At 75.1% G+C, this 115,343-nt stretch carries 101 protein-coding genes, 4 pseudogenes and 1 riboswitch; of the genes and pseudogenes, 60 read left to right on the top strand and 45 right to left on the bottom strand.

The window, feature by feature from the left end:
• Window positions 1-626 precede the first annotated feature (626 nt).
• From ACI797_RS11515 to ACI797_RS11450, 14 genes are all read left to right on the top strand, one after another.
• On the top strand, window positions 627-1,754 hold the full coding sequence (locus ACI797_RS11515) for a Pvc16 family protein (protein ID WP_456858732.1): 1,128 nt from the start codon (window positions 627-629) through the stop codon (window positions 1,752-1,754).
• Window positions 1,751-3,736, top strand: coding sequence for an AAA family ATPase (locus tag ACI797_RS11510; RefSeq protein WP_456858731.1), 1,986 nt, complete (start codon window positions 1,751-1,753; stop codon window positions 3,734-3,736). Before ACI797_RS11515 ends, ACI797_RS11510 begins: the two co-directional genes overlap by 4 nt.
• Window positions 3,733-3,936: a hypothetical protein gene (locus tag ACI797_RS11505; protein WP_456858730.1), complete on the top strand. Its 204-nt coding sequence runs from the start codon at window positions 3,733-3,735 to the stop codon at window positions 3,934-3,936. The genes ACI797_RS11510 and ACI797_RS11505 overlap by 4 nt, the downstream gene beginning before the upstream one ends.
• Window positions 3,936-4,571 carry a hypothetical protein gene (locus tag ACI797_RS11500; RefSeq protein WP_456858729.1) on the top strand — a complete coding sequence of 212 codons (636 nt, stop codon included), beginning with the start codon at window positions 3,936-3,938 and terminating at the stop codon, window positions 4,569-4,571. Before ACI797_RS11505 ends, ACI797_RS11500 begins: the two co-directional genes overlap by 1 nt.
• A gap of 3 nt (window positions 4,572-4,574) precedes the next feature.
• Window positions 4,575-4,847: a hypothetical protein gene (locus ACI797_RS11495; protein ID WP_456858728.1), complete on the top strand. Its 273-nt coding sequence runs from the start codon at window positions 4,575-4,577 to the stop codon at window positions 4,845-4,847.
• 2 nt (window positions 4,848-4,849) lie between these two features.
• On the top strand, window positions 4,850-6,022 hold the full coding sequence (locus tag ACI797_RS11490; RefSeq protein WP_456858727.1) for a hypothetical protein: 1,173 nt from the start codon (window positions 4,850-4,852) through the stop codon (window positions 6,020-6,022).
• Window positions 6,019-6,510 carry a phage baseplate assembly protein V gene (locus tag ACI797_RS11485; protein WP_456858726.1) on the top strand — a complete coding sequence of 164 codons (492 nt, stop codon included), beginning with the start codon at window positions 6,019-6,021 and terminating at the stop codon, window positions 6,508-6,510. Before ACI797_RS11490 ends, ACI797_RS11485 begins: the two co-directional genes overlap by 4 nt.
• A gap of 2 nt (window positions 6,511-6,512) precedes the next feature.
• Window positions 6,513-6,842 (top strand): hypothetical protein, encoded by a 330-nt coding sequence (locus ACI797_RS11480; RefSeq protein ID WP_456858725.1) that lies wholly within the window; start codon window positions 6,513-6,515, stop codon window positions 6,840-6,842.
• The gene (locus ACI797_RS11475) at window positions 6,839-7,252 is read left to right on the top strand and encodes a GPW/gp25 family protein (protein WP_456858724.1); all 414 of its coding nucleotides are present in this window, start codon (window positions 6,839-6,841) and stop codon (window positions 7,250-7,252) included. The genes ACI797_RS11480 and ACI797_RS11475 overlap by 4 nt, the downstream gene beginning before the upstream one ends.
• A 5-nt stretch (window positions 7,253-7,257) precedes the next feature.
• A complete protein-coding gene (locus ACI797_RS11470) occupies window positions 7,258-9,738 on the top strand; it encodes a hypothetical protein (RefSeq protein WP_456858723.1) in 2,481 nt (826 codons plus the stop codon).
• Entirely contained in the window at window positions 9,735-12,320 is a 2,586-nt protein-coding gene (locus ACI797_RS11465) for a hypothetical protein (RefSeq protein WP_456858722.1), read from the top strand. The genes ACI797_RS11470 and ACI797_RS11465 overlap by 4 nt, the downstream gene beginning before the upstream one ends.
• Window positions 12,317-14,413, top strand: coding sequence for a hypothetical protein (locus tag ACI797_RS11460; protein WP_456858721.1), 2,097 nt, complete (start codon window positions 12,317-12,319; stop codon window positions 14,411-14,413). The genes ACI797_RS11465 and ACI797_RS11460 overlap by 4 nt, the downstream gene beginning before the upstream one ends.
• The gene (locus ACI797_RS11455) at window positions 14,410-16,950 is read left to right on the top strand and encodes a DUF6519 domain-containing protein (protein ID WP_456858720.1); all 2,541 of its coding nucleotides are present in this window, start codon (window positions 14,410-14,412) and stop codon (window positions 16,948-16,950) included. Before ACI797_RS11460 ends, ACI797_RS11455 begins: the two co-directional genes overlap by 4 nt.
• Window positions 16,951-17,208: 258 nt before the next feature.
• The gene (locus ACI797_RS11450) at window positions 17,209-19,290 is read left to right on the top strand and encodes an eCIS core domain-containing protein (RefSeq protein ID WP_456858719.1); all 2,082 of its coding nucleotides are present in this window, start codon (window positions 17,209-17,211) and stop codon (window positions 19,288-19,290) included.
• Between the two features lie 22 nt (window positions 19,291-19,312).
• Here the strand turns inward: ACI797_RS11450 and ACI797_RS11445 are convergent, their stop codons facing one another.
• Window positions 19,313-21,094, bottom strand: coding sequence for an eCIS core domain-containing protein (locus tag ACI797_RS11445; protein WP_456858718.1), 1,782 nt, complete (start codon window positions 21,092-21,094; stop codon window positions 19,313-19,315).
• 312 nt (window positions 21,095-21,406) lie between these two features.
• On the opposite strand from ACI797_RS11445, the gene ACI797_RS11440 reads away from it, so the two are divergent.
• The 3 genes and pseudogenes from ACI797_RS11440 to ACI797_RS11430 form a co-directional block, all read left to right on the top strand.
• Window positions 21,407-22,087 (top strand): DUF7002 family protein, encoded by a 681-nt coding sequence (locus ACI797_RS11440; RefSeq protein ID WP_456858717.1) that lies wholly within the window; start codon window positions 21,407-21,409, stop codon window positions 22,085-22,087.
• Between the two features lie 518 nt (window positions 22,088-22,605).
• The gene (locus ACI797_RS11435) at window positions 22,606-23,217 is read left to right on the top strand and encodes an adenylate kinase (protein WP_456858716.1); all 612 of its coding nucleotides are present in this window, start codon (window positions 22,606-22,608) and stop codon (window positions 23,215-23,217) included.
• Window positions 23,218-23,343: 126 nt separating this feature from the next.
• Window positions 23,344-23,526, top strand: a pseudogene (locus ACI797_RS11430) (NmrA family NAD(P)-binding protein); the annotation flags it as partial.
• 132 nt (window positions 23,527-23,658) lie between these two features.
• Here ACI797_RS11430 and ACI797_RS11425 read toward each other — a convergent pair.
• The 5 genes from ACI797_RS11425 to ACI797_RS11405 form a co-directional block, all read right to left on the bottom strand.
• Window positions 23,659-25,626 (bottom strand): 3-oxoacyl-ACP synthase III family protein, encoded by a 1,968-nt coding sequence (locus ACI797_RS11425; protein WP_456858715.1) that lies wholly within the window; start codon window positions 25,624-25,626, stop codon window positions 23,659-23,661.
• A 28-nt stretch (window positions 25,627-25,654) separates the two neighbouring features.
• Window positions 25,655-31,144: an ATP-binding protein gene (locus ACI797_RS11420; RefSeq protein WP_456858714.1), complete on the bottom strand. Its 5,490-nt coding sequence runs from the start codon at window positions 31,142-31,144 to the stop codon at window positions 25,655-25,657.
• Window positions 31,145-31,204: 60 nt separating this feature from the next.
• Entirely contained in the window at window positions 31,205-32,020 is an 816-nt protein-coding gene (gene fabG / locus ACI797_RS11415; protein WP_456858713.1) for a 3-oxoacyl-ACP reductase FabG, read from the bottom strand.
• Between the two features lie 1,200 nt (window positions 32,021-33,220).
• Window positions 33,221-34,102, bottom strand: coding sequence for an MBL fold metallo-hydrolase (locus tag ACI797_RS11410; RefSeq protein ID WP_456858712.1), 882 nt, complete (start codon window positions 34,100-34,102; stop codon window positions 33,221-33,223).
• Between the two features lie 50 nt (window positions 34,103-34,152).
• The gene (locus tag ACI797_RS11405) at window positions 34,153-34,818 is read right to left on the bottom strand and encodes a GntR family transcriptional regulator (protein WP_456858711.1); all 666 of its coding nucleotides are present in this window, start codon (window positions 34,816-34,818) and stop codon (window positions 34,153-34,155) included.
• Window positions 34,819-35,076: 258 nt separating this feature from the next.
• On the opposite strand from ACI797_RS11405, the gene ACI797_RS11400 reads away from it, so the two are divergent.
• From ACI797_RS11400 to ACI797_RS11350, 11 genes are all read left to right on the top strand, one after another.
• Complete coding sequence (locus ACI797_RS11400) at window positions 35,077-36,840, top strand: PEP-utilizing enzyme (RefSeq protein WP_456858710.1); 1,764 nt, start codon at window positions 35,077-35,079, stop codon at window positions 36,838-36,840.
• An 11-nt stretch (window positions 36,841-36,851) separates the two neighbouring features.
• Complete coding sequence (locus ACI797_RS11395) at window positions 36,852-37,730, top strand: PEP/pyruvate-binding domain-containing protein (protein WP_456858709.1); 879 nt, start codon at window positions 36,852-36,854, stop codon at window positions 37,728-37,730.
• A 107-nt stretch (window positions 37,731-37,837) separates the two neighbouring features.
• Window positions 37,838-38,668 carry an FAD binding domain-containing protein gene (locus tag ACI797_RS11390; RefSeq protein ID WP_456858748.1) on the top strand — a complete coding sequence of 277 codons (831 nt, stop codon included), beginning with the start codon at window positions 37,838-37,840 and terminating at the stop codon, window positions 38,666-38,668.
• Window positions 38,665-40,776, top strand: coding sequence for a xanthine dehydrogenase family protein molybdopterin-binding subunit (locus tag ACI797_RS11385; RefSeq protein ID WP_456858708.1), 2,112 nt, complete (start codon window positions 38,665-38,667; stop codon window positions 40,774-40,776). Before ACI797_RS11390 ends, ACI797_RS11385 begins: the two co-directional genes overlap by 4 nt.
• Entirely contained in the window at window positions 40,773-41,228 is a 456-nt protein-coding gene (locus tag ACI797_RS11380) for a (2Fe-2S)-binding protein (protein ID WP_456858707.1), read from the top strand. The genes ACI797_RS11385 and ACI797_RS11380 overlap by 4 nt, the downstream gene beginning before the upstream one ends.
• Window positions 41,229-41,266: 38 nt before the next feature.
• On the top strand, window positions 41,267-42,103 hold the full coding sequence (locus ACI797_RS11375; RefSeq protein ID WP_456858706.1) for a fumarylacetoacetate hydrolase family protein: 837 nt from the start codon (window positions 41,267-41,269) through the stop codon (window positions 42,101-42,103).
• 1 nt (window position 42,104) lies between these two features.
• Complete coding sequence (locus tag ACI797_RS11370; protein ID WP_456858705.1) at window positions 42,105-42,398, top strand: putative quinol monooxygenase; 294 nt, start codon at window positions 42,105-42,107, stop codon at window positions 42,396-42,398.
• Window positions 42,391-43,080 carry a phosphoglycerate mutase family protein gene (locus ACI797_RS11365; protein ID WP_456858704.1) on the top strand — a complete coding sequence of 230 codons (690 nt, stop codon included), beginning with the start codon at window positions 42,391-42,393 and terminating at the stop codon, window positions 43,078-43,080. The genes ACI797_RS11370 and ACI797_RS11365 overlap by 8 nt, the downstream gene beginning before the upstream one ends.
• A gap of 35 nt (window positions 43,081-43,115) precedes the next feature.
• Entirely contained in the window at window positions 43,116-43,796 is a 681-nt protein-coding gene (locus tag ACI797_RS11360) for an SRPBCC family protein (protein ID WP_456858703.1), read from the top strand.
• 23 nt (window positions 43,797-43,819) lie between these two features.
• Window positions 43,820-45,235: an aldehyde dehydrogenase family protein gene (locus ACI797_RS11355; RefSeq protein ID WP_456858702.1), complete on the top strand. Its 1,416-nt coding sequence runs from the start codon at window positions 43,820-43,822 to the stop codon at window positions 45,233-45,235.
• A gap of 7 nt (window positions 45,236-45,242) precedes the next feature.
• Window positions 45,243-45,839 carry an adenylate kinase gene (locus ACI797_RS11350; RefSeq protein ID WP_456858701.1) on the top strand — a complete coding sequence of 199 codons (597 nt, stop codon included), beginning with the start codon at window positions 45,243-45,245 and terminating at the stop codon, window positions 45,837-45,839.
• Between the two features lie 546 nt (window positions 45,840-46,385).
• Here ACI797_RS11350 and ACI797_RS11345 read toward each other — a convergent pair.
• Window positions 46,386-47,171, bottom strand: a complete 786-nt coding sequence (locus tag ACI797_RS11345) for a hypothetical protein (protein WP_456858700.1) — start codon at window positions 47,169-47,171, stop codon at window positions 46,386-46,388.
• 286 nt (window positions 47,172-47,457) lie between these two features.
• Here ACI797_RS11345 and ACI797_RS11340 point away from each other — a divergent pair, with 286 nt between their 5' ends.
• A complete protein-coding gene (locus ACI797_RS11340) occupies window positions 47,458-47,847 on the top strand; it encodes a response regulator transcription factor (RefSeq protein WP_456858747.1) in 390 nt (129 codons plus the stop codon).
• A 45-nt stretch (window positions 47,848-47,892) separates the two neighbouring features.
• Here ACI797_RS11340 and ACI797_RS11335 read toward each other — a convergent pair whose 3' ends face one another.
• From ACI797_RS11335 to ACI797_RS11325, 3 genes and pseudogenes are all read right to left on the bottom strand, one after another.
• Window positions 47,893-48,219 (bottom strand): trimeric intracellular cation channel family protein, encoded by a 327-nt coding sequence (locus tag ACI797_RS11335; protein ID WP_456858746.1) that lies wholly within the window; start codon window positions 48,217-48,219, stop codon window positions 47,893-47,895.
• 70 nt (window positions 48,220-48,289) lie between these two features.
• Window positions 48,290-48,502 (bottom strand): annotated as a pseudogene (locus tag ACI797_RS11330) (trimeric intracellular cation channel family protein); the annotation flags it as partial.
• Window positions 48,503-48,590: 88 nt separating this feature from the next.
• Window positions 48,591-49,337 carry an alpha/beta fold hydrolase gene (locus ACI797_RS11325; RefSeq protein WP_456858699.1) on the bottom strand — a complete coding sequence of 249 codons (747 nt, stop codon included), beginning with the start codon at window positions 49,335-49,337 and terminating at the stop codon, window positions 48,591-48,593.
• 169 nt (window positions 49,338-49,506) lie between these two features.
• On the opposite strand from ACI797_RS11325, the gene ACI797_RS11320 reads away from it, so the two are divergent.
• Window positions 49,507-50,157 carry a GntR family transcriptional regulator gene (locus ACI797_RS11320; RefSeq protein WP_456858698.1) on the top strand — a complete coding sequence of 217 codons (651 nt, stop codon included), beginning with the start codon at window positions 49,507-49,509 and terminating at the stop codon, window positions 50,155-50,157.
• A gap of 17 nt (window positions 50,158-50,174) precedes the next feature.
• Here the strand turns inward: ACI797_RS11320 and ACI797_RS11315 are convergent, their stop codons facing one another.
• Window positions 50,175-50,528 (bottom strand): nuclear transport factor 2 family protein, encoded by a 354-nt coding sequence (locus ACI797_RS11315; RefSeq protein WP_456858697.1) that lies wholly within the window; start codon window positions 50,526-50,528, stop codon window positions 50,175-50,177.
• Between the two features lie 78 nt (window positions 50,529-50,606).
• Here ACI797_RS11315 and ACI797_RS11310 point away from each other — a divergent pair, with 78 nt between their 5' ends.
• Window positions 50,607-51,407, top strand: coding sequence for a MerR family transcriptional regulator (locus ACI797_RS11310; RefSeq protein WP_456858696.1), 801 nt, complete (start codon window positions 50,607-50,609; stop codon window positions 51,405-51,407).
• A gap of 22 nt (window positions 51,408-51,429) precedes the next feature.
• On the opposite strand, the gene ACI797_RS11305 is transcribed toward ACI797_RS11310, so the two are convergent.
• Window positions 51,430-52,125, bottom strand: coding sequence for a hypothetical protein (locus tag ACI797_RS11305; protein WP_456858695.1), 696 nt, complete (start codon window positions 52,123-52,125; stop codon window positions 51,430-51,432).
• A 138-nt stretch (window positions 52,126-52,263) separates the two neighbouring features.
• Here ACI797_RS11305 and ACI797_RS11300 point away from each other — a divergent pair, with 138 nt between their 5' ends.
• Together ACI797_RS11300 and ACI797_RS11295 are read left to right on the top strand one after the other, a co-directional pair.
• On the top strand, window positions 52,264-54,225 hold the full coding sequence (locus ACI797_RS11300; RefSeq protein ID WP_456858694.1) for a histidine kinase: 1,962 nt from the start codon (window positions 52,264-52,266) through the stop codon (window positions 54,223-54,225).
• Window positions 54,213-54,863, top strand: a complete 651-nt coding sequence (locus ACI797_RS11295; RefSeq protein ID WP_456858693.1) for a response regulator — start codon at window positions 54,213-54,215, stop codon at window positions 54,861-54,863. The genes ACI797_RS11300 and ACI797_RS11295 overlap by 13 nt, the downstream gene beginning before the upstream one ends.
• A gap of 20 nt (window positions 54,864-54,883) precedes the next feature.
• On the opposite strand, the gene ACI797_RS11290 is transcribed toward ACI797_RS11295, so the two are convergent.
• From ACI797_RS11290 to ACI797_RS11280, 3 genes are read right to left on the bottom strand one after another with little or no spacing between them, the layout of a single operon-like run.
• The gene (locus ACI797_RS11290; RefSeq protein ID WP_456858692.1) at window positions 54,884-55,465 is read right to left on the bottom strand and encodes a DUF6529 family protein; all 582 of its coding nucleotides are present in this window, start codon (window positions 55,463-55,465) and stop codon (window positions 54,884-54,886) included.
• Window positions 55,466-55,524: 59 nt separating this feature from the next.
• A complete protein-coding gene (locus ACI797_RS11285) occupies window positions 55,525-57,165 on the bottom strand; it encodes a hypothetical protein (RefSeq protein WP_456858691.1) in 1,641 nt (546 codons plus the stop codon).
• Window positions 57,166-57,202: 37 nt separating this feature from the next.
• A complete protein-coding gene (locus tag ACI797_RS11280) occupies window positions 57,203-57,922 on the bottom strand; it encodes a CDP-alcohol phosphatidyltransferase family protein (RefSeq protein WP_456858690.1) in 720 nt (239 codons plus the stop codon).
• A gap of 83 nt (window positions 57,923-58,005) precedes the next feature.
• On the opposite strand from ACI797_RS11280, the gene ACI797_RS11275 reads away from it, so the two are divergent.
• Window positions 58,006-59,112: a glycosyltransferase family 4 protein gene (locus tag ACI797_RS11275; RefSeq protein ID WP_456858689.1), complete on the top strand. Its 1,107-nt coding sequence runs from the start codon at window positions 58,006-58,008 to the stop codon at window positions 59,110-59,112.
• Window positions 59,109-59,972 (top strand): annotated as a pseudogene (locus tag ACI797_RS11270) (lysylphosphatidylglycerol synthase transmembrane domain-containing protein); the annotation flags it as partial. The gene ACI797_RS11275 and the pseudogene ACI797_RS11270, both read left to right, overlap by 4 nt.
• A 54-nt stretch (window positions 59,973-60,026) precedes the next feature.
• Here ACI797_RS11270 and ribA read toward each other — a convergent pair.
• A complete protein-coding gene (ribA, locus tag ACI797_RS11265; protein ID WP_456858688.1) occupies window positions 60,027-61,382 on the bottom strand; it encodes a GTP cyclohydrolase II RibA in 1,356 nt (451 codons plus the stop codon).
• A gap of 94 nt (window positions 61,383-61,476) precedes the next feature.
• Between ribA and ACI797_RS11260 the strand changes: the two genes are divergently transcribed.
• Genes ACI797_RS11260 through ACI797_RS11250 form a run of 3 tightly spaced genes read left to right on the top strand, consistent with a single transcriptional unit; the run spans window position 61,477 to window position 63,835 of the window.
• On the top strand, window positions 61,477-62,460 hold the full coding sequence (locus tag ACI797_RS11260; protein ID WP_456858687.1) for a zinc-dependent alcohol dehydrogenase: 984 nt from the start codon (window positions 61,477-61,479) through the stop codon (window positions 62,458-62,460).
• Between the two features lie 3 nt (window positions 62,461-62,463).
• On the top strand, window positions 62,464-62,832 hold the full coding sequence (locus ACI797_RS11255; RefSeq protein WP_456858686.1) for a 6-pyruvoyl trahydropterin synthase family protein: 369 nt from the start codon (window positions 62,464-62,466) through the stop codon (window positions 62,830-62,832).
• Between the two features lie 40 nt (window positions 62,833-62,872).
• Window positions 62,873-63,835 carry an FkbM family methyltransferase gene (locus ACI797_RS11250; protein ID WP_456858685.1) on the top strand — a complete coding sequence of 321 codons (963 nt, stop codon included), beginning with the start codon at window positions 62,873-62,875 and terminating at the stop codon, window positions 63,833-63,835.
• 1 nt (window position 63,836) lies between these two features.
• Here ACI797_RS11250 and ACI797_RS11245 read toward each other — a convergent pair whose 3' ends face one another.
• The 3 genes from ACI797_RS11245 to ACI797_RS11235 are packed head-to-tail and all read right to left on the bottom strand — an operon-like array spanning window position 63,837 to window position 66,216.
• Window positions 63,837-64,418, bottom strand: coding sequence for a TOPRIM nucleotidyl transferase/hydrolase domain-containing protein (locus ACI797_RS11245; RefSeq protein WP_456858684.1), 582 nt, complete (start codon window positions 64,416-64,418; stop codon window positions 63,837-63,839).
• A 56-nt stretch (window positions 64,419-64,474) separates the two neighbouring features.
• On the bottom strand, window positions 64,475-65,503 hold the full coding sequence (locus tag ACI797_RS11240; RefSeq protein WP_456858683.1) for a HEAT repeat domain-containing protein: 1,029 nt from the start codon (window positions 65,501-65,503) through the stop codon (window positions 64,475-64,477).
• On the bottom strand, window positions 65,497-66,216 hold the full coding sequence (locus ACI797_RS11235) for a HEAT repeat domain-containing protein (RefSeq protein ID WP_456858682.1): 720 nt from the start codon (window positions 66,214-66,216) through the stop codon (window positions 65,497-65,499). Before ACI797_RS11235 ends, ACI797_RS11240 begins: the two co-directional genes overlap by 7 nt.
• A gap of 98 nt (window positions 66,217-66,314) precedes the next feature.
• On the opposite strand from ACI797_RS11235, the gene ACI797_RS11230 reads away from it, so the two are divergent.
• Window positions 66,315-67,352: an MsnO8 family LLM class oxidoreductase gene (locus ACI797_RS11230; RefSeq protein WP_456858681.1), complete on the top strand. Its 1,038-nt coding sequence runs from the start codon at window positions 66,315-66,317 to the stop codon at window positions 67,350-67,352.
• Window positions 67,353-67,537: 185 nt separating this feature from the next.
• Here ACI797_RS11230 and ACI797_RS11225 read toward each other — a convergent pair whose 3' ends face one another.
• Window positions 67,538-68,821, bottom strand: coding sequence for a vanadium-dependent haloperoxidase (locus ACI797_RS11225; protein ID WP_456858680.1), 1,284 nt, complete (start codon window positions 68,819-68,821; stop codon window positions 67,538-67,540).
• A 187-nt stretch (window positions 68,822-69,008) separates the two neighbouring features.
• On the opposite strand from ACI797_RS11225, the gene ACI797_RS11220 reads away from it, so the two are divergent.
• The gene (locus ACI797_RS11220; protein WP_456858679.1) at window positions 69,009-72,203 is read left to right on the top strand and encodes an ATP-binding protein; all 3,195 of its coding nucleotides are present in this window, start codon (window positions 69,009-69,011) and stop codon (window positions 72,201-72,203) included.
• 22 nt (window positions 72,204-72,225) lie between these two features.
• Here ACI797_RS11220 and ACI797_RS11215 read toward each other — a convergent pair whose 3' ends face one another.
• Window positions 72,226-74,289: a DEAD/DEAH box helicase gene (locus tag ACI797_RS11215; protein ID WP_456858678.1), complete on the bottom strand. Its 2,064-nt coding sequence runs from the start codon at window positions 74,287-74,289 to the stop codon at window positions 72,226-72,228.
• A gap of 449 nt (window positions 74,290-74,738) precedes the next feature.
• Here ACI797_RS11215 and ACI797_RS11210 point away from each other — a divergent pair, with 449 nt between their 5' ends.
• Window positions 74,739-75,581, top strand: coding sequence for a nucleoside-diphosphate sugar epimerase (locus ACI797_RS11210; protein WP_456858677.1), 843 nt, complete (start codon window positions 74,739-74,741; stop codon window positions 75,579-75,581).
• 191 nt (window positions 75,582-75,772) lie between these two features.
• Here the strand turns inward: ACI797_RS11210 and ACI797_RS11205 are convergent, their stop codons facing one another.
• Complete coding sequence (locus ACI797_RS11205; RefSeq protein ID WP_456858676.1) at window positions 75,773-76,177, bottom strand: hypothetical protein; 405 nt, start codon at window positions 76,175-76,177, stop codon at window positions 75,773-75,775.
• A gap of 98 nt (window positions 76,178-76,275) precedes the next feature.
• On the opposite strand from ACI797_RS11205, the gene ACI797_RS11200 reads away from it, so the two are divergent.
• Window positions 76,276-76,821: a hypothetical protein gene (locus ACI797_RS11200; RefSeq protein WP_456858675.1), complete on the top strand. Its 546-nt coding sequence runs from the start codon at window positions 76,276-76,278 to the stop codon at window positions 76,819-76,821.
• Between the two features lie 28 nt (window positions 76,822-76,849).
• Here ACI797_RS11200 and ACI797_RS11195 read toward each other — a convergent pair whose 3' ends face one another.
• The 4 genes from ACI797_RS11195 to recD2 all read right to left on the bottom strand — a co-directional run bounded on the left by ACI797_RS11195 (window position 76,850) and on the right by recD2 (window position 82,004).
• Window positions 76,850-77,122 carry a hypothetical protein gene (locus ACI797_RS11195; protein ID WP_456858674.1) on the bottom strand — a complete coding sequence of 91 codons (273 nt, stop codon included), beginning with the start codon at window positions 77,120-77,122 and terminating at the stop codon, window positions 76,850-76,852.
• Entirely contained in the window at window positions 77,119-78,177 is a 1,059-nt protein-coding gene (locus ACI797_RS11190; protein ID WP_456542345.1) for a PD-(D/E)XK nuclease family protein, read from the bottom strand. The genes ACI797_RS11195 and ACI797_RS11190 overlap by 4 nt, the downstream gene beginning before the upstream one ends.
• Entirely contained in the window at window positions 78,174-79,622 is a 1,449-nt protein-coding gene (locus tag ACI797_RS11185) for a hypothetical protein (RefSeq protein WP_456858673.1), read from the bottom strand. Before ACI797_RS11185 ends, ACI797_RS11190 begins: the two co-directional genes overlap by 4 nt.
• Window positions 79,623-79,745: 123 nt before the next feature.
• On the bottom strand, window positions 79,746-82,004 hold the full coding sequence (gene recD2 / locus ACI797_RS11180; RefSeq protein WP_456858672.1) for an SF1B family DNA helicase RecD2: 2,259 nt from the start codon (window positions 82,002-82,004) through the stop codon (window positions 79,746-79,748).
• A gap of 114 nt (window positions 82,005-82,118) precedes the next feature.
• On the opposite strand from recD2, the gene ACI797_RS11175 reads away from it, so the two are divergent.
• The 6 genes from ACI797_RS11175 (at window position 82,119) to ACI797_RS11150 (ending at window position 84,828) form a co-directional block, all read left to right on the top strand.
• Window positions 82,119-82,658 (top strand): single-stranded DNA-binding protein, encoded by a 540-nt coding sequence (locus ACI797_RS11175; protein ID WP_456858671.1) that lies wholly within the window; start codon window positions 82,119-82,121, stop codon window positions 82,656-82,658.
• Between the two features lie 129 nt (window positions 82,659-82,787).
• Entirely contained in the window at window positions 82,788-83,681 is an 894-nt protein-coding gene (locus tag ACI797_RS11170) for an SDR family NAD(P)-dependent oxidoreductase (protein ID WP_456858670.1), read from the top strand.
• Window positions 83,591-83,983, top strand: coding sequence for a VOC family protein (locus ACI797_RS11165; protein ID WP_456858669.1), 393 nt, complete (start codon window positions 83,591-83,593; stop codon window positions 83,981-83,983). The genes ACI797_RS11170 and ACI797_RS11165 overlap by 91 nt, the downstream gene beginning before the upstream one ends.
• A 115-nt stretch (window positions 83,984-84,098) precedes the next feature.
• A complete protein-coding gene (locus tag ACI797_RS11160; protein ID WP_456858668.1) occupies window positions 84,099-84,335 on the top strand; it encodes a hypothetical protein in 237 nt (78 codons plus the stop codon).
• 169 nt (window positions 84,336-84,504) lie between these two features.
• Window positions 84,505-84,639, top strand: coding sequence for a hypothetical protein (locus ACI797_RS11155; RefSeq protein WP_456858667.1), 135 nt, complete (start codon window positions 84,505-84,507; stop codon window positions 84,637-84,639).
• Between the two features lie 39 nt (window positions 84,640-84,678).
• Complete coding sequence (locus tag ACI797_RS11150; protein WP_456858666.1) at window positions 84,679-84,828, top strand: hypothetical protein; 150 nt, start codon at window positions 84,679-84,681, stop codon at window positions 84,826-84,828.
• A 344-nt stretch (window positions 84,829-85,172) separates the two neighbouring features.
• On the opposite strand, the gene ACI797_RS11145 is transcribed toward ACI797_RS11150, so the two are convergent.
• Entirely contained in the window at window positions 85,173-85,415 is a 243-nt protein-coding gene (locus ACI797_RS11145; protein WP_456858665.1) for a hypothetical protein, read from the bottom strand.
• An 81-nt stretch (window positions 85,416-85,496) separates the two neighbouring features.
• Complete coding sequence (locus ACI797_RS11140; protein ID WP_456858664.1) at window positions 85,497-85,724, bottom strand: hypothetical protein; 228 nt, start codon at window positions 85,722-85,724, stop codon at window positions 85,497-85,499.
• 222 nt (window positions 85,725-85,946) lie between these two features.
• Between ACI797_RS11140 and ACI797_RS11135 the strand changes: the two genes are divergently transcribed.
• A complete protein-coding gene (locus ACI797_RS11135) occupies window positions 85,947-86,861 on the top strand; it encodes a hypothetical protein (RefSeq protein ID WP_456858663.1) in 915 nt (304 codons plus the stop codon).
• 165 nt (window positions 86,862-87,026) lie between these two features.
• Window positions 87,027-88,007, top strand: a pseudogene (locus ACI797_RS11130) (MFS transporter); the annotation flags it as partial.
• Between the two features lie 50 nt (window positions 88,008-88,057).
• Here ACI797_RS11130 and ACI797_RS11125 read toward each other — a convergent pair.
• From ACI797_RS11125 to ACI797_RS11115, 3 genes are all read right to left on the bottom strand, one after another.
• The gene (locus ACI797_RS11125) at window positions 88,058-89,815 is read right to left on the bottom strand and encodes a LuxR C-terminal-related transcriptional regulator (protein WP_456858662.1); all 1,758 of its coding nucleotides are present in this window, start codon (window positions 89,813-89,815) and stop codon (window positions 88,058-88,060) included.
• A gap of 64 nt (window positions 89,816-89,879) precedes the next feature.
• Window positions 89,880-90,272 (bottom strand): nuclear transport factor 2 family protein, encoded by a 393-nt coding sequence (locus ACI797_RS11120; RefSeq protein WP_456858661.1) that lies wholly within the window; start codon window positions 90,270-90,272, stop codon window positions 89,880-89,882.
• Window positions 90,273-90,409: 137 nt separating this feature from the next.
• Window positions 90,410-91,564: a DUF3500 domain-containing protein gene (locus ACI797_RS11115; RefSeq protein ID WP_456858660.1), complete on the bottom strand. Its 1,155-nt coding sequence runs from the start codon at window positions 91,562-91,564 to the stop codon at window positions 90,410-90,412.
• Between the two features lie 92 nt (window positions 91,565-91,656).
• On the opposite strand from ACI797_RS11115, the gene ACI797_RS11110 reads away from it, so the two are divergent.
• Window positions 91,657-91,977: a putative quinol monooxygenase gene (locus ACI797_RS11110; RefSeq protein ID WP_456858659.1), complete on the top strand. Its 321-nt coding sequence runs from the start codon at window positions 91,657-91,659 to the stop codon at window positions 91,975-91,977.
• A 6-nt stretch (window positions 91,978-91,983) separates the two neighbouring features.
• Here ACI797_RS11110 and ACI797_RS11105 read toward each other — a convergent pair whose 3' ends face one another.
• The 6 genes from ACI797_RS11105 to ACI797_RS11080 form a co-directional block, all read right to left on the bottom strand.
• Window positions 91,984-92,925, bottom strand: a complete 942-nt coding sequence (locus tag ACI797_RS11105; protein WP_456858658.1) for a phosphoglycerate dehydrogenase — start codon at window positions 92,923-92,925, stop codon at window positions 91,984-91,986.
• A gap of 40 nt (window positions 92,926-92,965) precedes the next feature.
• Entirely contained in the window at window positions 92,966-93,916 is a 951-nt protein-coding gene (locus ACI797_RS11100) for a C-terminal binding protein (protein ID WP_456858657.1), read from the bottom strand.
• Window positions 93,917-93,923: 7 nt separating this feature from the next.
• Complete coding sequence (locus ACI797_RS11095) at window positions 93,924-94,811, bottom strand: dihydrodipicolinate synthase family protein (RefSeq protein ID WP_456858656.1); 888 nt, start codon at window positions 94,809-94,811, stop codon at window positions 93,924-93,926.
• 8 nt (window positions 94,812-94,819) lie between these two features.
• Entirely contained in the window at window positions 94,820-95,776 is a 957-nt protein-coding gene (locus tag ACI797_RS11090) for a sugar kinase (protein ID WP_456858655.1), read from the bottom strand.
• Window positions 95,777-95,785: 9 nt separating this feature from the next.
• A complete protein-coding gene (locus tag ACI797_RS11085; protein WP_456858654.1) occupies window positions 95,786-97,231 on the bottom strand; it encodes an Nramp family divalent metal transporter in 1,446 nt (481 codons plus the stop codon).
• A gap of 97 nt (window positions 97,232-97,328) precedes the next feature.
• Window positions 97,329-98,570 (bottom strand): alpha-hydroxy acid oxidase, encoded by a 1,242-nt coding sequence (locus tag ACI797_RS11080; protein WP_456858653.1) that lies wholly within the window; start codon window positions 98,568-98,570, stop codon window positions 97,329-97,331.
• A gap of 297 nt (window positions 98,571-98,867) precedes the next feature.
• Here ACI797_RS11080 and ACI797_RS11075 point away from each other — a divergent pair, with 297 nt between their 5' ends.
• The 3 genes from ACI797_RS11075 to ACI797_RS11065 all read left to right on the top strand — a co-directional run bounded on the left by ACI797_RS11075 (window position 98,868) and on the right by ACI797_RS11065 (window position 100,692).
• Window positions 98,868-99,299, top strand: coding sequence for a WhiB family transcriptional regulator (locus ACI797_RS11075; RefSeq protein WP_456858652.1), 432 nt, complete (start codon window positions 98,868-98,870; stop codon window positions 99,297-99,299).
• Window positions 99,300-99,352: 53 nt separating this feature from the next.
• Window positions 99,353-100,306, top strand: coding sequence for an NAD(P)-dependent alcohol dehydrogenase (locus tag ACI797_RS11070; protein WP_456858651.1), 954 nt, complete (start codon window positions 99,353-99,355; stop codon window positions 100,304-100,306).
• Window positions 100,307-100,488: 182 nt separating this feature from the next.
• Window positions 100,489-100,692, top strand: coding sequence for a cold-shock protein (locus ACI797_RS11065; protein ID WP_456542119.1), 204 nt, complete (start codon window positions 100,489-100,491; stop codon window positions 100,690-100,692).
• Window positions 100,693-100,755: 63 nt separating this feature from the next.
• Here the strand turns inward: ACI797_RS11065 and ACI797_RS11060 are convergent, their stop codons facing one another.
• Both ACI797_RS11060 and ACI797_RS11055 read right to left on the bottom strand, forming a co-directional pair.
• Entirely contained in the window at window positions 100,756-101,946 is a 1,191-nt protein-coding gene (locus ACI797_RS11060; RefSeq protein WP_456858650.1) for a fatty acid desaturase family protein, read from the bottom strand.
• 20 nt (window positions 101,947-101,966) lie between these two features.
• A complete protein-coding gene (locus ACI797_RS11055; protein WP_456858649.1) occupies window positions 101,967-103,067 on the bottom strand; it encodes a ferredoxin reductase in 1,101 nt (366 codons plus the stop codon).
• A 95-nt stretch (window positions 103,068-103,162) separates the two neighbouring features.
• Between ACI797_RS11055 and ACI797_RS11050 the strand changes: the two genes are divergently transcribed.
• Complete coding sequence (locus ACI797_RS11050; protein WP_456858648.1) at window positions 103,163-104,392, top strand: PucR family transcriptional regulator; 1,230 nt, start codon at window positions 103,163-103,165, stop codon at window positions 104,390-104,392.
• On the opposite strand, the gene ACI797_RS11045 is transcribed toward ACI797_RS11050, so the two are convergent.
• Window positions 104,332-105,552 carry a DUF4032 domain-containing protein gene (locus tag ACI797_RS11045; protein WP_456858647.1) on the bottom strand — a complete coding sequence of 407 codons (1,221 nt, stop codon included), beginning with the start codon at window positions 105,550-105,552 and terminating at the stop codon, window positions 104,332-104,334. The genes ACI797_RS11050 and ACI797_RS11045 overlap by 61 nt on opposite strands.
• A gap of 34 nt (window positions 105,553-105,586) precedes the next feature.
• Window positions 105,587-105,892, bottom strand: a complete 306-nt coding sequence (locus ACI797_RS11040) for a hypothetical protein (RefSeq protein ID WP_456858646.1) — start codon at window positions 105,890-105,892, stop codon at window positions 105,587-105,589.
• A gap of 107 nt (window positions 105,893-105,999) precedes the next feature.
• Here ACI797_RS11040 and ACI797_RS11035 point away from each other — a divergent pair, with 107 nt between their 5' ends.
• Genes ACI797_RS11035 through ACI797_RS11025 form a run of 3 tightly spaced genes read left to right on the top strand, consistent with a single transcriptional unit; the run spans window position 106,000 to window position 107,959 of the window.
• Window positions 106,000-106,332: an ArsR/SmtB family transcription factor gene (locus tag ACI797_RS11035; RefSeq protein WP_456858645.1), complete on the top strand. Its 333-nt coding sequence runs from the start codon at window positions 106,000-106,002 to the stop codon at window positions 106,330-106,332.
• A complete protein-coding gene (locus ACI797_RS11030; RefSeq protein ID WP_456858644.1) occupies window positions 106,329-107,033 on the top strand; it encodes a cation transporter in 705 nt (234 codons plus the stop codon). The genes ACI797_RS11035 and ACI797_RS11030 overlap by 4 nt, the downstream gene beginning before the upstream one ends.
• Window positions 107,030-107,959: a cation diffusion facilitator family transporter gene (locus ACI797_RS11025; RefSeq protein ID WP_456858643.1), complete on the top strand. Its 930-nt coding sequence runs from the start codon at window positions 107,030-107,032 to the stop codon at window positions 107,957-107,959. Before ACI797_RS11030 ends, ACI797_RS11025 begins: the two co-directional genes overlap by 4 nt.
• Before the next feature lie 21 nt (window positions 107,960-107,980).
• On the opposite strand, the gene ACI797_RS11020 is transcribed toward ACI797_RS11025, so the two are convergent.
• Complete coding sequence (locus tag ACI797_RS11020) at window positions 107,981-108,850, bottom strand: hypothetical protein (protein ID WP_456858642.1); 870 nt, start codon at window positions 108,848-108,850, stop codon at window positions 107,981-107,983.
• A gap of 206 nt (window positions 108,851-109,056) precedes the next feature.
• Window positions 109,057-109,212, bottom strand: a riboswitch (cyclic di-AMP (ydaO/yuaA leader).
• Between the two features lie 184 nt (window positions 109,213-109,396).
• On the opposite strand from ACI797_RS11020, the gene ACI797_RS11015 reads away from it, so the two are divergent.
• A complete protein-coding gene (locus tag ACI797_RS11015; protein WP_456858641.1) occupies window positions 109,397-109,996 on the top strand; it encodes a TetR/AcrR family transcriptional regulator in 600 nt (199 codons plus the stop codon).
• Between the two features lie 5 nt (window positions 109,997-110,001).
• Entirely contained in the window at window positions 110,002-112,179 is a 2,178-nt protein-coding gene (locus tag ACI797_RS11010; RefSeq protein WP_456858640.1) for an MMPL family transporter, read from the top strand.
• Window positions 112,180-112,233: 54 nt separating this feature from the next.
• Here ACI797_RS11010 and ACI797_RS11005 read toward each other — a convergent pair whose 3' ends face one another.
• From ACI797_RS11005 to ACI797_RS10995, 3 genes are all read right to left on the bottom strand, one after another.
• On the bottom strand, window positions 112,234-112,401 hold the full coding sequence (locus ACI797_RS11005; RefSeq protein ID WP_456542131.1) for a hypothetical protein: 168 nt from the start codon (window positions 112,399-112,401) through the stop codon (window positions 112,234-112,236).
• 38 nt (window positions 112,402-112,439) lie between these two features.
• On the bottom strand, window positions 112,440-113,336 hold the full coding sequence (locus ACI797_RS11000) for a hypothetical protein (RefSeq protein ID WP_456858639.1): 897 nt from the start codon (window positions 113,334-113,336) through the stop codon (window positions 112,440-112,442).
• Between the two features lie 196 nt (window positions 113,337-113,532).
• Window positions 113,533-115,194: a bifunctional 3'-5' exonuclease/DNA polymerase gene (locus ACI797_RS10995; protein ID WP_456858638.1), complete on the bottom strand. Its 1,662-nt coding sequence runs from the start codon at window positions 115,192-115,194 to the stop codon at window positions 113,533-113,535.
• Window positions 115,195-115,343: the final 149 nt, after the last annotated feature.

Genomic DNA, 115,343 nt, shown 5'->3' with positions numbered 1-115,343 from the left:
AGCGCCGGGAGCGCCGCCCAGCTCCCTCCGCCCCCGGCAGCGGAGGTCACGGCAGCGGAGGTCACTGGCCGGGAGCTGCTCCCGCCGCGCGCGCCCACGACCGTGGAGCTTGGTTCCGGCGTTGCGTCACACAATCCCGCGCCGCGCGGACCCACGACCGTCCCGGCGGCTCCCCGGCCCGCGTCCGAGGTGGTGGACGCTGTGGACGCCGGTGCCCCGGCCTCGTCGCCGTCCGCCCCGCCCGGTCGACCTCCCTCGGCACCATCGGGGCAACCGGTGGCAGGGACGACGACGGCGCCGTCCGCCGGCGAGCCCGCTCCACGACAGCCCGGGCCTGTCCGGGCGCCGTGGCCGCTGCCGGGCGACGGTCCTCCGGTCATCGACCTGTCGGTCGCCGGACCCACGCCCCTGCGGCCGTACCACCGCGCCCAGGACCGCCCGCGCGATGACCGCCTCCGCCGCGACCCGGCACCGGGCGGGGCGGCCGGCGCCGCCGGCGACCGCTCCCCTGACGTCCACATCGGCCAGATCACCGTGGTCACGCCCCCGGCGGCGCCCGCCGCGGCCGACCCGTTCGGGTCCGTGGCGCATCTGCGCCGCGGTCGCCCGCACCGGGGGGAGCCGTCGTGACCACCACCGCCAACGCCTTTTTCACCGTCGACGAGACGCTCAAGAAGCTCACCGACGCCGGGCTGGCCGACGCGGGCCTCACGCCCAAGCCGGAGGTGACCGTCGGCCCGCTCGACCGCGACGAGGACGGCCCACGACTGAACTGGTTCCTGTACGGGATCAACCCGCACCCGTCGTTCCGGAACATGGAGCACCCGCTCACCGGGCCGGCGAACCGGCGGGGTGCTCCGCCGCTCGCGGTCGAGCTGCACTACCTGCTCACCGCGTACGGCGCCCCCCCGACGACGACCGGTGACGGGGAGCAGATCATCCACGTCGCGCTCGCCGCCGTGATGCGACGGTTCACCGAGAGCGCGATCGTCGGCCTGGGCTCGCCCTTCCTCCCGACGACGCCGGCGCCGCAGCTGGTCGAGCCGCTGCGGTTCACCCTCGAGCCCCTGGACCTGGAGAACGCGTCGAAGATCTGGACGGCCGCCACGCGCCCGATGCGCCTGTCCGTCGTCTACCGAGTGAGCCTGGTGGTGGTCGAGCAGCAGCTCCGGTCGCCGCTCGGTCCGCCGGTGACCACCCCGCGAGTGGTCGTCTCGCCGTCTCTGAGCCCCCGCCTGGGCACGCCCGAACCGGCCCGCATCGGAGGGGACGAGATCACCACCCTCGCCGTCGCCGGCACGGTGACCGGTCTGCGACACCTCCTCGCTTCGGCGCCGGGTGATCCCCCGGGTGCCCCGGCGGACGGCTGGCCGATGACCGTCGTGAGCGAGGAGGCCGGTCGCGTCCGGCTGCGGTTGCCCCGGCACGACCTGGTCGCTGGCGCCCGACGGCTGGACGTCGTCTCGCTGGTCGAGGGCATGCCGGCCGGCCGGGACAGCGTGACACTGACCGTCGCACCGACCGTGACGGTGCCGCCGGGCCCGGTCGCCGCGGGTACGCCGTTGACGCTGACCACCGCCCACACCGGGGCGGATACGGAGGCGTTCCTGGACGGGGTGCCCCTGCCGACCAGCGGCATCACGCGCACGTCGGTGACAGTCACCGTTCCGCCGGGACCGCCCGGCGAGCACGGGATCACGTTGCGCAGCGCGCACGTCGCGGGCTCCGCCACGCCACTGCAGGTGACGCCGTGACCGCGCGGCAGTGGGTCGGCGTGCTGCCGCCGGCCGCCGTCGGGCCCGACATCGATGCGGCCGGCGCGGCGCTCACCGCCTTGAGCCAGGCGCTGGGCCTGTACCTCTCCGGGCTGCGCGCGGCGTGGTCGGCCGGCGACCACCATGACGGCGCGCCGGGCAGCGATGCGGAGATCGCGCGCCTGGTCGCCGCCGTCGGTATCTCGCCACGGCCGAGCGCCGCGGACCTCCGGGCCTTCCGGTCGCTCGCCGAGGTCGTGTCGCGGCCGGCCCAGGACCCGTTCGGCCGGGTCGCGGGGTGCCTCGGGCTCGATCTCGGCGAGCGGCTGACCGTCGCCGCCGTCTGGTGGGCCGAGACCGACCCCCAGTTCGCGCTGCTGCTGGGCTGCGCCCACGACGACGGGGCGTCCCGCCATGCGTCCGCGGCCCTGCTGCGGCTGGTTCTCGGCCCGTTCGCGGTGCGGCTGCCGGTCAGCTGGGATCCCGACGACGACCTGGTGCGGCTCGGTGTCCTGGAGCCCGGCGCCGGTCCCGGTGACGCCCTGCGCCTGACACCGGCCGCGCGCCGTGCACTCGCCGGGCTCCCGCCCGCCGCCGCACCGGATCCGTCCACGGGGGATGCGGCCGTGCCCACGGACCGCGGCGTGGTCGAGCGGGTCGCCCAGCTCCTCGGCACCCGCACGGCGGTACTGCTGCGTGCCGGGCCGTCGGTGTCGTCGAGGGCGCTGCGCGTCCTGGCCGGTGCCGCGGCCGACGCCGTCGGTTCGCGCGTGCTGCCGGGCGAGCGGTGTTCCGACGCCGAGCTGCGCCTGCTCGGCCGGACCGGCACCGGGATCCCGCTGGTGGCGGCCGAGCGGCTCGCGCCGCTCGGCTGGACGGCCGCCGATGGCCCCCTGCTCGCCCTCGGCGAGGCCGGCGCCGCGACGCACGGCGCGCACGTGGTCGACGTCGGCCGGCCCGACGTGGGACGGCGCGCGGCGGCGTGGACCCGGGAGCTGAGCGGCGCGGGCCTGGACACGGGCGTCGCAGGCGCGATGGGGCGCAGGCTGGGCGCCCGGTTGATGCTCGACGGACCGGAGATCGCCACCGTGGTCACGCAGGCCCGGCGCGAGGCGACCGCGTCGGGTCGCAGGCTCACCGAGGACGGTGTCTGGGACGTCGCCCGCCGGTCCGCCCGCCACGAGCTGCACCGGGTGGCGACGCTGGTGGACCCCGGCTACACGCTCGAGGACCTGGTCGTGCCCCCCGACGTCCGGGCGCAGCTGGAGGAGGTGGTCACGCACGTCGCCCTGCAGGACGTCGTCCTCGACGGGTGGGGCTTCCGGCGCCGGATGCCGCGCGGCCAGGGTGTCGCCGTCCTCCTGTCCGGGCCACCGGGCACGGGCAAGACCATGGCGGCCGAGGCGCTGGCCGCACGGCTGCGGCAGGACCTGTACCGCATCGACCTGTCCGCGGTGGTCTCCAAGTACATCGGCGAGACCGAGAAGAACCTGGCCATGGCGTTCGACGAGGCCGAGCGGGCGGCCGCGGTGCTGTTCTTCGACGAGTGCGACTCGCTCTTCGGCCGACGCACCGAGCAGCGTGACGCCCACGACCGCTGGGCCAACCTGGAGGTCAACTACCTCTTGCAGCGGGTGGAGGTCCACACCGGGCTGGTGGTCCTCGCCACCAACAAGCGGCAGGCCCTGGACGAGGCCCTGCTGCGCCGGCTGCGGTTCTCCATCCGCCTCGACCAGCCCGACGCCGACCAACGGCGCGAGCTGTGGCGCCGGGCCCTCCCGCCGGAGGCGCCCGCCGACGCGCTCGACGTCGACCGGCTCGCCGGCCGGGAACTGACCGGCGGGTCCGTGCAGAACGCTGCGCTGTCCGCGGCGTTCGCCGCGGCGGCCGACGGCGGGCGGATCCGCCAGCCCCACGTGACCCATGCGCTGCGGCGCGAGTACGACAAGCTCGGGAAGGTCTGGACGGAGGGCCGGACGTGACGTCGCGGCCCGGATCCCCCGCCGACCTCACCGTCCGGGTCTCCGGCGTGCCCGACCCCTTCCGCCTGCGCGGCGCCGTCGCCGACCGTCTCGCCGGCCGGCCCGTGCCGACCGGACCGGAGGCCGAGCTGGCGGATGCGGTCGCGGCGCACCTGTGGGAGACGTACGGCCTGCGGTCGGCGCCGGGAGGGGACCACTGATGCCGCTGATCAAAGGGACGCTGCTCTCCTTCTCCGACCCGTTGCTCGGGCTCGTCCCGACCCTGGTGGTCTTTCAGTACAACCCCACGTCGGTCAGCCGGGTCCTCACAACCGCCGCCGGCACGGCGGGGGTGGCCCCGACGGCTGGCAGCCCGACTGCGGCCGGTGGCGCTCCCCGCCCGGCCGGTGAGAGCTACACGCTGCAGTTGGTGCTCGACGCGACCGACGGACTGGAGAAGGACGGGCCGCTGACGAAGCGGTTCGGCATCGGCCCCCGGCTCGCCGCGATCGAGATGCTCATGCAGCCGGTCGGGTCGTCGCTGCTGGGCAACCTGCTCGGCGCGGTCGGGGGCGGCGCGACCGTCCCCACCGGGAAGCTGCCCCTGACGCTCTTCGCGTGGGGCCCCGGCCGGATCACGCCGGTCGAGCTGCGGTCCCTGACCATCCGGGAGACGGCGTTCGACGAGCTGCTCAACCCCCTGCACGCCACCGCCGACCTCGGTCTCACCGTCCTGCGGAAGGCGGACCTGCCCAAGGACCAGACGGTCGCGCGGATCGCCGCGGACTACTACCAGGGCCTGCGCGAGGTGAAGGCGGTCCTGCAACTGCCGCAGATCATCGAGCTGGGAGGGTGACCGGTGTTCGACCCCAGGTCCAGGTACGCGAGCCTGCCGACGGTCGCGGTGCCGACGCCGGACGGCGGCACCCGCGTGATGACCACCCCCCGCATCGCCGCGCAGCCGCCGGTGATCGCCCGCACGGAGATCCGCGCCGGTCAGCGCCTCGATCTCCTGGCCGGCGCCCTCACCGGTGATACCACGTGGTGGTGGACCGTCGCCGACGCCAATCCGTGGGCCGACGCCACGCGGCTGGAACGGCCCGGTGCCGTCGTCGACCTGCCGGGACGTTGACCATGCCCAGCAAGCTGCTCCTGGAGATCGACGGGACCGCCGTTGACGGCGGGGACCTGGACGCCCTGGTGGAGCTCCGCGCGGAAGAGGCGACTCACGAGGCCGACGCCCTCACCGTGGTCGCCCGGGTCGAGCCGAACGCGGCGGGCGAGTGGCCGAGCCTGCTCGACGCCCTCACCAGGCCCCGCACCCCCGTCGTCGCCCAGATCTCCCGCGGCGACGCCGGTTACCGGTTCGACGGGTACTCCGCGGAGGCCGTGTGGGACCTGGACGCCGAGGGACGCTCGACGCTGACCGTCAAGGCGATCGACCGGAGCCTCGACCTCGACGCCGAGGAGAAGGTCACCGCCTGGCCGGGTCAGCGGGAGAGCTCCATCGCCCAGGCCATCTTCGAGAGCAACGGCCTCGAGGCCGAGGTCGAGAAGACGCCCGACGCGCCGGATCCCGACGTCCACGTCCTCCTGCAACGGGACACGGACTGGGCCTTCGTGCGCGCGCTGGCCGGCAGGTGGGGGTACGTCGCGTACTTGGAAGCCGAGCCCGATCTGTCCGGCAGCGGGCTGCTCGGCGCGATCGGCGGCGCGCTCGGCGGCCTGTTCGGCGGCGGACCGGCGCCCGGGACCGTCACCGGGCACTTCCACCCCCTGGACCCGCTCGCCGAACCACAGGGCGAGCTGGCGCTCGGCCACGGCGGCGACGCCTACCGGGTGCAGGTGCGCGCCGAGCTGCTGCGCGGCGCCGAGACCGTCGCGACCCGCATCCCGCCGTTGACGGCGAAGCCGCGCACCGCGCGTGCGGCGGGCGACGACGAGGCGCAGGGCAGCGAGTCGCTGGCGGCGCAGGTGACCAACCTGCTGGCGCCCGACGACGCACCCGGCGAGGTGGACCCGCAGGAGGTGGCGACCGGTCTCGCCCGGCGGTCGGCGTTCGGCGTGGCGCTGACCGTGCAGCTGGACACCGAGCGTGCCGGGCTGCTGCTCCGCGCCCGGCGCCCGGTCCTGGTCCGCGGGCTCGGCTCCACGCTGTCCGGCCGCTACCTGGTGGACCGGGTGCGCCACGTGGTCACCCTCGGCAGCCACGTGCAGGACGTCACGCTCACGCGGAACGCGCTGGGGGTGACCGGCGACGAACCCTTCGGCGCCGGCGCCCTGGGACTGCCTGGAGGACTCCGATGACCGACCGGTTCTACGGGAAGTACATCGGCACCGTCGAGGCGAACGACGACCCGAAGCACCTGTGCCGGGTGAAGGCCAAGGTGCCCGAGGTGCTGGGCGACGAGACCACGGGCTGGTGCCTCCCGAGCGTCCCCTACGGAGGGCCGAAGGTGGGCCTGGCCGCGGTTCCGCCCACGGGTGCCCTCGTCTTCGTCGAATGGCCGGCGGGCGATGTGACCCGCACGCCGGTGTGGTCCGGCGCGGTCTGGTCGGACGGGCAGGGTGTCCCCGACGCCGGGCCCGCCGCGATCCGGCTGATCACGCCGGCGGGGCACAAGGTCGAGCTCGTTGACGAACCGACCGACGACCGGGCACTCCGCCTGACGTCGGCGTCGGGGGCCACGCTGGTGATGGACAAGAACGGCGTCCTGGTCACGTTCAAGAGCCAGAAGGTCGCCGTCACCGCCTCCAGCATCACGCTCAACGGCGGCGCGTTGGAGGTGACCTGACCGTGCCCGGGTCCCTCCTGCACGACGGTGTGACGATCACCTGCCCGCACGGCGGCACGGGTACGGCCACGCCGAGCGCCACCGTGACCGTGGGCGGCGGGAAGGTGCTGACCCGCAACGACCCCGTGACGATCGCCGGATGTGCGTTCAACGTCAGCGGCGCTCCGTCGCCGTGCATGCGAGTCGAGTGGAGGACCGCGGCGGGGAAGGTCAAGGCATCCGGCGCCGCTGTTCTGCTGTCGGACTCCGTCGGCCTGTGCGTCAACGCCGCGGGAGCACCGCAGGGGCCTGCCCAGGTGTCCGGGTTCCAGACGAAGGTCACGGGCCGATGACCGCGCCCCGCGCCCCCATCACCGGTGGAGCGCATCAGCCGCGGCACCCGTACCGGGTGGGGCCGGACCGCCGGCTGGTCCCGGCAGACGACGACCGGCACCTGGCCGACCTGGTACGGCTGGTGCTCCTGACGGGGCCGCGGGAGCGACTGCACCGGCCGGAGTTCGGGCCTGGGCTCGGCGCGACGGCGCTGTTCGAACCGCTCAGCGACGCCCTCCCGGGGCTGATCGAGATGCGTGCGAAAGGGGCGCTGGAGCAGGCACTCGGCGACCGGATCGTCGTCGAGCAGGTGGTGGCCGAGCCGTCGGCGTCCCGGGGAGCGGAGTCGACCCTCGTGGTGCGCGTCGCCTACCGGCCCCGGCTCCGGCCAGGCCCCACCGTCACGATCACGGTCGCGATGGGCGGGTGATCCGGGTGGACGTCCTCGATCCGGCCGGCGGCCTGCTCCCCGACTGCCCGGCGGTGCACCGCCCCGCGGCGCTGCTCGCGCCGACGGCGCCCGCCCACGGTCTGCGTGGCGCCGGTGTGCGCACGACGGGCGCGGGCCGGATCGTCGACGTCTGGCTGTACGGCACGCCACCGGCGCAGCTGGCCGAGCCGCGCCGCTGGACGCTGCAGGCCGCGCGCGGCGCCCAGGCCGTCCAGGTCTCGCTGGCCGCCGTCGTGGCGGCGCCGGAGCCGCACGTCGAGCTGACCCTGACCGGCACCCCCGATCCCGGCCGCTACCTGCTGCAGGTCCTGCCCGAGCGCGCCGGCGACGCCACCCACCCGCCGCTGGCGCTGGTGCCGTTCGACCCGTTGCGCACCCGTCTGCCGGTCCGGTTGCGCCCCGAGTGCCCCGATCCGGGCTCCTGCTTCGAGACCCCGCCGGCGCGGCCACCGCGCCGGGCCTCGCCCGTGCACGACTACCTGGCGCGCGACTGGCGATCCCTGCGCGCGGCGCTGATCGAGTACCTGCTCCGGCGGGACCCGGCGGCCGACCTCTCCCCCGCGGACCCGGCGATCACCGTCCTGGAGCTGTTCGCCCATGCCGGGGACCTGCTGCACTACCGGCTCGACCGGATGGCGACCGAGGCCTACCTCGGCACGGCGCGGCTGCGCACGTCGGTGCGCCGGCACGCGCGGCTGATGGACCACGTGCCGGCCGAGGCCGTGTCGGCGACCGCGTGGGTGCTGCTGCAGGCCGAGGCGAACGGCAGTGTGGTCGACGTCCGTCCCGAGGACACCGCCGTGGCCTCGGCCGGGGAGACGCTCGGGTTCACTCTCGAACTGGAGCAGCCCCTCAGCGTGCACCCCGCGCTCGGGGAGATCCCGATCTACGACTGGGGCGAGGATGCCTGCTGCCTTCCCGCGGGAGCCACCGAGTGCGTGCTGGTGCGTCCGCTGCCCGCCGACGCGGCCGGCGCGCCCTGGCTGCTGGCGGGGGACGCGCTCGTGTTCGAGGTGGTCGACCCGGAGGACCGCGCACGGCACCGGGCGTGGTCCCGGCGCGATCCGGCCGCGCCGTGGCCCGCCGTCGACGGCACCCGCGCACGCTTCCGCGAGCCGCTGCCCAGCCGCGCCGCCGCCGTCGTCACCCTGACCGAGGTGACCGACCTCGCCGATCCGCTCGCGCCGACCGGGATGCGCCTGTCCCGCGTGCGCTGGCGAGCGGCCGACGCGCTGCCCCGCCCCTACCCCGTCGGCATCGACACCGGCGCCGGGGGGGACGAGGTCACCGTGGCCCGCGGTCACCTCGTCCGCGCCCACCACGGCCGGCTGGTCGGCGGGCCGTCCGCGGCGGCTCCCCGGGACGGGGGACGGCCCGGGGAGGTGTGGCTCACCGGCGGCGGCACCGGCGGGGTGCCGGGGGTCAGCCGGCGGTCCTCCGGAACGCCGTACCGGCTCGAGCTGCGTGTCCTGTTGCCCTCCGGCGGGCGCGTGCTCGCCGAGCACGTGCCCTCGCTGCTCGCCGTCACGTCGGCAACCCAGCTGGCGTACGTGCTCGAGGTGGAGGACCACGAGCCGCCCGTGGCCCGCTTCCGCACCGGCGCCGTGGGGTTGGCTCCGCCCCTGGGAAGCCAGGTGCGGGCCCGCTACGAGGTCGGTGCCGGCGAGGTCGGTAACGTGCCGGCCGGGGCGCTGCAGCTGCTCGAGCGCAACTCCGCGGCCGGGAACATCGACGCGGCGCCCGTCTGGACGACCGTGCCGGGCGTCGTGGCCCGCAATCCGGAGGCCGCCGCCGGCGGCCGGGAGCCCGTGCCGCTGGACGCAACCCGCCGGGACGCGCCCCAGCTGTACGTCGCCGCCCCGCGGCGGGCGGTGTCGGTGGTCGACCACGCCGCCGCCGTCGCACGGGAGCCGGGTGTGCAGGGGGCGGCCGCCGAGCGCAGCTGGTCCGGATCGTGGCCGGTGGTGCAGACCGTCGTCGACCTCCTGGACACCGGCACGGGCGCACCCGAACCCGACGACGTGCGGCTCGCGGAGCTGTCCGCCCTGGTGGACGACATCCGCATGCTCGGCACCGAGGGACGGGTCAGCGTGGGGACGGCGGCGGGGCTCGTCATCTCCCTCGAGGTGTGCGCGACGCCGGGCGCGGACCCGGAGGAGGTGCGGCGCCGGGTCCTCGCCGTGCTGCGGCCGGGCACCGCACAGGCCCCGGGCCTGTTCTCCCCGTCGCGGCTGCAGCTCGGGCGCCCGGTGTACGTCTCCGCGGTGCTCGCGGCGGTCTCCGCGGTGCCCGGGGTGGACGCCGTCGAGGTGCGCGAGGCGCGGCGGCTCGGTGAGCCCCCCGGCACCGTGCACCAGGTGCTGACCGCGGCCGCGACCGAGCTGCCGGTGCTCGACGACGACCCGGCGACACCCACGCGGGGCCGGCTCGACGTGGTGGTCCGCGGAACGGAGGGTCACAGGTGAACGGTGCGACCGACCGGCCCTGCGGCGCCGAGGACACCGGGCTGACCGCGCCGGTTTCCCCGCCGGGGCGGCGCACGCTGGACCGGCAGCTCAGCGACTTCCACGGGTTCCTCCACCGGCTGGTGGCCGCCGTCGAGCAGACCCGCCCGGACGTCGACGGGCCGTTGCTGGGCCGCTCCTGGGACCTGGCGGGCGACCCGGCCGGGCTGCGGCTGGCCGAACTGTGGGCGTTCGTGGCCGATGGCGTTGCCGCCTACACCGCGCTCACGGCGGGCGAGTGCTACCTCGGCACCGCGCGCGACTGGACCGACCTGCAGCGCATCGTGGCGCTGACCGGTTTCCGGCCGCAGCCGCGGGTCGCGGCCCGGGGATGGGTGAAGGTCGACGTCGACGTCGGGGCGTCGCCCACGGTCCCGGCCGGCACCCGCGTGCAGGCCCCGGGGACCACGCAGCGGGCGGCGCAGACCTTCGAGGTGGTGGCGGACACGGTCCTGCGGGCGGACTGGGCCGGCCTGACCGCCACGGCGGTGCCCGTGCCCACCGCCCCGTCGGACCGGACGCTGCGCTTCCTGCTCGACCCCGGGTTCGCGCCCGGTGACCGGGTGCTCTTCGTGGCCGAGCAGGACGTCCCCACGGTCTCCGGCCCGCTGACCTGGTTCTCCTACTGGGGCTGGCTGCTCGCGCTGAATGCCTTCGTCCCCGTGATAAGCAAGAACCGGCCGGTGGCGGTGGCCGTGGTGACGGAGCGGGCGGAGGACCTGGGCACCGTGGTCGTCACCTTCGACCGCGACCTCACGAGCCTCCTGCCCGGCACCACGACGCCCTACGCCGCGTACCGGATCGTCGGGACCGCCGGCTCCGCGCGCCGGGTGACGCAGGTCGTCCGGGTGCCCGCCCCCGGCACCGTCGACGCCCCGATCATCACCGGCCTCTACCCGAGCGCCACGGCGGCGGTCAGCAGTACGCACGTGGTGCTCGACGCCGCGCTGGAGGAGCTGTCCGCGCAGCGTCAGGTGGCGCTGGTGGACTGGAACGGCACGACGCCCGCATGCGACATCGCGACTGTCTCGGCGCACCGGATCGTGGAGTGGCCGGTCGTCCCGGGCACGACCACCCGTGCCTCCCGGCTGGAGTTCGCCGCGCCGGTCGCCGCGCTCACCACTGCGTCGTCCGCGGGCCGGCCGGTCACGGCGTACGTGGTGGACCGCCGGGTGCCGGCCCGCACGTACGTCATCCCGGACGCCGTGACCGCGACGCCGGGCGTGCGGCCGCAGGTGCGCATCTACCCGGCGCCGGCGCACGACGCCGCCAACCCGCTGCAGCGCCTCGCGATCCGGGTCGGGTCCGGCGACGGCGACTGGCAGGTGTTCGGGTGCGCCGAGGCGCAGCCGGCGACGCAGGAGGCCGGCGCGGCGTCGGGGCCGGACGTGCCCCGCGGGATGGTGCTGGACCTCCTCGACGACGCCCCGGACGGGCCGATCGGGCGGGCCCCGGCCACCGCGAACCTCGCGCCCATCCGGCACGGGGCGATGACGTCCGGCGTCCTCGGCAGCGGCGACGCCGCCCGGGCCGGGCAGGTGATGCAGGTACCCAAGCCGCCCGTCGCCCATGACGTCACCGCTGACGGGAACGTCGTCTCCAGCCTCGAGGTCCGCGTCGACGGAGTGCGGTGGCAGGAGTTGCCGACGCTGTCGGGAGCCGGACCGGTGGACGCCTACTCCACCGAGCTCACCGCCGACGGCGGGATGCTCGTCCGCTTCGGGGACGGCGAGCAGGGGAACCGCCCGACCACCGGCAAGGGCAATGTCACCCAGACCCACCGGGTCGGCGGCGGGTCGGTCGGCGAGCTGCCTGCGGGGGCGATCGACACGCTCCTCGGCAGCATCCGAGGCGTGGTCGGGGTGCGGGGCGCAGGAGCCACGGTCGGCGGCGCGGACGGCGACGACGAGCGACGGATCGCCCGCCTGGCGCCGACCCGGTCGCGGGCACTGGGCCGCGCGGTGTCCCGTCAGGACCTGGCCGATCTGGCCCTGTCCTTCCCCGGCGTGAGCCATGCGACGGCGTGGCGCGGGGCCGGCCCGCCGGGCCACCGCTGCGGGGCCAACGGCGAGCACGTGGCCTTCCTGCGGGCCGACACCGGCGGACGCGTCCGCGCCCCGGTGACCTCGGAGGTGCGCGACCTGGCGGCCTTCCTCGAGGCGCACCGCGATCCGTCCGTGCCGTTGTGCGTCGCGCCGGCCGCGGTCACCGCACTCGGCTTGATCTGCCGCGTCGCCGTCGACCCCCGGTTCGTGGTCACCGACGTGGTCGGCGCCGTCGCCGCGAGCGTGGCGGCGGCCGGCGGCCCGCTGGACCCCCTCGAGCGCCGCCTCGGCCAGCCGCTGGACCGCTCCGACGTCGTCGCGGTCGTGCACGCCGTGCCCGGCGTGCTGGGTCTCTCGTCGCTCGTCCTCACCGACCCGAGGGGCGCCGGCCCGACCACCGCGCCGGCCGCGGCCGCCTCGATCGGGCGGGTGGTAGCCGACCGGTACCGACTGCTCGTGCTCGCCGACACCCCCGACGTCACCCCGGAGCCGACGTGACGACCAGTCCGGACACCGCCGCCGAGGCCGGGCGCGGCGTCGCGCGCTGGCTGCCGCCCACCGTCCTGGACGCGCCCGGACCCGACGTCACCGACCCGACCGCGGGTGTCCGGCTGCTCGAGCTGCTGCTCCGCGCCGTCGACGGGCAGCGCGCGCTGCTCGAGGCCGACATCGACACGCTCTGGGACGACCTGTTCATCGAGAGCTGCGCCGACTGGGTGGTCCCCTACCTCGGAGCGCTCCTCGGGCTGCCCTCGGACGCCGAACGGGCCGAGGTGGCCTTCGCGATCGCCCTGCGCCGGCGCAAGGGGACGCCGGCGGCGCTGGAGGACTTCGCCTTCGTCCTCACCGGCCTCACCGCGCGGGTCGTCGAGGGGTGGCAGGTGACCACCTGGGCGCAGCACCTCGGTCACGCGCCGCCGCTGCGGCCCGCTGCCCTGGACCTGCGTGAACCGGCCGCCCATCGGGTCGGCAGGCCCTTCGAGCAGGCCCGCCGCAGCGTGCGGCCGGACGGCCCCTGGGCCCCGGCCGCGGTCACCGCCGTCGTCTGGCCGTGGCAGGTGCGCACCTTGGTCGACACACAGGCGACGGCGCTCCCCGGGACCCGCCGCTTCGCACTGCACCCGCTGGGTGTCCCGGCCCCGCTGTACCTCCGGCCGCGCCCGCCGCGGGTCGCCGCGGAAGGCGACGCCGAGGGACGTGCGTCGCGGACGGGCGACGAGACCGACGCCCCGGTGCGCGCGACCTACGCCGTCCTCCAGGCCCTCGCCGCCCCCGGTGAGATCACCTACGGCTCCTCCCTGGCCCTGGCGACGACGCATCCGCTCGCGTCGGCGCCCGACGAGGACCCACGGCTGATCCGGGTGACCGTCGGCGGCTCGCCAGTCCCCTGGGACCGCCTGCGCTTCGGGAGTCTCCCGCCCGGGGCGGCCGCCCCGGCATCACCCGGAGCTGACCAGGTGGTGGTGGATGTGAACCGGGGGTCCGTCGAACTGGGCAGCGCCCTGAGGGGGACGCCGACCGTCACCTGGCACCGCGCCGTGCCGGGGACGCTGGGTGCACTGGCGTCCACCGGGGACGCCGATCCGCGGGCCCGTGTCGTCGTGGAGGTGCGGCCCGACGGCACGGTGCCCGACCTGGCGGCGGCGTTCACGGCCGGCGAGCAGCGATCCGTCGCCGCGGGCCTGTCGGCGGCGGACTCCACGCCCGGCGTGCCCGACGTGGAGATCCGGCTGCTGACCGCCGGCCGCCTGGCTGCACCCCCCGCCCAGACCTTCACCCCCACGCTGCCGCGCTGGCGGATCGTGGCGCCCCCACTGATGACACCCGTCGTCGACGGCAACCTCTCCCTGGACCTCCCGGGCGCCCGGGTCGAACTGGACGGCTTCTTCCTGCTGGGCGACCTCGTCGCCGGCGCACGCCTCGCCGGGCTGGAGCTGACCGGCCTGACCATGCACCCAGGCAGAGGCAGGCTGCTCGTCGACGCCACCGCCTGGGAGCTCGCCCTGTCGGCGCGCGCCTGCATCCTGGGTCCGATCCGGGCCGAGCTGTCGGCGCTCCCCGTCGAGCTGACCGACTGCGTCGTGGACGGCCGAGGCCACGGGTTCGACCCCTGCGGCCCGGACACCGCCCCCGCCGGGGTCGACGCCGTCGCGGCACGGGTGCGCTTCGGCCCGGCGCTGACCGCCGACGGGGTCACCTTCGCCGGCCCGGTCCGGGTCGACGCCGTGAACGCCGTCGACTGCCTGTTCGCCGACGGGATCGACGTCGTCCAGCAGCAGCAGGGCTGCCTGCGGCACTGCCACCTGGGGCCGCCACTGTCCACGCCGCCGCGTCTCCCGGTCACCTACCGTTGCGGACCGTTCGAGCCGCCCACCTTCGTGTCCGTCGCGTTCGACGCCGCCGGGTACTTCTGCCTGGAACTGGAGCCCGACGTGCCGCTGCTGTCCGGGGCCAGCGACGGAGGCGAGATCGGCGCCTACCACCGCACCCGCCGCGCCGCGCGGGTCCGCCGGCTACGGCGTCGCATCGACGAATTCGTCCCGCTCGGCATGACCGCCGAGGTGACCGTGGCCGACTGGGAGGAACGATGATCGGCGACTACACCAAGGTGCCCCTGCGGGACGGGGAACGCTGGACCGGCGCCCGGATGCAGCAGGGTCGTGTCCTGTTGGACCACGAGTGGAACCTCAACATCGACGCCGCCGACCGGACCCTGCGCGGTGCCGCCCGGGACGTCATCGGCCCGGCCGGCGTACCGGTGGGCAGCCGGGCGTTCCAGGTGGGGCTGACGACCACCGCGCCCCGCGACCTGACGCTCCAGCCGGGGCGGATCTGGGTCGACGGGCAGGCGGCGTACGCCCCGACCGCGTTCCGGTACCGGGACCAGGTGGACGTGCCGGACCTCCCGGCCGCGGGCCGCGCGCTGGTGTTCCTCGACGTCTTCCCCGAGCACCTGCAGCCCGCCGAGGCATGGGACGAGATCGTCGATCCGGCGCTCGATCCGGTGGAGGCCGGCGCCCGGACGCGGGTGGGTTTCCGGGTCCGGGTGACCGCCACGACCGCGGCGAACTGCCAGGCCGCCCTGGCGGCCCTCCGCCCGGAGGCGCTCTCGACCGGGCTGATGACGATCTCCCGGGCCGTGCCGGCCACCACGCCGGATCCGTGCGACCCGCCTGGTGACCCCCTGGGCATGCTGCCCAACGGCCTGTTCCGGGTCGAGGTGCTGGACGGCGGCAGCGCGACGACGGCTCGCTTCGCTTGGGCCGCAGACGACGGCGCGAGCACGGTTCGGGCGCTGTCGATCGCGGGGAACGAGGTGCGGCTGGGCCGGAGCCCTGCGGTGAAGTTCGCGGCCCAGGACCTGGTCGAGGTGTCCTGGTTGACCCGCCGGGCCGACCGGCGGGCGCACGGGGCGCTCTACCGGGTCACCGTCGTGACGCCCGACGAGGCAGGTGACCGGCTCACCCTGGACCGGGCGGTGTCGGGGGTGCCCACGGGCGGCGGCGGGATCGTGGTGCGGCGCTGGGACGGGCAGATGGTCGGGGCCGCCACCGACGTGACGGCCCTGGTGCGGACGGTCGACCTCGGCCTGCGCTTCCGGGCCGCCGCCACGGTGGGCACCCCGGCGGTCGCCGCGACCTACCTCACGGGGGACGCCTGGCAGGCGTGGCTGCGGCCGGCCTCGAGCACCGGCGTGGAGCCGCGCACCGCCGTCGCCGCCGACGGCATCCCGCACTCCTTCGTCGCCCTGGCCATGCTCGACCTGACGGCCGGGACCGTCGAGGACTGCCGGCCCACGTTCCCGCCGCTCACGGCACTGCCACGCACCACGTGCACCGTGACGGCGTTCCCCGGCGACGACCTCCAGGCCCTCGCCAACAGCCTGCCGGTGAGCGGTGGCGAGCTGTGCCTGGCCGCCGGCCGCTACACGCTGCCCCGCGCGGTGCGCCTGGCGAACCGGCGCCGCGTGGTCGTCACCGGTGTCGGCCCGGCAACGGTGGTGACCGCGCCCCGGGAGGAGGCCGTGTTCCGCTTCGAGGGCTGCCAGGAGATCGAGGTCACGGCGCTCCGGGCCGAGGGCGGCGCAGCGTCCGCGGAGCTGGAGGGTGCGTTGACCTTCGTCGGCTGCACCCGGATCCGCGTCTCCGAGTGCCATCTCGCCTGCCCCGACGCGACCGGTGAACGCTCGCAGACCGGCCTTACCGTGCGCGGGTCGACGGCCGCGCTCCCCCGCGAGGTGCGGATCGAGGGCAATCGCCTCGAGGTGGGCACGGGGCAGATCGGGCTGCTCGTCGTCGACGGCGAGGACGTCCTCATCCGTGGCAACGACATCGTGCACGTGGCGACGTCGAAGACCTTCCCGCTGGAGCCCTTCGTCGCCGAACTGGCCAGAGTGGGCGCCGACACCGACGACAAGCTCCGCTACGGACCCCGGTTGCTGGCCCTGCAGGACCAGTTGCGCAGCCGTGCGGAGAGGTTCCTGCCGCAGGGCCTGTCCATGCGCCAGGCCCTCCGCCGGGCCGCGCGGGAACTGATCGACGAAGGGACCATCGCCAGGGCGCACGAGCTGGTCGGGGCGAGGAGCGTCGCGCAGCTGGTCACGGGGCTGCAGGGCATCGTGGTGGCCGGACGGCGCGCGCGGACGATCCGCGTGCTGGACAACGTCGTGAGCGGCGTGTGCCAGGGCATCCACGTCGGCACGTCCGACCCCACCACCCGGGGGCGGGACCTCGCCGAGGACGTCCTCATCTCCCGCAACGTGGTGTCGGTGTCGCTGCCTGCCCTCTACAACCGGGGCCGGCACGCGGTCTTCGTCGGGAACGTCGGCCGCCTCGCCGTCCTCGAGACCTTCGCGGAGCTCCGCCGGTTGCACAACGAGGAGCGGTCGCCGGTCGACGGCATCCGGGTGATCGGCACGTTCGGGCCGTACCTCATGGTCCGGGAGTCGTCCCTCAGCGGCTTCACCACCGGCGTGCGCATCGAGGCGGAGGATCCGGGCGGCACGCACCTCTGGGTGGTGGCCGACACCCTCGCGTCCGGGGTGACGGACCGGCTCCAATCCGGGTCGCTCACCGCCGTCCTGGCACCGGCCGGGGCGGACCGCCCGCCGAACGTCGCGCTTCCGTGAGCCTTGACCCTCGGCCGACCACCGGCGGAAACTGGACGAGCTTCCGACAGAGTGCGAGGTTGCACCGGACGTGATCCGTCGTGGTCGCTCCGTCGTCCACGTAAGTCCGCTGGGTTCGACTCCTGGGTTGGGGCACCTGCGATGGAGCCGCGTGCCTCGTGTGCGCGGCTCCATCCCCGTCCGGCCGGGCTCTCCTGGCTGAGGATCCGGCAACCGTCCGGTGATGCCGCCGTGACGCCTCCGGGTTGAGGTGGTCGCATGGCGACCTACCACGTCGAAGTGCAGGCGCCGGGCCGTACCGGGCGCCCTTCCGGAACGGCAGCGGTCCCTCGCACCGTGACCCTCGCCGCTCGCCCTCCTCAGCCGGTCGTCCGACCATGGACGCCGGCGCCCGCCCTGGCAGAGCGCCACGACCACCCGGCCGCATGGACCGGCGCACCGGCCCTTACTCACGAGCTCAGCCGCGCGCTGAGCCGGCGCTCCCCCGAGGCCGGCCGGCCCGGTGAGCCGGACGAGGTCGCGGCCGAGCGCGTGGCCGACAGGGTCACGGGCGCCGGGTGGTCGGATATCGGCAGCGGGGAACGGCCTCCTGTCGCCACGGGCGGCTTCTCCGCGCTCCGGACCGCCCGGGACGCCAGTACTGCGCCGCTCGAACCGGCGGGTCCCGCGCGGTTCCTGGTGGCCGACGCCGTGGCGGGGCGGGGAGAACCGCTGCCTGTCACGGTGCGTCCACAGCTGGAGCGGTCCCTCGGTGCGGCGTTCTCCCGGGTGCGGGTGCACGACGACGAGACCGCCGCAGAGGCAGCGGCAGCGGTCGGAGCGCGTGCGTTCACCCTCGGTGAGCACGTCGTGTTCGGCAGAGGCGAGTACGAGCCGCGTACGGCATCCGGCGTCCACCTCCTGGTCCACGAGCTGGTTCACGTCCTGCAGGGTCGCGCCGGCGGCCCGCCCGGACTCCGGCGTCAGACCGACCCGCGGCACGCCCGCGGCTACGCCGGAGAGCAGGCGATGGGTTTCACGCTCTATCGCTACGAGGACGGGTGGGCGGCAATCCGCGGCCCGAGTGGCGCCGCCGGGCATGGAGTCACGAGCAGCGGCGAGGACGGCCTCTTCTACAACGTGCGCACCGGTCAGCTCCACATCGTGGACAACAAGTCGCTCGCGCGCCGCGGGAACGTCGGCTCGGCCACGGCGATCGATCCCAGCCGCAACCTGGGGAACAACGTCGAGGAGATGATCAGCGCCGTCGAGGGCTTCAGCGTGCGGGATCTCCCGATGCGGCAGCACGTGCTGCGCCTGCTGCGGCAGACCCGCGCCGCTCTGCGCGACGGCCTGCCACTCCCGGGCCGGGTCTCCCTCGTCGTCACGAACGCCGGTGGACGGTCGACGGGCGTGACGGCGCGCCTGCGTCGGCTCGGCGTCGTCTTCCGGGACGTCGCAGCCCCGACCTCGCCCCCCGGAACGGCACGCCCCTCGCTGCGTGGGGGTCCGCGCACCGGCCCCTTCGGCGCCCGGCTGCGGGCCCGGGCGAGGGGGGTGGCCGGGGCCTTGGCTCTGCTGGCGCTCGCCATCGGAGTGGAGCGACTGCGCGCCCAGCAACAGCAGCAACGAGAGCAGGCCGCCGTCGCCCGCGACTTCGACGCAGTCGTCGCGCCCGCGCTGGAGGAGTTCGTCGCCCAGCGGGCCGACGTCGTCGCCTCCCGCTCCGAGAGCATCGCCTTGGCCGTCGCGAGAGGAGATCCGGAAGCCGGGTGCCTGTACCTCTCCTACCGGTACCGCCTGCTCCGCCGTACCGGGATCACGGTCATCCCGCTGGGCCTCCAGGGAGCCGACGTCGAGGAGTTCGACGACTACCACGGGATCGAGTTCGACTCTGCGGAGCTCTCCGCATCGCCGGTCTCCGGAGAACGCGTACTGCCCTCGCGCTCGGCCGGGCTCGGCGCCGTCATCGAGCCGACCGAGATCCGAGCCAGCACTTCGTTGTACGGCCCCGGCCAGGCGATCGACGAACAGCTGCGGCTCCTGGAAGGGGTGCTCGTCCTGCGCGACGACGTCGCCTCACGCGACGACCTCGCGTCCGGGGAGGAGGGCGGCGGAAGGAAAGCGCCCGGAGCAGGTGCCACGGCTGCGCTGCCCGGCGCGCTGGGCGAGGCGCGAGAGGCACTCCGGCGCGGTGAACGTGCCGCGTTCTTCGACGCCCTGGATCGCGCGCGGGCTGCCCTCCAGGAACGCCTCGCGACCGATGCGGACACCCGGCTGGCCGATGTCGAGGAGGAGCTGGCCGAGATCACCGCGGTGTCGGCCCGACTGCCACAGCTCCAGTGCACCGGGTCGCCGTGAGACGGCGCGACCTCGGCTCCGCCTAGCGTGACGGGCGGAGGGCTCCGGCCTGCCGGAGTTCCCGTCCGTGGTCCGCGGGCTCCTGCCGGAAGGCGAGCAGGCCGTTGTCCCGGAGGAAGACGACGAGCTCGGTGGTCCTCCAGCCGAGGATCTGGTCCGGGGTGACCCGGGTGGGCGCACCACGGCGGTCGAGGGCCTGGTTCAGCGCCCCGGCGATCGAGACGAGGAGCACAGCGGGGATCCGGTAGGACGACAGCGGTCGGTTCGCGTCGGTGAGAAACCCCTGCAACTGGCTCTGCGGCGTTCGTCCGGTCACCCACACCGAGCCCGGCCGGATCTGCGCCCACAGCGCGAAGCCAACGGCCTGGAGGTCGGCCCGGGCCCGCGCGGGCAGGTCGGGGCTGAGCTCCCAGTTCATCGGGTCCAGCGACCCCGTCACGGAGTCGATCAGGTACGTCGCGGCACCTGTGACGGCGGCCGACAGACCCTGGCCGACGGCCACCGCTCCCTCCGCGACCGAGACGATGGTCCCGGTCACGGCACGGGGCACCGTGAACACCATCGCCTCGAACGCGCTCTCCGAGGCCCACTCACCCGCACGCCCGCCGGTGTAGGCGGCGGCTCCGACGACGACCAACGTCACGACGATCGCGCAGACGGCCGCCCCCGGCCCGCACAGGAGCGAGGCCGTCCACCCGGCCGCCAGCCCGCCCGCGCTCGCCCCGAGCCAGCCTCCCGCGAAGCCGCCGGCCTCCCGCGTGGCCACCCGCGCCGTCTCGACGCCGGGCTCCGCCTGTGAGATCTCGTAGATGGACGAGCCCAGGGACGCCGCGACCCCCAGTGGACCGGCGACCCGGGACACCCGGGCGACGACGGTCATCGCGCGGCTGGTGCGCCCGGCAGCGGAGACGATCGCGCGGGAGACCTCCTCGGAGTCCTGGATCCCGCGGGCGACCGCGCGGACCCGCTCGGGGTTGGCCAGGTCTGCGACGGACAACCCGAAGCGCGCCGGATCGCTGCGGACGATCCGCTCGCTGTAGATCGCCAGCAGCTCCGGCAGGGTGCGGCCCTCCTCCTTGATCGCCTCGGAGACCGCGGCACCACCGGGTGTCAGGCGTTCGCGGGTCGCGTTGAGCGCCTCGTTCCGCAGCCGCGAGGCGAGTTCGCGGGCCTGACGGTGGTCCACCCGCCCACTGTCGAGGTCGTCGAGGACCTGCTGGGAGATGGTCCGCGCCTCGTCGACGTAGTACGTGAGCCGGACGTGGGCGTCGTAGGCGGAATTGATACCGGCGGCACCGCCACCGGTGTGGGTTCCCTCGTCCGCCTGCTGACCGCTGGGTTGCCGGGCGACCCGGGCGGGTGAGTCGATCCCGCGCGGGAAGCCGCCGGCGGCCACCTGCCGCGCATCGCTTTCCAGGGCGGGATCGTCCTCGACACGTGCCCGTGCCGCGGCGTCCACCTCCCACGCCGAGGCACGACGCTGCTGCAGGACGTGTGTGAGCTCGTGCTGGAGCAGCCGGTCACCCCGGGGGGTGTCCGGACGGAACGCGCCGGCAGCGAACCCGATGTGTGGTCCCAGCGTCCAGGCGTCGGCCCGCAGGTCGCTGGCCGTCGTGGCGGCCCGGTCGTCGTCGTGCACGCGCACGAAGCTGAGATCGGTGCCGAACCGCCGGGACATCCGCGCGCGCAGCTCGCCATCGAGGGGGCGGCCGGGTTGCCCCGCGACGTCTGCGACGGAGCCGGGCCGGGCACCGGTGCCACCCGGGCGAGGGGTTCCCGGTCGCGATGCGTGGTCGTAGGTCACTGCGGCTGCCCCGGCTCGATCTGCGCGCCGGGATTCCGGACTCGGCCCGCGCCCTGCTCCGACTCTGCTGCCCCGACGGTAGGAGGCCTACGTCACGACGCCGTCACCGTGTCTCGCCCGGTCGCCTGCCGGTCCGGTGCGCGGGGTGGCGCCGAACGCCCCGGCAGATGTCTCCGGCTGGATGATGGGCCGTCCCAGAGCGCGGAGAGCGGTCGGAATGCACCTCAAGAAGCACTCGCCGCGCTACGAGCGGACAGAAGGCAGCGTTCCTGAGGGCACGGATGCCTACCTGGGGTCCTGCATGTGTTCTGTGTGACAACTGAGGACCTGATCGAGCGGTATCCGGTCCTCTACCACGTGGCCGAGGATGGAACCTGGCCGAGCGCCCGGCGCCACGGCCTGCTATCCGCAGTCGCGCTCCTCGAGCTGTTCGAGGCTTCGGCTCCGTTGCGCACGGAGGTCCTCGGCGGAGTTCGACGCGACAAGACGCTGCTTCGGCACCCCACCCATGGAACCGCGGTCATCCGTGATCAGCGGCCTCTGAAGTTCCTCCGCGACGTGCTCACTCCCAGTACAAGTGAGCAGGAGTACTTGGACCTCCTCAACGGTCGTGTCCACCTGTGGGCGTCGCTTGATCGGCTCGCGAGATTGCTGGGTGCTCGCGCATACCGGGAGGACTACCAGACCGTGCTGCATGTGGACACCGCACGGCTGATGGCTGCACACCCGGAGATCGAGTGGGCGCCGTGCAACACGGGCAGCATGCACGTGCCCAACGCACCCAAGCGCGGCAAGGACGTCTTTCTGCCGGTTGCCGACCATCCGCACGAGCAATCGGCGAGGAAGCGGGGCCGCGCAGGCGATGCTCTGGTGGAGGTCACCGTTCCCTACGGCATCCCGGACATCGGTGAGTACACCCTTCGCGTGGAACGGTGGCACGGTGGCGCCGTCGCGGAGGTGATCTACGAGGCGCCGTCCGTCCACGGGAGTTAGAGCGCGTGGAGCCGCTTGAAGTCACGCCTCAGAGTTCGAGCAGTCCCAGGCACGCCAGATGCGGGATCGAAATGGCAGTCCTTGAGGCGGCGCACTCGACACCGCGAATGGCGATCGGGCTCAGGCCGGAAATAGGCGTGTGCGCATGCAGCGTGTCGCCCCTCGGACACAGCAACGCGCCGGGCGCACCGCACGGACGCCTACGGCTGGCCTGCTCGAGTGGTCCGACACCCATCGATGCCCGCCGTCGAGGAGTTCGGCGGCGATCTCGACGTCGCCGTCGTGAAGCAGGACGGTGACGTACTCGCGCCGACGTCCACGGCTGAGGCCCAACAGGACACCGCCCGGGAAGCTCGCCAGACCGTGTGCGTATGTGTCGAGTTGCCCCTCGTACACCAGCTGCGATGTCGCGGGACAGTTCCCGGCTGTCCCGCCACATCCCTCATCTCGGCTCCGCTCACCGCGGATCCGACGGTGCTCCCCTCCCGGCGGAGCGGTCCGGGCGGCAGGCTGGACCGATGCGCATCGTTCTGCTCGGACCCCCTGGTTCCGGCAAGGGCACTCAGGCTGCGTTGCTGGCCGAGGCGCTCGGCGTGCCGGCCGTGTCGACGGGAGAGCTGTTCCGCGCCCACGTCGCCGCCGGGACGGAACTCGGCCAGACGGCGGCGGCCTTCGCGACCGTCGGTGACCTCGTCCCGGACGACATCACCACGGCGATACTGCTCGAACGGATCGAGCGGCCGGACTGCCTCACTGGATACCTCCTCGACGGCTTCCCGCGGACCGTCGGACAGGCCGAGCGACTGCGCGAGGAGCTCATCGCCCGGGCCACGCGTCTGGACGCCGTCATCTATCTCGAGGTCGCCGACGCGGAGCTGATCCGACGGATGGCCGCCCGCCGGGTGCTCGTGGACGGCGCCTGGGTCGTGCGCGCCGACGACCGGCCCGAGACCGTGCGCCACCGCCTCGAGGTCTACCGCGAGCAGACCGCTCCCCTGGTGGACTTCTACGGCGCGGACGGGATCTTGCGGCGAGTCGATGCCGACGGCGACGTGGACACCGTCGCCACACGGGTCCTCACCGCTCTCGACCGGGATGCGCCGAGCTCGACACAGCCCTCGCTCGGCTGAGCGCGTCCGACGAGCTGTCGCGTCCCGCTGGTTCTGGCTCATCGCTGTACCTCACCGGCCCTGGACAGCCCGGAGACATCCACGCCCGGCTCTGGTCGTCGACGGGGACGTCGGCCGGCGAGGGGCGTGCACGTGAGCGGCAGTGGGATCGTCGTCGTCACGGGAGCCACCGGTCGCCAGGGCCGAGCCGTCACCCGGGCCCTCCTCACAGGCGGGTGGACGGTGCGTCGGATGACGGCACCCCGAGAGGTTGCGGCGAGGGACCGGGCGGACTCCGGCGCGGACGTCGTCGTCGCCGGCACGGAGGACGCGCCCGCGCCCAACCGGCGCCTTCACCGGTGCGTACGGGCTTTACAGCGTGGAGAACTTCATGACGAGCGGACTCGACGGCGAGGTGCAGCAGGGCCGCAACGTCGGCGACGCGGCGCACCGCCCGCGGGCTCAGCCGAAGGCCTCGCGCATGTCCTCCGAGCCGTGCGCCGGCTCCCCGCCCCGCGCGAGGGCCGCCTCCGCCGTGCCGGGCTGCGGGGCAGTGCCCCCGCCGACCGCGACCACGGACGGATCGACCCGCATCACGGCGTATCCGGCGACGGCTCCGGCACCGAAGCCGGGCGCGAAGACCCGCACGGGCCCGGTGATCACGCCGTCGCGCACCGCGTCGTGGATGGCCAGCGGGATGCTCGCCGACGACGTGTTGCCTACCTGCTCGATGTTGAAGTAGAGCCGGTCGGCGGTCAGCCCGGCGCGCTCGGCCAGCTGGATCACCATCGTCTTGTTGGCCTGGTGCGGCACGATCAGGTCGATGCCGTCGAGCAGCGTCCCCTCCCCGCCGCCGGGGCGCGGCAGCGACTTCAGCTCGTCGATCATCTGGGCCAGGTACCGCCCGGCCAGCGCCTTCACCTGCGGGCCGAAGACGGTGATGTTGTTGTCGAACTCGGGATTGGGCCAGAGGATCGAGTTGACCTCGCTCGCCGGGCCGCTGGCGTAGCTGTTGAGGTAGTCGAAGTCCGAGGGCTCACCCGCTGCGGCCGGTCCGACGACCATCGCGGCGGCGCCGTCCCCGAAGATCATCCGCGAGGTGCGGACGTTGCCGATCTTGTCGGAGAACTTCTCCGCACACACCACGAGCACCGGCCGCTCCACCTCCTGCAGCAGCCGGGCGGCCTCGGCCAGGCCGTAGGGCATGCCCGCGCAGGCGGCGATGATGTCGTAGGCGGCATGGGTCTGGTAGATGCCGAGCTGGCCGCACAGGTAGGTGGCCAGCGACGGGATCAGCCGGGAGCTGGTGCAGGTGCACACCAGGACGGCGCCGATCTCCTCCGGGCCCCGGCCGGCCTTGTCCAGCGCGGTCTCGGCGGCCTGCAGGGCGAGGTCCTCCAGCGGGAGGGAGCTGTACCGGCGCTGCTCGATGCCGGTCTTCGCGCTGATCTCGGTCGCGCTCATCGGCGACCAGTTGTAGGCGCTGCTGCGGATGAGGTCGTCGTTGGAGCACGGCTGGTCGCCGTGCACCGCGGCCAGCGACTCCAGCCGCGGCGGCACGCGGAAGTCGCGGGCGTCGATCGGCCGGTACGGCCGGACGGGCTGCCGCGGCTCGCGCGGCTCGCGCGGCTGCGAGGGGAGCCGGTGCGCGGCCCCGGCGGCCAGCCGGCGCAGGAAGGCCCGCACCTCCTTGTCGCGGGGGTGGAAGGCGACCACGTAGTCGTCGTCCTGCAGCTTCCCGGCCTCGACCAGCTCGACCTGCGAGCGCTCCCACGGGTACTGGTTGTGCAGCACCATGGCCCAGCGGAGCAGCGCCTCGAGCTCGGGCACGTCCTCGACGACGTCGAGGATGTCGTCGTAGCCGTAGACGGGGTAGTCCGGGTCGTAGCGCGGCAGCCGGAAGGTGAGGTTGTCCGGCCGCTCCAGGAACTGCGCCACCGTCGGCTTGATGGCCGGCAGCGTGGTCGCGTGGTGCTTGCGGTTGGCGAAGACGTCGAACAGGGTGCCGAAGATCCGGTCCTCGACCGCGGCGTCCCATCGGGGCGGCAGCGCCGGGTAGGCCTCCTGCACGGCGGCGACCTTGGTCTCGCCGTCCTCCCACGGCTCGAGAACCGGCAGGAAGACGTCGGGGCGCGTCCGTGGGAGGTCGGCCCAGCGGGTGGGCCGCTTGTCGTACAGGGTGATCGAGAAGCGGTTGGCCCAGAACAGGTTGAGCGCCATGTCGCGCATCAGCGCGTACCGGCTGTCGTAGCCCCCGGTCCGGACCCGGTCGAGGATCTCGGTGCCCGTGGGCGCCTTGGTCTCGAAGTCGCGGGCTATGACGCTGTCGAGCTGGTCGAGGGAATCCACGGTGGAGAGGTCCAGCGCGGGCATGACGTTCGACGGGAACACCATGCGGCCGTGCCGGTTCAGGACGAACGCGTCGGACATGTGCCGGTCCTTCCTGGGTGCTGGGTTCTCAGCTCTTCGCGGCGCGCTCCATGCCCCGCTCCACGGCGGCGATCAGGCGGGGCCGCAGCTCGGCGGCGGGGACGATGGCGTGCACCGAGCCCACCCGGCGGGCGCGCTCGATGTCGTGGATCGCCTCGAACTCGTCGGCGACCTCGCCGAGCTTCTCGGAGCGCACGGTGGCGCGCAGCGTCGCGAGTTCCGCGCGCAGCCGGCCCTGCTCGACCGGGTCGGCGGACTGCAGGGCGGCCTCCAGCTCCCGTACCCGCGGGTCCGCTGCGGTGCGCTTGTCGACCTCGCGGGTGAAGACGACCGCGGCGGCGGGCGCGCCCCCGATCACCGAGGCGTAGGAGCCCTCGACGGCGAGGACCTCCATGTTGTCGTTGAGCACGCCGGAGAAGACCACGAAGGCGCCTCCGTGGTAGCGGGAGACCACGCAGAAGACGATCGGGCCGTCGAAGTTCACGAGCGCCCGGCCGATCTCCGCGCCGAACTCCAGCTGCACCTTGCGCAGCGACTCCGGTGAGCCGTCGAAACCCGACAGGTTGGCCAGCACGACCAGCGGGCGGTTGCCGCTGGCGGCGTTGATCGCCCGCGCGGTCTTCTTCGACGACCGCGGGAACAGGGTGCCCGCCGTCCACTGGTCCGGGCCGTCGGCCGGGAAGCTGCCCCGCCGCGGGATCGGGTGCGACTCGATGCCGATCACCGTCACCGGGTGACCGCCGAGGTAGGCGTCCTGGACGACGGCGGTGTCGGCGTCGGCCATCCCCGCCCACCGCTCGAGCACCGGGTGGTCGGCGTCGGTGACCGCGCGCATCACCGTGCGGATGTCGAAGGGCTTCTTGCGCTCCGGGTTCGCGGTCGACGAGAAGATGTCACCGACCGTGGTGAAGTCGCTCGACGGGTGCGAGTGCGGGAACGCGCACACGTCGCGCTCACGCGGGTCGCCGGTGTCGGCCGGGCGCGCCCACCGCTCGCCGGGGGCGAGGTAGGCGTACTCGTAGTGCTGGAACAGCAGCTCGCAGGCGGAGGTCAGGTGCGGCGCCCAGTACTGCGCCTGCCCGTTGGGGCCCATGACCCGGTCGTATCCGCCGATGCCGAAGTTGTCCTCGGCCGAGACCCCGCCGGAGTAGTCGAGCGAGTGCTTGCCGGTGAGCACCATCGCGCTGTCCGGCGTCATGATGAGGATGCCCTTGGTGTGCAGGAGCATCGTGGCCTCGGCGTTCCAGTACGGCTGGGCGCCCACGTTGATCCCGGCGACGACGACGTTGATCTCGCCGCCGGCCTGGGTGAACTCGATGATCCGGCGCAGGGCCCGGGCGACCCAGTCCATGTTCTCGGTGCCGCTGTCCATGGAGATCCGGGCGCCGGAGGACAGCGCGAACCACTCCACCGGAACGCCGCGCTCCTCGGCCAGGTCGAGGGCGGCGATGATCCGCGCGCACTCGGGCTCGGCGACGGTGCCCAGCTGCTTGGTCGGGTCGCCGAAGAGGGCCACCCGCGTCATGCCCTCGGGGTAGCGCTTGGTCGGGGTGCTGACGACGCCGACGACGATCCCGGCCCGGTTCTGCCCCGGCGGCCGCTGCACCGGCGCGAGCCGGCCGTCGGGGCCGAGGTCGTGCTCGACGAACGTGCCCTCGGGCCCGGCCAGCAGCGGGGCGAGCTCGTACGGGTAGACCGCGCCGCGGGCCCGGGAGCTGAGCACCTTCTCGGTGTAGTCGTCCAGGGTGCGCATCGGCTCGGTCGGCCGCTGGGTGAGCTGCAGCTGCACCCCGGTGCCCGGCCGGTAGGAGAACCGCAGCGCGACCTCCTCCGGCTCCTCCCCCGGCATGGCCAGCCGGGCCAGCAGCATGATCTGGTCGAGCCCGGCCCCCACGGTCAGCGGGGCGGCGGTGCGGGCGAACGCGGCCACCTCCGACAGCGGAACCTCGATGTTCGGCCAGGCGTAGAGGAACACCCGGTTGTGCTCCAGCGGCCGGCGCGAGCGCCGCCGGGACTGCGCCCGCCGCAGGCTGTCCAGGCAGGCGGTCAGCTGCCGCTCGACGGTCGGGTAGCCCACGATCTCGCCGTCCTCGTCGCGCAACGCGGCCAGGTCGCGGACCTCGGCCATCGCGATGAACCGCTCGTCGTTCGGGTTGTCGCGGGCGGTGACGTGGAACAGATAGGTGTCCTCGGCCGAGGGCAGCCGCTCGCCGTCGAAGTTCTTCAGCCGCCACAGGTTCAGCCGCTGCGCGGTCAGCGGGTGCAGGCCGCGCACCAGCCGGTCCTCGGCCAGCCCGTCCGGGCCGGGCCGGAACGTCACGGTCTCCACCTCGCCGGCCGGGGTGGAGACGGTCACCGTCACCCGGCGCAGCGACGGCAGCGGCGCCACGCCGACCAGCAGGGCCTGCAGCTTGGCGGCCAGCTCGTCGGGGTCGGCCGGGCGGTCGGGCCAGGACAGGTACAGGTCGGCCAGCAGTGTCCGCGGCCCGGGTGCCTCGGCGGCCAGCCGGGTCACCACCTCGAACACCGCGGGCAGCCCGTCCACCGGCGCCATCAGCGCCACCAGGTGCAGCCGGGTGCCGCGCAGGTCGTAGTCGGCGGTCACCGACGAGAGCCCGTCGACCAGCGCGGAGCGCACGTTCTGCAGATCCCGGCTGCGGTAGTAGCGCCGGGTCAGCACCTCCAGCACCGGGTCGGGGACGGCGCTGCGCCGGTCGGCGCGCTGCGAGAGCAGCCGGATCAGCGGCTCGGGGCTCTCGACCAGCTGCTCGACCCGCCGCATGGCCGCCTCGGCGTCACCGCGGGCGCCCGCCTCCTCCAGCTCGGCCAGCAGCCGGGCCGCCCCGGCGAGGACGACCTCCCGGTTCTCCCGGACGACTGGCTCCTCGAAGGAGCGGTAGCGCACCGCCCGGGCCACGTCCCCGACCGCCGGGTAGCGCAGCTGGGTGGCCAGCACCAGCCGGTCGAGGACGTCGGCCACCTCGGCACGCGCCGGGCCCGCCGGCGGCGGCGCCGCGAGCCACCGCTCGAGCAGGGCCAGCACCGCCGGCAGCTGGTCGCCGGTGCGCTGCTGGGCCAGGAAGATGCGGTGCACCGCCTCCTGCAGCGCCGGGCTGGGCTCGAGGTCCTCCACCTCGTAGTGCCGCAGCGCCCGGCGCAGCCGGCCGCGGAAGCTCTCCGGCAGCCCTTCCCGCTCGGCGTCGAGGGAGTGCAGATAGGCGTGGAAGTACTCGCGCGGGCTGTGGACCTGCTGATCGGCCTCCTCCTCGGCGCTGGCCGGGCGGTTGCGGGACAGGTCGACCAGGTCGGCGAACGTGGCGAGCACACCGAGCTCGCCGCGCAGCAGCTCATCGTCGGCGCCGTCGACCTCGGCGCGGGCGGCGCCGTACCCGGCCACCAGCTGGCGGGCGTGGGCTGAGCCGACGTCGTAGCCCGTGATCAGCGCCTGCAGCCCGGCCAGCTGCGACAGCGCGCGCTCCCGCGGGCGCGCGCCGGAGGCGTCGTCGTGCTCGGGCAGCACGACCCGCTCCCCGGGGACCTCCGCGGCGTCGCCGTTGGTCCGCTCCACCGACAGCAGCGGGGCGCCGGCGTCGACCTGGGCGTTGGCCCGGACGAGCAGCTCGCGAACGCGGCCGGCGAACGGGGCGCGCACCGCCGTCTCCATCTTCATGCTCTCAACGACGGCGACCGTCTGACCGGCCTCCACCTCCTCGCCGGGGGCGACGCGCAGCGCCACGACGACGGCCGGCGCCGGCGCCCGCACCAGGCCGCCGGCGTCCCGGCTGACCCGGTGCGCGACCCCGTCGACCTCCACCAGGTGCGAGCCGGTCCCCTCGACCGACACGACCGACCAGCGCCGGTCGCCGACGGCGAGCCGGGTCTCCAGCGGCCCGAGGCGGTCGACCTCCACGTCGACGTACCGGCCGTCGAGCAGCACCCGGTAGCGGTCCCGCCCGGTGGTGGCCACCGTGCAGCGGTAGACCTGCCCGCGGTAGCCGAGCTCGACCGGGCGCTCGACCTCGTGCGGGGCGCGGGGGCGGCCGCCCCGGGCGGAGGCGAGGAACGCGGCCCGTTCCCCCGCCTCCTCGGTCTCGGTGACGTCGATGGCCACCTGCACCAGCGCGACCCAGGCGTCGCCGAGCAGCGGGGCGGCTGCCGTGGTGCCGGGCCGGTCGAGCCACCCGGTGTCAGCCGTGCCGGCCACGACCTCCGGCCGGTCCAGCAGGTCGAGCAGGAAGGACTTGGTGGTGGTGCCGCCGCGGATGACGACCGTGGTGTCGCGCAGCGCGACGCGCAGCCGGGCCAGGGCCTCGGCGCGGTCCTGCCCCCAGGCGATGACCTTGGCGATCATCGAGTCGTACTGCGGCGGGATGACGTCGCCCTCGCCGAACCCGGTGTCCACCCGCACGCCCGGGCCGGTGGGCAGCCGCATCAGCTCGATCCGGCCCGGCGCCGGGGCGAAGCCCTGTTCAGCGTCCTCGGCGGTCAGCCGCGCCTCGACCGCGTGACCGCGCGCGACGGGCAGCTCCCCCTCGAGCCGGCCGCCCGCGGCCACGTGCAGCTGCAGCTTGACCAGGTCCAGGCCGGTGGTCTCCTCGGTGACCGGGTGCTCGACCTGCAGCCGGGTGTTCACCTCGAGGAAGGTGAACAGCTGCTCGTCGGGCTGGTACAGGAACTCCACGGTGCCCGCCCCGACATACCCGGCGGCGGCGACCAGCCGGGCCGCCGCCTCGCGCAGCGACCGGTCCTGCTCGGCGCTCAGCGCCGGCGACGCGGACTCCTCGATGATCTTCTGGTTGCGGCGCTGCACCGAGCAGTCGCGCACACCGGGCGCCCACACGGTGCCGTGCGCGTCGGCGAGCACCTGCACCTCGACGTGCCGGCCGCCCTCGACCAGGCGCTCCATGAACACGGTCGGGTCGCCGAAGGTGCGCGCGGCCTCGGCCTGGGTGCGGGTGATCGCCTCGCCCAGCTCGTCGGGGGTGCGGACGACGCGGATGCCGCGCCCGCCGCCCCCGCTGCGGGACTTGACGATCAGCGGGTAACCGATCTCCGCGGCGTGCCGACGCGCCTCGTCCGGGCCGGTCACCGGCCCGCGGCTCCAGGGCGCGACGGGCACGCCGACGCGCTCGGCGAGCTCCTTGGCCTCGATCTTGGCGCCGAGCAGCCGCATGGCCCCCGGCGGCGGGCCGACGAAGGTGACGCCGAGCGAGGCACACAGCTCGGCGAAGGCCGGGTCCTCGGCGACGAAGCCCCAGCCCACCCAGGCGGCGTCGGCGCGGGCCGCGCGCAGCGCCCGGCCCAGCTCGTCGTGGTCGAGGTAGGGGCTGCCCGCGCCGGTCTCCCGCAGCAGCACCGCCTCGTCGGCCGCGCGCACGAACGTCGCCCGCCGCTCGGCCTCGGTGTGCAGGGCGATGACCCGCGTACGGGATCCGTGCTCCGCGTTGAGCTCCCGGACGGCGCGGGTCAGCCGCATGGCCGGCTCACCCCGGTTGATCACGGCGATGCGGTCGAACACCCGGCACCTCTCCCTGGCTGTGTGGTCGGCCGTCGTCGCCGACGGGGCGGAAGAGTGGCCCTACATGTCCAGGCCGCCGTTGACCCCCCACACCTGGCCCGTGATGTAGGACGACGCGTCGGCGGCGAGGAAGTGGACGACGCGGGCGACCTCCTCCGGCTGCCCGAGCCGCCCGAGGGGGATCCTCGCCCGGAGGCCGTCGAGCACCTTGGGCGGCACCGTGGCCAGCATCTCGGTCGCGATGTAGCCAGGAGTCACCGCGTTGACGGTGACCCCGACCCCGTCGGTATGGCCGGCGCGCTGGAGTTGCATGGCGGCCTCCCGGGCGAGCGTCTTGGTGAGGCCGAACAGCCCGGACTTGGCGGAGGCGTAGTTGACCTGCCCGATGCCGCCGGTCTCGCCGATCACCGAGGACACCATCACGATGCGTCCGCTGCCCCGCTCCAGCATGTGCTTCAGCGCGGCCTGCGACAGGTAGAAGGCCCCCGACAGGTTGACGTCCAGGACGCGCCGCCAGTCGTCGTCGACCATCTTGAGCACGGTCTTGTCGGCGGTGATGCCGGCGTTGTTCACCAGGATGTCGAGTCGGCCGTGCGCCTCGATCACCTCGGCGACGGTGCGGCGGCAGTCGTCGGCGGACCCGATGTCGCCGCGGTGGACCGTGGCGTGGCTGTCGGGAAAGGCTCCGTTCACGTCCTCGCAGAAGGCATCGGCCGCCTGCTGGTTGCCGCTGTAGCCGGCCGCGACCTCAGCGCCCTGCGAGGCGAGGCTGCGGCAGATCGCCGCACCGATCCCACGGGTCCCGCCGGTCACGAAGGCGACCCGACCGAGCAGCTTGTCGCCGGTCCTCGCCGTCCTCACCTGGGTAGCCGTCACCGGGTCCTCCTCGAAAGAGAGGCGCGCACGCCTCGCTCCAGGACCGGAGCCGGTGGCCGTCCTGACGCCGCCTGCTCCGGCATCGGGTACGGGGAAGCATCCTGCGGGCCGGACGCGCCTGCAAACCGGGACCATCCACCCATGTGGAAGCCGCTCGGAGCGATCTCCCGGGCCCACTGCGAACCTTCGTCATGAGCTACGGCTGACGCCCGAGAGCCGTGTGCGTATGTAGCGTGTCGCCCCTCGGACACTTCGAAGTGGGATCCTTCCCACCAGCTCGGGTCGGAGCCACGCTCTGCGTCCCCGACCGGCACGGTCCTCGCCGATCCTCGATCGGCAACCATCCCATCACCTGCGGCGCTGACGGTCGGCTTCGACGCAGCGGTGCTGCGGCGCGTTCTGGGCGCGACTGCCGAGCAGGTGGCGGCACGGACGGTCCGGGCAATGCCGAACGCCGCTCCACCGAAGCCCGCGGTCGCACGCCGCCGGGCCCCGGCCCACCGCAGCGGACCGCCGCGTCCTCTGTGCCGACCGCTACCCCGACGGACCGCCGCCCCGCCGCCCGTGCCCGCGCCGGCGGGGCTGCCAGCCTCCTTCGCCGGCATCGGGGCGCTGCTGACCGGCGTCGGCGAGCGGGTGTCCGCCGACGCGCTCACCCTGGCCCCCGTCTCCTCCACCGGGCAGACCGGCGCAGCTGTCGACGTCTCCGGCATCAGGGCGATGAATGCCGCGATGGCGCCGGCGCGCAGCAACACCGTGCTGCGGGCGCTGGACGGCAAGGGCCGCCTCGTGCTGCCGCTGGAGGTGGCCACCGCGACGCGGGTGCCTGCGGAGCGGGACGGTGCAGTGATCACCGTCTTCCTGCCCGGCGCGACCGACTGCCCCCGGCCCAACTTCTCCGCTGCGCCGCTGCCGCTGGACGCCCGCGGCCGGCTCACCGTGACCGCCGCGGTGCGGCCCGCAGGGCTGACGAGTCGGCGGCTCTCCCAGCTCACACCGGCGAGGTGCGGACCTTTCGCCGCCGGCGCCCTACCGTCCGGGGCTCTTGCGGCTGTGGCCACCAGACGACAGCCGCCGCCTCCCCGCCCCACGCGATGGACAGGACATGGCCCGGCTCGTGGGGAGATGCACTGGACTTACCAGCGTCCGCCTGCTCGACGACATCCGGCCGTGTGGAACGCCGCCTCAGCACGGCCACGCTCACGTACGAGGCGGAACCGGGGCGTCCCGCCGAGCGGTGAAGTTGTCGAACAGGGACCCGGCGTTGAGGGTCTCGACGTACTCGAGCATGTACTCCTGGCCGATGTCGACCGGGCCGAGCTTCGGGAACTTGACCCGTGCCTGGGTCTCCTCCTTGCTCCACCCGGCAGCGACCGCCTCGGCGACAGCGGCCTTCCAGCTGAGCAGGGCCGCGCGCTGCCGGTCCACGTAGGAGAGATCGGTGACCGGTCCATGCCCGGGGACGACGGTGTCGACATCCAGTGAGCGGATGATCTCGAGGGAGTCCAGCCATTGGTCGACGTCACTGGTCATCAGCCACGTCTGGCACTCGCAGAAGACGCTGTCACCGGTGAAGACCGTCCGCTCCTGCGGCACGTACACCGCGAGCTGACCGGGCGTATGACCGGGCGTGTGCAGCAGGTGGAAGTCGTGGTCACCGACCCGCAGTGAGAGGTCCCCGGTGAAGACGACCTGGCCCTTGTTGGGGTCCGCGTAGTACTCGTCGCGGTCCGGGAACAGTGCGATGCCGTCGGGGTCATCGGTGGGCAGGGCCTCGCGGGCGTACTCGAACGGGTCGAGCTCGGGGTACACGGTCATGAAGTTGTCGTAGAGCCCCTTGTGGTTCACGACCGTGCCGGCCCCGCGGAAGTACCAGTTGCCGAAGATGTGGTCGACGTGGTGCTCGGTGTTGATCAGGTACTGGACCTCGCCGAAGGTTTCCACGAACCGGCGCATCTCCACGGCCCGGGTCGGCAGCTGCGGCGTGTCGATGACGACCGGACCGGCCGAGGTCACCACGAAGCTGGGGTTGCACCCCCGCACCTTGGTCTCGGTGAACACGCGGTCGTTGAGCTGCTGCATCTGAGTCTCCGTAAGGCTCGGTCAGTGCGGGCGGAGGGGTTGCGGAGGGGTCAGCCGTCCTGGGCCGCGTTTGCGCGGTTCAGCAGAGAGGCGCCGAAGAACTCGATGTGCGCGCGCATCTCCTTGCCGGCCAGATCCGGGTCACGAAACTGGACGGCCATGAGCACGGGGCGGTGGAGCTCGGCGATGGCGTGCAGGTCGGAATGGCCTCGCAGCACGCTGACCACGGTCCTGGCCTCGACCCGCAGCGAACGCCAAACCTCGAGGAGCACTTGGTTGCCAGAGGCCTCGACGATGATCTCGTGGAACCGGGTGTCGTGGACCAGGAGCGCGTGAAGGTCACCGACGTCGGCGGCCTGCCGCATGCCGGAAAGCTCCTCCTGCAGTGCGCCCAGATGTTCCTCGGTGATACGGGTTGCAGCCTCCCGGCCGGCAACCTCCTCCAAGGCGGCCCGGACGGGGTAGATCTGCCCCAGCTCCTCCACGGTCACCTCGCGGACGCGTGCGCCCTTGTGGGGCTGCGACTCGATGAAGCGCATGGCCTCGAGGTCGCGAAGGGCTTCCCGTACCGGCGCCTGGCTCACACCGAACTCCGCCGCGAGCACGCTTTCCTTGACGCGTTCCCCAGGCCCGTACGTGCCATCGAGGATGCGCTCGACGATCAGGTCCTTGATCTGGTCACGCAGGACGCCGTTGCGGCGAAGTGGCCGATCCACTGGCTCTCCCTCGGGGTGAGGACCGCCCTGGGCGGCCCTGCTGCGTTATCGATAATACGGGCAAGACATGTGCTGTCAACCACAGTCATCGAGCATCTACAGGCAGTGAAATGCGGTCTGAGTCACGGAAAGTCGCCTCAGGGGGTTGACGTGCGTCACAGACCACTGCCAGATTATCGATAGTTCGGCCGTCCGCCCAAGGGGCAGGGCCGACGCACTGCCCCCTCATAACCCCCCACCACCTCAACCGGAGATGGCATGAGCGACGACAACGTCTTGGCGACCTTCTTCGGGGACGACGAGTTCCCGGTGCAGTGGGAGGCCGGCCAGAAGGACCTCTTCTGGGTGCACGACGACCTCCACATCCCGAACCCCGTCTCCCCCATGTACGCAGACATCGGCGGCTGGTGGCTGAAGTGCGACTACATGTTCCGGCGCTTCGGTACCCCGTTCGCCTCTGACTGGATCTCCAAGATCGTCAACGGCTACGTCTACACCGCGGCCATCCCGGCCACCCCGGGCCTCTCGGCCGAGGCGTCCGAGTACGGCGCCCGCTACACCCCCCGGGTCCCCCTGGACCCGGAGGACCCGGCCGAGCTGGGCGGCTACATGGGCTGGACGCTGCCCTACTACGCCGAGAACTTCCTCGGCTGGTGGCGCGGCCGGCTGCGGCCGGAGATGGAGCGCAACTTCGTCCGCTTCGACGAATACGACTACGACGGCGCCAGCCTCGTCGAGCTCGCGATCCTGCTCGAGGACGCGATCGACATGCACGACCGGCACTGGTCCATCCACTGGGTGCTGAACTTCGCCCAGTTCTCCTCCACGCTGGCGCTCAACGCCGCGATCGCGGCGGCCAAGGGCGAAGGCGACCACTCGACGCTGATGGGCCGGCTCCAGAGCTCCACCGAGAACCGCAACTGGGACTCCATCGACGAGCTCTGGAAGATCAAGGAGTGGGTGAAGAAGGAGCAGGGCGAGGTCGCCAAGGCCTTCACCAAGCCCACCGCCGTTGATGTGATCCGCGCCCTGGAGGGCACGGAGGCCGGGCGGACGTTCCTCGCCGAGCACATCGAGCCGTACCAGAAGGTCTTCGGGTACAAGTCGATGTACGCCCACGAGTTCTCGTTCAAGACGTGGCGCGAGAACCCAGCGCCGATCGTCGAGGCCGTGCGCGGCTACCTGGAGTCCGACTACGACTACCCGGCCGAGCTCAAGGCAGTGGCCGAGGACCTGGAGAAGGCGAAGGCCGAAGTCTTCGAGGGCGTGGAACCCGGCCCGGCCCGGGACGAGCTGGAGCGGGCGCTCGACCTGAGCCTGCGGATGAACCCGCTCACGCCTGACCACCACTTCTACATCGACCAGGGCACCAACGCTCGCGTCCGGCTCGTGCTCATCGCGATCGGGAAGAAGCTGGTCAGCGACGGCAAGCTCGACGATCCCGAGGACGTCATGTACCTCAAGTACAACGAGCTGCGCCGCCTGATGGCCGGCACCAACTCCTTCGACGCCCAGGAACTGGTCGGCGACCGTCGCGACCAGCGCGAAGACGCCTACGAGCTGCGGCCGCGCGACTGGGTCGGCACGGCCACCGAAGAGGCCGTCGCCTTCCCGTACCTGTCGCTGTGGGCGTTCCCGGAGAAGCTCAACCGGCCCGCGCCGAGCCACGAGGGCGAGATCCCAGGGCTGCCGGCCTCGGCCGGCGTCGTCGAGGGAACCGCCCGCGTCGTGCTCTCCCAGGAGCAGTTCAGCGAAGTCCAGCCCGACGAGATCGTGGTCTGCCGGATGACGAGCCCGTCCTGGGTCGTGCTGTTCACCAAGATCTCCGGTCTGGTCACCGACGCCGGCGGCATGGCGTCGCACCCCGCCGTCGTCTCGCGAGAGTTCGGGATCCCCGCGGTCGTCGGCACGTCCGACGCCACGCGCCGGATCACGACGGGCGACCGGGTCCGGGTCAACGGCTCGACCGGCCGCGTCGAAATCGTCGCCGACGTCTCGGCTACGCCCGCCCAGGCCCTCTGAAGGTGAGCCCGATGACCGCGATCCTCCCGCCCCCGACCGCCGTGGAGCACGCCGCCGTGTCGACGCACGACCAGCCGCTCGTCCTGCCGTTCAGCGATCCCCGGTGCCGGGTGGTGGAGCTGACCGGCGGCAAGGGCGCCAGCCTGGCGACCATGACCGCCGAGGAACTGCCGGTCCCGCCCGGCTTCGTCATCACCTCGGCGGCCTTCGCCGCCGCGGTGGACGAAGAGGCCCTCCGGGACGCGATGCGCCGCAATGACATCGAGGCCGCAAGGTCGCTCGTCGCCGCTGCGAAGCCTCCTCGCGAGCTGATCGAGCGCGAGTACGCCAAGCTGCAGGGCTTGGTCGCCGTGCGGTCCTCGGCGTGCGCCGAGGACTCCGAGGGCGCCAGCTACGCCGGCCAGCAGGAGACCTTCCTCAACACTGACGGCCTCGAGGCGGTGCTGCACAACGTCGTCGAGTGCTGGCTGTCCTTCTTCACCGACCGCGCCGTCTTCTACCGGCAGGAGAAGGGCTCGCTGGAGGACGTCGCCATGGCCGTCGTCGTCCAGCAGATGATCGACAGCCAGAAGTCCGGCGTCATGTTCACCGTCGACCCGGTCCACGGCCGCAAGGACCGCATGGTCGTCGAAGCAGCCCCGGGCCTCGGCGAGGCGGTCGTGTCCGGTGAGGTCACGCCGGACAACTACACCCTCTCCCGTCAGGGGGTCGTGAAGAAGGCCAAGGTCGTCGACGCCGAGCGGGTGCTCAGCGACGAGGAGTGCGCCGCGCTGGCCCGAATGGGCCAGAAGCTCGCCGAGCTGCACGGTGTGCCCCAGGACATCGAGTGGGCGTTCGACGCAGCCGGCGACCTCTTCCTGTTGCAGTCCCGGCCGATCACCACCGTCTGAGCCACGGCCCGGCACGGGGGCACGTCGCACTCTCACGACGTGCCCCCGGCCGAGCACGGCCGTCGACCCCCACGGACCACGATCAGGGAGCACACGACGTGACCTGGATGGCGCCCCGCACCGTCGCCGAGGCGGTGGAGCTGAAGGCCGCCCACCCCGATGCCACCGTGGTGGCCGGCGGCACCTTCGTCGGCATCCTCACCCGCCAGGGGTTGCTGAGCAGCGAGGACTGGATCTCGTTGCAGAACGTCCGCGAGCTGCAGCAGATCGACACCAGCGCTGAGCTCGCGCTGGGAGCCATGGTCACCCACCGGCGGATCGAGCTGCACCCCGCCGTGGCCACCGGATGGCCCGGCCTTCGGCAGGTCTTCGCCGTCGTAGCCAGCCCTCGAGTCCGCAACGCGGCCACCGTCGGCGGCGTCCTCGGCGACGCGGACTACGCCTCGGACCCACCCGCCATGCTCGTCGCCTGCGGGGCATGGGTCGAAGCGCTCAGTGTGCGCGGGCTGCGCCGGATCCCCGTGGCCGATCTCATCCTCGACCACTACGAGACCAGCCTCGACGAGGACGAACTCATCACCCGGGTGCTCGTCCCCCGCGGCCGGAACCACACCACCTACCGGAAGCTGCGGACCCGCAGCCAGGAGGACCGGCCAAGCGTCGCCGTCGCCGCCGCCCTGCACGAGGGAACCGCATCGGTCGTCGTCGGCGCCGTCTCCGGGCGCCCGCAGTACTTCCCCGATCTGTGCGCCACGTGGGTGCCGGGCCAGGACGACAGCGTCCGCTCGATCGCCGCCGGCTACGCCGAACGGATCGACCCGATCAGCGACAACCGCGGCACCGCCGCCTACCGCACCCGAGCCATCGCCGTCGAGGTCCGCCGCGCCCTGGAAGACCTCACCCCGGCGGCCCTGACCTCCCGGAAGGCCGCGGCATGACCGACCCCCGCATCCGTGCCCAGCTGCGCTACCCCGTCGACCTCACGGTCCCGGGCATGTGGCACGCCCGCCTGGTGCGCTCTCCGTACGCCTCGGCACGCGTCACCGCCGTCGACACATCGCTGCTTCCTGACGGGGTCGTCGCCCTGACCCCGGCCGACGTCGAGGGCCTGGGGCGCTACGGCGCACAGATCCGCGACCAGCACATCCTCGCTGGCATCGCGCGGCACATCGGCGACCCGGTCGCCGTGGTCGTCGCCCCCGACGAGGCCACAGCTCGCGCCGCCGCCGCTCTGGTCGACGTGAGCTACGAGGAGCTCCCCGCCATCTTCGACGAGCGGGAGGCTCTGCGGCCCGGTGCACCACTCGTCCACGCGACGATCCCGATCAGCACCAGTGACTCCGCCTACTTCGGCCTTCGCCCGCTGGACGGCACGAACATCTGCCATCGCTTCCGGATCCGTACCGAGGGGATCCCCCAGGGCGAGCCGTACAGCGCGGACCCGGAGCCCCAGGACGCCGACACGGGCTTCGCGGGTGCCGAAGTGATCGTCGACGAGACGTTCTACATGCCTGCGGTCCAGCACGTGCCGATGGAGCCGCACGCCTGCATCGCCACCTGGACCGACGGCCGGCTCGAGCTGGTCACCGGCACGCAGACGCCGTTCAACATGCGCCAGGACCTCGCCGTGCTCTTCGGCGTCCCGGAGACCGACGTCCGCGTCGTCGTCCCGCCGATGGGCGGGTCCTTCGGCGCCAAGACCTTCGTCCGCACCGAGGCCATCGCCGCAGCAGCCGCGCAGTGGGTGGACCGCCCGGTCCGGCTGGTGCTCGACCGCGACGAGGAGTTCGTGACCATCACCCGGCACGCGGCGACCGTGCGGATCCGCCTCGGAGCCACCCGGGACGGGCGCTTCGTCGCCAAGCGTGTGTGGTGCTGGGTGAACACCGGCGCCTATGCCGACTGCGGGCCCGGCGTCGCCATGAAGATGGGCTACGCCGGCGTCGGCCCCTACCGGTTCGACGCGGTCGCCGTCGACTCCTACTGCATCTACACGAACCTGCCCCCCGCCGGCGCCTACCGCGGCTACGGAGCCACCCAGTCGGTGTGGGCGTCGGAACGCGTGACGGACCTGATGGCCGAGCAGCTCGGCATGGACCCGGTGGAGCTGCGACGCAAGAACCTCCTCGTCGACGGCGACGTCTACTGCACCGGCGAGACGATGCACGACGTCCACTTCGAGGAACTGCTCGACGACGCCGCCCGGGCCGTCGACTGGCAGCCCGGCGAGCCGAACCCGGGCAAGGGCATCGCCGTGATGCTGAAGGGGATGCAGACCCCGAGCAAGGCCGAGGTCGGCATCCGCCGCATCGGCCCGGACCGGTACGAGGTCCTCAGTGCCACCACCGAGATGGGGCAGGGCTCCGCCAAGGCGATCGCCCAACTCGCCGCGGAGCTGCTCGGCGTGGAGACCGACCAGGTCGACGTCCCCCCGCCGGACACCGACCGCGTCCCGTACGACACGCGGACGACGTCCAGCCGCTCGACGCACATGATGAGCCGCGCACTCGAGGCCGCAGTCGCCGACCTGAAGGACAACGGCACCGACTACGGGCACGGGCGCATCGCCAACGAGGGCGGCCTCGACGTCGACACCGGCCAGGGCGTGGCGTCCTCCCACTGGCACCAGGGCGCCGCGTCGGCCCAGGTGGACGTGGACGAGGAAACCGGGGTCCTCACCCTGCGCCGGCTGCACGCCTCTTCCTACGCCGGCCGCGTGGTCAACAAGGCCGCGGCCGAGCTCCAGCAGGAGGGCTCGATGATCATGGCGATCGGGACGACGTTGTTCGAGGAGATGACCTTCGACGACGGTCAGGTCGTCGGTCCCAACCTCTCCGACTACAACATTCCCTCCGCCCTGGACTGCTCCCCGATCACCCAGACGATCCTCGAGATCGAGGGGGCCGAGGTCCACGGCCTCGGGGAGACGGCCCTGCCCCCGGTTCCGCCGGCCATCGGCAACGCGCTCGCCAGCCACGGCTACTCCCCCACCCGGCTTCCCCTCACCCCGGAACGGGTGCTGGCCTGCGCGAAGGAGCCTTCGTGAACATCACCCTGCAGATCAACGGCGCACCGGTCGACCTCGAGGTCGACGAGGGCGTGATGTTGCTGGAGGTCCTGCGCGACCAGCTCGGCCTGCTCGGCGCACGCGGCACGTGCGGTGTCGGACTGTGTGGTGCGTGCACGGTGCTGGTGGACGGCCAGCCCATCTCGTCGTGCATCCTGCTCGCCCCGCTCGCCCAGGGACGGGCGATCACCACAGTCGAGGGGCTGCCCGACGACGACCCGGTCGTGCAGTCCTTCGACCGTCACCACGCCTTCCAGTGCGGCTACTGCATCCCCGGGATGGTGCTCACGTCGAAGGCGTTCCTCGGCGAGTGCGCCGGCAGCGGGACCTGCCCCTCCCGGAAGGAGATCGCCGAGGCCCTCGGCGGCAACCTCTGCCGCTGCGGCTGCTACGTCAAGATCATCGACGCTGTCCAGGAGGTCGGCTCGTGAAGTACGTGACCTACGCGGCTCCCGACGGCACCGGCCGCGTGGGACGGCTGGAGGGCGACACCGTTCTCGACCTCGGCTTCGACGGCGACATGATCGCCTTCATCGAGGCCGGCGCGCCGATCGGCACAGCCCGGCCGGTGCCGGACGCGCGCCTGCTGGCGCCGTTGCAGCCCCGATCCTTCCGGGACTTCCTCGCTTTCGAGGGCCACCTGAAGAACGCGTTCAAGAACCTCGGCCGCGACATCCCGGCCGAGTGGTACGAGGTGCCCGCCTTCTACCGCAGCGTCGGCAGCACCGTGACCGGACCCGACACGGAACTGGCCTGGCCCTCCTACACCGAGCAGCTGGACCACGAGCTGGAACTCGCCGCGGTGATCGGCCGGCCGTGCAAGGACGTTCCCGCCAGCGAGGCGCTGGACTACGTCTTCGGCTTCACGATCTGGAACGACATGTCCGCCCGCGACGTCCAACGCCGCGAGCTGCCAGTGGGCATGGGCCCGGCCAAGGCCAAGGAGTGGGACGGCTCCAATGTCCTGGGCCCGTGCATCGTCACCCCCGACGAGATCGACCTCGCGACCCTCGAGCTCGAGGTACGTGTCAACGGGGAGCGCTGGGGCGGGGACACCACCGCCGCCATGCACCACAGCTTCGGTGACCTCATCGCCTACGCCGCTCAGGACCAGACCCTGCTGCCCGGTGACGTGCTGGGCTCCGGCACCGCCACCGGCGGCTCCGGGCTGGAACTGGACCGCTGGCTGCAGCCAGGGGACGTCATCGAGATGGAAGCCGGCCCCATCGGCGTCCTGCGCAACACCGTCGGAACACGCTCCACCAAACCCCGAGCCACCCCAATCCCCGATCGGAAGGACAACTGACATGGCGTTCGTCGTCGCAGCCACCTGGAAGGCCAAGCCCGGAGAGGCCAAGCGGGTCACCGACGTGATCAAGAAGATGACGCCGCTGTCGCGTGCCGAGCCGGGGAACGTCTTCTACCAGGCGCAGGTCAACCCGGAGGACCCCGAGACCTTCTTCCTCTACGAGCAGTACACGGACGCGCAGGCCTACGAGGACCACAAGAACACGCCGCACTTCCAGGAGAACGTGTTCGGCTACATCATCGAGTACCTGGCCGAGCGCAGCGTCAAGACGTACGAAACGATCGATGTCTGAGCCGCCGGGGCCCGACGTCGCTGTGGCGCACCGGCTCCTGCTGGTGCGTCACAGCGAGATCGCCTCGCATCGGGGAGACGTCCCGCTCACGGACAACGGGGTGGAGATCGCCCGCCAGGTCGGTCGTGACCTCGGCAAGGAGAGGCCGGCCTTCCGCGTCCTGACCGGCGGGACCTTGCGCACCCGGCAGACCGCCGAGGCCGTGGCCGAGGGGGCGCGGAGCGAGGGGGCGGAGGTCGAGGGACCTCGCGTGGCCTTCGCGCTGCGCAATCCCGACATCTACGTGGCAGGCGAGCGGGTCGACATGGTCAGCAGCGCCACTGCCCTCGCCGAGCAGGTTCCCGGCATGACCGAGGACCAGGCGGCGTCGAACCTGTTCTTCTCCGGGTTCTTCGACCACCCCGACCGGATCGGCTGGTGGCTGGGCCTGTCCGAGGTCCCTGGGGACGACGCGACCACCCTCGCCCGCCGCATCGACGCGTTCGCCAGCAGCCTTGCCGACGCAGGCAGCCGCACCGGCGGGCTCACGGTCGGCGTGACGCACTCCCCCGTGCTGCGCGCCTGCACGCTGGCCCACCTCGCCAACGACCCCGGCGAGCCGCCGTGGGTGGGTGGCCTGGAGTACGCCGTCCGTCCCGACAGGTCGCTGCGGGTCAGCGCCTTCGCCATCGACCGCACCTGACGCCGGACGCCCGGCACGACGACACGAGAGCAGACATGGAACTCACGCAGACCTTCACCGTCCCCGTGCCGATCGAGACCGCATGGAAGGCCCTCAACGACCCCGAGCGCATCGCGCCCTGCATGCCCGGCGCCAGCCTCGAGTCCGTGGAGGGCGACAGCTTCGCCGGCAACGTCAGGATCAAGCTCGGGCCCATCGGCCTCAGCTACCGGGGAACGGCACGCTTCGTCGACGCCGACCCGGTGACGCGCACCGTCGTCATCGAGGGCTCCGGCAAGGACGCGAAGGGAAACGGCTCGGCCAGCGCCACGGTGACCGCGCGGCTGACCGAGGACGCGGGCACCACCACGGTCGCCACGACCACGGACCTGAACATCACCGGCAAGCCGGCCCAGTTCGGCCGCGGAGTCATGAACGACGTCGCCAACAAGATCGTCGCCCAGTTCGCCGGCAACCTCGCCACGCTGCTGACCTCGGAGGAGGCAGCGCCGGCCGGGACGTCGTCGGAGCCACCGCTGGCCGCGGCGGCGACAGCGACGTCTCCGGCACCGGTGGCCGCCCGACCGGCGGTGGCCGCTCCCGCCGCCGCGGAGCTCGACGCATTCGCCCTGCTCGGCATCTCGCCGACCGTCCGCCGTCGGCTCACCGCCGCCCTCGTCCTGGCCGACGTGTTCGTCCTGGGCTGGGCCATCGGCCGGCTCGGCAACCGCCGCTGACCCACGACCAGCTAGGAGTGCACGTGCCTTCCACCGTCACCACGGTCAACCCAGCCACCGGCGAGCCGCTGAGCAGCTACCCCGGCTCCGACGTCGACGAGGTGCTCTCCGTTCTCGCGTCGGTCGCCGGGACACAGGCCTCCTGGGCCGCGGCCCCGGTGGAGCAGAGAGCCGAGATCATCCGGGCGATCGGCGCTCAGCTGCGCAAGGACGTCGAGGAGCTCGCCGCACTGATGACCGCCGAGATGGGCAAGCCCATCGCCGAGGCGCGCGCCGAAGTGGAGAAGTCGGCCACGGCGTGCGACTACTACGCCGACCACGGACCGGCTGCGCTGGCTCCCGTGGAAGTCGACACCGGCGACCAGCGCAGTTGGGTCGCGCACGAGCCCCTGGGCGTGGTCCTGGCCGTGATGCCCTGGAACTTCCCCTTCTGGCAGGTCCTCCGGTTCGCCGCGCCGACCCTGCTGGCGGGCAACACGGCGATCCTGAAGCACTCCCCCAACGTCACCGGCTGCGCGCTCGCCATCGAGCGCGCCTTCCGGGACGCCGGCCTCCCCGAGAACGTGTTCCGCAGCATCGTCGTCGCCGAGGAGGACGTCCCGGCGGTCAGCCAGGCGCTGATCGAGGACGACCGGATCGCCGCCGTCAGCCTCACCGGCAGTGAGCGCGCCGGCTCCGCCGTCGCAGCCGCCGCCGGCCGGGCCATCAAGAAGAGCCTGCTGGAACTCGGCGGCTCCGACCCCTTCGTCGTCCTCGACGACGCCGACCTCGACCTCGCCGTCGCCGCCGCGGTCAAGAGCCGCTTCATCAACGGCGGGCAGAGCTGCCTGGCGGCCAAGCGGTTCGTCGTCCACGCGGCGGTCGCCGCCGACTTCAGCCGCCGGTTCGCCGAGGCCGTCTCCCAGCTGGCCGTCGGGAGTCCCACCGATCCGGCCACCACCATCGGCCCCATGGCCCGGGCCGATCTCGTGGACGAGCTGGAGCGCCAGGTGCGGGGATCGGTCGACGGCGGGGCGACCGTGCTCACCGGGGGCGAGCGGCTCGACCGACCGGGCGCCTGGTTCCCGCCGACAGTGCTCGCCGACGTCACGCCGGACATGCCGGTCATGGCCGAGGAGACCTTCGGGCCGGTGGCCGCCGTCGTCGCGGTCGCCGACGACGACGAGGCAGTCCGCGTCGCCAATGCCACCCGGTACGGGCTCGCAGCCAGCGTGTGGAGCGCCGATCCGGACCGCGCGCTGTCCGTGGGACGGCGCATCACCTCCGGGGCGCTGTTCGTCAACGCCGTCGTCGCGTCCGACCCGAGGCTGCCGTTCGGTGGCACCAAGCGCAGCGGCTACGGCCGGGAGCTCGGCGAGGCAGGAGCGATCGAGTTCACCAACGCCCGCACCTACGTCATCGGCTCGGGCGTCCTGCCCAGCGGCCCGCCCACGGAGTGAGGTCCTGATGCGCCTCGTCCTGCTGGGCCCGCCGGGGGCGGGCAAGGGAACACAGGCTCAGGTCCTCGCCGCACGGCTCGGCGTGCCGGCCATCTCCACCGGCGACATCTTCCGGGCCAACGTCAGCGGCGGGACCGATCTCGGCCGTCGGGCGAAGGCCTTCATGGATGGCGGCGACCTGGTGCCGGATGAGATCACCGTCGCCATGGTGGTGGATCGACTGGCTGAGGCAGACGCCGCCCACGGCTTCCTCCTCGACGGCTTCCCGCGCACCATCCCCCAAGCCGAGCGCCTGGATGAGGCGTTGGCCCGACGAGGGCATCGGCTCGACAGCGTCCTGGAGCTCGTCGTCGACGAGGAGGAGGTGGTCCGCCGTCTCTCCGGTCGGCGGCTGCTGGTCGACGGCGAGTGGGTCACGCGCGAAGACGACAAGCCCGAGACGGTCCGACGCCGTCTCGACGTGTACCGCGAACTGACCGCGCCGCTCACGGCGTTCTACGCCGAGGCCGGTCTCCTGCGCCGGATCGGCGCCCTCGGGCAGATCGACGAGGTGACCGCTCGGGCACTCGCCGCTCTTGGTACTAACCGCGTCTCCGCGGGATGACCGGAATCCAGATGGTCGGGTGAGTTCTGCAGCGCAACTCGCCACACGATCACGGGTGTCCGACCGGCGTGCTCCGTCGGACATCGACCACGAAGCGCCCACGCTGGCGCTCTACTCCTCGAACGGGAGCAGCACGTGGGCGATTGCCCACGTGACGGTGTTCAAGTCCCCCCTCGGACACCGGATCGAACCCCCAAGGCTTCAGGCCGCGGGGGTCCGGTCTTCGGGGTTCGGCGTGTCCGCAGGGTGCCGACGCGCGTGCTGTGCAGGCAGATCGAAATTGCCGGGCGCGGCCCTGCCCCCAAAACGATCGGCGGCTGAGCGAACCCGTAGAGCGGCAGTCCAGGGAGCGGAACCGGTCGAAACGGTGCTGAACAACGGGCATCTCGGCACGGACGACCGGTTTCGGCGAGGGCTCCGACAGCCGCTCGTCAGATGCGCAGGCGCCCTCCCCCGGCACATGGGTGATCCCGATCGCCGTTGGGCGAAGAAGAACCTGATTCACGCCCGTGCCCCGGGCCCGGGGAATCCTGAGCGCCGACACAGTCAGACGTCAGGAACCGCCATCAGCCTCATCACGAGGAAGCGCCCGCCGGCGGTCACGCCCGCCTCCACGGCCATGACTAGCCGCTCATCCACCGACGTGGCCACGTAGCACCTCAGAAGACCTTGGCCGTCCGGCGGGTCGCAGACGACCTCACCGTCGGGTGGGATGAGCGGGTAGTCCTGCGCCGTCTCGATGATGCTCGTAGCCGGTTCGGTCGACATCAGCGTCATGCCGACGACGTCCTGCCGCTCCCACGCTGACAGAAACTCAGCAACCACCGACTGGTGCGAGTCGTAGACACTGTCGGTGCGCCAAGAGTCGAACTCTGGACACAGGGTCGTGGTCGCCAGCTGCAGCTGCGCCTCGTACATGTCCACGGTGAAGTCCGGGGTGAGCAGCAGCCCGCTACCTGTCGTGGCCGCCACCGTCCGGAGCGCCTCCTGGACATCGCCGCCGACCTCGTCGACTGATTGACAGAACCCGATGCCGTAACCCACCCAGAGGTCGTCAGGCACGCTGCCCGTAATCGGAAGGCCGTACTCGTGGTAGCCCAGGTCGAGCAGCCCCGACGCCCACTCCTGGGCCCCGTCGACCTGGGCCTGGTTCGCGAGCGTCGCTTCCCGCCAGTCGATGCCGGCCGGGCCGGCGTTCGAGGCCGACGTCGGGTCCGACGGCGTGGCAGCCTCCCCGGCGCCCGGGCGGTCCGGCTCGGCGGACGTTGGGTCCGAGGACCCCGACACGCCGGCCGCCTGATCCTCGCTGCAGGCAGAGGTTCCGAACAGCATTGCGAGTAGCACTGCCAGCGCTCCGGATCGTCGGATCGTCGAGATCCGCGACCGTCTTTGCCGAGCCCGCACCACGACCCCCGTTCCGCGCGGCTGCCCGCTCCGCCCGCCCGCGACAGAGTGCCCGCCGACGACGACGGCGACAAGTGCCTCGCGCTGGGTCGCGGCACAGGTCCCGTCGAGCCGGCTCGTCGAGGTCCCGGGAGCGGCGCACCTCTTCGCCCTGGAACGCCCCGAGTGGATCCTCGAGCGGCTGGTCAGGCGCGGGTGACACCCGGTCCTCGCGCTGCCGCCCCGCGACCTCGACGGCGCGACCCTGCCCGATGCGCTCGGGTCGGGCGTCGACGAGGGCCGCACCCTCCGCGCGGAGGGCTGTGGGCCGCCGTCCTCGTGCTCACCACCTACGACACCGACTCCGAGCGCATCGCCGCCATCGAGGCCGGCGCCACGCGCTACCTGCTCGAGGACACCCCCGCTGACCGGGTCGCTGAGCGCGTGCGAGCGCCAGGTGCTCGCCCTCGTCGCCCGCGGGACGTCGAACTGCGCCATCGCCGAGGAGCTGTTCGTCAGCGAGGCGACCGTCAAGACGCACCTGGTCCACGTCTACGAGAAGCTCGGCGTCAACGACCGCGACGCCGCGGTGGCCACCGCCTACGAGCGCGGCAACCTCGGCTGATCGCCCGAGCCCGGCCGCCACGGCCTCGCTCTCCCTCTCGGTGGATCAGCGGCGTGGCGCGCCGCGCGCCCACGGACCGCGCCAGTGGCGCCGGAGCGCGAGGAGACGGACGGCGAAGACGGCGACGGCGACGCCGGCGCCCAGCGCCGGACCGTCCACGCCGACGGTCGGGGCGGCGCCGACGACGAGGGCCCCGACCAGCGCCGGCACCGCGTAGAGCTCGGAGTCCGGGCGCACCAGGGCCGGGACCTCGCGGGCGATGACGTCGCGGAGCACGCCGCCGCCCACGGCGGTCGTGACCCCGAGGCAGGCCGCGGCCACCGGCGCGAGGCCGGTGTCGAGGGCCTTCTCGGTCCCGGCCACGCAGAACAGCCCCCTGCCCGGCGGCGTCGAAGACCAGCAGGGGCCGGGAGAGCCGCGCGCGGCCGGGGTGGGCGACGGACGTGATCGCGGCCGCCGCCAGGGCCACGACCAGGTACTCCCACCTGGTGAACGCCGGGGGCGGCGTGTCGCCGATCACGAGGTCGCGGACGATCCCGCCGCCCAGCGCGGTGACCACCGCCAGGATCGCGAGGCCCACCACGTCGAAGTCCCGACGGATCGCCATCAGGGCCCCGGAGACCCCGAAGGCGAACACGCCGATCAGGTCCAGCACCCGCACCGGGGCTCCTTCGTCCGTGCCCGGCCGCTCCGCCGCCCGACGTCCGCGCGGCGGAGCCGGTCCGGCGCCCGTCGCGCCCGGGTCAGCCGGCCGTCGCGCGGGCGGCCTCGTCGATGAGCCGCGCGACGGCCTCCGGCTGCGACACGGTCACGGCGTGCGAGGCGTCCACCTCGACGGCGGAGGACGACGCGCGCCCGGCCATGAACCGCTGCGCCTCGGCCGGCACCGCCAGGTCCTGGAGCGTGACGAGGGTCCAGGACGGGACGGTCTTCCAGGCCGCCTTCGTCGCCTTGTCCGCCAGGGCGTCCCCGATGATCGGCCGCTGCGTGACGGCCATCAGCTCGGCGACGTCGGCGGGCACGTCGGCGGCGAAGATCGCGTGGAACTTGTCCTGCTCGATGTAGAGGTCGTCCACCGTCTGCCCGTCGGGACCGCGGACCGGCACCGGTCGCAGCGCCGACCCGAGCTCGTTGCCGGGGTACCTCCCGGCCAGCTCACCGGTGCTCTCGCCCTCGTCGAGCAGGAAGCTGGCGACGTACACCAGCGCCCGCACCCGCGGGTGGCCGTCGGCGGCCTCGCTCATCACGCTGCCGCCGTAGGAGTGCCCGGCGAGGACGATCGGCCCCTCCACGCCGTCCAGGACGTCGCGCAGGAACGCGGCGTCGCCGTGCAGCGAGCGGAGCGGGTTGGCCACCCCGACCACCGGATAGCCGTCCCGCCGGAGCCGGGCGATCACGCCGTTCCAGCTCGAGGTGTCGGCGAAGGCCCCGTGCACCAGCACCACCGTGGGCTTGGCGGCGGCGCGGTCGTCGGGCGTGCTGCTGGTCATCGGTCTCTCCCTCTGGGTCTGCGGGCGACCCCTCGTCGCCCGTCCGTGGCACACCTCGTGCGCGCCCCCGTCAGCGCCGTCGGTGTGCGATATATTGCATTCCGGTACACCGCGCCGGAAGACTCCCTTCCGCGCTTCCTCGTTCCGCAGAGCCTCAGGAGGTCCCTCCGTGCCGATCCCCCCGACGGTCCCCGGCCTCGACCGCGGCCTGCTCCGGGACGACGTGTACCGCCGCCTCCGCGACGCGATCGTCGACGGCACGTTCGCCCCCGGTGAGCAGCTCAAGGACCTGGAGCTCGCGACCTGGCTGGGCGTCAGCCGGACGCCGGTCCGCGAGGCCCTCCTCCGGCTCGCGCAGTCCGGCCTCGTCCACGCCCGGCCCGGGCGGTCGACGGTCGTGAGCACCCTCGACGCCCGCGCCGTCCGCGACGCCCGGGACGTCGTCGCGGCGATGCACGAGCTGGCGGTCCGCGAGGCCGTCCCCGTCCTCACCGAGGCGGACCTGGTGGCCATGCGCGACGCCAACCGGCGGTTCGCCGCGGCCGTCACGTCCGGCGACGTCGAGCAGGCCCTGCTCGCCGACGACGAGCTGCACGGCGTGCTCGTGCGCATCGCCGGCAACCGCGCCCTCGACACGGTGCTCGAGCAGTTCACGCCGACCGTCCGCCGGGCGGAGCGGCTGCGCTTCGCCTCCCTGCGGGGTCGGACCTCGGTCCGCCAGCACGACGAGCTGATCCGGCTCTGCTCCGCCGGCGACGTCGAGGGCGCGGCCGCCGTCGCCTACGACACCTGGCACAGCCTGCCGAGCGCCGAGGCATGAGGCCCGGGACCGGCCCCTCAGGGGGCGATGACGAGCTCCGCGACGAGGTCGCCGGCCAGCGCGAACCGGTAGCGGAGGTCGACGACGCCGCCGGGGAAGTCGCCCTCCAGGCGGTGGGTGGCGGTCCAGTGCGCGTCGTCGGTGCGCTCCGCGGCGACGAGCGTCGTCGTGTACGTGAACTCGGCGCCGGCCCTGGAGAGGAAGTCGCGGACCTCGTCGGTCCCGCGGTAGGTCGTGCCGTCGTCGACCACGACGGCGGTGGGCGTGAAGGCGCGGAGCGCGGAATCCGCGTCGCGGGCCGCGTGCGCGGCGAGGAAGCCGCGGACCACCGCGGGCAGCTGGTCGGGGCGGATGCTGGTCGGTGCGGTCATGCCCCGAGGGTCGGGCCTCGGGGCGCGGGAGGGTCAAGCGCTGGACCCTCCCCCAGGGGGAGGGTCCACCGTGGAGCCGTGCTGGCGATCGGGGAGTTCTCGCGGCTGACCCACCTCAGCGTGCGCAGCCTCCGCCGCTACCACGACGCGGGCCTGCTCGAGCCGGCGACCGTGGACGAGGCCACCGGCTACCGCTACTACAGCGCCGACCAGATCCCGACGGCCCAGGTCATCCACCGGTTGCGCGAGCTCGACGTCCCCCTGACCGACGTGCAGCGCATCCTGCGCACCCCCGATCCCCGGGTCCGCGCCACGCTGGTGGCCGGCCACCTGCGACGGCTCGAGTCGGAGCTGGACCGCACCCGTGCGGCGGTGTCGTCGCTGCGCCGGCTGCTGCAGCCGGAGCCGCCACCGCTGGACGTCGAGCTGCGCGCGGTCCCGGCGACCACGGTGGCCGCGGTCGAGGACGACGTGGCGCACGACGACGTCCTCGCCTGGTACGCCGGGGCCATGGCCGAGCTGGACGCGGCCGTGACCCGGCCGACCGGTGCTCCCGGAGGCCTCTACGACGACGAGCTCTTCGAGAACGGCCGCGGGCACGTGCTCGTCCACGTGCCCACGGCGGATCCCCCGCGCCGCGGGCGGGTGCACCCGGTGACGCTGCCGGCCGCCGAGCTGGCCGTCACGACCCACGTCGGCGAGCACCACGACATCGGCGTGACCTACGGCGAGCTGGGCGCCTGGGTGGTGGCCAACGCGCTCGCGGTGGCCGGCCCGGTGCGGGAGACCTACCTGGTCGGCCCGCGCGACACGGCGGACCCGTCGGCGTGGCGGACCGAGATCGGCTGGCCGGTCTTCCGCGTCGCGCCGCGCTCGTGACGCCTCGCGCCCCGGCGAGCCGCTAGGCCCGGGCGCGGCGCCAGACGACGGCCGCGAGCCCCACGAGCAGCACCATCTGCCCGATCTGCAGGTGGTCGACGACGTCGTTCGGCACCACGAACTGCGCCAGCGTCAGCGCCACGAACACGACCACCCCGACCAGCGGGACCGCCCGCGCGCGGATCAGCGCGGCGGCGAGGAACAGGGTGCCGGCCGTGTAGAGGACGAAGCCCGCCATGTCGGCGCCGAGCAGCCGGACGACGTGGTCGTCGCCGGAATCGACCAGCGACGGCCCGGCCCCCTCGGCCAGCCCGGGTGCCGTGGCGAACCAGGTGAACGTGGCGAATCCCGCGGCGCCCATCGCGAACAGGATGCCGCCGGCGGTGGTGAGGACCGCGCCGACGAGCGCCGCGACCCGACCGCGCTCCCGGGCGAGGTGCAGCACCGCCGCGCTCAGGGCCAGGGCGAGGACGGCGTAGGCGAAGCCGTCGACGAGCAGGCCGGCCCAGGCGGCGTCACGGCCGTCGACGAGCTGGTCGTAGGCCAGGAAGTCGTCGGCGCTGCTGTCGAGCCGGTCGCCCCAGGGCGGGGCGGCCAGCAGTCCCGCGAGGGTCAGCGCGGACGCGGCGAGCGCGACGGACGCCGTCCGGGTGCGGGCGGCACGGATCGGTGGCCGGGGAGCGGCGACGGGGGTGGCCGTGCCTGGGGAGAGGGTCATGGGGAGCCTCCGGGTCGGTCGTGGACGACGCCCGGACGCTAGGAACGGCGACCCACGCGGCGGATCGTGGCGGCCGCGGGGATCGGGGTCCGTGCTGGCACGGGGTCCGCGGGGCCCGCGGATCCCTACAGTGCTGCCATGCCGTGGGCGCGCCGCCTGAGCACGGGGGTCGCGGTGCTGGCTGCCCTCCACGTGGCGGCCGCGATCGGCTTCGCCGTCCAGGACGCCGTCCCCCCGGTCACAGCCTGGGCCGCGCCGGCGATCGCGCTGACCGTGGTGCCGGTGCTCACCGGGTTGTCGCTCCTCGTCGCCCGCCGCCCCGACGGCGCCGTGGTCGGTCTCCTGCTCGGGCTGCTCTCCCTCGCCGTCGCGCACGTGGCGGCCAAGGAGGTGTGGCTGGGCTGGCTGGGCACGGTCGCCCACCCGGAGCGCCAGGCCTGGCTGGTCGCGGTCACCGCCGAGGACGCGTGGTGGGTGCTCGGCACCTTCTGCCTGCTGCTGCTGTGCTTCCCCGACGGGCACCTGCCGTCCCGCCGCTGGACCTGGGTGCCGCCGGCGCTGGTGCTCTGCGTCGCCTCGGTGCAGGTGCACGGCGCCTTCGACGAGGCGCCGTACCGGCCCCCGCTGCAGCACCTGCCGCACCCGTTCGGCGACCCGCCCCTGGTCGTCGACGTCCTCGGCCGGCTGTTCTACGCGATGCTGCCGCTCTTCCTGGCCTGCGCGGTGTCGCTGGTCCTGCGCTACCGGCGCGCGGACCGGCTGCAGCGCCAGCAGATCAAGTGGCTGGCGCTGGCCGGGCTCGGCATGCCGCTCTACCCGCTGCTCTGCGGGCTGGAGATCCTGGTCTGGGGGCACCCGTCCTGGGTCAGCGCCGCGGTCGGCATCGCCTCGCTCGTCGCCACCCCGGTCGCGGCGGCGATCGCGGTGCTCCGGCACGACCTGTACGACGTCGACAAGGCCATCGCGCTCACGGTCACGTGGGGACTGGTCACGGCGCTGCTGCTGGCGGTGTACGGCGCGTCCTCCTCGCTGACCGGGGTGCTGATCGGCCGCGGCTCCGAGGTGGGCGTCGCCGTGGGCACCGCGGCGGTCGCGCTGCTGCTCCTGCCGGCGCTGCGCGTCGTGCGACGCGCGGTCGACGCCCGCCTGTACCCGCTCCGCCGGGCCGCGCTGGCCGCCGTGGACGACCTGCACCGCGAGGTCAGCGCCGGCCGGGGCCGGCCGGAGCAGCTGCAGGAGGTGCTCCGCGCGGCGCTGCGCGATCCCGGGCTGCGGGTCGGCTTCCGCTCCCCGGGGTCGCCCGCCTTCCTGGACACCGAGGGCGGTCCGGTGCCGGAGGAGGGGGTGGTGGTGCGCCAGGACGGCGAGCCGACCGGCGTCCTCGTGCCCGGGACCGGGCCGGCGTCACCCGAACTGCTCCGCGAGGTCGCCGACCGGTGCAGCACCCTGGTCGAGGTGGTCCGGCTCCGCTCGGAGCTGGCCCAGGCGCTGCGCGAGGCGCAGTCGAGCCGGACCCGGCTGGTGGAGATCGGGTACCAGGAGCGCCGCAGGCTGGAGCGGGACCTCCACGACGGCGCCCAGCAGCGGCTGGTCTCGCTCGGGATGCAGCTGCGCCTGGCCCAGCGGCACCTGGACGACGGGACCGTCGACGTCGACGGGCTGCTGGACCAGAGCGTGGCCGAGCTCGGCACCGCGGTGGTGGAGCTGCGCCGGATCGCGCACGGGCTGCGCCCGAGCGCGCTGGACGACGGCCTGCCGTCGGCCCTGTCGAACCTGGTCCGCAGCCTCCCGCTCAGCGTCGACCTGGACGTGGACGACGGCCCGCTGCCCGACGCCGTCGCGACGACGGCCTACTACGTGGCCAGCGAGGCCGTCGTCAACGCCGTGAAGCACGCGGCCGCCAGCCGGATCGAGCTGCGCGTCGTGCGCCGGGACGGTCAGCTGCTCGTCCGGGTCACCGACGACGGCTGCGGCGGCGCCCGGCTCGGCGTGCGCTCCGGCCTGGCCGACCGGGTGGCCGCCCTGGGCGGCTCGCTGCGCGTGGAGAGCTCGGTCGGGCGCGGCACCGAGGTCGAGGCGGCGCTGCCGTGCGCATCGTGATCGGCGAGGACTCGGCGCTCTTCCGCGAGGGGCTGGCCCGGCTGCTCGAGGACGCCGGCCACGAGGTGGTCGGCCGGGCGGGCGACGCCGTGTCCCTGGTCGAGACGGTGGCGCGGGAACGGCCCGACCTGGCCATCGTCGACGTCCGGATGCCGCCCGACGGCACCGACGACGGCGCCCGCGCCGCCACGGAGCTGCGGGCCCGTGACCCCCACCTGGCCATCGTGATGCTCTCCCAGCACGTCGAGACGAGGCACTCGGTGCAGCTGGTCTCGGGCGGTCGCTTCGGCTACCTGCTCAAGGACCGGGTGTTCGAGGTCGACGACTTCATGGACTCGCTGCGCCGGGTCGCCGCCGGCGGCTCCGCCCTGGACCCCGAGGTCGTCGCCACCCTGCTCGGCCCGCGGCGCGCGGACGACCCCCTGGCCCTGCTCACGCCGCGGGAGCGCGAGGTCCTCGCGCTCATGGCGGAGGGGCGCAACAACGTGGGCATCGCCCGGCGGCTGTTCCTCACCGAGCGGACCGTCGAGACCCACATCGCGAGCATCATGCAGAAGCTGGGCCTGCACGAGGCCGGCGAGGAGAACCGCCGCGTGCTGGCGGTGCTGACCTGGCTGGGCGTGCGGCAGCGCGGCTGACGCTCCGCGGCCGGCCCCCGCTACCGGGCCGGGGTCGGCCAGCCCCGTTCGCGGACGTACCAGAGGGCCGACGTCAGGATGGCGAGGACGAGCAGGGCGAAGAGGAGCCCCCCGGCGACCGGCAGGAACCACCCGGGTGCGCGCCTCGACCGGACGGCGACGAGCTTCACCACGACGGCGCCGACGACCGCGCAGCCCAGGAGCCCGTGCACGAACGTCCGCGTGCTCACCTCCTCGCCGTCCGGCAAGGTCCCGACCTCGAGGCCGAGGGACCACAGGCAGTGGTAGGCGACGAACAGGGTCAGCAGCAGGGCGACGGCTCCCGTGCTGCGGTGCACCGTGCCCAGCCACGCCGGCACGTGGATCCCGAGCTTGCCGTAGATCCACAGCGCGGTGACCACCTGGACGACGACGAGCACCCCGATCCCCGTGGCGACCACGGTCTTCATCGCCAGGACGGTCGGGTAGCCCAGCGTGGTGGTGCCGTCCAGCGTCGGGTCGTGCACCCGCCCGAACACGCCGACGAGCAGCGCGACCACCGCGCCGACCGCGAAGGCCGTGAGCGGGACCGCCATGCCCTTGCGCGCGGTGCTGTCCGCCATCGGCCCAGGATGCTCCGGGCCCGGCGGGTTGGGAACGCGATGCGCCCGCGAGGTGGCGGTCAGCGCGGCCCGACGACGGGGCTCGCGCCGGGCGACGGCCCGAACGCGTCGAGGAACCGGTCGCGCACGGCGTCCATCCGCCACACGGGCGCACCGGGACCCGGCAGCATCCCGTCGTCCCAGCCCCACGCCGCGATGCGGTCCAGGACGGCCGGGTCGCGGGTCAGGAGCGTGATCGGGACGTCGTGCGTCGCGCTCGGCCCGCTCACGACCTCGGCGGGCTGGTGGTCGCCGACCAGCAGGAGCACCAGGTCGTCGTCGTCCCGGTGGTGGGTCCCGACCCAGGAGATCAGCGCCTGCAGCGAGTACCGGATCGACTCCCCGTACAGGGCCCGGATCCGGTCGCCGTCCCCGAACACCTCGGCGGGCGTCGGTCCCGCGGCGGGCATGTCGTCGAACACCGAGCCGTCCCCGACGTCGCCCCAGTCGACGAGCCGCGGCAACGGGGTCCACGGCTCGTGCGAGGACACCAGGTCCAGCTCGGCCATGACCGGGGCGTGGCCCGGCGCGAGCTCGAGCCGCTCGAACGCCGCCAGCGTGTACTGGTCCGGCATGGCCGCGAAGCTGAACTTGGGGCCGGCGTACCCGACGTCGTGCCGGTCGTAGATGCGGTCGAACCGGTAGAACGCCTCCCCCTCCGGCCAGGGGTCCCGGTTCGACGGCACGGCCGCGGCCGTCCGCCAGCCCGCCCGGTGGAACGCGGCGGTCAACGTGAACCGGTCGCTGGGGAGCAGCTGCTCGTAGCGCTGCTGGCTGTCGACCCACAGGCCGGAGTGCAGCGTGGCGTGGGCCAGCCAGCTGACCCCACCGAACGTCGGCGACGTCAGGAAGGCGCTGCGGGCGGAGAACCCGGCCGCCCCCAGCCTCCGCGTCCCGGCGTCGAGCACGGCCCGGACGCCGGGTGCGACCGACGAGCCCTCCACGGCGACCCGCCCGTAGCTCTCGACGAAGACGACGACCACGTCCTTGCCGCGCAGGCCGGTGAGCAGCTCGTCGGCGGGCAGCCGGCGGTACGGGTCGTCGGCGGCGAGCTCGGCGCGGAAGACCGGGAGGTCGCGCAGGTTGGCGCCGGCCTCACCGGCCTGGTCGACGGCGAGCTGGACCGCGCTCCGGGAGGCGACCGGCAGCCCGGGGACCAGCTGGGTGCCCAGGACGGCGCACACGAGCCAGAGCACGCCGAGGGCGCCGGCCGTCCCGGCCGCGAGCCCCCTGCGGGCGGCCGCGACCCGGCAGACCCGCACCACCGACAGCAGCACCGCCACGGGGACCGCGACGGCGACCAGTACGGCGCCCACCACCGCGACGGCCCCCCAGCCCGACCCGACGGTGTCCTGCAGGACGATCACGGCGGAGTCGAGCAGCCGCCAGTCGGTCACCGGGTTGAACGGCCGGTGCAGCGCCTCCCGGAAACCGACGTCGAGCACCCGCACCACCGTGACCAGGCCGAGGGCCACGCCGACCGCGACCGCGACGACCCGCCGGATGCGACGCGGCAGCACGAGGACCAGCCCGACCAGGGCGAGCCCCTCGACCGGGATGCGCAGGAACGCCGCGGGGACCAGCCGGACGAGCCGATCGGGGACCAGGAGCACCAGCCAGACGACGGCGAAGGCGAGGACCGTCGCCGCGGGCCGCAGCACGGCCCGGTGGCGTCTCCCGGGGTCGGGCCCCACCGGGTCAGGCACCGGCCGGCCCGACGGCCGGTGCCGCGACGACCCCCAGGGGCGCGGCGCGGTGGGTGCGCCACAGCCACCACACCTCGCGGCCGAACGACTCCCCGAGCAGGACCGCCACCACGCCCAGGGCGCCGACGGTCACGGCGGTGGGCGGCACGCCCGTCGCCGCGGTGGTGAGCACGACCGCCTGCACGACGGCCACGACCTTGCACCAGTGGCGCGGTGGCGCCTGCCGGCGCAACCAGGGCAGCGCCCACCGGGCGACGTGGAGGGCGTAGCTGACCGAGCCGACGGCGACGACCCACGGGCCGAGCTCGCGGGCGACGTACACGCTCAGGACGAGCACCAGGAACGAGTCGACCTCCACGTCGAAGCGCGCCCCGAGCGCGGAGACCGTCCGGGTGCGCCGGGCGACCCGGCCGTCCACCCCGTCGAGGACGAGCGCCACGACGGCGAGCGGCACCAACCAGCCCACGGGCACCGGCCGGACGAAGGACTCACCGACCAGGGCCGCCACCCCGCCGACCAGCACGGCCCGCGTCGTCGTGACCCGGTCCGCGGGGCCCAGGCCCGGCGCACCGGACCGCCGCAGCCCGCGCAGCAGCAGTCCGAGGGCGACCGCGCAGGACACGAGGCCGACCAGCGCCCCGGCGGGCCCCAGCCCGCCGGTGCCGGCCAGGACGGACAGCAGCGCCAGCTGACCGGCGAGCGCGGCCAGCATGTCAGTGTGGACCGTCCGCACGGCACCTCCGGGTGGGAGAGGTACGCCCCGGAGGTCCAGCTCGGCTCCCGGAGGTCCGGCAGGTGACGCGAGACGTGCGCGCATTGTGGCCGTCCGGGCCGGGTCGTGGGCCGGATCCCGTCCCCCCGACCCTCCACGTCGTCGTCCCGGACGGCATCGACGACCCGGCCCGCCCGAGCGGGGGGAACCGCTACGACCGGCGCGTCTGCGACGGCCTGGCCGCGGCCGGCTGGGACGTCCGCGAGCTCGCCGTGCCCGGACCCTGGCCCCGGCGGGACGCCGCGGCCCTCGCCGGGCTGGCGCGCGCGGTGGCCGCCCTGCCGGACGACGCCCTCGTCCTGCTCGACGGGCTGGTCGCCTCCTGCGCGCCCGGCGTCCTGGTGCCCGAGTCCCGCCGCCTGCGGCTGGTCGTCCTGGTGCACGTGCCGCTCGGCGACGTCGCCGTCGAGGGGGACGGCGAACGCGCGGTCCTGGCCGCTGCGCGGGCCGTGGTCACGACCAGTGCCTGGACCCGCGACCGGCTGCTCGGCCGCTACCGGCTGCCCCCGGACCGCGTGCACGTGGCCCGCCCCGGTGCCGACGTCGGCGAGCCCGCCCCGGGGACCGACGACGGGGGCCGGCTCCTCTGCGTCGCCGCGCTCGCCCGCCACAAGGGTCAGGACCTGCTCGTGGAGGCGCTCGGCGGGATCCCCGACGCGTCCTGGCGCTGCACCCTCGCCGGCTCGCTGGACCGCGAACCCGCGTTCGTGGACCAGCTGCGGCGCAGCGCGGCCGCCCGCGGCTGCGCCGAGCGGATACGCTTCGCGGGCCCGCTGGTGGGTGCGGACCTGACCCGCGAGTACCGGCGGTCGGACCTGCTGGTCCTGCCCTCCCGGCTGGAGGCGTACGGAATGGTCGTCACCGAGGCCCTGGCCGGCGGGCTGCCGGTCGTGGCGACCGCGGTCGGCGGCGTGCCGGAGGCGCTGGGCCGGACCCCGGACGGTCCCCCCGGCATCCTCGTGCCGCCCGAGGACCCGCACGCCCTCCGCGCGGCCCTGGAGGCGTGGTTGCGCCGGCGCGACCTGCGGGCGCGGCTGCGACGGGCGGCCCTCGAACGACGGCGGGTGCTCGACGGCTGGGACGTGACGACCGGTTCGGTGGCCGCCGTCCTGGTCGGCAGCCGGCGATGAGCGGCGCGCGGCGGGCGGTGTGGGCGTGGACCCGTCCGCTGGGGGGCGCCGCGATCCTCGCCGTGCTGCTCGGGCGGCTGGGCGCGGGTCCCTTCCTGGAGGGTGTGCGCCTGGTCGGCGTCTGGTCGCTGCTGGCCGCCACGTCGATCACGGCGCTGACCACGGTGTGCTCCGCCTGCCGGTGGCGGGTCGTCGCCCGCGGGCTCGGCGTCGACCTGCCGCTCGGAGGGGCGATCGCGTCCTGCTACCGGTCGCAGTTCCTCAACAGCGCGCTCCCCGGCGGCGTGCTGGGCGACGTGCACCGTGGCGTCCGGCACGGCAGGGACTCCGGGGACGTCGGCCGGGGCCTGCGCGCCGTCGCCTGGGAGCGGGCCGCCGGCCAGGTCGTGTTCGTGGTCCTCGCCGTGGTCGTCCTGCTGACCTTCGACTCCCCGGTCCGGTCGGCGACGAGGTGGGTCGTCCCCGTCGCCGTCGCCGGCGCGCTGGTCCTCGTCCTCGCGCTGCGGACGCTGCCCTCCGGGCGACCGTCCCGCGCGGCGCGGGCCGTGCGCGCCGCGCGTGCGGACGTCCGGGCCGCCCTGCTCGACCGACGGGCGTGGCCCCTCGTGGCGGCCACCTCCGGCGTCGTCGCCGTCGGCCACGCCGGCGTCTTCCTGATCGCCGCCTGGACGACCGGGACCGCCGCCTCGCCGGCACGGCTGGCGCCCCTGGCGATGCTGGTGATGCTCGCGATGGCGGTACCGCTCAACGTCGGCGGGTGGGGACCCCGGGAGGGGGTGGCCGCGTGGGCCTTCGCCGCCGCCGGCCTCGGGGCGGCCCAGGGGCTGGCGACCGCCACCGCCTACGGCGTGATGGCCTTGGCGGCGACGCTGCCCGGCGCGGTCGTGCTGGTCGTCGACGGCGTCCGCGCCCGGCTACCGCTCCCCCGCCGTCCCGGCCACGTCGAAGCCCAGGAGGACGTCGTCGCCGGCCAGGAACACCGACCGGTTGACGAGCCGGATGCCCGCGGCCACGCGGTCCACGCCGAGCGGGCCGACGGCCTCCACGCCCGAACCGATGATCGTCGGTGACAGCGACACGACGACCCGGTCGACCACCGCCGCGCGCAGCATCGACGTGATGACCCGGCCCCCGCCCTCCACGAGCAGCGACCCCACCCCGAGCGAGCGCAGCAGGCGCAGCGCCTCCTCGACGCGCAGTCCCTCGGGTCCGGGGGCGACCTCCCGCACCGTGGCGCCCGCCGACGCCAGTGCCCGGCGGCGCTCCGGGTCCGCGTCGGGACGGCACAGGAGGACCGTGGCGGCGTCGTCGGACAGCACCTTGGCGGTCAGCGGCGTGCGCAGCGTCGAGTCCAGCACCACCCGCAGCGGGGACGCGCCCGCGACCATCCGGACCGTCAGCTGCGGATCGTCGGCCAGCAGGGTGCGTGCGCCGACGAGGACGGCGTCGCAGCCCGCCCGCATCGCGTGCGACACCTGCCGCTCCCGCTCACCGCTGATCCACTTCGCGTCGCCGGTGCGCGTGGCGATCCGGCCGTCGAGCGTCTGGGCGTACTTCAGCACGGTCCACGGCCGGTCGGTGCGCGGCTCCGCCGGGCCGAGGAGGCCGCCGACGTCCACGGGCGCGGCAGGCACCGGGTCCGGACGGGGTCCGACCGCGCGGACGTGCCCGAGCCGGGCCAGCTTGGTCTCGAGGTAGGCGCGGTTGTGCCGGTTGGCGGCGGTCGGCAGCGGCCGCAGCGACCCGACGTCGATCCCGTGCCGACGCAGACCGCCCGCCTTCGCCGGGTTGTTCGACAGCAGGCTCACCGAGCGGACGCCGAGGCGGCCCAGGATCGCGGCCGCGTCGCCGTAGTCGCGCAGGTCGACGGGGCGGCCGACCCGCAGGTTGGCGTCGACGGTGTCGGCTCCCGCGTCCTGCTCGACGTAGGCCCGCAGCTTGTCGACCAGCCCGATGCCGCGCCCCTCGTGGCCGTTCACGTACAGCACGACGCCGCGTCCCTCGGCGGCCACGATCCGCATCGCCGAGCGCAGCTGGACCCCGCAGTCGCAGCGGAGGGAGCCGAGCGCGTCACCGGTCAGGCACTGCGAGTGCACCCGCGTCAGGACCGACTCGCCGTCGCCGATCTCGCCGAACACGAGCGCGAGGTGCACCTGCCCGGAGGGGCTCTCGAACGCGCGCGCCAGGAACTCGCCGTACGGGGTGGGGATCGGGGCCGACGCCGCCTCGCGCGGCGCCGACCGGCCGCCTCCCGTCGGTGCAGCATCCATGCACCCGCTCCTCGCCGACCGGGTTCCCGGGGTCTCGCACGCTAGCGTCGCGCCGGTTCGGCGAACAGGTGACGACGCCGGGGAGGTGAGGGGCGTGCAGGCCGTCCGGCTGCTGTTCGTGGCTCCGCGGCAGGTGGAGCTCGCCCCGGTGGACCTGCCCGACCTCGGCCCGGGCCGGCTGCTGGTCCGCACCCGCTACTCGGGGATCAGCAGCGGCACCGAGCTGCTCGGCTACCGGGGCCTGCTGGACCCGGAGCTCGTCGTCGACGAGCGGATCGGGTCGCTCGGCGGCACGTTCCGCTACCCGTTCCCCTACGGGTACAGCTGCGTGGGAGAGGTCGAGCGGTCCACCGGCTCGGTCGCGCCGGGAACGCTGGTCTTCGCGTTCCACCCCCACCAGGACCGGTTCGTCGTCGGGGAGGACGACGTCGTCGTGCTCCCCCCGGGCGTCGATCCGCGGCCGGCCACGCTCTTCCCGCACGTCGAGACCGGGCTGCAGCTCAGCCTCGACGCCGGCCAGGTGGCACGGGAGACCGTCGTCGTGCTCGGCCTCGGGGCGATCGGGCTGCTCACCGCGCTGCTGCTGCAGCGGGCCGGCGCCACGGTGCTCGCGGGTGAGCCGTCGGCGGAGCGTCGGGCGCTGGCCGCGACGCTGGGCATCCCCGCGGTGGAGCCGGGCCGGCTCGCCGCGCGCCTGCCGGCGCGTGGCGTGCCGCTCCTGCTCGAGCTGTCCGGGTCCCCCACCGCGCTGGCCGGCGGGCTGGACCTGCTGGACCACGAGGGCACCGCCCTGGTCGGCTCGTGGTACGGCCGCCAGCCGGTCGAGCTGCCGCTCGGCGGTGCGTTCCACCGCCGGCGGCTGACGATCCGCAGCAGCCAGGTGTCCACCGTCCCGGCCCGGCTCTCCGGCCGCTGGGACGTCGCTCGCCGCCGGGAGGTGGCGGTGGGACTGCTGGCCGAGCTGCCGCTGGCCGCCCTGGCCACGACCGAGGTCCCCTTCGAGGACGCGGCGGCGGCGTTCCGGGCGCTGGACACCGGCGAGGCCGGTGTGCTGCACGTGGCCCTGCGCTATCAATAGCGCGTGTACGAGACCGGCACGGCGCGGCAGGTGCGTGCGTTCCACGTCATGCCGGGCCTGCCACCACCGGAGGGCGAGCGGCACTCCCACGACTACCGGCTCGACGTCGTCGTCCGCCGGGACGACCTCGACGGCCGGGGCATGGTCGTGGACCTGGACCTGCTGGACGGGGCGCTCGCGGCGGCCGCCGCCCGGGTCGACGGCGCGGACCTGGAGGCGGTGGTCGGTGCCGAGGCGGTCACCGTCGAGGTGTTCGCCCGGTGGCTGCACGACCGGCTGGCCCCAGCTCTCGGCGGCCTGCCCGGGGCCACGCTGGCGGTGCGGGTCTGGGAGTCGCCGGCCGCCTTCGGCGGCTACACGGCGCCGCTGTGACGTGCCGCCCCCGGCCCGTGCCCGTCGGCACGGACGGGTCGTGATCCGCGGCGACGTGTCCCCGACCGGCCGGCGGGTCGCCCGGGCGGTGGTCCCCCGGCTGCCCGTCGCCGTCGCCGACGCCCTCCGGAGGGGGCTCACGGCCGGTGCCGGTGCCTCGCGTCGGGCCGCCCTCCGCGCGGCGGCGCTGCGCCTCCTCGTGGAGGGCGGGATCCCCAGGGGGGTGTCCACCTTCCGGCTGGTCGACGATCCCGGCCTCGAGTTCCTCGCCGTCGACTCGCAGGTCCTCGAGCAGCTCTACTGGTGCGGCGAGCAGGGCTGGGAACCCGAGCTGCTCCCGTGGTGGCGCCGCTTCTGCCGCGCCTCCCGCGCGGTGCTGGAACTGGGTACCAACGTCGGCTGGTTCGCCGTGCAGGGCGGCCGGGCCGCGCCGGGTGCGCGCTACACCGCCGTCGAGCCGCACCCCCTGTCGGCCGAGATCTGCCGGCGCCACCTCGCCCTCAACGGGGTGCACTCCGTCGAGGTCCTCGAGGCCGCGGCGGTGGCCGATCCCGCCGTCTCGTCGGTGTCCCTGCTCGTCCCGGGCGACCAGGCGGCCACCCCGACGGTCGCGTTCCTCGCCGCGGGCACCGAGCTGCCGGCGGAGATGGCCCGGGACGTGGCCGCCGAGTACGCGGTCCCGGCGATCGACGTCCGGCGGCTGCTCGACGGCGTGGACCTGGTCAAGATGGACGTCGAGGGGCAGGAGCACGTCCTCCTCGACGCCATGCGGGAGCACCTCCACGACCGGCGGCCGACGCTCGTCGTCGAGGTGCTCCCCGGGACGGCGCGGCTGCGCGCACTCCTGGCCGAGCTGTGCACCGTCGCCGGCTACCGCTGCTACGCCGTCACGCCCCGACAGCTGGTCGAGCTGCCCCCGGAGCGGCTGGCGACCGTGCGGCTCAGGGAGGAGTTCGGCGCTCAGGACGTCATCCTCTGCGCCGCTGAGGTGCCGGTGCCGTGACTCAGAGGGACGCGAGGAGGCGGCGCAGCGGCGCCGGGACCGCCGACGGCTCCAGGTGCTCGACGAGTGCGCGCGCGTAGCGGGCCTTGCGGCCGCTGGTGGTGCCCAGGAACCGGTGCAGCTGCGCCGCGGGCGGGCGCCGGCGCTGTGCGGCCTGGTGCCGGAACGTGGCGAGGGCGCGGGCCTCCCGGTTCTCCGCGACGACCGCCTCCACACCCGCGGTCCCGACGGCCCGGATGAGCTCCTCCTCCAGGTCGGCCACGCAGGCGAAGAACCCGGCCGCCGCCAGCTCCTCCCCCTGGCCGCGCCCGAGCGCGCGCCGGAAGAAGCCCTCCTCCGCCACGTCGTAGAGGCCGCGCAGGCGGGCGCCCGGCGCGGTCGCCCGGACCGCCGCCACGTAGCGCGCGATGCCCGTCGCGCCGCCCATGGGGACGACCTGCACGCCCTCCGCGGCCAGGTCCCTCCCCTGCCCGCGCGCGGCGGCGAGCACCGCCTCGCGGTCGCTGCCGCCCTCCACCAGCACGACCGCCCGCAGGCCGCCCGTCGCCGGGAACGAGGACGGGAACTGCGCCGGTGCGGTCACGGGGCGACTGTCGCAGCCACGACGCCTCCCGGACCAGCGCGATACCGCTCCCCGCGTCAGAGGCCGTCGTCCCCGCGGGCCCGCTCCTCGACGACCCCGGCGAGAGCGGCCGCGACGCGCGCGACGGCGGGGTCGGCGTCGCCGGCCAGGTGGCGCGGGGCCTCCAGCGCAGCGGGCCCCGGGAGCTCGACCAGCGCCTGGGTCAGGCGGATGCGGGTCGCGGGATCCGCGGTGGGCGCGGCGAGCTCGTCGACCAGCGCGGTGCTGATCCGCGCCGCGACACCGGGGTCGCGGGACAGCGCGCCCAGCACCTCCGCCGCGTCGACGTCGTGGCGGCCCTCGACCACCAGGCCGACGAGCGCCGGCACGGCGGCGGTCACGCCGAGCCGGCCCAGGGCCAGGGCGGCGTGCCCGCGCACCGTCGGGTCCGGGTCCCCGAGTGCGTCCGTGAGCACCACGGTCGCGCCCGGGGCCTCGGGCATCCCGGCGATCGCCCGCACCGCGCGCCGCCGGACGTCGACGTCCTCCGCCCGCGCGCCGTCGGCCAGCGTCGCCATCCCGTCGCCGCCGGCCCGCGCGAGCGCCCACCGCAGGGCGCCCGAGACGTTCGGGTCCGACTCGGCCAGGACCGCCCCCGCCAGCAGCTCGGCGGGGACCGACAGGTCCTCCTGCGGGGCCAGGGCGGCCCGCTGCCGGCGCGCGGCGCTGGTCGAGCGGAGCCCCTGCGCGAGCTCGACGATGCGCAGGACGCCCGGCCAGTCGGTGGCCGACGAGGCATCGACCGCGCGGAGGCGCTCGAGCAGCTCCCGGTCCCGCGCGAGGCGGTCCTCCGTCCACCGGATCAGCTCGGCGACCAGGGCGGCCGGCGTGACCGCCGGGTCCTCCAGCGCGTCCCCCACCTGCTGGAGCGACAACCCGAGCGAGCGCAGGCCCTCCACCTGGAAGATCCGGCGGACGTCCGCGGCGGAGTACTCGCGGTAGCCGCCGACGGTGCGACCGGTCGGCCGCACCAGGCCGAGCCGGTCGTAGTGCCGGAGCATCCGGGTGCTCACCCCCGAGCGGCGGGCCACCTCACCGATCAGCACGCCGCTGCCCCAGCGGGCTCCGCGGCCGCCGCCGTCGTCGCATCCGCGGCGGCGGCCCGCTCCGGGCCGAGTGCGACGACCCGTCGCGCCTCGTCGAGCGCCGCGTCGAACCCGGTCTCCGGGTCCCGGAGGAGCAGCTCGGTGGCCCGGGCGTGCACCGCCACCGCCGGGTCGGCGTTCCCGGCCGCCTCCGCCAGCGCGGGCGCGACCACCTCCCCCAGGTCGACGAGGGCACGGCTCAGGCTCAGCCGCACCTCGCGGCCGCCGCGGCCGAGCTGTCCCACCAGCTCGTCGACCAGCTGCTCCCTCGCCTCCTCGGGCGCCAGGGCCACCGCGACGCGCCACGCGGTCCGCGCGACCTCGTCGTCGGCGTCGCGGAGCAGGTCGCCGGTGATCCACCCCCACGCGCTCCCGTCCCCGATCTTGGAGAGCGTGTGCAGCGCCTGGCTGCGGCCCGGGGCGCGCGCCGACCCGAGCTCCTGCCGGAGGCGGGGCAGGATCTGCTCCGGCGGGAAGCGGGTCAGGGCCCACGACAGCATGTCCCGCACGAAGAAGTCCGGCTCGACCGCGCACCGCTCGAGGAGCGTCGGCACCAGCCGGGGGTCGGGTGCGGAGCCGGCCGCCAGGGCCGCCCGGAGCCGCACCGACGGGTCGGTTGCCCGCAGGCCGTCGACCATGCGGGTGTCGTGCTGCGGCTCGTGCACGGGGTTCACCGGGGACCACCTCCGCCACCCAGTAGGCACCTTGTCACCGTGCCAGGGTCAAGCGCGCCACCGCGCGGAACAGCTCCCAGGGGGACGGCGCTGCACCGGTGGTGATCGACACGGCGGTGCGGCTCTCCCTCCTCGACCGGTCCCGCACCCGGGCCGGGGAGCCCGACGCCGACGCGCTCGCCGGCACCCTCGCGCGGGCGGCCCGGGCCGAGCGCCTGGGGTTCGCCCGGTTCTGGGTCGCCGAGCACCACGGCGTGCCGGGCATCGCCGGCGCCGCCCCCGCGGTGCTGCTGGCCGCCCTGGCCGGCCGGACGTCCGTGATCCGGCTCGGGTCGGCCGGCGTGATGCTGCCGCACCACCAGCCGCTCGTGGTGGCCGAGCAGTTCGCGACGCTGTCGGCACTGGCGCCCGGCCGGATCGACCTCGGGCTGGGCCGCTCCTCCGGCTTCACCGCGCCTGTGCGCCGCGCCCTTCGGGAGACCGACCGCGACTTCCGCGCCGACCTCGCCGAGCTGCGCGCCTTCCTCACCGGGACGGCGGAGATCACCGTCCGCCCGCAGCCGGCCGGTCCGGTGCCGTTGCACGTGCTGGCCACCGGGCGGGGCCTGCGGGTGGCCGCCGAGCTGGGCCTGCCGGTGGTCGTCGGCGGACCGCTGCTGGGGCTGGCCGGGGACCCGGAGCCCGGGCTCGAGGCGCTGGCCGGCTACCGCCGGGCCTACCGGCCCTCCGCGCAGCAACCGGAGCCCCGGGTCGCGGTCAGCGTGGACGTGCTGGTGGCCGACACCGCCGGGGAGGCGGCCGACCTGCTGCTGCCCGAGGCGTGGGCGATGGCGCAGGCCCGCACCACCGGCGTGTTCCCGCCCCTGGAACCGGTGGCCACCGTGCGGGCCGCCCCGCGCACCGCCCGCCAGCAGCAGTACGTCGAGCGCACCGCCGCCGCGGCGATCGCCGGCACGCCCGCCACCGTGGAGCGCCGGCTGGCCGAACTGCTGGACCGCACGGGGGCCGCCGAGCTGGTGGCCGGCAGCAGCACCTTCGACCGCGACGCCCTGAGCGCCTCCGACGCGGCGCTCGCCGCGCTGTTCGGCGGGGCCGGCGCGGTCCCAGGCGGAGCCGCCCGCGTCGCACGGGGATGACCGCACGAGGGGCGGGGGGGGGGGGGGGGGGGGGGGGGGCGCGCCGGGCCGCGCCCCCCCCCGGGGAGGCGGGGGCGGGGGTCCCCCCGCGGCCCCCCACCCGCCCCCCCACGCGGAGCCCCCCCCCGGCGGGGGGGGGGGGGGGCGCGGCCCCCCCCCCCCCCCCCCCCCCCCCCCGACGTGGTTCAGCCGGTCTCGCCCAACCGGTCGACGACCTCCTCGGCCACCCCGCGGCCGATGCGCCGGCCGTCGTCCATCGCGTCCCGGAAGTGGAACCCGAGCCAGATGCGGGCATCGGTCACGTCGTCCAGCCACGCCTTCGCCGAGGCGTAGTGCCGGCTCGTCAGGGCCAGCCCGGGCACCGTGGACGCGAGCGTCACGTCCACCCGTCCGAACATCCCGTCCAGCGCGTGGGCGGTGGCCGCGCTCAGGCAGGCGTGACCGCTCGCGTAGTCCGGATAGGGCGGGGTCGTGCGGAACGGCGTCCACGCGGGATCGGCGGTGGTCGCCGGGTTGCCGTCGGCGTCGGCACGGTGGATCGCCGTCTCCGGACGCCAGTAGTCGTGGTCGTACTTCTCCCGCCAGCAGGCGACCAGCGCGTCGGCGCCTGCGTCGTTGACCGCGGCGAACATGCGGGCCGCGTCCACGATGTCGAGGCGGCGCCGCGTGGCGAGGTCCCGCATCGCGTCCTGGTACTGGCGCACCGGGTTGTCGCTGAAGAACAGCGCCAGGTCGGTCTGGTCGGCCGATCGCCCGGAACCCGTCGCTGCGCCCATCGTCCGGACCTCCTCGAAGTCCGCGGCGTACGCGGCGCTGGTCAGCGCATCCGGGCCGCTGCGGGTGAACCGCGTGACCGAGCTGACGAGCACCGGCCGGGTGAACGCCAGCCACGGGGCGGCGAACTCGCCGCTGGCCGTCGGCGCCCACCTGCCCGGAGGCGGCACCGGCAGCCGCTCCAGCGCGACCCGCGCGTCCCGGCCGTCGGCGACGCGCGACGCGATGAGGGCGTCCGCCGCGTCGTGCCCCACGCGCAGGCCCCGTTCCCGCTCGACACCGTCGGTCTCCTCGGCGAGCCACGCGTTGTGCTCGGCGTCCAGGGCGGCCTCGGACGCGGGGAAGTACTCCACCAGGACGTCGTGCGCTGCCGTCGCCGCGGCGACGGTCGACGACGCGCCGCTGCGCGCACGGGGCTGGCGGAGCGTCGCTTCCCCGCCCCCCTCGATCGTGACGACGGCGTTGTGGACGGCCGTGGAGACGAAGGCCAGGTAGAGCTGCGCGACCGGCGGCGGCTTCTGCCCCTCGGCACTGATCGTCCGGAAGGCGATGGCGTTCCAGGCGAGCACCACCTCGGGGTCCCCGGCACGAGGGCGCGCGGCCGACTGGGCCGCTGCCGCCGGGAGGGTGCTGAGCAGCGCGGCGACGACCGCGATCACGCCGCCCCGGCGGACTGGTGTGGGTGCTCGGACCATGGGTGGGCCTCCTGTCTGGCGCTCGCTCCCCGGACGAGGAGCGGTGGATCGGGGCGCATGCCGGAAACGGCTCTGCTGCCCAGGCGCTGGGATCGGCCCGGCGGCCGCTGGGAGACGGGCAGCACCTGCACCGGCCGCCGTGGCGCAGGTGCTGTCCGGACCCCGCCGTCGTCGGGAGAATCCGGGGGTGCTGTTCGTCGGCCGGGCTCGGGCCCTGTCCCGGCTGCTCGCGGCCGCCGAGGACGCGGTGGGGGGTTACGCGCAACTCGTCCTCGTCAGCGGCGAGGCCGGGATGGGCAAGACCGCGCTGGCCAGGGTCGCGGCCGAGCGCAGCGGGCTGCTCGTCGCCTGGGGCACCTGCGTCCACGCGGAGCAGCGGCCGGCGTTCTGGCCGTGGAGCTCGGCGTTGCGCGGTGTCCTCGCCGCCGTGGACGCCGCCGAGGCCGCGGAGCTGACGCGGACCGACACCCCCGAGCTGGCGCGGCTCCTCCCCCGGCTCGCCGACGACCCGGGCCCGGACGACGACCTGCCGCTGGACACCGAGGCCGCGCGGCTGCGGCTCTTCGACGCCGTCGCCCGCTTCCTGGAACGGCTGGCCCGCCGACGTCCGCTGCTCCTGGTCCTCGACGACCTGCAGTGGGCCGACGAGTCGTCGCTCCAGCTGCTCGAGCACGTCACCCGCTCCCCGCGGCCGGCCCCGCTGCTGGTCGTGGGGGCCTACCGGCAGGACGAGCTCAGCGCCGACGCCGAACGCGCGCTGGCCACGATCGCCGTCCGGGGGGAGGTCGTGCAGCTGCGCGGCCTGTCACCGGACGAGGTGTTCGAGCTGGTGTCGGGGACCGTGGGGGGCGACGCGGCCGCGAGGTGGGCGGCCGAGGTGCACCGGCGCACGGACGGCCACCCGTTCCTCGCGCGCCACCTCGCCGAGGCGCTGGCCGACCCGGCGGGGACGGCGGGGTCGGTGCCGGCGGCGGCGCACGACCTCGCCGTCCGACGCGTCGAGCGGCTCTCCCCCGGCTGCCAGGAGCTGGTGCGGGCCGCCGCGGTGGCCGGCAACGAGCTGAAGCCGGACGTGCTGGCCGAGGTGTGCGACGCCGATCCGCCCCGTGTCGCGGCGCTGATCGCCGAGGGCCTGCGCGCCGGCGTCCTGGTGGCGGGCCCGGACGGCGAGCGGACGTCCCTGGCGCACGACCTCTTCCGCGAGGCGCTCTACCTGCAGCTGCCCGTCCAGCGACGCCTGGCGCTGCACCGGGCGGTCGCCCGCGCCCTCGAGCACCGCCACGAACGCGGCGGCGCTGTGGAGCCGGCGGACCTGGCCCGCCACTGCGCGGCGGCGGTGCCGCTCGACGGCGCCGACCGGGCGATCCGCTGGGCGCGTTCCGCCGCGGCCGCGGAGCGGGCCCGGCTCGGCTTCGCCGAGGCGGCCGCCCACCTCGCCCGGGCGCGACGCGCGATCGAGGACACCGGGGACGTCGACGCCGGCGGAGCGCTGGTCGACCTGCTGGTGGAGGAGGCCGACGCCCGGGCCCGCAGTGGTGACCCGCCCGCCGCACACGCCCTGCTGGACGACGCCGCGCGCCGGGCCACCACCCTGCACGACGGGGCGCGGCTCGGGCAGGTCGCGCTGGGGGTGCAGCAGCTCGGCAGCCGGTTCTCCATGCCGCACGACGCCGTCGCCGAGCTGCTCGAGACGGCCCGCGAGGCGCTGGCCGGCACGGGCACCCTCGTCGAGGCGCAGGTCACCGCCGGTCTGGCCCGTGAGCTGACCCACTCCGTCCCCCGGGACCGGGCGCGGGCCCGCCCCCTGTCGGAGCGGGCGCTGGCCCTGGCCCGGCAGCACGACGACGACGCCACGCTCGCTGCCTGCCTGCTCGCCCGCCACGACGTCCTGTGGACCCCCGGCCGAGCCCGCGAGCGGATCGGGGTGGCCGCCGAGATCGTCGCGCTGGCGCAGCGCATGGGCGACGAGGAGCGCCGGGCCGAGGGGCTGCTCCTGCTCGCGACCGCCCAGCTCGAGGACGGCTCCCCGGCGTACCGGGCGACCGTGACCCAGTACCTCGCGCTCGCCGGCGGCTTCGGGCAGCCCCGCCACGACTACATGGTCCTGACCCGCCGGGCAGCGCTCGCGCTCCTCGACGGCCGGCTCGACGAGGCGGAGGAGCTCATCGACCGCGCGGGCGAGCTGGGCGAGCAGATCTCGGAGCCCGACACCGTCAACGTCCGCACCGGGCAGCGCCTGGCGCTGGCCTGGGCCCGGGGCGAGCCGAAGCTCCTGCGCGCCGTCGCCGAGGAGGCGGTCCGCTGCTGGGTCGGGGTCCCGCTGCACGCGCACGCCGTCGCCGCCGGGCTGCTCGCGCTGGCCGACGAGCCGGACGACGTCGAGGCGGCCCGGCGCTCCCTGGACACGGTCCTCGCGTCCGGCAGCTGGCGCGAGGACCGGTCCTACCTGTGGTCGTTGTTCATGGGCGGGATGGCGGCCGCCGCGGTCCGCCTGGGCGATCGCGCCCTGTGCGCCCAGCTCCTCGACGACCTGCGACCGTTCACCGGCACCGGCGGCATGGGCGGGTCCCTGGTCTGCTACATGGGCAGCAACGCGCTGTGGGCGGGCATCGTGGCCGGCGCGCTGGGCAGGACGGACGAGGCCGTCGGCTGGCTGCAGGAGTCCCTGGCCGTGCATCGCCGGATCGGCGCTCCCGTCTGGGAGGCCGAGAGCCACCTCCGGCTCGCCGCGCTCGGTGTTCCCGGTCACGCCGAGCACGCGGCCCGGCTGGCCGCGGAGCTCGGCCTGCAGCGGGTGACCGCTGGTCTGCCGGACCAGCTCGACGGCGAGCCGGTACCCGCCGCGACCGGCACGGCCGCGGAGCTCCGCCGGGACGGCGAGGTGTGGCGGATCCGGTTCGGCTCGGCCTCGGCCCATCTGCGCGACTCCAAGGGGCTGGCCGACCTGCACACGCTGCTCACCCGGGCGGGGACCGACGTCCACGTGCTGGAGCTGGCGGGCGCCGGGCTCGTCGAACGGGACTCCGGCTCGCTGCTCGACGCCGCCGCGCGGGCGGCGTACCGCCGGCGCCTGCAGGAGCTCGACGCCGACGAGGCCGCCGCGCGGGACGACGGCGACCTCGGACGACTCCAGCGCCTCGACGAGGAGCGGACCGCGCTCGTCGGCGAGCTGCGGCGGGCGGCGGGCCTGGCGGGCCGCAGCCGCTCGCTCGGCTCGGGCACCACCGAGCGGGCCCGCAAGACCGTGACGTCCCGGCTGCGGGAGGCGATCCACCGGATCGACACGGTGCTGCCCGAGCTCGGGGCGCACCTCGACCGCTCCGTGCTGACCGGCACCTCGTGCCGGTACGACCCGGCGCCCGGGGTGGACTGGGAGCTCTGACTCCTGCCGATCGCCGGCCGGGTCAGCCGGCCAGCGACTCGGGCGAGTCGTCCACCGCCTCCAGCGCGTCGGTGAGCAGCGCCACGAGGGCCTCGAGCTGCACGTCGGCCGACGAGGAGACCTCCTGGTCGGACCCGTCCAGGGCGCGCGCCGCCAGCCCCGCCTTGCTGTCGATCAGCTCGGCGATCCGGGAGTCGAGGGTCTGCGCGGCGATGATGCGCCACGCGGTGACCGGCTCGGTCTGCCCGATCCGGTGGCTGCGGTCGATGGCCTGGGTCTGCTCCGCGTCGGTCCAGGACAGCTCGGCGAGGACGATGTTCGAGGCGACCTGCAGGTTCAGCCCCACGCCGGCCGCGGTGAGCGAGCAGACGGCGACGGCGACGTCCGGGTCGTCCACGAAGGCGTCGATGTTCTTCTGCCGCACCGTCGGGGTCTGGTCGCCGCGGATCGACGAGTACCGCACGCCCTGCCGGGTGAAGGTCTCCTCGGCGGCGTCCATCACGTCGACGTGCTTGGCGAAGAAGACCACCTTGCCGGCGCTGCGGGCCAGCTGGGCGGCGTAGTCGGCCGCCAGACCGGCCTTCGCCCGGCCGATCCGCCGCATCATGCCGAACACGTTCTCGCCGGTCCCCGTGGCCGCGTCCTTGAGCTCGGAGCGGGCGACCCGGCGCACGAGGTCGCGGTCGATGCCCCCGACCACGCCGGAGGAGCGGGCCGCCAGGGCGGTCTCGTACTGGGCCACCATCCGGCGGACCAGGTCGCGCTCGGCCGCCCGGATCGACCGGCCGGCCGCGCCGTCGAGCTCCACGGGCAGGTCGGCGATGCGGCGGGCGGGGATGTCGGCGGCGACGTCGACCTTGCGCCGGCGGACGATGCCGCGGTCGATCACGCTCTGCCGGGCGGCCGGGTAGAAACCCGGGTCGGCCGGCGTCAGGCCGGTCGCCTCGAGGGCGTCCAGCAGCTCGCCGCGCGGGCCGCTGTCGTCGATCCAGCCGAGGAACTGCCAGATCGCCCGGAAGTCGTCGATGTCGTTGATCAGCGGGGTCCCGGTGAGGGCCATCAGCAGCGGCCGCGCGGTGCGCGACCGGATGCTCTCCGACAGCTGCAGCACGTGCTGCGAGCGCTGCGACGTCTTGTTCTTGATGAAGTGCGCCTCGTCGACGACCATCCCGCGGAAGCCGAAGCCGCCCAGCCAGCCCACGTGGCGGTCGAGCACCTCGTAGTTGACGACGACGATGTCGGCGAACCCGTCCACGGTGTCCCCGTCGCCCTGGACGACGGTGGCCGGGCGGTGCGGCGTCCAGCGGCCGGCCTCGCGCGCCCAGTTCGTCTTGACGACGTTCGGCACCACGACGAGCAGCGGGTAGGCGTTCGCCGCCTCCGCGGCGAGCAGCGCCTGCGCCGTCTTGCCCAGGCCGGGCTCGTCGGCGAGCAGGAAGGTCCGGTGGCCGGCGGCCGCGGCGGCGACCAGGCGCGCCTGGTGCGGCATCATCTCCAGCCCCTCCGGCACGCGCAGCGAGGACGGCGCAGGGAGCGCCATGCACGCCGAGGCGCCGCTGCCGGCGCGCTCGAACGAGCTCAGGAGGGGCCCGAGCAGCTCCCAGCCGGCCAGCCGGCGCGGCGGGGCCGTGCGCTGCGGCGCGGCGGAGAAGTCGGGCGCCAGGAAGGGGTTGGCCAGCTGCCGGGAGATCACCGACTGCGGCACGACGCGCCGCTCGGGCGCGGCCGGCGCCGGCCGGGTCTCCGGCGGCGGGACCTCCTCGGGAGCGGGCTCGACGCCGCCGGCCTCGAGCAGCTCGCGACGGACCGCTCGTGCCGCGTCGGAGACCACGGCGTCGTCGGCGAGCAGCGCCAGCAGCCCGGCGTCCCGGACGGCGGTGGTCGCGAGGATGGTCGCGATGCCGTCGAGGCGCTTGAGCAGCTCGGCCCGCTTGCTGTCGCTGCCGGCCGCCTCCGAGCGGGCGCGGGCCCGCTCCTCCCGCAGCACGAGCGCGACGGCCTGGAACTTCGCCCGCACGGCGGGCGTCACGCGGCCGCGCTGGGCGGCCGCCTCGACCTCGCGGACGGTGCGCGCGAGCACGGACACGACGTCGCCCTGGTGGCGGGGTCGTCTGTCGTTCCGCGGGGCGGAGCGGCGAGCGCCGGTCCGGCGCTGGCCTGGTCGAGCCACAGATCCTCCTTCGCGCGCCCCGGACGGGGCGCTGCGGCGGCATGCCGCACGGTCGTCGTCGACACCGGCGACGACGCCGGCGTCCGGCACGTGCGCCGATCGCCGGCCGGTCCCCGGCGGGGTCACCGCCCGGGCCTGGCAGTCGTCCCACGGGCGCCGGTGACCCCGCGACGGGCCGGCGGTCGCGGCCGGCGAGGTCCTCGCCAGCGACCGCGGTCGGGCCCGTGGACGTTCTACCCGTGTCAACACGTGCGCGGGGGGATCATTCCCGGCCCCCGTTGCCCGCCCAGCGTAGCCCAGCGGAGTTCGAGCAGGTCGGCGGGCGTCGTGTTCGATGGACCGCGTCCGCGCAGGGAGGAGCCGGCATGACCCGCGTCCTGGTGACCGGGGTCCGCGGCACGACCGGGGTCCCCCTGGCGGAGCGGCTCGTCGCCCGGCCGGGCGTCGAGGTGCTCGGCGGCAGCAGCGGTCCGGCCACGGTCGCGCTCGACGGCGTGCGGCCGGTCGCGTTCTCGTGGGACGACCCGTCGGGATGGCCGGCGGCGACCGAGGGCGTCGACGCGGTCTACGTGGTCCGGCCCGACCGCGCGGACGCACCCGAGCTCATCGGCGCGCTGCTGGACCGGACGCCGGACGGGACCCACGTCGTCCTGCTGTCCGAGCGCAACGCCGACGACGTCGGACCCGCCGGGTGGGCGCCCCGCGCCGAGCACGCCGTCCGCGCCGGTGCCCGCAGCTGGACGATCCTGCGGCCGAGCTGGTTCATGCAGGTGTTCACCGACCCCCGCTTCCACCTGGACCAGCTCGTCGGGACCGGGGAGCTGGCCTTCCCCGGCGGGGGTGCGAGCGTGGCCTGGATCGACGCCCGGGACATCGCCGCGGTGGCCGAGCGGGCGCTGCTCGACGAGGGGCACGCCGGCCAGGTGCACGAGCTGACCGGGCCGGAGTCGCTCTCGCTGCCGCGCACCGCCGAGCTGCTCTCCCGCGCCCTGGGGTACCCGGTGGTGCACCGGGAGGTGTCGATCGAGGACGCCGTGGCCGCCACCGACGGCTTCGATCGGGAGCTCTCCGTGCTGACGTTCGAGCGGGTGCGGAGCGGCAGCTTCGCCGTCGTCACCGACGCGGTCCAGCGCGTGACCGGCCGGCCGGCGCGGACGCTGGAGGCCTTCCTCACCGACTCCGCGGCGGTCCTGGGCCGCGCGGTCTGACCGGCCCCGCGCGGATGTCACCTCCCGGGTGATCGCCGCTTCCGGGGGCGGCGGGCAGGGGCGGAGAACCGCAACGCACGCGTTTCACCTGCATCAACTGAGCTGCAGCGCGTGCAGAGCCAGAGATGAGCGTGCACGGCGGGCGCGGGACGGCACTGGACCTGACCGGAGGTCGCGGCCCGGGGACGGGTTCAGCGGCGGGCGAGCACGGCCATCGCCAGGGCGCAGCCCCACCCCGCCGCCACCACGGGTGTCTCGAGCGGGTCGAGACCGACCGGACGGACCCGGAGGCGGGGCATCCGCTCGCTCAGGTAGCCCACCGTCAGGCCGGTGCCGATCCAGCGCAGCACCCAGCGCGCGCGGTCGTCCGGGCCGCGCAGGAGCCGGGCGACGGCCCACAGCTGCGGGCCGAGCAGGTAGGGCGGCCCGCTGTAGGCGGTGCCGAACCAGAGCCAGTCGCGGACCAGGTGCTCCGGGCTGCCGGTCATGAACGGGACGTCGAAGGGCAGGCGTCGCCGCAGGGCGATCCCGTGGCCGACCAGCTGGGCGGCCAGCTGGGTCGCGGCAACCGCGGGAAGCGTCGATCGGTGCGCCATGGCGCCGCACCGTAGGGTCCCGCGCCGGGTCGCGGCGGACGACGGCGCACGGCGAGGCGTCCGGGACCTGTCGGCAGCAGGCTCTAGCGTTCCGCAGCGTGAGCGACGGGTTCGACGCGGAGGATCCGCCCAGCGGTCTCGCCGAGCTGACGCCCTACGAGCTGTGGGAGCGCACGGAGCGGGCCGCGCGGCAGGTGGCCGCCGCGTGCGAGCGCATGGTCGCCGCCCCGTCGGCGCCCGCCCGCGTCGCCCTGGCGCCCGATTTCCTGCGGCCGATGCGCCGGCTGCTGGCCCTGCGGCTGGTCGCCGTCGCCCGCGCCCGGCGGCGGGCGTTCCCGGTGCAGGTGCCGCCGGCCGGCAGCCAGGGCGTCGCCGCGCTGTGGGCCGAGGTCTTCTGGGCGGCGCGGGCCCGCTCCCCCCACGACGACTCGGGGGTGCTGCAGGAGACCGACGTGTCGATCCGGGGGCTGCTGGCCCTGGAGCCGGCGGACCTGGCCGATCCCGATGCGGTGCGCGCCTGGTGGGAGCGGCTGGAGCTGGTCGAGGAGACCTTCGACGGGCTGGACGTGGAGGCCCAGGCGACGGTCGAGGATCTCCGGGCGGTCGCCGAGCACCAGGACCAGGTGCGCCGCCGGGCGTACTGACCCCGCGGAGGTCGACCGGCCGGCCGCGTCACGCCACGCCGCGGGCCGGGGCCGGCCCCTCGTCGCCCGGCTCGGCGACTAGCCAGCTCGTGCGGCCGTGCAGCGGTGGGGTCTTGGTGCCGTCGGTGAACCACACGACGACTCCTCCGGAGGTCCGGCAGCGCGCCCGCACCACCCGCACCCGGCCGCCGTGCCCGCCCTTGCTCGGCCGGACCAGGGGGAGGCCGAAGTCGGTGCCGACGACGTCGCTGGTCAGGACCGACTCGCCGCCGGCCAGGTGGCTGGTCGCGACGGTGCTCACGCGACCGCCTCCCGCCCGGTGCCGTTGCGCGTGACCCGGATGGTCTGCGGGCTGCGGACCCGCCGGGTGGGGACGACCTCGCCGAGCTCGGCGAGCCGCTCGACCGCGGCGTCCTTGTCGACCTGCGTGCGCAGACCGCCGCCGGACCACTCGCAGTACAGGTCGTCGGCCGGCCCGGACCGGCCGCGCAGCCGTTCGCGGGCGTACTCCTTGTGCCGCTTGGCCTCGTTCTCCGCCGCCCGCCAGGCGTCGTAGTCGTGCACGGCCGAGACGTAGTCCTCGTCGGTCACCGTCAGCCGGGACTGGCGGGACACGTCGCCCTCGGTCTCGGCGTCCACGGGCGGGCCCCAGCACGCGTCCAGGAACGGGCACCAGTCGCACATGGTGTCCACCCCCGGCCCGAACCCGTCGCGGGGGACGGCGTCGACGCCCTCGTCCTCCACCGCGGCGTAGACGTCGGTGAGCCACATCAGGGCCTCGGCGGTCAGCGCCGGGTCGTGGTCGGACTCGAAGACGACGTCCTCGCCCGAGTCGCGGGAGAGGTAGCGGATGCGCAGCCCGTCGACGTCCTGCCCGGTGCCGGGCGGCAGCCGCCGGTCGGCGGTCTGCCCGGTGCGCAGCAGCCACGCGTAGACGGCGACCTGGAACCAGTGCTTGGCCGGCACGCCGCGGGTGAGCACCCGCTCGAAGCCGAACCGGGACGTGGTCTTCAGGTCCTCCACGACCGGTTCGTGCAGCCAGTCGCAGCGGCCCTTGACCTGCTCGCCCTTCAGTCCGACCTCGGTCAGCCCCCCGTACTGGCGACGCAGGGCCCGCAGCACCCCGCGGTGCAGCTCGGTGCCGAGGAAGGCCTGCAGCCCCGTGCGGGTGTTGGTCGGCCGGCGCCGGGCGACCCGGTAGGCCGCCCGGCGTCGGCACTCGCCGAGCTCGGAGGCGCCGATCATCCGCTGCCGGGAGCGGGCCCGGCGGCGGTCGAGGTCGCGGACCGCCGCCGCCAGGCTCGGGGCGGCCCGCCGCTCGGCGGCGCTGGGGCGGGCCGGGAGGACCGCCGTCACGCCGAGATCTCCTGCTGCCCCACCGACACGCCGGACCGCTGGGTGGCGATGACCTCGCGGACGAGCGCGGTCAGCCGCTTGGTGGCCACGTGCTCGGCCGGCCGGCCGAACCGCTCGGCGATCTGCTCGTCGGTCACGCCCAGGGTCTCCAGGCTGGCGAGCACGCCCTTGCGGGCGGCGGTGAGCCGGCGCTCGCGCGGGTCGTCGGGCGTCGGCGAGGCCTCTAGCAGCGGGTTCGCCGGCGCGGCCGGCGCCTCGGGGCGCGGCGCGGCGGCCGCCGAGGCGGCCCGGGCGGCCTCGACCACCGCGGCGGGCGTCGTGGGCGCCGGCGGCGTGGCCGGGGCCCGGCGACGACCGGCGGGGTGCGCCTCCACGGCCGCCTCGAGGAACTCCTCGTGCCGCGCCTGGATCAGCTCGGCGACGGTGTAGGAGCCGCTCGGGGTGGGGACGTCGGTCTGCAGCAGCGCGGCGCGGTTGGCCTCGCCCCACACCTCGCGCAGGTCGTCGTCGTCCTCGGCGTCCTGGATGCGCGCGACAAGGTCGGCGACGTCGGGCTCGGTGCGCCGGGTCGCCCGGGCGGTCCGGGCCTCCTCCTCGCGCTCGTGCTCGAGCAGCCCGCCGCCGTGGAAGGCGACGAGGTCGCGGACGTGAGCGGTGCCGGGGTCGCACTTGAGGGCGTCGAAGACCAGCCACTCGAGCAGCCGGCCGTTCGCCGCCTTGTCGGTGACCTCCTTGGCCGGGTCGTCGTTCGGCTTGATGCCGACGTGGACGCTCCGGGCGCCGACGATCAGCGGGCGGCGCCCGCGGCGCAGCCGCACCCACACGCTGGCGGCGTACGGGAACTCGCGGTGGGTCTGCACCGACCAGGTCTTCTGCCCCTCGATGGGGCGGCCGTTGGCGTCGACCTCGGTGACCTCCTTGCCGCGGGCGGTCACCACGACGATGCCCGGGAAGGTCAGCAGCTCGGTCTGCAGCTTGCGCCAGCGGGAGCCGGCGTCGTTCCACAGGTTCTGGCTGATGACGATCTCGGCGTTCGGGTCGCGCTTGAGCAGCTCGCGGTTGCGGGCCGACTTCGCGGCCCGGGCGCTCGCCCAGTCCTTGAGGCCGTCCCAGATCGCCGAGCCGGTGTCGATGCCGAGCACGACGGGCGGCTCGCCGGCGTCGGCGGCCCGGCGCGCCTCGGCCTTGACCGCCTGCACGGCGGCCAGCACCTGGGCGTACGAGCCGTCGTGCTCGACGAGCTCGTAGCTGGCGCCGGGGATGGCGCCGTACTCGTCGCCGGCGCCCTCGTTCAGGTCGATCCAGTAGAGCGTCCCGATCCGGTCGCTGGTGCTGAGCTGGGCGAGCGCCCAGCTCTTACCAGCCTTCTCCTCGCCTTCGAGGAGGATGCAGGGCCACGGCACGCGGCCGGTGGGCTTGCGGGTGGGGAGGCCGGAGATGGCCATCGTGAACTCCTTGCCGACACGGGGAAGATGTCGACCCGGAAACTACGAGCGGGGTCTGACACAAACGGGTGACATCCGCAAGCACGTCGAGCGTGGCGGCGGGAAACCCCAGGTCGGGACGTCCTAACCGGCGTGTCGGAGTTCGCCGTCGGCGTAATCGGGCGCGGGCAGCGGCCGGCCGCGCAGCCGGTGGGCCAGCCCGGTGCACCGGCGTCCGGAGCCGGTGGCGCGCACGGCCTGGGCCAGCGCCCGGGACGAGCCGACGAGGACGACGAGCTGCTTGGCCCGCGTCACGGCGGTGTAGAGCAGGTTGCGCTGCAGCATCATCCAGGCGCTCGTGGTCAGGGGGACGACGACGCACGGGTACTCGCTGCCCTGCGAGCGGTGGACGGTGACGGCGTAGGCGTGCACCAGCTCGTCGAGCTCGGCGAAGTCGTACTCGACGGCCTCGTCCTCGTCGGTGACGACGGTGAGGGTCTGCGCCACGGGGTCGATCGCGGTGACGACGCCCTGGGTGCCGTTGAAGACGCCGTTCGCGCCCTTGTCGTAGTCGTTGCGGATCTGGCTGACCTTGTCGCCGACGCGGAACACCCGCCCGCCGAAGCGCTTCTCGGCGCGGTCGGGCCGGGCGGGGGTGAGCGCTTCCTGCAGCAGCTCGTTGAGCGCCGCGGCGCCGGCCGGGCCGCGGTGCACGGGGGTGAGCACCTGGACGTCGCGGCGCGGGTCGAGGCCGAACCGGGCCGGGATCCGGCGGACGACGACGTCGACGGCGGTCCGCGCGGCCTCCTCGGCGTCCTCCGTGGGGAAGAGGAAGAAGTCGTCGAGCCCGCGGACCTGGGGCGGGCTGCCCGCGTTGATCCGGTGCGCGTTGGTCACCACGCCCGACCGGCTGGCCTGCCGGAAGACCTGGGTCAGGCGCACGTGCGGCACGGGCGTGCCGGTGGCGAGCAGGTCCCCCAGGACCTGGCCGGCGCCGACCGAGGGCAGCTGGTCGACGTCGCCGACGAGCAGCAGGTGCGCCCCCGGCGGCACGGCGCGCACCAGCTTGTTGGCCAGCAGCAGGTCGAGCATCGACGACTCGTCGACCACGACCAGGTCGGCCTGCAGCGGCCGGTCCCGGTCGTAGGCGGCGGTCCCGCCCGGCCGCAGCTCCAGCAGCCGGTGCACGGTCACCGCCTCGACCCCGGTGAGCTCGGTCAGCCGCTTGGCCGCCCGGCCGGTGGGGGCGGCGAGGAGGACCCGGGCGCCCTTCGCGGCGGCGAGGGTGACGATCGAGCGGACGGTGAAGCTCTTGCCGCAGCCGGGCCCACCGGTGAGGACGGCGACCTTCTCGGTCAGCGCCAGGCGCACGGCCTCCCGCTGCCCGGGGGCCAGCTCCGCCCCGGTGGTCCGGTGCAGCCAGGCGAGGGCGGCGTCCCAGTCCACCCCGCCGAAGACCGCCAGGCGGTCGTCGTCGGCGGCCGACAGGCTGCGCAGGCCCGCGGCGAGCGAGACCTCCGCGCGGTGGAAGGGGACGAGGTAGTACGCCACCGTCGGGGGGTCGTCCCCGGCGGCGGGGAGCTCCTCGCGGATGAGCCCCTGGTCGGCGACCAGCAGGACGAGGCAGTGCCGCACCAGGTCGGCCGGCACCTGCAGCATCTCGACCGCCCGGGCCGTCAGGTCGGTCTCGGGCAGGAAGCAGTGCCCCTGCCCGGTGGCCTCGGAGAGCACGAACTGCAGCCCGGCCTCGACCCGCTCGGTGCTGTCGTGCGGGATCCCGACCGCGGCGGCGATGGTGTCGGCGGTCTTGAAGCCGATGCCCCACACCTCGGTGGCCAGGCGGTAGGGCTGCGTGCGGACGACGCCGATCGAGGCGTCGCCGTACTGCTTGTAGATGCGGACGGCCAGCGAGGTGGAGACGCCCATCCCCTGGAGGAAGACCATCACCTCCTTGACGGCCTTCTGCTCCTCCCAGGCCGCGGTGATCAGCCGGGTTCGCTTCGGCCCGAGGTTGGGCACCTCGGCCAGCCGCTCCGGCTGCTCCTCGATGACCCGCAGCGCATCGGTCCCGAAGTGCGCCACGATCCGTTCGGCCAGCCGCGGGCCGATCCCCTTGACCAGCCCCGAACCCAGGTAGCGGCGGATGCCCTGCACGGTCGCCGGCAGCACCGTGGTGTAGTCCTCGACCAGGAACTGCCGGCCGTACTGGGGGTGGGCACCCCACCGCCCGTGCAGGCGCAGGGTCTCCCCCGGCTGGGCACCGAGCAGCGAGCCCACGACGGTGACCAGGTCGCCGCCCCGCCCGGTGTCCACGCGGGCCACGGTGTAGCCGGTCCGGTCGTTGGCGAACGTGATCCGCTCCAGGGTGGCCTCGAGGACCGCCCCCGTCCGCGTCTGCGCCACCGCCGTCCCCCTGCTCCCGGAATCCCGCCGCCGATGGTTCCACGCCCCGGGGACAGCTCCGCGCGCCCGGAACTGTCGGCACGTCCGCATAACCTCCGGACGCTCACCTGAGCGATGCACCGATACGACACGGAGGACCGGATCATGGCCGGCGACACTGTTCTCACCATCATCGGCAACCTGACCAGCGAGCCCGAGCTGCGCTGGACCCCCTCGGGCGCGGCGGTCGCCACGTTCACCATCGCCTCGACCCCGCGCACCCTCGACCGCCAGACCCAGGAGTGGAAGGACGGCGAGCCCGTCTTCCTGCGCTGCAGCGTGTGGCGGCAGGCGGCCGAGAACGTCGCCGAGTCGCTGACGAAGGGCTCGCGGGTGATGGCGCAGGGCCGCCTCAAGCAGCGCTCCTTCGAGACGAAGGAGGGCGAGAAGCGCACCGTGATCGAGCTGGAGGTCGACGAGATCGGCCCGTCGCTGCGCTACGCGACGGCCACGATCGCCAAGGCCACCCGCTCCGGGAACGGGTACGGCGACGGGTTCGCCGGCGGGTCCGCCGGCGGGAACGGCGACGGTCGCGCCGCGGCCGGCCGCGCCTCCTCCCCCGACCCCTGGGCCGCGGCGACGGTCGGCGCCGGCGACGAGGAGCCGCCCTTCTGACCTGTGCAGGTGGTCCGCCGGCGCGCTTCCCCCGTGTCGGCGGGCCGGGTCCCGGCTGCCGTCCGACCCGGCGCCGCGCCCCCTGGCCCCGGGCGCGGTCAGCCGGGAGCATGCCCGCGGAGGTGTGCGGTGGCGACGATCGTGCTCACCGGGGCGACGGGCGGCATCGGGCTGGCCGCCGCCCGGCTGCCGGCCCGCCGCCCGGGCACGCTGGTCCTGCAGGGTCCCGAGCCGCCGGACGCCGTCGCGTCCCGGCTGGACACCGTCCGCCGGGAGGCGGCCCCCGGCACGGTCGTCCACCACGTCCCCGCCGACTTCGCCGCTGGGAACGCCGTCCCGGCGCTGGCCGCCCGCATCCGCGAGCTGACGGGCGTGGTCCACGTGCTGGTCGACAACGCGGGCATCCCGGGTGCGGACCGGTGCACGATCGGGCCGTGGGGCGTCGAGCGCACCTTCGGGATCAACCACCTGGCCGGGGCGCTGCTCACCGACCTGCTCCTCCCGCTGGTCCCGGCCGGCGGCCGGATCGTGAACGTGGCCTCGGCGACGCACGAGACCGCCACGCTGGACCTGGCCGACCTCACCTTCGACCGCCGTCCCTACACGCCGGTGACGGCGTACGCGCAGTCCAAGCTCGCCGTCGTCACGCACACCGCCCGGCTGGCCGGCCGGGTGCGGCAGACCGCCCTCAGCCTGCACCCCGGGATCGTCTCCACCGGGCTGCTGCACGCCATGTTCGGCACCGGCGGCGAGAGCCCCGACCGGGGCGGCGCCACCCTGGCGGCGGCCACCCCCGTGCAGGCCCCCCTCCGGCAGCTACCTGGACGAGCGCGAGGTGGGCCGCGACATCGCCTGACAGGCCGCGTCCCCGGCCGCCGCCGGGCACGACTCCTGGGAGGAACCCCATGCGGACCCTGCACGTCGGCCTCCGCGTGGCCGACCGCGACCGGTCGCTCGCCTTCTACACGGGCATCGGCTACGAGGTGGTCGGCGAGGTCCCCGACACCCCGCTCGGGCACCTGACCATGCTCAAGCTCCCCGGCGACGAGTTCGTCACCCTCGAGCTGGTGCACCGGCCCGGGGAGCGGGGGGCGGACCCCGGACCCGGCGCCCTCAGCCACCTCGTCGTGATGGTCGGGTCGATGGACCGGGCCCTCGCCCGGCTCACCGCGCACGGCATCGACGCCGAGGCACCCGGCCCGCCCGCGGACCCCGACGAGATCCGGACGGCGTGGGTCACCGACCCGGACGGCAACCGGATCGAGCTGGTCCAGTGGCCGGCCGGTCACGCCGACGGCCTCTCCGCGGCCGACTGGCCGGACTGAGCCGGGCGACCTTCCGCGCTCCTTCCCGGGGCGCCGGTCGCGGTGGAAGGTCCGCGGGAGGTGGCGTTCCTAGCGTCCCTGGCGTCGAGAAGCCCCCCTGACCCAGGAGCACACCGTGACGATCACCACCTTCCCGGACACGACGATCCGCCCGGCCGCGCGCCCCGTCCCCACCGAGTTCCGCGACTCGCGGGTCCCGACCCTGTGGGAGAAGTGGATGGCCGACCGCCGTCGCCGTCGGTACCTGACGGAGAAGCGCCGCCACGACGCCCGCGACCGCAGCGACCGCTACCTCGACGGTCCCGACGACGAGCACCAGCGGCAGGCGCTCACGGCCTTCGTCGCCCGCTGACCGGCTCCGAGACCGCGAGTCCCCTCCCCCGGCCGTTCCTCGACCCGCCCCCGGTACCCCCCTCAGGCCACGCCTCCGGGGGTGCCGGGGGCGGGTACTCCCGGGAGGCGCCGCGGGGGCGTAGCGTCCGGGCACGGAGCCGCTCAGGCTCCCGACGAGGGAGCAGGCGGTGGCCGACAAGTCCCCACGGCAGTCGATGTCGAAGAAGTCCGGCACGTCCATCAAGGAGAAGCGCCCCGAGCGCAAGGCCGAGGACGACAGCGGGTCCGCGGTGCAGCGGACGGCAGCCGACGAGAAGCACTGAACCCGCCCGCGAGCCGGCCACCCCGACAAACAGGGCCCCATGACCATCGAGCCGCAGGTCCCCGTTCCCCCGAGGCGGCGGACGCCCGACCCGCTGGCCGAGAGCACGGCCGAGGAGCGCGCCGACGTCGAGGAGGACCGCCGTCGCCAGCAGGAACTGGACGACGGCGAGCTCGGCGGCGAGGCCTGACCCCCTGCGCCCGCCCGATCCCGCGCGGGACCGGGCAGGCGTCGACCCGGAAGAGGAACCCCATCGCCATCCACAGCGGACGCTGCGCCGAAGCCCACCTCGGATGCCCCTGCCGGGGCGACGACACGATCCACGAGGAGCGCTCCCGCGAGATCAGGGAGGCGCGCGACCGTGCGCAGGAGGCCGTCGACTGCCCCGAGTGCGGCTCCCCCACCACGCCGCTGGCCATCGTCGCCTGGGGCAACTGCCGGACGTGCCGGACGGCGCAGGACCGCCGGACACGCCCGCTCCGGTGGTGACCGCACCCATGCACGCCCGGCCGCCGCGGCCCCGCGCGAGCGGCCTCAGCTGACCCCGGGGCCGCTCACCGCGGCCTCGCGGAGACCCGTGACGGCGAGGACGCGGCTGGTCGGGTAGAGCTCGATCTCGGCGTCGTCGGTCACGCCCGCCAGCACCGTGAGCCAGCCGGACGGCCCGAACCGGAGGACCCGGCCGCGCAGCTCGATCTGCCCGGTCGGGTCCGCCGGGTCCTGGACGACGACCCGGCCCTGGTAGAGGTGGCGGTCGTTGACGGTGGTGATGTCCATGCCGTCAGCCTCCGCCGAGAGCACCGCCGTGCACACGGTCAGGGGCAGGATCCCCCACTCCTCCCCGCTGCCGGGCGCCGTTCACTCCGGCCGGGAGGCGCCCTCCGCCACGGGGCGGAGGGCCGACCGGCCGTCGAGCCAGGCCTGCCACTCCGACCGGCCGCTGCGGTCCCGTCCGGCGGCCAGGACGACGAGGCCGACGACGGCCAGCAGCACCACGAGCGCCGACCCGGCCAGGAGGAGCTCCCAGCCGAACAGCGGCGGGACGGTCATGCTGCCGGGGGCGGGCGCTGTCGCGTCGGGCGTCATGGGACGGAGCGTGCGCGCCCCCGCGGGCCGCCGCACGCCCGCTCCGCGACGACCACCCGACCGGGCGAGTCACTCTGCGAGACGGCTCCCGGGCGGCGCGCCCGGATCGCGCGAGCGCCGTCGCCCCGCCGGGTGACCGGCCCTCCGCAGCGGGCCGCGTCCCGGCTCCGGGCGACCTAGCGTCCACCTCTCGGAACCGATCCAGGAGAAGGACAGGTGGGCATGAGCGCCGCACTGCAGGCCGACGCGACCGGGGAGCGCGGGCGCCCCGCCGTCTCCGGGGACCTGCCCACCGTCCTCGACGCCGCGCCGATGTTCCGCCGGGCCGTCGGCGGCTACGACCGCTTCCAGGTCGACAGCTACGTCCGGTGGGCCGAGGAGGAGCTGGCCACCGCCGACCGCGAGCGCGAGCACCTGGAGGCCCGACACCTCCGCGCCCGGGCCGCCCTCGAGGAGGCCCGGGAGCTCCTGGCCCACTCCAGCGCCGGCGGCGACTTCCTGCGCCTCGGCCGGCGGATGGGGACGGTGCTCGCCACCGCGGCCGACCAGGCGGAGGCCATGCGCGCCGACGCCGAGGCCGACCGGGCGGCGGCCGCCGCCGAGGCGCAGCGGGTGCTCGCCGGTGCGCGCACCGAGGCGGAGCGGCTGGTCGAGGAGGCGCGGCAGGAGGCCCGGGAGGTGGCGGCCGAGGCCGCCCAGCTCGTCGACGAGGCCGAACGGGTGCGCATGGTGGCCAGGGTCGAGGCGGCGGAGCGGCTCGCGGAGGTGGACCACGCCGAGCGGCACGCCGTCGAGCGCGCCGAGCGCGTCCGCCGGCGGGCCGAGCAGGACGCCGCCGCGGCAACGGCGCACGCGCGGGCCGAGATCGTGCAGATGCTCGCGACCGGACGCGAGCAGCGCCGGCGGGCCGACGCCGAGGCCGAGGCCGCGCGGGACCGCCTCGACCGGGACGCCGCCACCCGCCGCGCCGGCCTGCTGGCCGACGTGGCGCGGCTCGAGGCCCGGCGGGCCGCGCTCCAGGCCGAGCTGGAGCGCGGCAGCGGGCAGGCGGTCGCCGCCCCCGCGGGCCTCCCCCGGCTCGTGCGCGCACCCCTCGAGCGGCTCCGCGACCACCTGGTCTCCCGCACCGCCCCGTGAGGCGCCGGGCGCCCTCAGCCGGCCAGCTCCCCGCCTTCCCCCGGACGCCGGGTCCGGGTCGCGCGGGGCGCACGTCCGCCATGCTGTCGCCGGCCGGACCGCGGCTCGACACACCTGGGCCCGGTCTGCGGCGGGGACGCCGCCGGTCCCGGTAGCGTCCGCCGGGTGCACGACGCCGTGCTCCAGCCCCCCGCGCGACGGCGGCTGGACGCGCTCACCTTCGGCCTGTTCACGGTGGCCCTCGGCACCAACATCCCCACCCCGCTGCTGCTGGTCTACCGGCGCACCCTCGGCCTGTCGGAGGCCGACCTCACCGCGGTCTTCGGCTGCTACGCCCTCGGCCTGATCGCGGCGCTCACGGTGTCGGGCGCGGCGTCCGACCGGTTCGGCCGGCGCGCGCTCGTGCTGCCGTTCGCGGGGCTGGCCGGCCTGGTGTCCCTGCTCTTCCTGCCGGCGGTGGACCACCTTCCCCTGCTCTACGCCGGCCGGCTGCTGCAGGGCGTGGTGTCCGGCGTCGTGTTCTCGGTGGCCAACGCATGGCTGCAGGAGCTGGCCGGTCCCGACGGGCAGCGCTCGGCGGCGACCCGCGGGGCGGTGTCGACCTCGCTCGGCTTCGCCGTCGCCCCGGCGATGAGCGGGCTGCTCGCGCAGTACGGCCCCGCCCCGACGACGCTGCCGTACCTGGTGCACGTCGCCGTCCTGATGGTCGGGCTCGGCGCGCTGGTCACCGTGCCCGAGACCGTGCACGAGCGCCGCCGCGGGCGGCTGATGACGCTCGGCCTGCCGCCGGAGGCGCGCCGGCCGTTCTGGGCGGTGCTGGCGCCGACCGCGTTCGGCGTGTTCGCGTTCCCCGCCCTGGCGGCCACCCTGCTGCCGCTGCTCGTCGTCCCGGACGGCGTCGGCGTCGCCTACGCCGGGCTGATCGCGGGGCTCGCCCTCGCCTCCAGCGCCGTCGCCGCCCGGGTCGGCCGGCGGGCGGAGCGCGGCGGCGGCCCGCTGGGGATGGCGCTCGGGGCGCTCGGGCTCGCCCTGGGCGTGGTGGCCGTCGCCGCCCGGTCCCAGCCCTGGCTGCTGCCGTCGGCCGTGCTGCTCGGCGCCGGCGGCGGGCTCTGCCTCACCGCCGGGCTCACGCTCACCGCCCGGCTGGCGCCGCCGCACACCCGGGGGGCGGTGAACAGCGCGTTCTACGCCTTCGCCTACGCCGGCTTCGGCACGCCGCTGCTGCTCGCGTGGCTCGGCGACCTCATCTCGCCGGTCGCCGCGATGGGGGGCTTCGTGGCCGTGCCGGCCGCGCTGGCCGGCTGGCTGTGGTTCGAGCTGCGGGGCGGCTGAGGGCCGCCGACCAGACCCCGCTCGTACGCGTACGCGGTGGCGGCGGCGCGCGAGGGCAGGTCGAGCTTGGTGAAGATGTGGCCCACGTGGGTCGCGACGGTCCGCTCGCTGATGACGAGGTCCCGCGCGATGGCCCGGTTGGTGTGCCCGCGGGCGAGCCGGACCAGCACCTCGACCTCCCGGGCGGTCAGCGGTCCGGCCGCCGGCGGCCGCGCACGGTCGAGCCGGGTCTCCTCGGGCCGGGCGCCCAGCTCGCGGAACGTCACCGCCGCCGCGTCGAGCTCGAGGTCCGCCGTCTCCCGGTCCCCCAGCTCCGCGCAGGCCCGGGCCAGCAGGACCCGGGTGCGCGCGCCCTCGTACGGGACGCGGAGCTCAGCCCAGAGCTGCCCGGCGCGGCGCAGCAGCGGCAGCGCCGCGCGGGCCTCGCCGGCGGCGACGTGCGCGGCGCCGCGTGCGGAGGAGGCGAGGGCGTCGAGGTAGCCCGATCCGAGGTGCCGGGCCACGGCGGCCAGCTGGTCGGCCGCCGCGGCCGCGGCGGCGCCGTCCCCGCGGGCGAGGACGATCTCGGCGTACGGGCCGAGCACCCGCCCGCGCGCGACCGGCCCCTCGGCCTCCGCCGCCAGGCGGCGGACGGCGGCCTCGGCGGCATCGCCCCGGCCCTCGGCGAGCCGCAGGAGCGCCAGCCCGGGGTGCGGCTCGCAGCCGTGCTCGTGCGCGGCGCGGTAGTCGTCGTCCGCGGCCCGGAACTCCCCGCGCAGCCGCCGCAGCTCGGCGCGCACGTAGTACGCCCCGCCGAGGACGAGCTGGTTCTCAGGCTCGGACAGGCCGCGGACCGCCCGTCCGGCCTCGTCGAGGGCGGCGCTCCAGGCCCCGCGCAGGAGCAGCAGCTCGGCCCGGTGCAGCGCGAGGTGCGCGCCGTACGTCGCCAGACCGGGCTGGGACCGGAACCAGCGCGTGAACGACGCCGTCCACGCGTCGACGCGCGGGACGTCGAACAGCTCCTGGCAGGCGTCGATGACCGTGCAGTAGGAGTCGCCGACGGCGACCGCCGGGATCTCGCGGGCCTCGACCGCGACCATCGCCTCGTCGAGGTGGCGCAGCCCCTCGGCCACCTCCCCGAGGTAGATCAGGCACCGGCCCACCCCGATCCGGGCCAGGGTGGCGAGCTCCCGGTCGGCGAAGCGGGCCGCCGTCCGCATCGCCCGGAGGAACCCCTCGTGGGCGCCGGCGACGTCGCCGGAGCCGACGATGCGGCAGAGCGCGGTGGCGTGCTCGGTGTAGCCCCGCTCGACGCAGTCGGCCCGCGCCTCGTCGAGCAGGTGGCGGACGCGGTCGACCCACCCGCCGGCCCGGGTCAGGTCGCCCTGGAAGCCCAGGCACTCCGCGAGGCGGATCCCGGACCGAGCGGCCCCGACGGCGTCGCCGGCGGCCAGGCACGCGCGGTGCGCCCGCTCCCACAGCGCGAAGGCCTCCCCGGCCCGGCCGGTGAGGTAGGCGGCCGTGGCCAGCCGGTCCAGATCTCCGGCCGATCCGTCGCGGGCGGTCGCGCCCGCCGCGAGCTCGCGGTAGGTGCGCTCCCAGTCCGGCAACGGGCCGCTCGTGCAGCCGGCAGGCGGCGGCATGCGCACAGTGTCGCGCCGCCCCGGGAGCGGCACCAGCGTCCCGGGGCGGCGGACGGTGCCCGGCCTAGGCGAAGAAGGCCTCGCTGCCCGGGGCCGCCCCGATGAACATCCACATCTCCGCGATCCGGTCGCGGTCGAACCGGTAGACGAAGGCGTTGTCCGACTCCAGGCGGTTCCCCGCCCGGCCGAGGACGGCGTGCTCCCACTCGCACACCCAGCCGTCGGTCGCCACGCAGAACCGCTGCTGCAGGTCGATGTCGCCGTGCGTCGCCTCGACGACCGCTCCGATCACGGCCGTCAACCCGTCCGGGCCGGCGTAGTCCCCGGGGTCGGGGTACGGGCCGCGGTAGTGGAAGACGAAGTCCTCCGCCAGCAGCGGCTCCAGCGCGCCGCGGTCGCCGCCGAGCACGGCCCCGGTCATCCGGTTGACGGTGGTCACGTGCGGGTGCTCGTCCATGTCTGCCCCTCCCTCGAGGTCCTGGTTCGGACGAGCGGGACGCTAGGGAGCGCACGGGCCGCCGGGCATCGGCAGAAATGCGCAGCCGGCGGGTCCCCCGGGATCGGCAGTCCTGCCGACCCCGGCCCCGCGACGGGTCAGCCGTGGGCCGCGGCGCGGTGCCGGGCCAGGACGTCGAGGCCGAAGTCGGCGGTCGGATCGCGCCACACCGAGTGCGCGTGGTTGGCGCCCCGCTGCGTGTTGTCCCACTCGACCAGCAGCCGCGGTCCCTGCAGCCGGTAGTAGTGCGGCTCACCGGGCGCGGTGGGCCCGGCCCAGGCGAAGTGGACGGCGTCGAGCGCGGCGTCGTCGTCGTAGCGGTGCAGCGGCGACACCTCCGCGGGCACGCGGTCCAGGTAGGTGCCCAGCAGCGCCCGCACCAGCGCGCGCTGGTCGCCGTCGAGCTCCGCCGCCGGCAGGCCCCGCGGGGCGGCGGTGTACTCCAGCGCCGCGTGCTCGGGGTCGCCGTGGGCCACCGCCTCGTCGATGGCGTCGCTCGTCGCCCGCAGCTTCGCCCACTCGGCCGGATCGGCGAACGGCGCCCGCCAGATGCCGGCGAGCGGGACCACCCGGTTCCCCGGCTGCACCGTCGTGCGGTTGGCGGTGACCAGGTCCGACGGCGCCGTCGGCAGCAGCACCGCCCGGGCCGCGAGGTCGGGGGCCAGCGAGCGGACCAGCTCGCGCGCGGTGTCCTCCACCCGGCCCAGCGGCCGGTTCACCGCGCCGCCGAGCAGCGGTGACGTGGCCGGGTCGGCGCCGAGGAAGCAGGGCGTCGTGGCCACCACCGCGCCGTCCACCACCAGGTTGTTCAGCGAGACGTGGTGCCCGCCGAACCGCCACCCCCACATCCCGGTCTCCCCCGGCCGGCCGAACACGCGCAGGTAGTACAGGCCCGGGTCCCGGCCGCGCTCCCGGTCGAACCGCGCGACGAACCCCTCGACCCGGTCGAGCACGTTCTCCAGGCCGATGACCGTCGCCACCGTGACGTAGCCGGCCGGCGACAGCCCGGCGGCGACCAGCCGCATCGCGGCGCGCTGCTGGCCGGGCCGCTGCTCGTGGAAGGTGAGCCCGCCGTGGTCGGTCGGCGTGTAGAACCAGCGGCGCCGCTCGGCGTCGGTCGCGTCGTCGGCCGGCTGCGCCCCGACGGCGACCTCCTGCTGCCCCGGGTCCAGGCAGTCCAGCCAGGCCCCGGCCGCCTCGGCCATCCGCGCGGCGACCTCCCGGGCGCCGTCCTCCGAGGTCCCGGCCGCCATGGCGGGAATGTAGTGCCCCGGCCGCGGGTGCGGCCACCGGCCGGCCTCCGTGGCGCGACCGGCACCACACCGGCGCCGGACGGGAGACCACCGTGCCCACCCCCACCGACGACCCTCGCGACCTGCTCACCGTGATCGCCTGCATGCGCGCCGCGCCGGGCAGGCGCGAGGAGCTGCGGGCCGCGCTGGAGGCCCTCGTCGAGCCGACGAGCCGGGAGGCCGGGTACGTGAACCACGACCTGCACCAGGGGATCGAGGACGAGGACGCCTTCTTCTTCTACGAGAACTGGGAGTCGGACCGGCACCTCGACGACCACCTGTCCGCCCCGCACCTCGAGGAGTTCGCCGCGCGGATCCCCGACCTGCTCGACGAGAGCGGGTCGTCGGTCAACCGGGTGCGCCGCCTGGCCTGACCGGGGTCAGCGCGCGACGACGTTGCGCAGCTCGCGCCCCGCCAGCAGGGCCGCCAGGTTTGCGGTGACCAGCTCGTCGGCGCCGACCGGCCGGCCGCCCGCCGCGTGGGGGGTGAGCACGAGGCCCGGCGCGTCCCACAGCGGGGAGCCGGCCGGCAGCGGTTCGGTGGCGGTGACGTCGAGCGCGGCGCCGGCCAGGCGCCCCGCCGCGAGCGCGTCGGTGAGGGCGTCCTCGTCGACGGTCGAGCCGCGGCCGACGTTGACGACGAGGGCGTGCGGCGGCAGTGCGGCCAGCCGCCGCGCGTCGAGCGCCCGCACGGTGCCGGAGGTGGCGGGCAGGATCATCACCAGGACGTCGGTCCCGGCCAGCTCCCGTTCGAGGTCGTCCTCGGCGACGACGGCGAACCCGCTCCGCTCCCCCGCGCTGCGCGCCACCCCCCGCACCCGGGCGCCGAGGTCGCGGAGCAGCGGCGCCAGCGACTGCCCGATCGAGCCGAACCCCCAGATCAGCACCCGGGCGTCGATCAGCGTCGTCACCGCGCCCTCGGGGTGCAGCGGCTGCAGGCCGCCGAGCTCCCGCGCCCAGCGGTGCTCGGCCTGCGCCCGCCCGGCGGCCGGCAGCCGCCGGACCAGGGCCAGCACGAGCGCCAGGGCGTGCTCGGTCACGGTCCGGTTGTGCAGCCCCGCCCCCGAGGTGACGACGACGTCGTCGGGGAAGCCGGCCGCCAGCACCGCGTCCGGCCCGGCGGCCAGGGTCTGCACCCAGCGCAGCCCGGGCATCCGGCCGGCGACCGCGGCGAGGTCGGCCTCGGAGCTGCCCCACACCACCAGCGCCTCGGCGTCCAGGTGCTCGTCGGGCACCGGCGCCGACGCGTCGTAGACCACGGTGGCCACGCCGTCGGGCAGTTCCGGGGCCAGCGGGACCGAGTCGGGCAGCAGCAGCTTCATGGGCTCGGGAGTCAACCAGGCCCGCGACCGCGGTGCACCGTCAGCGGCCCTCGACGACGACGGAGGTCGGCCGGCCCGTTCGCGCCCAGTCGACGACGTTCTGCGCCGCCTTGCGCCGCAGCTCCACCTCGGACTCGACGGAGTACCAGGCCACGTGCGGGCTGAGCAGCGCACGGGGGTGGCGGAGCAGCGGGTGCTGCCCCGGCGGCTCGTCGGGCAGGACGTCGAGCCCGACGCCGGCCAGTCGGCCGGAGTCCAGCGCCCGGAGCACGGCGTCGAGGTCGACCAGCCCGCCGCGGGCGGTGTTCACCAGGTACGAGCCCGCGGGCATCCGGCCGAGGAGGTCGTCGCCGACCAGCCCCCGCGTTCCGTCGGTGAGCGGCACGTGCAGGGTGACCGCCGCGCTGCGGGCGAACAGGTCCTCCAGGGAGGTCCGCTCGACACCGACCGGCCACGACCCGTCCGGCAGCTGCGGGTCGTACCCGAGGCACCGTCCGAACCACGGCCCGGCCCGCTCAGCGGTCAGCCGGCCGATGCGGCCCAGCCCGACCACGCCGAGGGCGAGCTCGCCGGTGCGGCGCAGCTCACCTCCGAGGTGGTAGTCCCACCGCCCGGCGTGGACCTCGCGGTCGTGGCCGGCCAGGTTGCGCAGCAGCGCCAGCAGCATGGCGGCGGTGTGCAGGGCGACCTCGGCGGTCCCGTAGTCCGGCACGTTGCAGACCCAGACGCCGCGGGCGCGGGCGGCCTCGAGGTCGACGCCGTCGACGCCGATGCCGTACCGGCTGACCAACCGTAGCCGGGGCAGGGCGTCGAGCACCTCGGCGGTGACCGGCGCGTACTGCACGAGGACGGCGTCGGCGCCGGCGGCGGCCGCGACCACCTCGGCCGCGGTGCGCGCCTGCGCGGTGACGAGCTCGTGGCCGGCCGGCCGCAGCACGGCCGCCTCGACGTCGTCCGAGCCGTACTCGGCATCGGTCCGGACCACCCGCACGACGGCCTCAGCGGTCGGCGGGGACGGGTGCGGCCGTGGCCCGCTCGGCCGCCGCGGCGGCGTCGAACGACGCCGGCAGCGGTGTCAGCGGAGGCCGGACGGTGCCCATCGGGTGCCCGTGCCGCTGCTGGGCGACGCGCTTGAGCACCGCCGCGGACGTGTGCTCCTTGGTCATGGCCCGCACCTGCCGCAGGTGGTCCGACAGCGCCGCGGCCTCGGCGGTCCGCCCGGCCCGCACGTGCCCGTACAGCGCGACCACGTGCTCCGGGACGATGTTGGCCAGCGCGGAGATCGGTCCCTGGGCCGTCGGCAGCCGCCCCGGCAGGTCGTCCTCGGTGCCGAGCAGCACCCCCCGGCCCGAGTCGCGCACGGCCTCCGCGAAGCCCGCCTCGCCGCCGGAGTCCTTGACCCCCCACACCGGCAGCGACGTGACCAGCTCGGTCGGCAGCGGGATGGCGTACTTCGGGATGTGGTAGAGGACGACGGGGTGCCGCGTCGCCGTCAGCACCCGGTCGTAGAAGAGCCGCAGCCCGTCGACGTCGACCGGCTTGAAGTAGTACGGCGGCAGCACCAGCACCGCCCGGACCGGCAGGTCGTCGAGGAAGGCCAGCAGGTCGAGGGTGTCCGGCAGGTTTCCCTCGGCGACGGTCGGCACCACCTGCAGCCCGCCGGCCTCGGGCAGCAGCGCCTCGAGCAGCGCCCGCTTCTCGTGCGCCGCCACCGACGGCCCCTCGCCGTTGGTGCCGAACGGGATGACGCCGGTGACGCCGAACCCGGCCAGCCAGCGCACGTGCGCGAGGTAGGCCTCGACGTCGAGGCCGTAGCGCGGCTCGTCGCGGAACGGCGTCACGTTGGCGACGTAGACGCCCTCGAGGACGGCGGCGGGATCGGTCACCGGAGGGCTCATCTCCCGAGGTCGACGGTCCGGTCGAGGAACGCGGCGAGCTCCCGGCGGCTGGGGAGGCCCTCGTAGTCCCCGAGGTTCTGCACGCAGAAGGCGCCCATGGCGTTGGCGGTCCGCAGCCGGTCCCGAGGGGCGTGCCCCCACACGGTGGCGGCGAGGTAGCCGGCGGCGAACGCGTCACCGGCGCCGATGGGGTCGACCTGCCGCACCTCGAAGCCGGGTGCGGTCAGCCGCTCGCCGTCGACGACGGCCGCGCAGCCGCGGGCCCCGAGCTTGACCACGACCTCGCGCGGGCCGGCGTCGGGGAGCCGGTCGAGGCAGGCCGCCGCGTCCCAGCCCCACAGCGCGGCGGCCTCCTCGTCACCGACGAGCAGGACGTCGACGTGCGGCAGGAGTGCCTCGGTGGCGGCCCGGGCCGCGGCCGGCTCCCAGAGCCGGCTGCGGTAGTTGACGTCGTAGCTGACCCGCACGCCGGCCTCCGCCGCCGTCTTCGCCGCCCAGGGCAGGAACTCGGCGCACTCCGGGGACAGCGCCCCGGTGATGCCGGTCAGGTGCAGGAAGGCGGCGCCGTCGAGCACCACGGGATCGAAGGCGCCCGGCGCGAGGGTGGACGCCGCCGAGCCTCGGCGGTAGTAGTGCACCCGGTGCGCCGCGGCGACCTCCTCGCGCAGGTAGAGCCCGGTGGGCCGGTCCGGCACGCGGCGCACGGCCGCGGTGTCGACGCCCTCGGCCCGGACCCGGTGCAGCACCAGCTCGCCGAGCTCGTCGTCGCCGAGCGCGCTGATCCAGGCGGCCGGGACGCCGAGCCGGGACAGGCCGATCGCGACGTTGCTCTCGGCGCCGCCGGCGGACAGCGTCACGCCGGTCGCGTGCCGCAGCCGTCCGGGCGACGTGGGGACGACGAGCACCATCGTCTCCCCCGCCGTGACCACCCGCCCCCCGTGCGACGACGTCACGTCCCCGCCTCACCCGCCGAACAGCTTGCCCAGCTGCTCGTCGAAGGTGAGCACCGACAGGAAGCCGAAGAGCAGGAACGACCACACCAGCGCCGCCACGCGCATCCCGCCGGGGCGGATCTCGGGCGGCAGGGTGCGCCGGTTGACCAGCAGCAGCAGCGCCGAGTAGATGAACATCATCAGCCCGCCGGTCACCGCGGCGATGACCAGCAGCACGAGCGGCTGGTCCAGCCCCGACAGCAGCACGATGATCCCGATCGCGACCAGGCCCCACACCAGCGCGAAGTAGATCTTGCTCTCGTTCGCGTTCTTCAGGTACGCCGTCTTGAGGACGTCGGCCCCGAGCCGGCTGGTGTAGTCGACGATGCCGAGCGCGGCGGCGAACAGCGAGATGGCGCCGATGACCCAGAAGAACGTGCCGAACCAGCCGCCGACCGAGTCGTTGAGCGCGTTGCCCTCGACCTCGAGGAAGGAGATGTCGCTGGCCAGCCCTTCCTCGCCGAACACGGTGGCGTAGGCCAGCAGGGAGGTGAACAGGATGGTCAGGAAGCTGATCAGCACGAACGTGGTGAGCTGCTCGGTGTTGGCGAACTTCCACCAGCGCCGCCACCGGCCGAGGTTCTCCGGCGTCGGCTCGAACACGTAGCCGGTCGACGGCGCGGCCTCCGGGTGCCCGGTCACCGGGCTGACGATCCGCGGCACGTAGGCGCCCATGCCGAAGCGCTTGTCGCGGATCCAGTTGCTCTGGCACAGGTTCTGCCCGCCGCCGGCGCCCGCGAAGGCCAGCGCACCGAGCAGCAGCGCGAAGCCGAGCTCCTCGGCGGGCAGGCCGGCTTCGGTGACGATCTGGGGCACGTCCGCCCAGTCCGACGCCCCGATCGCGAAGAACGACGCGACGATGATGAGGATCAGGACGGCGGCGACCTTGGCGAACTCGATCTTCTCGAGCGCCTGGTACACCACCGGCGCCATCGTCAGCGTGATGCCGATGAGCAGCAGCATGCCGATCGCGATCGGCACGACCGAGCCGCCGAACAGGTACGTGACGAGCGTGGCGGAGCTGGTCGCCCAGCCCGGCCAGATGTTGGCGAAGTAGGCCATGATCGCGAAGACCAGGCCCCAGTGCCGCCAGTACCGGCTGAACCCGGTGAGCGCGGTCTCGCCCGTGGCGAGCGTGTAGCGCTCGATCTCCATGTTGAGGAAGTACTGGGTGGCCAGCCCCACGAAGGCGGCCCAGACGAACACCAGCCCGACCTGCGAGGCGATGTACGGGTAGAGGATGAACTCGCCGCTGGCCATGCCGACGCCGGCGGCGATGATGCCCGGCCCGACCACGTGCCGGAAGCTCGCCGGCGGCTCGGGCATGTCGCGCACCGACGGTGCCGGGAGGTGCTTGGTCGGGAAGCGGTCGACGACGGAGACCGGCTGGTCCTGCGCTCTGCGGGTGGTGGCCATGGAACGCCCCCTGTGATGCGGGTCACTTACCGGGTACCTGCCATTCCCGCACGTCCCCCGGGGCGCGGCAACCGGAGGCGGGGGGCCGCCGGTGCGGTCAGACCGTGACCTCGGGGTAGTCGCCGCCGGCCCGCGGGGTGAAGGCGACGTGTCGGGCGCAGAGGTCGGCGCTGCGCCGCACGCCCAGCAGCTGCATGCACCGCTGGTACTCCTCGGTGAGGATCTCGACGACCCGCAGCACGCCGTCCTGACCTCCGGCCATCAGCCCGTACAGGTAGGCGCGGCCGATCATGGCCGCGTCCGCGCCCAGTGCGCGGGCGGCCACGACGTCCTGGCCGTGCAGGATCCCGCCGTCGATCAGCACGGTGGCCCGGTCGCCGACGGCCTCGCGGATCGACGGCAGGACGTCGAGGGTGGCCGCCGAGCGGTCGAGCTGCCGGCCGCCGTGGTTGGAGACCACCAGGCCGTCGGCACCCCGGTCCATGATCCGGCGGGCCGAGTCGGCCGTGGTGACACCCTTGACCAGCAGCGGCCCCCGCCACCGGCGGCGGACCCAGTCGAGGGCGGCGAGGTCCATGGCCGGGTCGAACATCATGCCGGCCACCTCGCCCGGCGTCGGGTTGCCCTCGACCGCGCTGCCCAGCACGGCGAACGTCAGCCCGGCGGTGCTGAGCTTGTGGAGCAGCCAGCCGGGACGCCGGGACATGTCCAGGACGGTCCGCGCCGTGAGGGCGGGCGGGATCGTGAGCCCGTTGACGACGTCGCGCAGCCGCATGCCCGACACCGCCGTGTCGACCGTGAGCAGCAGGGTCGAGTAGCCGGCCTCCTCGGCCTGCGCCACGAGGGCCTCGTTCAGCCGTTCGTCGGCGGTGAAGAACAGCTGGAACCACAGGTCCGCCCCCGGGGCGGCGGCCCGCAGGTCGCGGATGGACGTCGACCCGACCGTCGACAGGCTGTACGGGATGCCGGTGTGCTCGGCCACGCGGGCGACCGCGGCCTCGCCGTGGTGGTGCATCATCCGCGTGTAGCCGGTGGGCGCGAGGACCAGCGGCAGCGGGAGGCGCCGGCCGAGCAGCTCCACCGAGGTGTCGGGGTCGGCCACGGAGCTCAGCGCGTCCGGCCGGAAGGCCACCCGCCGGTACGCCGCGACGTTGCGCGCCGCGGTGATCTCCTCCTCCGCCGCGCCGTCGACGTAGTCGAACACCGCCCGGGGCGTGGTGCGCGTGGCCGCCCGCCGCAGGTCGCGGACCGTGAGCGCCGCGGCCAGCCGCCCGGCCCGCGGCGACAGCCGGGGCCGCCGGAACTGCACCAGGGCCCGGAGCTCGGCGGGCCTCGGCACGCGCCGGGCGGTGGAGATCGGGGCCAGGGGTAGCCGTGGTGGCACGGAACGCCCTCCTCCGGGGGACGGATCCGGTTCCTCCCGGGATGGAACGCCGCAGGTCGGGCCGGGCGCAACTCGGGCCGGCGGCGCGCTCGGCCGGCCCGCGTGAGCAGATCATGCCGAAGGACGCCGCCGACGTCCGCAACGTTGTGCCAGTGCGGCCCGTCCCGGTCCCTGCGTACCGTCACTTTCAGCAAACAGGGCGTACCGGTCCGTCACGACGGGTGCGCGTCTTCCCCGCCTGAGGAGCTCCCCGTGTCGTACTCGTCCCCGTACCTGTCCCTCGTCCCCGAGCCGGCGGACGCCCGCACCGACACCTGGTCCGAGGCCTACGCCGAGGACGTCTACGCCGTCGAGTGCGCCGTGGACGGCTACCCCAACGACGAGTGGGCCCCGGCGCCGGCCACCCTCCCCTACGAGGCCCCGGCGCAGGCCGACGCCGCCGACGGCGACGAGACCTGGCGGCTGGACGCGCTGTGCGCCGAGACCGACCCCGAGGCGTTCTTCCCCGAGAAGGGCGGTTCCACCCGCGAGGCCAAGCGCGTCTGCGCCGGCTGCCCGGTGCGCCTGCAGTGCCTCGAGTTCGCGCTCGGCAACGACGAGCGCTTCGGCATCTGGGGCGGCCTGTCCGAGCGCGAGCGGCGCCGGATCCGCCTGCAGCGCCGCGGCATGCCGCTCAGCGCCTGACGGTTCCCGGACGGCTGACGCGCGGGGCGCCGCTGCCCTACGGTCCCCGGGGTGTGAGAGCCGCGGTGCGCGACCGGTACGGCCCGCCCGGCGTGCTGCGCGTCGAGGAGGTCCCGGTCCCGGTGCCCGGGCCGGGTCAGGTGCTGGTCGCGGTCGTCGCCACGTCGGTCAACCTCAGCGACTGGGAGTGCCTGGTCGGCTCGCCCGCCTACGCCCGGATCGGCGGGCTCCGGTCCCCGCGGTTCCGCACCCTGGGCTCCGACATCGCCGGCCGGGTGGCCGCGGTCGGCGAGGGCGTCACCCGCTTCCGGGTCGGCGACGAGGTCTACGGCGACGACCTCGCGCTCATGGGTGGCTTCGCCGAGTACGCCGTCGCGCCGGAGGGGGCGCTGGCCGTCAAGCCCGCCGGGATGACCTTCGCCGAGGCCTCGACCATCCCCCAGGCCGGCGCCATCGCCCTGCAGGGCACCGCCGGGATCGGGGCCGGGCAGCGGCTGGCGGTCAACGGCGCCGGCGGGGGCTCGGGCGCCTTCGCCGTCCAGCTCGCCAAGCGGGCCGGCGCGCACGTCACCGCCGTCGACAACGCCGGGAAGCTGGGGTTCCTGCGGTCGCTGGGTGCCGACGACGTGGTGGACTTCCGCGCCGAGGACTTCACCCGCCGCGGGCCCTACGACGCCGTCCTCGACCTCGTGGCGCACCGGTCGGTGTTCGCCTACCGGCGGGCACTGGCCCGTGGCGGCCGCTACCGCTGCGTCGGCGGGACGGTGCGCGCGCTGCTGCGGGTCGTCACCGCCGGCTGGCTCGCCGGCCGGCTCACCGGTCGGTCGCTGGGCGTCCTCGTCGTCCGCACCGGGCCGGCGCACTTCACCCCGCTGGCCGACCTGTGCGTCGCCGGGGAGGTCGCCGTCCGGATCGACCGGACGTACGGCCTGGACGACGTCGCCGAGGCCCTGGCCCGCGTCGGCGCGGGGCGGGCGCTCGGCAAGGTCGTCGTCACGCCGGGGTGAGCCGCGGCGCCCTCCGGCCGCCATCGCGTACGGTGTAGGCGGTCGCTGTTGTACCTCTGCCTCGTTCTCGGACGTCCGCAGTCGTCTCTGCCTGACGTTCCCCTCGGTCCTGCCGGTCGGTGCGGCGACCCCGGACCGGCTCTCCGCCGGCCCGGACACCTCCAGCACGGAAAGAGAACGACATGACCCAGGGCACTGTGAAGTGGTTCAACGCGGAGAAGGGCTTCGGCTTCATCTCCCAGGACGGCGGCGGCCCCGACGTCTTCTGCCACTTCTCCGCCATCCAGACGAACGGGTTCAAGTCCCTCGACGAGAACCAGCGCGTCGAGTTCGACGTGACCCAGGGCCAGAAGGGCCCGCAGGCGGAGAACGTCCGCCCCGTCTGACCCCGCACGCGAGAACGGGCCCCGGCGCAGCGCGCCGGGGCCCGTTCTCGTCCGCGGGTCGCCTCAGGCGGCCTGCAGCGCCCGGCGCACCTTCGGCCCGCCGGTGGTCATCCGGTAGAGCTTGACCAGCTGCGACGGGGCGTTGCGCCACGTCGTCTGCTCGAGCCAGCCGTTGGGCAGCGAGAGCCGCAGCACCTTGTGCCAGGCCGACGCGACCTGCTGCGGCAGGGGCGCGGAGTGGTAGCGCAGCCCGTAGCGCTCGAAGACGTCGCGCACCCTGGGCGCGATCTCGGCGTACCGGTTGCTGGGCAGGTCGGGGAACAGGTGGTGCTCGACCTGGTGCGAGAGGTTGCCGGTCAGGAGGTGCATGGCCTTGCTGCCGGAGATGTTGGCCGAGCCCAGCATCTGCCGCAGGTACCACTCGCCGCGGGTCTCGCCGTCGATCGACTTCTTCTCGAACGTCTCGACGCCCTCCGGGAAGTGCCCGCACATGATCACCGAGTGCGACCACACGTTGCGGACGACGTTCGCCGTGAAGTTCGCCCCCACCGTGGCCAGGAACGAGGGCCCCGACAGCAGCGGGTGGACGAGGTAGTCCTTGGTGGCCTGCTTGCGGATCTTCCCCAGCACGGCGCGGACGCCGGCCCGGAACTCGGGCTTGCCGCGCCGCTCCTTGGTCGCCAGGTTGGCGCCCAGCTCCAGGTCGTAGGCGGCGATGCCGTACTCGAAGAAGCAGGCGTTGACGAAGTTCCACAGCGGCTGCAGCAGGTACAGCGGGTGCCAGCGCTGGTCCTCGTCGACGCGCATGATGCCGTAGCCGAGGTCGTTGTCCTTGCCGAGCACGTTCGTGTACGTGTGGTGCAGCTCGTTGTGCGAGTGCTTCCACTGCTCGGCCGGGCTGGCCATGTCCCACTCCCACGTCGTGGAGTGGATCTTCGGGTCGCGCATCCAGTCCCACTGGCCGTGCAGGATGTTGTGCCCGATCTCCATGTTCTCGAGGATCTTGGCCAGCGACAGGCCGATCGTCCCCACGATCCAGGCCGGCGGGAAGCCGGCGGCCAGGAGGACGGCGCGGCTGCCGAGCTCGAGCTTGCGCTGGACGTCGATGACGGTGCGGATGTACCTCGCGTCGGCCTCGCCGAGGCTGTCGCGGATCTCCTGGCGGATGGTGTCGAGCTCCTTGCCCAGGAGCTCGACGTCCTCCGCGGTGAGGTGCTCGACGGGGTTCTGGGTCTTCTTCTGCAGGGCGGTCACGGGGGCTCCGTCCGTCGGGGTCAGTGGTCGATGTCGCAGGCGCCGGCGGCGGCGCTGATGCAGGTCTGGACGAGGACGCCGTCGCCGGGTGCGGCGGTGGTGACCTCGCCGGTGCGCAGGTCGCGGACGGCGCCCTCGCGCAGCGGGAGCACGCAGCCGTAGCAGATGCCCATCCGGCAGCCGCTCGGCATGAGGACGCCGGCGTCCTCGGCGGCGTCGAGGATCGGGGTGGCGCCGTCGGCCTCGACCGTGGTGCCGGTCCGGGCGAAGGACACGGTGCCGCCCTCGCCGGTGACCAGCACGGTCGGCCGGAAGCGCTCGGTGTGCAGCCGGTCGGCCAGGCCGGCCGCGGCCCAGTGCTCCTCCAGCGCCTCGAGCAGGCCGACCGGACCGCAGGCCCAGGCCGTCCGCTCGGCGAGGTCGGGCACGTGCGCCGCGATGCCGGCGGCGTCGAGCACCCCGTCGCGGTCGGTGTGCCGCTCCACCAGGCGCAGCGCGCCGTCGGCGGCGAGCCGGCGCAGCTCGGCGCCGAAGATCACGTCGTCGGCAGTCGGGGCGGAGTGGACGACGACGACGTCGCACGCGCCGGCCGGCAGGTTGCGCAGGATGCCCATGACCGGCGTGATCCCCGACCCGGCGGTCACGAAGAGCACCTTGGCCGGCGGCTGGGGCGGCAGGCAGAACTCCCCCGTCGCCTGGTCCAGCTGGACGATCGTGCCCGGGCGGGCCCGGTGCACCAGGTGGTTGCTCACCTTGCCGTCGGGGATGGCCTTGACCGTGATGCTGATGCAGCCGTCGGTGCGGGTCAGGTCGGAGGTGAGCGAGTAGGCCCGCCACTGGCGGACGCCGTCGACGTCGATGCCGATGCGCACGTACTGCCCGGGCGTGTGCGGCCGCCAGCCGCGACCCGGGCGGATGACCACGGTCGCCGCGTCGCGGGTCTCGGGCCGGACGGCCTCGATGCGGCCGCGCAGCGCGGCGCCGGCGCGCAGCGGGTCGATCAGGTCGAGGTAGTCGCCGGGCAGCAGCGGGGTGGTCACCAGCTCGGCGAGCTTGAGCACCCGGTCGCGCAGTGCGACGCGCGGCCGGACCGTGGCGGGGCGCGGGGCGGTCGACGTCATGCCCTGAGGTTTGTCCAGCGCAGCGCACAAGTACCTGTGCCCTCGACGTGAATCGGGCGATAGGTTCTGTTCCCCGCGAACAAACAGGAGGGCCGGTGGCCGCAGACCCGACCGCGATCCCCGCGCCGGTGGCGGCGGCCATGCGCGCCGAGCTGCCCGCCGTGGCCGAGGCGACCGTCGCCGAGATCATCGTCCAGGTGCCCAGTTACGTCGACGCGTTCTCCGGCGACATGGGCCGGGTCATCGGCAACGCCGTCGAGCTGGCGCTGGCCGGGTTCCTCGAGCTGGCCACGGCGAGCGCCGCCGACCCCGCCCAGCCGATCCGGCCGGCGCTGGAGGGTGCGTACGCGCTGGGGCGGGGCGAGGCGCGCAGCGGGCGCTCCATGGACGCGCTGCTGGCCGCCTACCGGGTGGGCGCGCGGGTGTCGTGGCGGCTGATGAGCGCCAGCGCGGTGCGGGCGGGCCTGGACGCCGAGCGGCTGGCCCGCTTCGCCGAGCTCGTCTTCGCCTACATCGACCAGCTCTCGGCCTCCAGCGTCGCGGGGCACAGCGACGAGCTGGCCACCTCCGGCCGGGTGCGCGAGCGCTACCTCGAGCGGCTGGCCGCCCGCCTGCTGGGCGGTGCCGACCCGCAGGAGCTGGCCGCGGTCGCCGAGCGGGCCGGGTGGGCGCCGCCACGGACGCTCACCGCCGTCGTCCTGCCGGAGGCCAAGGTGCACGGCGCGCTGGTCTCCCTCGACGGGCGGACGCTGCGCTCCGGCGAGGAGGTGCCCGACACGGAGGGGCTCCTGGTGCTGCTCGTCCCCGACGCCGAGGGGCGCTCGCGGCCGGCCCTGCTGCGCACCCTCGACGGGCGCGATGCCGTCGTCGGGCCGCCCCGGCCGTGGACGGCGGTGCACGAGTCGCACGCCCGGGTCCGGCGGGCGCTCGAGCTCGGGCTGGCCGCGGAGGGCACCGAGCCCGTGGACACCGAGGAGCGGCTGGCCGAGCTGGTCCTGCGGGCCGACGAGGGCGCGCTGGCCGACCTGCGCACCCAGGTGCTGCAGCCGCTGGCCGGCCTCGCCCCCGGCGCCCGGGAGAAGCTCACCGAGACGCTGCGCGCCTGGCTGCTGCACCACGGCCGGCGCGAGCGGGTGGCCGCGGAGCTCTTCGTCCACCCGCAGACGGTGCGCTACCGCATGGGACAGCTGCGCGAGATCTACGGCAGCCGGCTGGAGGACCCCGCGACGGTCCTCGCGCTCACCGTCGCGCTGGGCGCCTCCCCTCAGGCGGGCGGCGTGGTGACGAACCCCGCAGGCACGGCGGGCAGCACGCGCCCGACGTAGTCGCGCAGCGCGGCCTCGGTGCCGACGTCCCGCCCGGCGGCCTCGGACAGGAACCACCGGTGCTCGAGCAGCTCGTGGTAGATCTCGGCGTCGTCCAGCCGGCGGCGCAGGTCGGCCGGGACGGCGGCGAGCGCCGGCTCGTAGACCTCGGTGAGCCAGCGCGCCGCCGCCGCGGCCTCCGGGACGGGACGCCCCTCGACGTGCTGCAGCCAGGCCCGGTAGACGGCGATGTCGGCCAGGAGCCGGCGCGCCTGGTTCTCCTGCACGTGCAGCCCGGTGCGCGCGAACAGCACCCGCCGGTGGTGGCCGGGCTCGGCGACGCGCGTGGTGAGCCGCAGCCGGCTGCCCCCGCCCGGCTCGTCGACCAGCTCCAGCTCGTCGACGTCGTAGTCGAGGGCGTGCAGCCGGCGGATCCGCTCGGTGACCCGGAAGCGCTGCTCGTCGCGGGCGATGACCTCCTCGCTGGTGAGGGTCGCCCAGAGCTGCTCGTAGCGGCCCACCAGGTCGGCCGCGGCCAGCGCCGGGTCGACGTCGGCGGCCAGCGACCCCCGGCGGCGCAGCTCGCCGAGCTCGTCGACGACCCGGCCGTAGGCCACCTCCAGGTCCGTGTCGCGCTGCCGCTGGGTGAGGACGTCGTGCACCTCCCCCTCCTCGGCGTCGACCAGGTACGCCGTCAGCCGGCCGGCGTCGGAGCGGAACAGCGTGTTGGACAGCGAGCAGTCACCCCACAGCACGCCGGCCAGGTGCAGCCGGACGAGCAGCTCGACCTGGGCGTTCATCACCCGCGCGGTCAGCTGGCCGCACCGGGGGTTGGCGAACAGCGTCAGGAAGGACGACGAGTAGTCGAGGAACCGGGTGACCAGCGCCGCCCCCGCGGGGGCCGGCCGGTCCACGACGACGCCGATCGCGGTCACCGCCGGGATGGCGAGCTCGGCGAGGTGCCGCAGGACCCGGTGCTCGCGCCGGGCGGGCTCCTCGGGCAGCTCCTTGAGCGCGAAGACCTGGCCGGACTCCGCGACGAAGCGCACGACGTGCCGGGCACGCCCGCTCTGCGGGATCTCGACCAGCAGGTCGGCCGGCCACCGCGCCAGCGGCAGCTCCCACGGCAAAGCCAGCAGGGCCGTCGCAGCCTCCGCGGGGGGACTGAACACGAAGCGCATCGGCGCACCTCCTGCCGGGAGCGGCGACGGGGTGCTACCCGCCGAGGAGCCGACGCACGCAGCGCACCGGCATCCCGGCCGACCACCGCAGCAGCCGGACGCCCAGGTGCACCAGGTCGCCCCACTCGGGCGGCCGCGGCGCCGGCGGGGCGGGGCTCGGCGCGGGGGCGGACGCGGGCTCCGGTGCCGCCACGGGCTCCGGGGCGGCCGCGGGCTCGCGGGCGGGGGCCAGCACGTCCATCGCGGTGGTGCGCCGCCGGGGCGCGCGCAGCGACTCGAAGGACGGGATCGGCGGGGCCGCGGGGGCTTCGGCTGGATCTCCCGGCGGCGGTGTCGGCACGGTTCACGACCCTAGCCCGGCGCGCCGGGACCGGCGGCGACGGCCCGGGGGGACGGACGTGCCGGGCACGCTCCCGTCGATTCAGCGTCCGCTGTACAGTCCGCGCCATGATGCCCGTCGCGCACGCCGACGTCCTCGCCCGGTTCGGCCACGCCCTGTCCGACCCGACGCGGACCCGGCTGCTGCTGGCGCTGCGCGAACGACCCGGCTACCCCTCCGACCTGGCCGAGGAGCTCGGGGTCACCCGGCAGAACCTCTCGAACCACCTGGCCTGCCTGCGCGGCTGCGGCCTCGTCGTCGCCGTGCCCGAGGGGCGGCGCGCGCGCTACGAGCTCGCCGAGCCGCGCCTGGCGCACGCCCTCGACGACCTGCTCGGGGTCGTCCTCGCCGTCGATCCGAGCGCCTGCCCGTCCGCGGCGGCGGAGGACGGCTGCTGGTGACCGCGACGCCCGGGTCGCTGGCGAGCTCCGCGGCGCGGCGTGCGCTGCTGGCGCGGCGCATCCGCTGGTTGGTCGCGGCGACCATCACCTACAACGTGGTCGAGGCCGTCGTCGCGCTCGTCGCCGGCACGCAGGCGTCGTCGTCGGCGCTGATCGGCTTCGGGCTCGACTCGGTGGTCGAGGTGTCCTCGGCGCTGGCCGTCGCCTGGCAGTTCGCCGGCCGCGACCCCGAGGCGCGCGAGCGGGTCGCGCTCCGCGTCATCGCCGTCTCGTTCTTCGCCCTCGCGACCTTCGTCACCGTCGACGCCGTCCGGGCGCTGCTCGGGTCCGGGGAGGCGGAGCACTCCGCGGTCGGGCTGGTGCTGGCGGCGGTCAGCCTGGCGGTCATGCCCGTGCTCTCCACCGCCCAGCGACGGGCCGGCCGCGAGCTCGGTTCGGCCTCGGCGGTCGCCGACTCCACGCAGACCCTGCTGTGCGCCTACCTTTCGGCGGTGCTGCTCGCCGGCCTGGCGCTCAACAGCCTGTTCGGGTGGGCGTGGGCCGACCCGGTCGCCGCCCTCGTCATCGCCGCCGTCGCGGTCAGGGAGGGGCGCGCGGCCTGGCGCGGCGACGCCTGCTGCTCCCCCGCCGCGGCCCTGGCCGGGCCCGCGCACGACGACGGCCCCGGCTGCGACTGCTGCCGCGGGGAGGTCGGCCGGTGAGCGCCGGGCACGCGCACGGCCACCGGCCCGGCGGGACGGCCGACCACCGGCGGCGGCTGGCGGTGGTGCTCGGCCTCACCGCGACCGTGCTGGTGGTGGAGCTCGTCGGCGCGCTGCTCACCGGCAGCCTCGCGCTGCTCGCCGACGCCGGGCACGTGCTCACCGACGTCGCCGGGCTGGCGATCGCCCTGGTCGCGGCCACCCTGGCGCTCCGCCCGGCGACGGCCCGGCGGACCTGGGGCTATCGCCGGGCGGAGGTGCTGGGCGCCACCCTGCAGGCCGCCGTCCTGCTCGCCGTCGGGGTCTACGTGTTCGTCGAGGGCGTCCGCCGCCTCGCCGATCCCCCGGAGATCGCCGCCGCGGGCGTGCTGGTCTTCGGCGCGGTGGGCCTGGCCGCCAACGTCGTCGCGCTCGTCGTGCTGACCCGCGGCGGTCGCAGCTCCGACGTGAACCTGCGCGCGGCGTTCCTCGAGGTGCTCGCCGACGCGTTCGGCTCGGTCGCGGTGCTGGTCTCGGCGGGCGTCATCGCGCTCACCGGGTGGCAGCAGGCCGACGCCGTGGCGTCGCTGCTCATCGCCGTCCTCATCGTGCCGCGCACCCTGTCGCTGCTCCGGGAGACCGTCTCGGTCCTGCTGGAGTCGACGCCGCCGGGCCTCGACCTCGACGAGGTGCGCCGGCGGCTGCTCGAGGTGCCGCACGTCGTCGAGGTGCACGACCTGCACGCCTCGCAGATCACCAGCGGCCTGCCGGTGCTGTCCGCGCACGTCGTGGTGGAGGACTCCTGCTTCCACGACGGCCACGCACCCCAGATCCTCGACCGGCTGCAGGCCTCGCTCGCCGGTGACTTCGCCGTCAGCGTCGAGCACTCCACCTTCCAGCTGGAGTCGCCGGCGCACGCGTCCCACGAGCTGACCGCGCACGACTGACCCGCCCCCGGGCGGGGGCGGTCAGCCCCGGTAGTTCACGTGCACGTGGTCCATGTGGTTGGCCGTGGCGCCGCCGCGGTCCTCCATCGTCGACCACGAGCCGCCCGGCGACTGCAGGATCCGCTGCTGCCAGATGATGTAGTCGACGCCGAGCTCGTCCCAGTGCGCGATGTGGTAGTCGACGATCGCGTCGCCGAGCGCGGCGTCGGTCATCACCATGTAGTCCAGCGCGAGCCCGGAGGGGTGGCCGCCCGGGTCGGCCGCGCTGGCCCGGGTGCCGCCCAGGGTGATCGAGCCCGCGCCCGGCACGTTGGCCACCACGGCGTCGGCGGCGCGCTGGACGACGGCCTTGTGCGCCCCGGCGGTGTTCCTGATGACGGCGACGCCGGACGGCGCGGCGGTGCTGGAGGAGACCGCACCGCCCTCCTCCTCGGCGGCGGCGGCCTCGGTGGCGGCAGCGGCGGCGGCCGCCTCGGCGGCGGCCTGGGCGGCGGCCGCGGCCTGCGCGGCGGCGGCGGCCTCGGCGGCCTGCCGGTCGAGCACGGCCTGGTCGGCGGCGGCCTGGGCCTGCGCGGCGGCGGTCTGCGCGGCCTCGCGGGTGGACCGGCTGGCGGCCAGGTCCTCCAGCGGCGCGAGGTCCACCTCGCGCGCCTCGAGCGGCCCCGACTGCGCGGTCAGCCCGAGGGCCTGGGCGACGGCGACGGACTCGCTGGAGCCTGCCTCGGCCTGGGCCGCCGGGTCGGCACCGAAGAGCACGTTGACGAGGACGGCGCCGGCGGCGGCCACGCCGAGGTAGATGCCCGGTCGGCGCGCCGGGACGGGCACACGGCGGCGGGGGCGGGCGGTGCGACGCCCGGCGGCGCGGCCGGACGAGGTGGTGCGGGGATCCATGGGGGGAACTGCTCCGAGAGGTGTGCGGGCGCAGGCCGCCCGGACGGGGCGGGGCTGCGGCGGGTGGGCCCGGGACGCGGCGTCGGGCGACGGCCGCGCGGGTGCGGTCGCGGGGTGGTCAGCTGCGCGGGCGCACCCGGGTCCGGCGGGACCGGGCGGAGCAGATCCGTGCGGTGGTGCTGGGGCACGCCATCGGGGCGGCTCTCCGTTCTTCCGACGGCCGCCTACCGAGTTAGCTGACGGGTTCGGGCGGGAAGCAGCCCTACCGACCCCGGCCCTCGACGGGCCGCGGGTGCGGATTCACCCCAGTACTGCGGTGGGTCCCCGGCTCGCCCCGGAGGGCGACTCGGCGGCGCTCGCCCGGTCTCCCCTGCTGGGGATGTGACGGCCGGGACGGGCGGGAGCCACGGTAGCCACGTTATGCAGCCGTGACAATCCGCGGCGTCGGAAACCGTCAGGTCGCGCCGATCGGTGTGAGCGATGTTACCGACCATTCCGGTCGGTTCACCTACCGACTTGGTCGGGGCGGTCCGTACGGTCGTCCCCGTGGCACGACCGTTCCGTCAGCGGATCGACGAGGGCATCGTCGATCGCGCGGCCGCGCTGTTCGCCCGCACCGGCTTCGCGAAGACCTCCGTCCAGGCGGTCGCCGATGCCGTCGGGCTGTCCAAAGCGGGGCTGCTGCACCACTTCCCCAGCAAGGACTCGCTGCAGGAGGCGGTGCTCGCCCAGGCCGCCGCCCTCGGCCGGCGGGTGCTGGACCAGGTGGGCGACCTGCCGGACGGTCCCGCGCGGGACCGCCGGGCGGTCGAGGTCGTCGTCGACGTCGCCCTCGCCCACCCCGGTCTGGTCGCCCTGCTGCTGGCGCCGCTGACCAACCGCGAGGCGGACACCGCCGTCCCCGAGCTCGACGCCGTGGGCGCCATGGCCCTGCAGGTCTTCGGCATCGACCCCGAGGAGCCGGTGTCGGGACGGGTGGTGCGCGTCGTCGGCGCGCTCACCGCGCTGGCCGTGCTCACCCTCGCCGCGCACCGCGAGAACCGGACCACCGAGTGGCGGCCGCACATCGTCGCCACCTGCTTCGACGCGCTCGGCCACCGCCGCCCCGGTGCCGCTCTCCCCGACCCCGACCAGGTGGAGGCCTGATCCGCATGGCTGTTCTGTTGTCCCGACTCGGGGCGTTCTCGCACCGCCACCGGGTGGGGGTGGTCCTCGTCTGGCTGGCCGTCCTGGTGGCCGGCGGCGTCGGCGCCGCGACCCTGGCCGGGGAGACGACGAGCCAGTTCTCCATCCCGGGGCAGGAGTCCACGACGGCGCTGGAGCGCATCGACGAGGAGTTCGGCGGCCTCGGCGGCGGGGCCACGGCCCGGGTCGTCGTCGCGGCACCGGACGGCGCGACGCTGACCACGCCCGAGGGCGCCACCGCCGTCGGCGAGCTCGTCGCCACCCTGGGCGAGCTGCCCGGCGTGACGTCGGCGACCGACCCGCTCGACCCGGCCGCGCCCGGCGTCAACGCCGACCAGGACACCGCCTACAGCACCGTCACCTACGACGCGGCGCCGGGCGAGGTCACCCCCGCCGAGCAGGAGGCGCTGCTCGACGCCGTCGCCGACGCCCGCTCCTCCGGGTACACCGTCGAGGTCTCCGGCGAGGCGGTGCAGGAGGTGCCGCACGTCGGCGGCCCGGCCGAGGCGATCGGCGTCGTCATCGCCCTGGTGGTCCTGGCCGTCACCTACGGCTCGCTGCTCGTCGCCGGCATGAACCTGCTGACCGCCGCGATCGGCGTCGGCATCGGCGTCATGGGCATCACCATCGCCACCGGGTTCACCGACCTGTCGTCGACCACCCCGATCCTGGCCGCGATGCTCGGCCTCGCGGTCGGCATCGACTACGCGCTGTTCATCGTCACCCGGCACCGGCAGGAGCTGCGGCACGGCGCCGACGTGGGCACCGCGATCGCCACCGCCGTCGGCACGGCCGGCTCGGCGGTCGTCACCGCGGGCCTGACCGTCGTCATCGCGCTGGCCGGCCTGTTCGTCGTCGGCATCCCGTTCCTGACCCAGATGGGCCTCGCGGCGGCGGCGACCATCGTCGTCGCCGTCCTGGTGGCACTGACCCTCGTGCCCGCGGTGCTCGGCTTCCTCGGCCTCAGGGCGCTGCCGAAGAAGCAGCGCGCCGCCGTGGGCGAGGGCCCGGCGACCGGCCGCGGCTTCCTGGCCGGTTGGGCCGCCACGGTCACCCGGCGCCGCGTGGTCTCGCTGCTGCTCACGGTGGCGGCCCTCGGGGTCGTCTCGATCCCGTTCTTCTCGCTGCAGACCACGCTGGTGCAGACGCCGGCCGAGGGCAGCACCCAGGCCCGGGCGGCCGAGCTGCTCGCCGACGGCTTCGGCGAGGGCTTCAGCAGCCCGCTCACCGTCCTGTTCGAGGGCGACGGCGCCGCCGGGACGGCCGCCGGGCTCAGCGGCGCGATCGGCGGGCTGGACGACGTCACGCTGGTCACCCAGCCCGTCCCGAACGCCGACGGCACCGCCGCTCTGCTCACCGTCATCCCGACCTCCGGCCCGACCGACCCGGAGACCGAGCAGCTGGTGGCCGACCTGCGCGAGCTGCTCGCCGGCACCGACGGGGTGCAGGCGTCGGTCACCGGTCAGACGGCAGTGAGCGTCGACGTCGCGCAGGCCCTCGACGACGCGCTGCCGGTGTACCTGGCCCTGGTCGTCGGCCTGGCCCTGGTGCTCCTCGTGCTGGTCTTCCGGTCGCTTCTGGTGCCCCTGGTCGGCGTGCTCGGCTTCCTGCTCACCGTGGGCGCGGCGCTGGGCGCCACCGTCGCGGTGTTCCAGTGGGGGTGGCTGGCCGACGCGGTGAACCTGGACTCGGCCGGTCCGCTGATCAGCCTCACGCCGATCCTGGTCATCGGGATCCTGTTCGGCCTCGCGATGGACTACCAGATCTTCCTGGTGTCGCGGATGCACGAGGCGCACAGCCACGGCATCGCGCCGCGGGAGGCGATCCGCACCGGCTTCCGCCAGGCGGCGCCGGTCGTGGTCGCGGCCGCGCTGATCATGTTCTCGGTCTTCGCCGGCTTCGTGCCGGCCGGCGAGCCGACGGTCAAGTCGATCGCGTTCGCCCTGGCCATGGGCATCCTGTTCGACGCCTTCGTCGTCCGCATGGTGCTGGTGCCGGCCGCGCTGGCGCTGCTCGGCGGTGCCGCCTGGTGGCTGCCCCGCTGGCTGCGCTGGCTGCCGGTGCTCGACGTCGAGGGCGCGGCGCTGGAGAAGGCGTCGCACCGGCCGGCCGAACCGGCGGAGCCGGTGGTCGCCGGTCGCTGACCGGCCCGACCGTCACGCGGCCCGTCTCCCCTGCGGGAGGCGGGCCGCGCGCCGTCAGTCGTCGTCCTCCTCGCCCTCGTCGTCGCCGGACTCCTCGTCCACCTGCTCCTGGCCGCCGCCGTCGTCACCGGACTCGCCGCCGCAGGCGGCGACGGTGAAGGCGGAGGCGGCGACGGCCATCCCGGCCACGGCGGTGCGCCAGCGGGCGCGTCGGATCGTCATGGGGTGCCGGTGCCCGGCGGCGGCCGGTCGCACACGCCCTAGGAGGCGGCCGGTGGGGCGACCAGCTGCAGGCCCGGTGGCGGCAGGCTCGTGGCCAGCGTGGCGACCGCCTCGTTGACCTGCTGGTTCATCCGCCGCAGACCGGCGAGCGCGGTGTCCCGCCGGCGTTCCAGCTCGGCGACCTCCGCCGCCAGGGCCGCGAGGCGTTCGGCCGCCTGGGCCTCGGCCGCCTCGCGCTGCCGGCGGGAGGTGTCCTCGAGCCGCCGAAGGCGCGCGACGGCCTCGGCATCGTCCCGCGCACGGCGCTCGGCCGCCTGCTCGTCCAGCCGCGCGCGCTCGCGGGCCGACTCGGTGTCCAGCCGGTGCCGCTCGTCGCCCGCCCGCTCCAGCAGCTCGGCGACCTCCGCGAGGGCCCGCTGGCGCGCGGCGGCCGCCTCGGCGCGGTCGGCCTCGGTCTCCCGGCGCACCCGGGCGGCGTCCGCGGCGGCCAGCTCGGTCACCTCCCGGGCCCGCTGCTTCCACGCCTCCGCCTCCTCCGCGGCGGTCGCGGTGATCTCGGCGGCCTCGTCGGCGGCGAGCTGGAGCATGGTGCCGATCCGCTCCGAGACGCGGGCGAGCTGCTGCGCGCCGGGTGAGTGCACCAGCCGCTGGCGGGCCAGCTGCAGCTCGGCGTAGCACCGGCCGAAGCGCTGCAGCAGGTCGTCGGTCTCCCGGCGGGCGCTGAGCAGGCCGGCCTCGGCCCAGCCGACGTAGTTGTCGACCTGGAGCCGCTCGTAGCCCAGCAGCCGCCGCCGGAAGACCGGCCGGGCGGTGAGGATCTCGTCGATGTCGCCGGTGAGGTTCGGGCGCCGCACGGGGAGGGCGGCGACCGCGGCGGCGGGCTCCTCCCCCACCTCCGGCGCGTCCTCCCGCACGACGTCGAGCTGATCGGTCACGGCGATCGCCTCCTCGCTCCGGCTGGGCCCGTGGGGTCGGGGGTGGGCCTGGCTGCCGGGTCCTCGAGCTGTCGTGCCCCGGACCATCCCGTACCGCAAGCCGATGGAGGAGCGGTTCCGGCGTCACGGGTGCCGGCACGCCCTCTCGCAGCGTGTCGCGTGCCGGTCACGCCACCGAGGGTGACCGGCCCCGCGCTCAGCCGGCGTCGGCCCAGGACCGGACGACGGCGACGTCGAGCGGGAAGTCGAGCGGGAAGCCGCCGAACAGCAGCCGGCCGGCGGTCGCCGCGGCCGCGCGCACCTCGCGGGCGACCTCGTCGGCCAGCTGCGCCGGGGTGTGGACGACGACCTCGTCGTGGAGGAAGAACGCCAGGTGCGGCCGCTCCACCAGGTCGCCGTCGCCCAGCCGCCACAGCCGGTTGCGCAGGTCGGCGAGCCAGCACAGCGCCCACTCGGCCCCGGTGCCCTGGACGACGAAGTTGCGGGTGAACCGTCCCCAGGCCCGCCGCCGGCGGTCGCGGTCGGGCCGCGCGCCGCCCTCGTCGGGGGGCTCGCCGAGGTCCACGGGGCGCTCGGCCCACTCCCCGGTCGGCTGCGGCGACCCGCGGCCGAGCAGGGTGGCGACCACCTCGCCGCGCTCGCCGGCGCGGGCGGCGCCCTCGACCAGCCCGACGGCGCGCGGGTAGCGGCGGGCGAGGCGGGGCATCATGCGGCCGCTCTCGCCGCGGGTGCCGCCGTAGATCGCGCCGAGGACGCCGACCTTCGCCTCGGCCCGGGTCGCGACCACGCCGGCGTCGACCATGCCCTGGTACAGGTCGGCCGAACGGGCCGCCTCGGCCAGCGCGGTGTCCCCGCTCATGCCCGCGAGAACCCGCGGTTCGAGCTGGGCGACGTCGGCGACCACGAGCCGCCAGCCGTCGTCGGCGACCGCGGCGGCGCGCACCTGGGTGGGCACCGACAGCGCTCCCCCGCCGTTCGACGCCCACCGCCCGGTGACCACCCCGCCCGGCACGAACACCGACCGGAAGCGTCCGTCACGCACCCAGGTCTCCAGCCAGGACCAGCCGTTGGCGGCGAGCAGGCGGGCCAGCTTCTTGTACTCCAGCAGCGCCGGCACGGCCGGGTGGTCGAGCTGCTCGAGGGTCCACGAGCGGGTGTCCTCCACCGGCAGACCGGCGACCCGGAGCGCGGTGAGCAGCTCGCCCGGCGAGTCCGGGTTCAGCGCCGGCGCACCGAGGGCGGCGCGGACCTCCGCGAGCAGCCGCTCGAGCACCGCCGGCCGCTGCCCCGCGCGCGGCCGCGGGCCGAGCAGCTCGGTGAGCAGCCGGTCGTGCACGTCGGGCCGCCACGGCAGCCCGGTGTGCGTCATCTCCGCGGCCACCAGCGCCCCGGACGACTCGGCGGCGAGCAGCAGGCCGAGCCGGCCGGGATCGCGCGACGCGGCCAGCGCGGCCTGCTGGGCGGCGTGCTCGGCGACCGGGTCGAGCCGGTCGGCCGGGTCGTCCAGGGGGAACAGGCCCGGCTCGCCCGGGGTCGCCGGCGCCAGCGCCTCCCAGCCGGCGGACTCCGGCGTGGTCAGCAGCGCCTGGTCGACCAGGGGCGAGCGCCGCAGCACCGCGTGCGAGAGCCGCAGGTCGGTGCAGCGCTCCACCCGGACGCCCGCCTCCAGCAGCGCGGGGTACCAGCGGGTCGTGTCGTCCCAGACCCAGCGGACCGGTGACGCCTCCTGGTCGCGCACCCAGCCGGCCAGCGCGCCGGCCGGCAGCCGGGTGGCCTCCGCCGCCGGGTGGTCGTCGGTCCACTCGCGCGCCTCCGCGCCGTCGGCCTCGCCGAGCCGCCGGAGGAGGATGCGCCGCACCGCCGCAGTGTCGCCGACGGCGCCGACCCCCGGCGCGGGGCGGGGCCCGGGGGGGGGGGGGGGGGGGGGGGGGGGGGGGGCGGGGGGGGGGGGGGGGGGGGGGGGGGGGGGGGGGGGGGGGGGGGGGGGGGGGGGGGGGCGGGGGGCGC

This window comes from Geodermatophilus sp. SYSU D00691 (assembly GCF_054050275.1).
This window is presented reverse-complemented; position numbering and strand designations above follow the sequence as displayed.

Bases quoted from the DNA above. Each gene is read 5' to 3' on its own strand.
- ACI797_RS11500 (WP_456858729.1), top strand. From the start codon at position 3,936: ATGCCGCTGATCAAAGGGACGCTGCTCTCCTTCTCCGACCCGTTGCTC.
- ACI797_RS11490 (WP_456858727.1), top strand. From the start codon at position 4,850: ATGCCCAGCAAGCTGCTCCTGGAGATCGACGGGACCGCCGTTGACGGC.
- ACI797_RS11485 (WP_456858726.1), top strand. From the start codon at position 6,019: ATGACCGACCGGTTCTACGGGAAGTACATCGGCACCGTCGAGGCGAAC.
- ACI797_RS11475 (WP_456858724.1), top strand. From the start codon at position 6,839: ATGACCGCGCCCCGCGCCCCCATCACCGGTGGAGCGCATCAGCCGCGG.
- ACI797_RS11455 (WP_456858720.1), top strand. From the start codon at position 14,410: ATGATCGGCGACTACACCAAGGTGCCCCTGCGGGACGGGGAACGCTGG.
- ACI797_RS11450 (WP_456858719.1), top strand. From the start codon at position 17,209: ATGGCGACCTACCACGTCGAAGTGCAGGCGCCGGGCCGTACCGGGCGC.
- ACI797_RS11435 (WP_456858716.1), top strand. From the start codon at position 22,606: ATGCGCATCGTTCTGCTCGGACCCCCTGGTTCCGGCAAGGGCACTCAG.
- ACI797_RS11425 (WP_456858715.1), bottom strand. From the start codon at position 25,626: ATGTCCGACGCGTTCGTCCTGAACCGGCACGGCCGCATGGTGTTCCCG.
- ACI797_RS11410 (WP_456858712.1), bottom strand. From the start codon at position 34,102: ATGCAGCAGCTCAACGACCGCGTGTTCACCGAGACCAAGGTGCGGGGG.
- ACI797_RS11400 (WP_456858710.1), top strand. From the start codon at position 35,077: ATGAGCGACGACAACGTCTTGGCGACCTTCTTCGGGGACGACGAGTTC.
- ACI797_RS11395 (WP_456858709.1), top strand. From the start codon at position 36,852: ATGACCGCGATCCTCCCGCCCCCGACCGCCGTGGAGCACGCCGCCGTG.
- ACI797_RS11390 (WP_456858748.1), top strand. From the start codon at position 37,838: ATGGCGCCCCGCACCGTCGCCGAGGCGGTGGAGCTGAAGGCCGCCCAC.
- ACI797_RS11385 (WP_456858708.1), top strand. From the start codon at position 38,665: ATGACCGACCCCCGCATCCGTGCCCAGCTGCGCTACCCCGTCGACCTC.
- ACI797_RS11370 (WP_456858705.1), top strand. From the start codon at position 42,105: ATGGCGTTCGTCGTCGCAGCCACCTGGAAGGCCAAGCCCGGAGAGGCC.
- ACI797_RS11365 (WP_456858704.1), top strand. From the start codon at position 42,391: ATGTCTGAGCCGCCGGGGCCCGACGTCGCTGTGGCGCACCGGCTCCTG.
- ACI797_RS11360 (WP_456858703.1), top strand. From the start codon at position 43,116: ATGGAACTCACGCAGACCTTCACCGTCCCCGTGCCGATCGAGACCGCA.
- ACI797_RS11350 (WP_456858701.1), top strand. From the start codon at position 45,243: ATGCGCCTCGTCCTGCTGGGCCCGCCGGGGGCGGGCAAGGGAACACAG.
- ACI797_RS11345 (WP_456858700.1), bottom strand. From the start codon at position 47,171: ATGCTGTTCGGAACCTCTGCCTGCAGCGAGGATCAGGCGGCCGGCGTG.
- ACI797_RS11325 (WP_456858699.1), bottom strand. From the start codon at position 49,337: ATGACCAGCAGCACGCCCGACGACCGCGCCGCCGCCAAGCCCACGGTG.
- ACI797_RS11315 (WP_456858697.1), bottom strand. From the start codon at position 50,528: ATGACCGCACCGACCAGCATCCGCCCCGACCAGCTGCCCGCGGTGGTC.
- ACI797_RS11305 (WP_456858695.1), bottom strand. From the start codon at position 52,125: ATGACCCTCTCCCCAGGCACGGCCACCCCCGTCGCCGCTCCCCGGCCA.
- ACI797_RS11300 (WP_456858694.1), top strand. From the start codon at position 52,264: ATGCCGTGGGCGCGCCGCCTGAGCACGGGGGTCGCGGTGCTGGCTGCC.
- ACI797_RS11290 (WP_456858692.1), bottom strand. From the start codon at position 55,465: ATGGCGGACAGCACCGCGCGCAAGGGCATGGCGGTCCCGCTCACGGCC.
- ACI797_RS11280 (WP_456858690.1), bottom strand. From the start codon at position 57,922: ATGCTGGCCGCGCTCGCCGGTCAGCTGGCGCTGCTGTCCGTCCTGGCC.
- ribA (WP_456858688.1), bottom strand. From the start codon at position 61,382: ATGGATGCTGCACCGACGGGAGGCGGCCGGTCGGCGCCGCGCGAGGCG.
- ACI797_RS11225 (WP_456858680.1), bottom strand. From the start codon at position 68,821: ATGGTCCGAGCACCCACACCAGTCCGCCGGGGCGGCGTGATCGCGGTC.
- ACI797_RS11210 (WP_456858677.1), top strand. From the start codon at position 74,739: ATGACCCGCGTCCTGGTGACCGGGGTCCGCGGCACGACCGGGGTCCCC.
- ACI797_RS11205 (WP_456858676.1), bottom strand. From the start codon at position 76,177: ATGGCGCACCGATCGACGCTTCCCGCGGTTGCCGCGACCCAGCTGGCC.
- ACI797_RS11185 (WP_456858673.1), bottom strand. From the start codon at position 79,622: ATGGCCATCTCCGGCCTCCCCACCCGCAAGCCCACCGGCCGCGTGCCG.
- ACI797_RS11175 (WP_456858671.1), top strand. From the start codon at position 82,119: ATGCACCGATACGACACGGAGGACCGGATCATGGCCGGCGACACTGTT.
- ACI797_RS11150 (WP_456858666.1), top strand. From the start codon at position 84,679: ATGACCATCGAGCCGCAGGTCCCCGTTCCCCCGAGGCGGCGGACGCCC.
- ACI797_RS11145 (WP_456858665.1), bottom strand. From the start codon at position 85,415: ATGGACATCACCACCGTCAACGACCGCCACCTCTACCAGGGCCGGGTC.
- ACI797_RS11140 (WP_456858664.1), bottom strand. From the start codon at position 85,724: ATGACGCCCGACGCGACAGCGCCCGCCCCCGGCAGCATGACCGTCCCG.
- ACI797_RS11135 (WP_456858663.1), top strand. From the start codon at position 85,947: ATGAGCGCCGCACTGCAGGCCGACGCGACCGGGGAGCGCGGGCGCCCC.
- ACI797_RS11125 (WP_456858662.1), bottom strand. From the start codon at position 89,815: ATGCCGCCGCCTGCCGGCTGCACGAGCGGCCCGTTGCCGGACTGGGAG.
- ACI797_RS11120 (WP_456858661.1), bottom strand. From the start codon at position 90,272: ATGGACGAGCACCCGCACGTGACCACCGTCAACCGGATGACCGGGGCC.
- ACI797_RS11115 (WP_456858660.1), bottom strand. From the start codon at position 91,564: ATGGCGGCCGGGACCTCGGAGGACGGCGCCCGGGAGGTCGCCGCGCGG.
- ACI797_RS11105 (WP_456858658.1), bottom strand. From the start codon at position 92,925: ATGAAGCTGCTGCTGCCCGACTCGGTCCCGCTGGCCCCGGAACTGCCC.
- ACI797_RS11085 (WP_456858654.1), bottom strand. From the start codon at position 97,231: ATGGCCACCACCCGCAGAGCGCAGGACCAGCCGGTCTCCGTCGTCGAC.
- ACI797_RS11065 (WP_456542119.1), top strand. From the start codon at position 100,489: ATGACCCAGGGCACTGTGAAGTGGTTCAACGCGGAGAAGGGCTTCGGC.
- ACI797_RS11055 (WP_456858649.1), bottom strand. From the start codon at position 103,067: ATGACGTCGACCGCCCCGCGCCCCGCCACGGTCCGGCCGCGCGTCGCA.
- ACI797_RS11045 (WP_456858647.1), bottom strand. From the start codon at position 105,552: ATGCGCTTCGTGTTCAGTCCCCCCGCGGAGGCTGCGACGGCCCTGCTG.
- ACI797_RS11035 (WP_456858645.1), top strand. From the start codon at position 106,000: ATGATGCCCGTCGCGCACGCCGACGTCCTCGCCCGGTTCGGCCACGCC.
- ACI797_RS11020 (WP_456858642.1), bottom strand. From the start codon at position 108,850: ATGGATCCCCGCACCACCTCGTCCGGCCGCGCCGCCGGGCGTCGCACC.
- ACI797_RS11010 (WP_456858640.1), top strand. From the start codon at position 110,002: ATGGCTGTTCTGTTGTCCCGACTCGGGGCGTTCTCGCACCGCCACCGG.
- ACI797_RS11005 (WP_456542131.1), bottom strand. From the start codon at position 112,401: ATGACGATCCGACGCGCCCGCTGGCGCACCGCCGTGGCCGGGATGGCC.